This is a genomic window from Paramagnetospirillum marisnigri, assembly GCF_001650715.1.
Taxonomy (GTDB): Bacteria; Pseudomonadota; Alphaproteobacteria; order Rhodospirillales; family Magnetospirillaceae; genus Phaeospirillum; species Phaeospirillum marisnigri.
In genome coordinates, this window is the sequence record NZ_LWQT01000044.1 from 166,986 (window position 1) to 278,472 (window position 111,487).

The 111,487-nt window shown below is 66.4% G+C and carries 111 protein-coding genes and 1 tRNA gene (2 of these 112 only partly in view); 55 read left to right on the plus strand and 57 right to left on the minus strand.

From position 1 onward, the window contains the following. From A6A04_RS06590 to A6A04_RS06605, 4 genes are all read right to left on the minus strand, one after another. A protein-coding gene (locus tag A6A04_RS06590; protein WP_068491097.1) for a bacteriohemerythrin crosses the window boundary here: on the minus strand, nt 1–299 show its 5' portion. Its footprint begins 118 nt before the window's first position; only the first 299 of its 417 coding nucleotides appear in the window; it begins with the start codon at nt 297–299; its stop codon lies off the left edge, out of view. 84 nt (nt 300–383) lie between these two features. Then, nucleotides 384–626, minus strand: coding sequence for a hypothetical protein (locus tag A6A04_RS06595; RefSeq protein ID WP_068491099.1), 243 nt, complete (start codon nt 624–626; stop codon nt 384–386). A 43-nt stretch (nt 627–669) separates the two neighbouring features. After that, a complete protein-coding gene (locus tag A6A04_RS06600; protein WP_245651104.1) occupies nt 670–846 on the minus strand; it encodes a hypothetical protein in 177 nt (58 codons plus the stop codon). 183 nt (nt 847–1,029) lie between these two features. Beyond that, nucleotides 1,030–1,884 carry a DUF4743 domain-containing protein gene (locus A6A04_RS06605; protein ID WP_068491103.1) on the minus strand — a complete coding sequence of 285 codons (855 nt, stop codon included), beginning with the start codon at nt 1,882–1,884 and terminating at the stop codon, nt 1,030–1,032. Nucleotides 1,885–1,991: 107 nt separating this feature from the next. On the opposite strand from A6A04_RS06605, the gene A6A04_RS06610 reads away from it, so the two are divergent. The 3 genes from A6A04_RS06610 to A6A04_RS06620 are packed head-to-tail and all read left to right on the plus strand — an operon-like array spanning nt 1,992 to nt 3,824. Beyond that, on the plus strand, nt 1,992–2,663 hold the full coding sequence (locus tag A6A04_RS06610; RefSeq protein ID WP_068491105.1) for a glutathione S-transferase family protein: 672 nt from the start codon (nt 1,992–1,994) through the stop codon (nt 2,661–2,663). A 49-nt stretch (nt 2,664–2,712) separates the two neighbouring features. After that, a complete protein-coding gene (locus A6A04_RS06615; RefSeq protein ID WP_172822738.1) occupies nt 2,713–3,324 on the plus strand; it encodes a polysaccharide deacetylase family protein in 612 nt (203 codons plus the stop codon). Nucleotides 3,325–3,332: 8 nt separating this feature from the next. Further along, on the plus strand, nt 3,333–3,824 hold the full coding sequence (locus A6A04_RS06620; RefSeq protein ID WP_068491106.1) for a GNAT family N-acetyltransferase: 492 nt from the start codon (nt 3,333–3,335) through the stop codon (nt 3,822–3,824). On the opposite strand, the gene A6A04_RS06625 is transcribed toward A6A04_RS06620, so the two are convergent. The 3 genes from A6A04_RS06625 to A6A04_RS06635 all read right to left on the minus strand — a co-directional run bounded on the left by A6A04_RS06625 (nt 3,805) and on the right by A6A04_RS06635 (nt 7,327). Beyond that, nucleotides 3,805–4,425 (minus strand): LysE family translocator, encoded by a 621-nt coding sequence (locus A6A04_RS06625; protein WP_245651105.1) that lies wholly within the window; start codon nt 4,423–4,425, stop codon nt 3,805–3,807. The two genes, A6A04_RS06620 and A6A04_RS06625, sit on opposite strands and share 20 nt — an antisense overlap. 143 nt (nt 4,426–4,568) lie before the next feature. After that, nucleotides 4,569–5,552 carry a UDP-3-O-acyl-N-acetylglucosamine deacetylase gene (lpxC, locus tag A6A04_RS06630; RefSeq protein WP_407670246.1) on the minus strand — a complete coding sequence of 328 codons (984 nt, stop codon included), beginning with the start codon at nt 5,550–5,552 and terminating at the stop codon, nt 4,569–4,571. A gap of 152 nt (nt 5,553–5,704) precedes the next feature. Continuing rightward, nucleotides 5,705–7,327: a fused MFS/spermidine synthase gene (locus tag A6A04_RS06635; protein ID WP_156612500.1), complete on the minus strand. Its 1,623-nt coding sequence runs from the start codon at nt 7,325–7,327 to the stop codon at nt 5,705–5,707. A 135-nt stretch (nt 7,328–7,462) separates the two neighbouring features. On the opposite strand from A6A04_RS06635, the gene lepA reads away from it, so the two are divergent. Continuing rightward, nucleotides 7,463–9,265, plus strand: coding sequence for a translation elongation factor 4 (gene lepA / locus A6A04_RS06640; RefSeq protein WP_068491108.1), 1,803 nt, complete (start codon nt 7,463–7,465; stop codon nt 9,263–9,265). 436 nt (nt 9,266–9,701) lie between these two features. Here the strand turns inward: lepA and A6A04_RS06645 are convergent, their stop codons facing one another. The 6 genes from A6A04_RS06645 to A6A04_RS06670 all read right to left on the minus strand — a co-directional run bounded on the left by A6A04_RS06645 (nt 9,702) and on the right by A6A04_RS06670 (nt 16,102). Continuing rightward, a complete protein-coding gene (locus tag A6A04_RS06645; RefSeq protein ID WP_068491111.1) occupies nt 9,702–10,061 on the minus strand; it encodes a hypothetical protein in 360 nt (119 codons plus the stop codon). A gap of 233 nt (nt 10,062–10,294) precedes the next feature. Beyond that, a complete protein-coding gene (locus tag A6A04_RS06650; RefSeq protein ID WP_068491112.1) occupies nt 10,295–10,633 on the minus strand; it encodes a hypothetical protein in 339 nt (112 codons plus the stop codon). A gap of 45 nt (nt 10,634–10,678) precedes the next feature. After that, nucleotides 10,679–12,334 carry an AMP-binding protein gene (locus A6A04_RS06655; protein ID WP_068491115.1) on the minus strand — a complete coding sequence of 552 codons (1,656 nt, stop codon included), beginning with the start codon at nt 12,332–12,334 and terminating at the stop codon, nt 10,679–10,681. 7 nt (nt 12,335–12,341) lie between these two features. Beyond that, a complete protein-coding gene (locus A6A04_RS06660; RefSeq protein WP_068491116.1) occupies nt 12,342–13,541 on the minus strand; it encodes an ATP-binding protein in 1,200 nt (399 codons plus the stop codon). Nucleotides 13,542–13,631: 90 nt separating this feature from the next. After that, complete coding sequence (locus tag A6A04_RS06665) at nt 13,632–14,864, minus strand: hypothetical protein (RefSeq protein WP_068491118.1); 1,233 nt, start codon at nt 14,862–14,864, stop codon at nt 13,632–13,634. 116 nt (nt 14,865–14,980) lie between these two features. Further along, the gene (locus tag A6A04_RS06670; protein ID WP_068491121.1) at nt 14,981–16,102 is read right to left on the minus strand and encodes an NAD(P)/FAD-dependent oxidoreductase; all 1,122 of its coding nucleotides are present in this window, start codon (nt 16,100–16,102) and stop codon (nt 14,981–14,983) included. Nucleotides 16,103–16,233: 131 nt separating this feature from the next. On the opposite strand from A6A04_RS06670, the gene A6A04_RS06675 reads away from it, so the two are divergent. The 13 genes from A6A04_RS06675 (at nt 16,234) to A6A04_RS06735 (ending at nt 29,102) form a co-directional block, all read left to right on the plus strand. Further along, on the plus strand, nt 16,234–18,279 hold the full coding sequence (locus A6A04_RS06675) for a molybdopterin oxidoreductase family protein (RefSeq protein WP_068491123.1): 2,046 nt from the start codon (nt 16,234–16,236) through the stop codon (nt 18,277–18,279). A 112-nt stretch (nt 18,280–18,391) separates the two neighbouring features. Beyond that, complete coding sequence (locus A6A04_RS06680) at nt 18,392–19,198, plus strand: division plane positioning ATPase MipZ (RefSeq protein WP_068491125.1); 807 nt, start codon at nt 18,392–18,394, stop codon at nt 19,196–19,198. Nucleotides 19,199–19,294: 96 nt separating this feature from the next. Next, a complete protein-coding gene (galU, locus tag A6A04_RS06685) occupies nt 19,295–20,167 on the plus strand; it encodes a UTP--glucose-1-phosphate uridylyltransferase GalU (RefSeq protein ID WP_068491127.1) in 873 nt (290 codons plus the stop codon). A gap of 20 nt (nt 20,168–20,187) precedes the next feature. Beyond that, nucleotides 20,188–21,495, plus strand: coding sequence for a UDP-glucose dehydrogenase family protein (locus A6A04_RS06690; RefSeq protein WP_068491129.1), 1,308 nt, complete (start codon nt 20,188–20,190; stop codon nt 21,493–21,495). Nucleotides 21,496–21,539: 44 nt separating this feature from the next. Next, on the plus strand, nt 21,540–21,827 hold the full coding sequence (locus A6A04_RS06695) for a toxin-antitoxin system TumE family protein (RefSeq protein WP_068491131.1): 288 nt from the start codon (nt 21,540–21,542) through the stop codon (nt 21,825–21,827). Next, nucleotides 21,824–22,192 (plus strand): HVO_A0114 family putative DNA-binding protein, encoded by a 369-nt coding sequence (locus tag A6A04_RS06700; RefSeq protein ID WP_068491133.1) that lies wholly within the window; start codon nt 21,824–21,826, stop codon nt 22,190–22,192. The genes A6A04_RS06695 and A6A04_RS06700 overlap by 4 nt, the downstream gene beginning before the upstream one ends. Before the next feature lie 112 nt (nt 22,193–22,304). After that, nucleotides 22,305–23,933 (plus strand): alpha-D-glucose phosphate-specific phosphoglucomutase, encoded by a 1,629-nt coding sequence (locus tag A6A04_RS06705; RefSeq protein WP_068491135.1) that lies wholly within the window; start codon nt 22,305–22,307, stop codon nt 23,931–23,933. A gap of 1 nt (nt 23,934) precedes the next feature. After that, nucleotides 23,935–25,311: a phosphoglucomutase/phosphomannomutase PgmG gene (gene pgmG, locus A6A04_RS06710; RefSeq protein WP_068491137.1), complete on the plus strand. Its 1,377-nt coding sequence runs from the start codon at nt 23,935–23,937 to the stop codon at nt 25,309–25,311. 148 nt (nt 25,312–25,459) lie between these two features. Beyond that, a complete protein-coding gene (locus A6A04_RS06715; protein ID WP_068491139.1) occupies nt 25,460–25,891 on the plus strand; it encodes a CBS domain-containing protein in 432 nt (143 codons plus the stop codon). Nucleotides 25,892–26,076: 185 nt separating this feature from the next. After that, entirely contained in the window at nt 26,077–26,436 is a 360-nt protein-coding gene (locus A6A04_RS06720) for a phasin family protein (RefSeq protein WP_068491141.1), read from the plus strand. A 223-nt stretch (nt 26,437–26,659) separates the two neighbouring features. Then, complete coding sequence (locus A6A04_RS06725) at nt 26,660–27,505, plus strand: AAA family ATPase (protein WP_068491143.1); 846 nt, start codon at nt 26,660–26,662, stop codon at nt 27,503–27,505. Further along, nucleotides 27,505–27,894 carry a bacteriohemerythrin gene (locus A6A04_RS06730; protein ID WP_068491145.1) on the plus strand — a complete coding sequence of 130 codons (390 nt, stop codon included), beginning with the start codon at nt 27,505–27,507 and terminating at the stop codon, nt 27,892–27,894. Before A6A04_RS06725 ends, A6A04_RS06730 begins: the two co-directional genes overlap by 1 nt. A gap of 2 nt (nt 27,895–27,896) precedes the next feature. Further along, entirely contained in the window at nt 27,897–29,102 is a 1,206-nt protein-coding gene (locus A6A04_RS06735; RefSeq protein WP_068491147.1) for a vWA domain-containing protein, read from the plus strand. Nucleotides 29,103–29,108: 6 nt separating this feature from the next. On the opposite strand, the gene A6A04_RS06740 is transcribed toward A6A04_RS06735, so the two are convergent. From A6A04_RS06740 to A6A04_RS06750, 3 genes are read right to left on the minus strand one after another with little or no spacing between them, the layout of a single operon-like run. Then, the gene (locus A6A04_RS06740) at nt 29,109–29,570 is read right to left on the minus strand and encodes a periplasmic heavy metal sensor (RefSeq protein WP_068491149.1); all 462 of its coding nucleotides are present in this window, start codon (nt 29,568–29,570) and stop codon (nt 29,109–29,111) included. Then, nucleotides 29,570–29,872 (minus strand): hypothetical protein, encoded by a 303-nt coding sequence (locus tag A6A04_RS06745; RefSeq protein WP_068491150.1) that lies wholly within the window; start codon nt 29,870–29,872, stop codon nt 29,570–29,572. The genes A6A04_RS06740 and A6A04_RS06745 overlap by 1 nt, the downstream gene beginning before the upstream one ends. Further along, nucleotides 29,869–30,471, minus strand: a complete 603-nt coding sequence (locus A6A04_RS06750) for an RNA polymerase sigma factor (RefSeq protein WP_068491152.1) — start codon at nt 30,469–30,471, stop codon at nt 29,869–29,871. The genes A6A04_RS06745 and A6A04_RS06750 overlap by 4 nt, the downstream gene beginning before the upstream one ends. A gap of 343 nt (nt 30,472–30,814) precedes the next feature. On the opposite strand from A6A04_RS06750, the gene A6A04_RS21545 reads away from it, so the two are divergent. Both A6A04_RS21545 and A6A04_RS06760 read left to right on the plus strand, forming a co-directional pair. Beyond that, nucleotides 30,815–31,720 (plus strand): EF-hand domain-containing protein, encoded by a 906-nt coding sequence (locus A6A04_RS21545; protein WP_082914754.1) that lies wholly within the window; start codon nt 30,815–30,817, stop codon nt 31,718–31,720. A gap of 149 nt (nt 31,721–31,869) precedes the next feature. Then, nucleotides 31,870–32,442, plus strand: a complete 573-nt coding sequence (locus A6A04_RS06760) for a hypothetical protein (protein WP_068491154.1) — start codon at nt 31,870–31,872, stop codon at nt 32,440–32,442. A gap of 1 nt (nt 32,443) precedes the next feature. On the opposite strand, the gene A6A04_RS06765 is transcribed toward A6A04_RS06760, so the two are convergent. The 6 genes from A6A04_RS06765 to A6A04_RS06790 form a co-directional block, all read right to left on the minus strand. Next, nucleotides 32,444–32,665, minus strand: coding sequence for a hypothetical protein (locus A6A04_RS06765; protein WP_068491156.1), 222 nt, complete (start codon nt 32,663–32,665; stop codon nt 32,444–32,446). A 135-nt stretch (nt 32,666–32,800) separates the two neighbouring features. Then, the gene (locus A6A04_RS06770; RefSeq protein WP_068491158.1) at nt 32,801–33,004 is read right to left on the minus strand and encodes a hypothetical protein; all 204 of its coding nucleotides are present in this window, start codon (nt 33,002–33,004) and stop codon (nt 32,801–32,803) included. Between the two features lie 199 nt (nt 33,005–33,203). Continuing rightward, the gene (locus tag A6A04_RS06775; protein ID WP_068491160.1) at nt 33,204–33,416 is read right to left on the minus strand and encodes a hypothetical protein; all 213 of its coding nucleotides are present in this window, start codon (nt 33,414–33,416) and stop codon (nt 33,204–33,206) included. Nucleotides 33,417–33,557: 141 nt separating this feature from the next. After that, nucleotides 33,558–34,280: an acetoacetyl-CoA reductase gene (gene phbB / locus A6A04_RS06780; protein ID WP_068491162.1), complete on the minus strand. Its 723-nt coding sequence runs from the start codon at nt 34,278–34,280 to the stop codon at nt 33,558–33,560. Between the two features lie 130 nt (nt 34,281–34,410). Then, complete coding sequence (locus A6A04_RS06785; protein ID WP_068491163.1) at nt 34,411–35,583, minus strand: acetyl-CoA C-acetyltransferase; 1,173 nt, start codon at nt 35,581–35,583, stop codon at nt 34,411–34,413. Nucleotides 35,584–35,692: 109 nt separating this feature from the next. Beyond that, nucleotides 35,693–36,799 (minus strand): alpha/beta fold hydrolase, encoded by a 1,107-nt coding sequence (locus A6A04_RS06790; RefSeq protein ID WP_068491166.1) that lies wholly within the window; start codon nt 36,797–36,799, stop codon nt 35,693–35,695. 137 nt (nt 36,800–36,936) lie between these two features. Here A6A04_RS06790 and A6A04_RS22240 point away from each other — a divergent pair, with 137 nt between their 5' ends. After that, nucleotides 36,937–37,131, plus strand: coding sequence for a hypothetical protein (locus tag A6A04_RS22240; RefSeq protein WP_156612502.1), 195 nt, complete (start codon nt 36,937–36,939; stop codon nt 37,129–37,131). A gap of 177 nt (nt 37,132–37,308) precedes the next feature. After that, nucleotides 37,309–37,875 (plus strand): polyhydroxyalkanoate synthesis repressor PhaR, encoded by a 567-nt coding sequence (gene phaR, locus A6A04_RS06800; protein WP_068491170.1) that lies wholly within the window; start codon nt 37,309–37,311, stop codon nt 37,873–37,875. Between the two features lie 155 nt (nt 37,876–38,030). On the opposite strand, the gene A6A04_RS06805 is transcribed toward phaR, so the two are convergent. Together A6A04_RS06805 and A6A04_RS06810 are read right to left on the minus strand one after the other, a co-directional pair. After that, nucleotides 38,031–41,489 (minus strand): FAD-dependent oxidoreductase, encoded by a 3,459-nt coding sequence (locus A6A04_RS06805; RefSeq protein WP_068491172.1) that lies wholly within the window; start codon nt 41,487–41,489, stop codon nt 38,031–38,033. A 118-nt stretch (nt 41,490–41,607) separates the two neighbouring features. Beyond that, nucleotides 41,608–42,219, minus strand: a complete 612-nt coding sequence (locus A6A04_RS06810) for a hypothetical protein (protein WP_068491175.1) — start codon at nt 42,217–42,219, stop codon at nt 41,608–41,610. Nucleotides 42,220–42,390: 171 nt separating this feature from the next. Between A6A04_RS06810 and A6A04_RS06815 the strand changes: the two genes are divergently transcribed. The 3 genes from A6A04_RS06815 to A6A04_RS06825 all read left to right on the plus strand — a co-directional run bounded on the left by A6A04_RS06815 (nt 42,391) and on the right by A6A04_RS06825 (nt 44,833). Next, nucleotides 42,391–42,861 carry a CreA family protein gene (locus A6A04_RS06815; RefSeq protein ID WP_156612503.1) on the plus strand — a complete coding sequence of 157 codons (471 nt, stop codon included), beginning with the start codon at nt 42,391–42,393 and terminating at the stop codon, nt 42,859–42,861. Next, on the plus strand, nt 42,858–44,501 hold the full coding sequence (locus A6A04_RS06820; RefSeq protein WP_068491176.1) for a hypothetical protein: 1,644 nt from the start codon (nt 42,858–42,860) through the stop codon (nt 44,499–44,501). Before A6A04_RS06815 ends, A6A04_RS06820 begins: the two co-directional genes overlap by 4 nt. A gap of 125 nt (nt 44,502–44,626) precedes the next feature. Next, nucleotides 44,627–44,833, plus strand: a complete 207-nt coding sequence (locus A6A04_RS06825) for a hypothetical protein (protein WP_068491178.1) — start codon at nt 44,627–44,629, stop codon at nt 44,831–44,833. 55 nt (nt 44,834–44,888) lie between these two features. Here the strand turns inward: A6A04_RS06825 and ppa are convergent, their stop codons facing one another. The 6 genes from ppa to def all read right to left on the minus strand — a co-directional run bounded on the left by ppa (nt 44,889) and on the right by def (nt 50,203). Continuing rightward, nucleotides 44,889–45,437 (minus strand): inorganic diphosphatase, encoded by a 549-nt coding sequence (gene ppa, locus A6A04_RS06830; protein ID WP_068491180.1) that lies wholly within the window; start codon nt 45,435–45,437, stop codon nt 44,889–44,891. A gap of 15 nt (nt 45,438–45,452) precedes the next feature. Continuing rightward, a complete protein-coding gene (ald, locus tag A6A04_RS06835; RefSeq protein ID WP_068491183.1) occupies nt 45,453–46,571 on the minus strand; it encodes an alanine dehydrogenase in 1,119 nt (372 codons plus the stop codon). Between the two features lie 58 nt (nt 46,572–46,629). Beyond that, nucleotides 46,630–47,964: an AmpG family muropeptide MFS transporter gene (locus tag A6A04_RS06840; RefSeq protein ID WP_068491185.1), complete on the minus strand. Its 1,335-nt coding sequence runs from the start codon at nt 47,962–47,964 to the stop codon at nt 46,630–46,632. Nucleotides 47,965–48,036: 72 nt separating this feature from the next. Then, nucleotides 48,037–48,774 carry a tRNA pseudouridine(38-40) synthase TruA gene (gene truA / locus A6A04_RS06845; protein WP_068491188.1) on the minus strand — a complete coding sequence of 246 codons (738 nt, stop codon included), beginning with the start codon at nt 48,772–48,774 and terminating at the stop codon, nt 48,037–48,039. After that, on the minus strand, nt 48,774–49,688 hold the full coding sequence (gene fmt / locus A6A04_RS06850; protein WP_068491190.1) for a methionyl-tRNA formyltransferase: 915 nt from the start codon (nt 49,686–49,688) through the stop codon (nt 48,774–48,776). Before fmt ends, truA begins: the two co-directional genes overlap by 1 nt. Beyond that, nucleotides 49,685–50,203 (minus strand): peptide deformylase, encoded by a 519-nt coding sequence (def, locus tag A6A04_RS06855; RefSeq protein ID WP_068491192.1) that lies wholly within the window; start codon nt 50,201–50,203, stop codon nt 49,685–49,687. The genes fmt and def overlap by 4 nt, the downstream gene beginning before the upstream one ends. A gap of 149 nt (nt 50,204–50,352) precedes the next feature. On the opposite strand from def, the gene A6A04_RS06860 reads away from it, so the two are divergent. From A6A04_RS06860 to A6A04_RS06870, 3 genes are read left to right on the plus strand one after another with little or no spacing between them, the layout of a single operon-like run. Next, the gene (locus A6A04_RS06860; protein ID WP_068491194.1) at nt 50,353–50,604 is read left to right on the plus strand and encodes a type II toxin-antitoxin system ParD family antitoxin; all 252 of its coding nucleotides are present in this window, start codon (nt 50,353–50,355) and stop codon (nt 50,602–50,604) included. After that, the gene (locus tag A6A04_RS06865; protein WP_068491195.1) at nt 50,601–50,876 is read left to right on the plus strand and encodes a type II toxin-antitoxin system RelE/ParE family toxin; all 276 of its coding nucleotides are present in this window, start codon (nt 50,601–50,603) and stop codon (nt 50,874–50,876) included. Before A6A04_RS06860 ends, A6A04_RS06865 begins: the two co-directional genes overlap by 4 nt. Beyond that, the gene (locus A6A04_RS06870; RefSeq protein ID WP_068491197.1) at nt 50,873–51,616 is read left to right on the plus strand and encodes a 16S rRNA (uracil(1498)-N(3))-methyltransferase; all 744 of its coding nucleotides are present in this window, start codon (nt 50,873–50,875) and stop codon (nt 51,614–51,616) included. Before A6A04_RS06865 ends, A6A04_RS06870 begins: the two co-directional genes overlap by 4 nt. Here A6A04_RS06870 and A6A04_RS06875 read toward each other — a convergent pair. After that, entirely contained in the window at nt 51,599–54,043 is a 2,445-nt protein-coding gene (locus A6A04_RS06875) for a sensor domain-containing protein (RefSeq protein ID WP_068491199.1), read from the minus strand. The two genes, A6A04_RS06870 and A6A04_RS06875, sit on opposite strands and share 18 nt — an antisense overlap. A 106-nt stretch (nt 54,044–54,149) precedes the next feature. On the opposite strand from A6A04_RS06875, the gene A6A04_RS06880 reads away from it, so the two are divergent. The 3 genes from A6A04_RS06880 to A6A04_RS06890 are packed head-to-tail and all read left to right on the plus strand — an operon-like array spanning nt 54,150 to nt 55,685. Continuing rightward, complete coding sequence (locus tag A6A04_RS06880) at nt 54,150–54,530, plus strand: hypothetical protein (protein WP_322096812.1); 381 nt, start codon at nt 54,150–54,152, stop codon at nt 54,528–54,530. A 7-nt stretch (nt 54,531–54,537) separates the two neighbouring features. Further along, entirely contained in the window at nt 54,538–55,155 is a 618-nt protein-coding gene (queE, locus tag A6A04_RS06885; protein ID WP_068491205.1) for a 7-carboxy-7-deazaguanine synthase, read from the plus strand. After that, nucleotides 55,155–55,685: a 6-carboxytetrahydropterin synthase gene (locus tag A6A04_RS06890; protein WP_068491207.1), complete on the plus strand. Its 531-nt coding sequence runs from the start codon at nt 55,155–55,157 to the stop codon at nt 55,683–55,685. Before queE ends, A6A04_RS06890 begins: the two co-directional genes overlap by 1 nt. A gap of 101 nt (nt 55,686–55,786) precedes the next feature. Here the strand turns inward: A6A04_RS06890 and purD are convergent, their stop codons facing one another. Further along, on the minus strand, nt 55,787–57,064 hold the full coding sequence (gene purD, locus A6A04_RS06895; protein ID WP_068491209.1) for a phosphoribosylamine--glycine ligase: 1,278 nt from the start codon (nt 57,062–57,064) through the stop codon (nt 55,787–55,789). A gap of 74 nt (nt 57,065–57,138) precedes the next feature. Between purD and xseA the strand changes: the two genes are divergently transcribed. After that, nucleotides 57,139–58,596 carry an exodeoxyribonuclease VII large subunit gene (gene xseA / locus A6A04_RS06900; RefSeq protein ID WP_322096813.1) on the plus strand — a complete coding sequence of 486 codons (1,458 nt, stop codon included), beginning with the start codon at nt 57,139–57,141 and terminating at the stop codon, nt 58,594–58,596. Nucleotides 58,597–58,713: 117 nt separating this feature from the next. Here the strand turns inward: xseA and A6A04_RS06905 are convergent, their stop codons facing one another. From A6A04_RS06905 to pip, 14 genes are all read right to left on the minus strand, one after another. Then, complete coding sequence (locus A6A04_RS06905; protein ID WP_068491212.1) at nt 58,714–59,529, minus strand: CheR family methyltransferase; 816 nt, start codon at nt 59,527–59,529, stop codon at nt 58,714–58,716. Nucleotides 59,530–59,533: 4 nt separating this feature from the next. Beyond that, on the minus strand, nt 59,534–60,700 hold the full coding sequence (locus tag A6A04_RS06910; RefSeq protein WP_407670247.1) for a protein-glutamate methylesterase/protein-glutamine glutaminase: 1,167 nt from the start codon (nt 60,698–60,700) through the stop codon (nt 59,534–59,536). A gap of 14 nt (nt 60,701–60,714) precedes the next feature. Beyond that, a complete protein-coding gene (locus A6A04_RS06915) occupies nt 60,715–61,080 on the minus strand; it encodes a response regulator (RefSeq protein ID WP_068491216.1) in 366 nt (121 codons plus the stop codon). 85 nt (nt 61,081–61,165) lie between these two features. Then, nucleotides 61,166–61,651 (minus strand): chemotaxis protein CheW, encoded by a 486-nt coding sequence (locus A6A04_RS06920; protein ID WP_068491218.1) that lies wholly within the window; start codon nt 61,649–61,651, stop codon nt 61,166–61,168. Beyond that, nucleotides 61,648–64,311, minus strand: a complete 2,664-nt coding sequence (locus A6A04_RS06925) for a hybrid sensor histidine kinase/response regulator (protein ID WP_068491220.1) — start codon at nt 64,309–64,311, stop codon at nt 61,648–61,650. Before A6A04_RS06925 ends, A6A04_RS06920 begins: the two co-directional genes overlap by 4 nt. A gap of 157 nt (nt 64,312–64,468) precedes the next feature. After that, nucleotides 64,469–65,104, minus strand: a complete 636-nt coding sequence (locus A6A04_RS06930) for a histidine phosphotransferase family protein (RefSeq protein WP_068491222.1) — start codon at nt 65,102–65,104, stop codon at nt 64,469–64,471. A 58-nt stretch (nt 65,105–65,162) separates the two neighbouring features. Beyond that, on the minus strand, nt 65,163–66,500 hold the full coding sequence (locus tag A6A04_RS06935) for a class I SAM-dependent RNA methyltransferase (protein ID WP_245651106.1): 1,338 nt from the start codon (nt 66,498–66,500) through the stop codon (nt 65,163–65,165). Then, the gene (locus tag A6A04_RS06940) at nt 66,497–67,105 is read right to left on the minus strand and encodes an ABC-type transport auxiliary lipoprotein family protein (protein WP_068491224.1); all 609 of its coding nucleotides are present in this window, start codon (nt 67,103–67,105) and stop codon (nt 66,497–66,499) included. The genes A6A04_RS06935 and A6A04_RS06940 overlap by 4 nt, the downstream gene beginning before the upstream one ends. Nucleotides 67,106–67,116: 11 nt before the next feature. Next, nucleotides 67,117–68,079 (minus strand): MlaD family protein, encoded by a 963-nt coding sequence (locus tag A6A04_RS06945; protein WP_068491226.1) that lies wholly within the window; start codon nt 68,077–68,079, stop codon nt 67,117–67,119. Then, nucleotides 68,076–68,912, minus strand: a complete 837-nt coding sequence (locus A6A04_RS06950) for an ABC transporter ATP-binding protein (protein WP_068491228.1) — start codon at nt 68,910–68,912, stop codon at nt 68,076–68,078. The genes A6A04_RS06945 and A6A04_RS06950 overlap by 4 nt, the downstream gene beginning before the upstream one ends. After that, nucleotides 68,912–69,730 carry an MlaE family ABC transporter permease gene (locus A6A04_RS06955; RefSeq protein WP_068491230.1) on the minus strand — a complete coding sequence of 273 codons (819 nt, stop codon included), beginning with the start codon at nt 69,728–69,730 and terminating at the stop codon, nt 68,912–68,914. The genes A6A04_RS06950 and A6A04_RS06955 overlap by 1 nt, the downstream gene beginning before the upstream one ends. 4 nt (nt 69,731–69,734) lie before the next feature. Next, nucleotides 69,735–70,064 carry an STAS domain-containing protein gene (locus A6A04_RS06960; protein ID WP_068491232.1) on the minus strand — a complete coding sequence of 110 codons (330 nt, stop codon included), beginning with the start codon at nt 70,062–70,064 and terminating at the stop codon, nt 69,735–69,737. Further along, a complete protein-coding gene (locus A6A04_RS06965; protein WP_068491233.1) occupies nt 70,061–71,728 on the minus strand; it encodes an ATP-binding SpoIIE family protein phosphatase in 1,668 nt (555 codons plus the stop codon). Before A6A04_RS06965 ends, A6A04_RS06960 begins: the two co-directional genes overlap by 4 nt. Before the next feature lie 51 nt (nt 71,729–71,779). After that, entirely contained in the window at nt 71,780–72,721 is a 942-nt protein-coding gene (gene pip, locus A6A04_RS06970; RefSeq protein ID WP_068491235.1) for a prolyl aminopeptidase, read from the minus strand. An 85-nt stretch (nt 72,722–72,806) separates the two neighbouring features. Here pip and queA point away from each other — a divergent pair, with 85 nt between their 5' ends. Continuing rightward, nucleotides 72,807–73,835 carry a tRNA preQ1(34) S-adenosylmethionine ribosyltransferase-isomerase QueA gene (gene queA / locus A6A04_RS06975; protein ID WP_068491237.1) on the plus strand — a complete coding sequence of 343 codons (1,029 nt, stop codon included), beginning with the start codon at nt 72,807–72,809 and terminating at the stop codon, nt 73,833–73,835. Nucleotides 73,836–73,844: 9 nt separating this feature from the next. Here queA and A6A04_RS06980 read toward each other — a convergent pair whose 3' ends face one another. Beyond that, entirely contained in the window at nt 73,845–74,906 is a 1,062-nt protein-coding gene (locus A6A04_RS06980) for a GGDEF domain-containing protein (RefSeq protein WP_068491238.1), read from the minus strand. A gap of 40 nt (nt 74,907–74,946) precedes the next feature. Further along, entirely contained in the window at nt 74,947–75,438 is a 492-nt protein-coding gene (locus tag A6A04_RS06985; RefSeq protein ID WP_068491438.1) for a pentapeptide repeat-containing protein, read from the minus strand. Between the two features lie 137 nt (nt 75,439–75,575). Here A6A04_RS06985 and A6A04_RS06990 point away from each other — a divergent pair, with 137 nt between their 5' ends. The 11 genes from A6A04_RS06990 (at nt 75,576) to A6A04_RS07040 (ending at nt 89,333) form a co-directional block, all read left to right on the plus strand. After that, complete coding sequence (locus A6A04_RS06990; protein WP_068491240.1) at nt 75,576–76,346, plus strand: tetratricopeptide repeat protein; 771 nt, start codon at nt 75,576–75,578, stop codon at nt 76,344–76,346. A 151-nt stretch (nt 76,347–76,497) separates the two neighbouring features. Beyond that, nucleotides 76,498–78,156: a flagellar basal-body MS-ring/collar protein FliF gene (fliF, locus tag A6A04_RS06995; protein WP_068491241.1), complete on the plus strand. Its 1,659-nt coding sequence runs from the start codon at nt 76,498–76,500 to the stop codon at nt 78,154–78,156. Nucleotides 78,157–78,168: 12 nt separating this feature from the next. Continuing rightward, on the plus strand, nt 78,169–79,188 hold the full coding sequence (gene fliG, locus A6A04_RS07000) for a flagellar motor switch protein FliG (RefSeq protein ID WP_068491243.1): 1,020 nt from the start codon (nt 78,169–78,171) through the stop codon (nt 79,186–79,188). Between the two features lie 167 nt (nt 79,189–79,355). Continuing rightward, entirely contained in the window at nt 79,356–80,039 is a 684-nt protein-coding gene (locus A6A04_RS07005; protein WP_068491245.1) for a FliH/SctL family protein, read from the plus strand. A 38-nt stretch (nt 80,040–80,077) separates the two neighbouring features. Next, nucleotides 80,078–80,401: a flagellar motor switch protein FliN gene (gene fliN / locus A6A04_RS07010; protein ID WP_068491246.1), complete on the plus strand. Its 324-nt coding sequence runs from the start codon at nt 80,078–80,080 to the stop codon at nt 80,399–80,401. 31 nt (nt 80,402–80,432) lie between these two features. Then, the gene (flbD, locus tag A6A04_RS07015; protein ID WP_068491248.1) at nt 80,433–81,806 is read left to right on the plus strand and encodes a sigma-54-dependent transcriptional regulator FlbD; all 1,374 of its coding nucleotides are present in this window, start codon (nt 80,433–80,435) and stop codon (nt 81,804–81,806) included. Nucleotides 81,807–81,835: 29 nt separating this feature from the next. Continuing rightward, nucleotides 81,836–83,950, plus strand: a complete 2,115-nt coding sequence (flhA, locus tag A6A04_RS07020; protein WP_068491251.1) for a flagellar biosynthesis protein FlhA — start codon at nt 81,836–81,838, stop codon at nt 83,948–83,950. 130 nt (nt 83,951–84,080) lie between these two features. After that, nucleotides 84,081–85,079, plus strand: coding sequence for a flagellar biosynthesis protein FlhF (locus tag A6A04_RS07025; RefSeq protein ID WP_068491252.1), 999 nt, complete (start codon nt 84,081–84,083; stop codon nt 85,077–85,079). After that, nucleotides 85,076–85,873 (plus strand): MinD/ParA family protein, encoded by a 798-nt coding sequence (locus A6A04_RS07030; RefSeq protein ID WP_068491254.1) that lies wholly within the window; start codon nt 85,076–85,078, stop codon nt 85,871–85,873. The genes A6A04_RS07025 and A6A04_RS07030 overlap by 4 nt, the downstream gene beginning before the upstream one ends. Before the next feature lie 74 nt (nt 85,874–85,947). Continuing rightward, nucleotides 85,948–87,732, plus strand: coding sequence for a hypothetical protein (locus A6A04_RS07035; protein WP_068491256.1), 1,785 nt, complete (start codon nt 85,948–85,950; stop codon nt 87,730–87,732). Nucleotides 87,733–87,827: 95 nt separating this feature from the next. Beyond that, entirely contained in the window at nt 87,828–89,333 is a 1,506-nt protein-coding gene (locus tag A6A04_RS07040) for a DnaJ domain-containing protein (RefSeq protein WP_068491258.1), read from the plus strand. A gap of 46 nt (nt 89,334–89,379) precedes the next feature. Here A6A04_RS07040 and A6A04_RS07045 read toward each other — a convergent pair whose 3' ends face one another. Beyond that, nucleotides 89,380–90,351 (minus strand): cyclic nucleotide-binding domain-containing protein, encoded by a 972-nt coding sequence (locus tag A6A04_RS07045; RefSeq protein WP_068491260.1) that lies wholly within the window; start codon nt 90,349–90,351, stop codon nt 89,380–89,382. A gap of 186 nt (nt 90,352–90,537) precedes the next feature. On the opposite strand from A6A04_RS07045, the gene ubiT reads away from it, so the two are divergent. From ubiT to A6A04_RS07110, 12 genes are all read left to right on the plus strand, one after another. Further along, nucleotides 90,538–91,218: a ubiquinone anaerobic biosynthesis accessory factor UbiT gene (gene ubiT / locus A6A04_RS07050; protein WP_068491262.1), complete on the plus strand. Its 681-nt coding sequence runs from the start codon at nt 90,538–90,540 to the stop codon at nt 91,216–91,218. Continuing rightward, nucleotides 91,218–92,225 carry a ubiquinone anaerobic biosynthesis protein UbiU gene (gene ubiU / locus A6A04_RS07055; RefSeq protein ID WP_068491266.1) on the plus strand — a complete coding sequence of 336 codons (1,008 nt, stop codon included), beginning with the start codon at nt 91,218–91,220 and terminating at the stop codon, nt 92,223–92,225. Before ubiT ends, ubiU begins: the two co-directional genes overlap by 1 nt. A gap of 100 nt (nt 92,226–92,325) precedes the next feature. Continuing rightward, nucleotides 92,326–93,219 (plus strand): ubiquinone anaerobic biosynthesis protein UbiV, encoded by an 894-nt coding sequence (gene ubiV, locus A6A04_RS07060; RefSeq protein ID WP_068491269.1) that lies wholly within the window; start codon nt 92,326–92,328, stop codon nt 93,217–93,219. Nucleotides 93,220–93,315: 96 nt separating this feature from the next. Continuing rightward, the gene (locus A6A04_RS07065) at nt 93,316–94,347 is read left to right on the plus strand and encodes a hypothetical protein (RefSeq protein WP_068491271.1); all 1,032 of its coding nucleotides are present in this window, start codon (nt 93,316–93,318) and stop codon (nt 94,345–94,347) included. A gap of 49 nt (nt 94,348–94,396) precedes the next feature. Next, nucleotides 94,397–94,472, plus strand: a tRNA-Ala gene (locus A6A04_RS07070). A 194-nt stretch (nt 94,473–94,666) separates the two neighbouring features. Beyond that, nucleotides 94,667–94,948 carry a DUF6538 domain-containing protein gene (locus tag A6A04_RS23580; RefSeq protein WP_407670248.1) on the plus strand — a complete coding sequence of 94 codons (282 nt, stop codon included), beginning with the start codon at nt 94,667–94,669 and terminating at the stop codon, nt 94,946–94,948. A gap of 78 nt (nt 94,949–95,026) precedes the next feature. Further along, nucleotides 95,027–95,323, plus strand: a complete 297-nt coding sequence (locus tag A6A04_RS07080) for a type II toxin-antitoxin system TacA family antitoxin (RefSeq protein ID WP_068491274.1) — start codon at nt 95,027–95,029, stop codon at nt 95,321–95,323. A gap of 7 nt (nt 95,324–95,330) precedes the next feature. Beyond that, complete coding sequence (locus A6A04_RS07085; protein ID WP_068491277.1) at nt 95,331–95,849, plus strand: GNAT family N-acetyltransferase; 519 nt, start codon at nt 95,331–95,333, stop codon at nt 95,847–95,849. 468 nt (nt 95,850–96,317) lie between these two features. Beyond that, nucleotides 96,318–97,733, plus strand: coding sequence for an argininosuccinate lyase (argH, locus tag A6A04_RS07095; protein WP_068491281.1), 1,416 nt, complete (start codon nt 96,318–96,320; stop codon nt 97,731–97,733). Next, nucleotides 97,730–97,930: an LPS translocon maturation chaperone LptM gene (gene lptM / locus A6A04_RS07100; protein ID WP_068491283.1), complete on the plus strand. Its 201-nt coding sequence runs from the start codon at nt 97,730–97,732 to the stop codon at nt 97,928–97,930. The genes argH and lptM overlap by 4 nt, the downstream gene beginning before the upstream one ends. Beyond that, the gene (gene lysA / locus A6A04_RS07105; protein WP_068491285.1) at nt 97,927–99,192 is read left to right on the plus strand and encodes a diaminopimelate decarboxylase; all 1,266 of its coding nucleotides are present in this window, start codon (nt 97,927–97,929) and stop codon (nt 99,190–99,192) included. The genes lptM and lysA overlap by 4 nt, the downstream gene beginning before the upstream one ends. A 6-nt stretch (nt 99,193–99,198) precedes the next feature. Then, entirely contained in the window at nt 99,199–101,532 is a 2,334-nt protein-coding gene (locus A6A04_RS07110) for a DUF4175 domain-containing protein (RefSeq protein ID WP_068491287.1), read from the plus strand. On the opposite strand, the gene A6A04_RS07115 is transcribed toward A6A04_RS07110, so the two are convergent. From A6A04_RS07115 to A6A04_RS07150, 8 genes are all read right to left on the minus strand, one after another. Next, nucleotides 101,529–103,067 (minus strand): indolepyruvate oxidoreductase subunit beta family protein, encoded by a 1,539-nt coding sequence (locus tag A6A04_RS07115; protein WP_068491289.1) that lies wholly within the window; start codon nt 103,065–103,067, stop codon nt 101,529–101,531. The genes A6A04_RS07110 and A6A04_RS07115 overlap by 4 nt on opposite strands. After that, a complete protein-coding gene (locus A6A04_RS07120) occupies nt 103,064–105,247 on the minus strand; it encodes an indolepyruvate ferredoxin oxidoreductase subunit alpha (protein WP_082914757.1) in 2,184 nt (727 codons plus the stop codon). The genes A6A04_RS07115 and A6A04_RS07120 overlap by 4 nt, the downstream gene beginning before the upstream one ends. A gap of 40 nt (nt 105,248–105,287) precedes the next feature. Further along, nucleotides 105,288–106,076, minus strand: coding sequence for a 2-(1,2-epoxy-1,2-dihydrophenyl)acetyl-CoA isomerase PaaG (paaG, locus tag A6A04_RS07125; RefSeq protein ID WP_068491291.1), 789 nt, complete (start codon nt 106,074–106,076; stop codon nt 105,288–105,290). Next, a complete protein-coding gene (locus A6A04_RS07130; RefSeq protein ID WP_082914758.1) occupies nt 106,073–106,537 on the minus strand; it encodes an acyl-CoA thioesterase in 465 nt (154 codons plus the stop codon). Before A6A04_RS07130 ends, paaG begins: the two co-directional genes overlap by 4 nt. Further along, nucleotides 106,521–107,702, minus strand: a complete 1,182-nt coding sequence (gene boxA, locus A6A04_RS07135) for a benzoyl-CoA 2,3-epoxidase subunit BoxA (RefSeq protein WP_068491295.1) — start codon at nt 107,700–107,702, stop codon at nt 106,521–106,523. Before boxA ends, A6A04_RS07130 begins: the two co-directional genes overlap by 17 nt. Nucleotides 107,703–107,810: 108 nt before the next feature. Further along, nucleotides 107,811–109,232, minus strand: a complete 1,422-nt coding sequence (gene boxB / locus A6A04_RS07140; RefSeq protein WP_068491297.1) for a benzoyl-CoA 2,3-epoxidase subunit BoxB — start codon at nt 109,230–109,232, stop codon at nt 107,811–107,813. Between the two features lie 5 nt (nt 109,233–109,237). Further along, nucleotides 109,238–110,887 (minus strand): 2,3-epoxybenzoyl-CoA dihydrolase, encoded by a 1,650-nt coding sequence (gene boxC, locus A6A04_RS07145; RefSeq protein WP_068491299.1) that lies wholly within the window; start codon nt 110,885–110,887, stop codon nt 109,238–109,240. 231 nt (nt 110,888–111,118) lie between these two features. Next, on the minus strand, nt 111,119–111,487 hold the 3' portion of the coding sequence (locus tag A6A04_RS07150) for a type II toxin-antitoxin system VapC family toxin (protein WP_068491301.1). Its footprint extends 57 nt past the window's final position; 369 of the gene's 426 nt are visible here — the last part of the coding sequence; the start codon falls outside the window, past its right edge — the gene reads right to left on this strand; the stop codon is at nt 111,119–111,121.

Consider the following 111,487-nt stretch of genomic DNA (forward strand, 5'->3'; position numbering starts at 1 on the left):
TCACCGGCCTTCAGCCGGAGGATGATGCCGTCCAGTTCGGCCAGCACGCGCTGATGCTCGTCGCGGTGGGGTTCCAGCCCGAAAAAAGCCGTCCGCGTCATCATGGCTTCCTCGCGGGCGAAATGCTCGGCGCAATGATCGCGGAACGCCTCGGCGTCTGCCGTCAGGTCGCCGCCTTCCACCGCCAGGGCCGCGAGATGGTTGATGGCGTCCACCGCATGGCGATGGTCGTGGTCGACGAACTCGACCCCCAGCAGCAGGGAGTCGGTCCAGCGAATGACGGAATGGGGAGCGATCATGGTGCGACGATCCGAAGACGGCGAAAAAGGCGCCGGAACTCTATCGAAATCGGGGCAAGACGCAAGCGGAAGGCGTGGTGGGGGTCAGCCGGTCAGTAGTTCGGTCTTGTTGCGGAAATACGAGCAGGCGAGGCAGGGACTGTCGCTGCGCAGCTTCTCGGCGAAGCCGATCCGCACCACCCAGCAGCCATCGCTTTGCGACTGATGCAGGTCATGACCGCGACCATGGCTGCGGGCGGCGGCGATGGCCTCGTCGCAGCCGTCGCAGGGCAGGGCGCAGGCCTGATGGGCGGGGGCTGGGGCGCAGGTCGCGGAGCAGTCGGCCAAGGCGGTCTCCCTCTGCTTGGTAGCTAACAAGGCCTTGCGGCGGTCAGTCGAGCAAGGGCGGCGGAGCGGCCACGTGCCGCAGCCGGTCCAGCAGTTTCGAGCGCAGCGGCGAGCCATGATGCAGGTCGCTGGCACAGCGCGCCGCTTCCTCGGCGCAGGCCTCGTGGTGATGGCAGGTCGTGTCCAGGGGACAGAAGGCGATATCCCCGAGAATCACCATGGCGTCAACCCAGACCCCACACTCGATGCAATTGGAGGTCGCCTGGAACTTCTTTTGGCAGTCGGTCGGCAGGGTGCATGTGCTCATGCAGGTGATGATATGAAGTGATACTAGAAATCACAACCATATCTTCCCTGCGGGAAATGATGGGCAGGGGTGTTGTCGGCTTAGAGCAGACTGTGATTAGGCGCCGCGCCGCAGCCCCGCCACCAGCTCGGCGTAATCGGCTTCCAAGTCGGGCGACAGGACGCCATGACGGATCAGGAAGTCGATCAGCACCAGATTGACGTTGAACTTGAAATCGTCGCCATGGCGCACCCGCTCGGCCACCTCGGCCACCGGCATCAGTTGGAAATCGGAAATCTCGCCGTCGGTATTGCGGGGGACGAAATCGGCGGGGACCTCCAGGTCGAAACAGAACATCAGGTCCGGCTTCAGGCCCCATTCATCCTCCATGCAATAGGCGATGGCCCCCACCGGCCGCGCGGTGGCGGCCAGGCTGGCGGGAATATCGGCTTCCTCGGCCGCTTCCTTGCGCAGATTCTCATGCAGGGTCAGCTCCATGGGCTGGCCACCCGCCACCATGTTGTCGAGCTTGCCCGGCGCCACCGATTTGTCCAGGGCGCGGCGCCCGATCCACAGATGCAGTCCATCGGGGCGGCGCACCAGCCCGTTGACATGGATGCCATAGGCGCGCAGGCCGAACAGGCTGACCACGCCGCGATCGACGCTCATCAGCGGCGGATCGTTGAGGCGGCGACCGACCCGATAGCGCTCGCCCCGCAGCCGGGGTGTTCCCCAATCACGTTGCAATTCGAGACAGACCTCGTCCAGGGCAAGGCTGCGTTCGTCCGGGCTGGTCAGGGCCGGGTGCAACTCGACCGCACCGCCAGACCGCCGGAAGACCGCCGGAAAGGCCGCCAGCCGTCGCGCCATGTCGTGACGGATATGGCCGATCCGTTCGCCAGCCACCACGAAAGGCAGGAATTTGGACAGGTCGTGGCGATTGCAGGCGTTGATGTGGTCGAGGAAGGCCATGGTTCTGTCCTCTCGGAAGGCGGGTGCAAAGGGTCGGCGCGATGGCCGTGCGAGTCAAGTGATCCGAGTCACTGTTCCCGCAGCGCAAAACGCGCTAAAAGGGGGGAATGAGGACCCTGTATCATCATCCGCTGTGCCCGTTCTCCCGTCTGGTGCGGGTGGTCCTGGCCGAAAAGAAGCTGGAATTCGAGCCCCAGGTCGAGAAGTTCTGGGAGCGCCGCGCCGATTTCACCGCCCTGAACCCGGCGGGCGAGGTCCCGGTGCTGGTGGAGGAGGGCGGCACCGCCCTGGCCGACGCCGTCGCCATCGCCGAATACCTGGACGAGACCCATCGCGAGCCGCCGCTGCTGCCCGCCGACCCGCTGGCCCGCGCCGAGGTGCGCCGCCTGGTGGGCTGGTTCGGCAGCAAGTTCCACACCGAGGTCACCCTCAATCTGGTGGGCGAGAAGGTCTACAAGCGGCTGTCCTCCCAGCATGGCGAGCCGGATTCGCGCAAGATCCGGGCGGGCTTCGCCAATATCCACGAGCATCTCAACTATGTGGCCTGGCTGACCGAGCGCCGCGCCTTCCTGGGCGGTTCGGTCTTCACCCTGGCCGATATCGCCGCCGCCGCCCAGATTTCCGCCATCGACTATCTGGGCGACGTCCCCTGGGACGCCCATGTGGGCGCCAAGGACTGGTATGCCCGGGTCAAGTCGCGGCCCAGCTTCCGCGCCGTGCTGGCCGATCACCTGCCCGGCATGCCGCCGCCCCGGCACTATGCCGACCTGGATTTCTAGGCTTCTCCCCGCTCTTTTCCTTCTGCTCGCGGTCCCCGCCGGGGCCGAGGTGGTCACCCAACTGCCCGGCCGCGACAAGGTGGTGGCGCTGACCTTCGACGGCTGCGAGGCCCCCAATGCTCCCGCCCTGCTGGACCCGTCCATCCTGGCGGTGCTGGAGGCCGAGAAGGTTCCCGCCACCTTCTTCGTCACCGGCCTGTTCGCCCGGCGGAATGCCGCCGGACTGGCGCGGCTGGCCGAAACCGGGCGGATCGAGGTGGAAAACCACTCCTTCGACCACCCCCAGCACATGGAACGCCTGGATGGCCCCCGCCTGCGCCGTCAGGTGGCGGAGACCGATTCCGAGATCGAGCGCGTGACCGGTCGCAGGCCCCGCTTCTTCCGCTTTCCCGCCGGGAATTACGATGCCGCCGCCCTGGCCGAGGTGGAAAGTCTGGGCCACACAGTGGTGCATTGGAGCTTCGCCTCTGGCGATCCCGCCCGGGGGGTGACGCCCGCCCATCTCACCGACTGGGTGCTGTCCCGGACCCGGCCGGGCAATATCCTGATCTTCCACGTCAACGGCCGGGCGCCCGCCACCGGCGCGGCATTGCCCGGCATCCTCGCCGAGTTGCGCAAGCGGGGATACGGCTTCGTCCGCCTGGACGAGGTGATGAAGTGAGTGGTGGTATGAGCCCCTTCTCCCCCGAGCGTCATGCCCTGGACGGTTGCCGCCTGCGGCCGCTGGAACCCGCCGACTGCCGCCCCATGGCCGAGGCGCTGGCGGCCCAGGACCCGTGGCTCAGCCTGGGCTTCAATGCCACTGCCCTGGAGCGTTATCTGGCCCGCGACGATGCCGCCCTGGCCCGTTTCGCGGTGGAACGGGGCGAGGACGGCCGCGCCGGACTGCTGGCGGTGCGCTGGCCCTGGCTGCGCGGCGCCTATATCGAGCTGCTGGCCGTCTTCCCCGCCCATCAGGGCCGCGGCCTGGGTGGGGCGGTGGTGGACTGGGTCGCGGGCCAGACCGCCGGGATCACCCCCAATCTGTGGGCCTGCGTCTCGGATTTCAACGCCTCGGCGCGGGTGTTCTACGCGGCGCGGGGCTTCGTCGAGGTCGCGCCGCTGGAGGATCTGGTGGCGCCGGGCCGGGCCGAGATACTCCTCAGAAGGCGATCAGGCTGACCAGGGCGGCGAGGCCGAACACCATCAGCAATCCGCCCGACAGGTGGTTGAACAGCCGCATGCGCTCGGGCGTGAAGCGGGCTCGCGCCGCCGAGGCCACCGCCGACAGGATCAGCCACCACAGGGTCGAGCCGCAGAAGATGCCTGCCACCAGCCATGCCGACTGAACACCCCCCGGCTGGGCCGATGGCCCCAGGGCGGCGAACACTCCCGCCACGCCTAAGATGGTGCCGGGATTGGTGGCGGTGATGGCGAAGGTGGAGACGAAGTCCTTCAGCATGCCCGGCCCCTTGCCCGGCTCGGCCTCGATGGCGATGGCGGCGGCCCGCCAGGTGTGGCCCCCCAGCCAGATCATGAACAGCCCGCCCACCACCTTGATGGCAGTGATCTGGCCGTTGATGAAGCTCATGATGGCGCCGACGCCGAAGGCCGCCACCGCCCCGAACACGGTATCGGCCATGGCGGCGCCCAGACCGGCCACGAAGGCGGCCAGGCGCCCATCGGCCAGGGCCTTGCGAATACAGAGGATGCCCACCGGGCCGATGGGGGCGGCGATGGAAAAGCCGATCATCACGCCGCGCAGGAAGGGTATGGAGTCCAAGGGAGAGCTTTCACCGGGCCAGAGTGTCGCGCGTCAGGTACGACGAATCGGCCATGCTTGGCAACGGCTGATCGCGGGTGCCGAAAAAAGCTCCCCGCCGAAGCGGGGAGGACCTTGGGGGTCGTAAACTGGAAAGGGCAAAATCAGGCGGACAGGGCGGCCCGCTGCGGCTGGGCCGCGAAGGGGGCGGCGGCCGAACCCGGCTGGATGGTGGCGAACGTCCAGGCGGTCTGGTCGGCGAACAGGGCGCGCAGCAGCTGGTTGTTCAGGGCATGGCCCGAGCGCACGCCGTGGAAATGGCCCAGGATCGGAGCACCGGCCAGATACAGGTCACCCACCGCGTCCAGCACCTTGTGACGGACGAATTCGTCGCCATAGCGCAGGCCGTCGTCATTCAGCACCCGGGTGCCGGTGGAGTCGATCACCACCGCGTTGTCCAGCGAGCCGCCACGGGCGAGGCCGTTGGCGCGGAGATAGGCCACTTCCTGCTCGAAGCCGAAGGTGCGCGCCCGGGAAATCTCGGACTTGAACGAACCGCGCGACAGGTTGACGAAGAATTCCTGGCGCGAGATGGCGGTGGCGCCGAAATCGATCTCGAAGCGGATGGAGAAGCCAGAGGACGGGGTCAGCGAGGCCATGCGGTCGCCATCCTTCACCGTCACCCGCTTCAGCACCTTGATGGCCTGGCGGGGAGTGGCCTGCTCGACCACACCGGCGCATTCGATCAGGAACAGGAAGGGGGCGGCGGAACCGTCCATCACCGGCACTTCCGGCCCGTTGATCTCGATCAGGCAGTCGTCGATGCCCATGCCCGCCAGGGCGGACATCAGATGCTCGACCGTGCCGACCACCACGCCGTCGTCGTTGCGCAGGCAGGAATTCATGCGGGTGTCATGCACCGCCGACCAATGGGCGGGAACGATGGCGCCGGCGCCCGCGATATCGACGCGGCGGAAGCGGATGCCGGTTCCGGCTTCGGCGGGATGCAGCACCATGGTGACCTTGGCGCCGGAATGCAGGCCGACGCCGGTGCAGCCGATGGCGGTCTTCAGGGTGCGGGAGCGGATGGCGGATGCATCGGAGACGGCGGTGGCGGGAGTGGTCCCCGGCAGCAGATGGGCAACGATCTGATTCACGCCTGTTCCCCTTTGACCTTGACCGGAACCGATGGTTCCGGGCGGGCTTTCATTTCACGCTCACAGGTCTACCAGGGGGGCGTCCAGGGCTCAAATCAATCATTATTGCCAAATGTTACACTGCGGCATGGGCCGTGAAACATTCAGTCCACCAGGATGGCGTCGGGGGTGTAGGTCACGATGGAGACCCGATAGATGGTCTGGAGCGGAATCCCCACCATGGCCATGGGGTTGGTTTCGTCGCGGACGACGGGAATCCCGGCGATGAATGGCGATCCCGGCTGGATCACCCGGGCGGTTTTCATGGTCTTCACCATGGACTCGAAGATGGGGGCGGGTGTTCCCGAGGGTCGCGCCAGCGGAGCTGCGAAAGCGTCGAAGCCGCCGCCGTCCTTCCTGGCATAAATGAAATAATTGGTCCCCGCCGCCCCCGGCCCCTGGGGTTCTTCCAGCAGGGCGACTGCGCCGAACACCGACACCATGGTCGCCACCAGATGGCGGTAATAGGTGGTGTTCTCGAACACGAACAGGCTGTTCATGGCAATGACGCCCTGGGGGGCCAGGCAGTTGCGCACATCGGCGAAGAATTCCCGGGTGGTCAGATGCTCGGGGATGCCGTCGCCGAAGAACAGGTCGATGCTGACCACGTCATACTCGCCGCGACAGCCCTGGACGAAGGTGCGGGCATCGGCGGTGACGACCCGGATATCGGGCCGAGGCCGAAAGCCGAAATGATCCCGGGCGAGGCGCTCCATCTCGGGGTTGATCTCCACGGCGTCCACCTGGGCGCCCTGGGATGCGAAATAGGAGGGAACCACTCCGGCGCCGAAGCCCAGCACCAGGGCGCGGCGGGGGCTGTCCACCAGCGGCCGGGTCCCGGCGCCGATCATGTAGGTGAACAGATACGAGGACTCGCCGCCGGGCAGGAATCCGTTCATGGATTCCCCCACATTCAGCAGCCTTGTCATGGTGGTGCCGTCGGGCGCGGTGACGCGGGCCACCTTCAGGGTGCCGAAGGGGGTCGGACGTTCGGCCAGGATCGACCAGCGGCGACGCTGGCCGTCCGTCACCTCGACGGAAGCCCGGCTGGCCTCCACCAGGACGGCGGCGGCGGCCATGCCGCCCAGCAGCGCCAGGACCAGCACGGCGGTGAACGGCCCCCGGGCCAGATGCTTCCGTCGCGCCAGGGCGCCGGCCACGGCCATGACCGCCAGGGACAGGGCGATGAGGGCGATGCTTTCGCGGTTGCTCCAATGGGCGATCAGGACGAAGGCGGCCAGGCTGACCCCGGCCACCGATCCCAATGTGCTGATGAAGAAGATGATTCCGGCCCCGGCATCGTCGGACTCGCCGCTTCCGGGGCCATTGCGGCGCTCCAGCGCCACCAGCAGGGGATTGAGGGCGGACAGGGCGATCAGCGGCACGCACAGGATGACGGCGCAGGCGGCGAAGCTGCCCAGCACCAGGCTGAAGCGGGCCAGGGGCCCCAGCACCACCGGGTAGATGTGGACGGACACCGCCAGCGCCAAGCCCGATGCGGCGATCAGGGCGTGGAAGCTCGCCGTCAGGGTCTTGCTGTCCAGATCCCTGGCGAGGCGGCCGCCGAGATAATAGCCCACCGACAGAAACACCAGGGTGGTGGACAGGACACCGGTCCAGATATACAGGGCGACGCCGAAGAACGGATTGAGCGCCCGCGACGAAATCAGTTCCAACGCCAGAACGGCGGCGCCGGTCAGGAAAATGAACACTCTCTCGGTCGTCATTGCTCTCTCCCCGGCCGCGAGCGGCGCAATCTACCATGACCTTGGCGTCCGGGCGATTGGCCTGCGATCACGCTCCTCTCTTCCAAAAATCCGCGCTCCGCATTATGGTCCGGCAACTTTAGGATTCATGCCCCGATGACCAAGCTCGACCATATCCGCAATTTCTCCATCGTCGCCCATATCGACCACGGCAAATCCACCCTGGCCGACCGGCTGATCCAGGCCTGTGGCGCCATCGAGGCGCGCGACATGAAAGAGCAGATTCTCGATTCCATGGATATCGAGCGTGAACGCGGCATCACCATCAAGGCCCAGACGGTGCGCCTGTCCTATACCGCAAAGGACGGCAAGACCTATCAGCTGAACCTGATGGACACGCCCGGCCATGTGGACTTCGCCTACGAGGTCTCGCGCTCGCTGGCCGCCTGCGAGGGCTCGCTGCTGGTGGTGGATGCCTCTCAGGGCGTCGAGGCCCAGACCCTGGCCAATGTCTATCACGCCCTGGATGCCGGGCACGAAGTGGTGCCGGTGCTCAACAAGATCGACCTGCCGGCCGCCGAGCCCGAGCGGATCAAGCAGCAGATCGAGGACGTCATCGGCCTGGACACCACCGACGCGGTGATGATCTCGGCCAAGACCGGCCTGGGCATCGGCGACGTGCTGGAAGCCCTGGTCACCCGCCTGCCCGCCCCCGAGGGCGACGAGAGCGCGCCCTTGCAGGCGCTGCTGGTGGATTCCTGGTACGACCCCTATCTCGGCGTCATCATCCTGGTGCGCATCAAGCACGGCGTCCTGAAGAAGGGCCAGAAGATCCGCATGATGGCCACCGGCATCGCCTATCAGGTGGATTCGGTGGGCTATTTCACCCCCAAAATCGTCCAGTGCAATGAATTGAAGCCCGGCGAGATGGGCTTCTTCACCGCCGCCATCAAGGCGGTGGCCGATACCAAGGTGGGCGACACCGTCACCGACGACAAGAAGCCCGCCGAGACGCCGCTGCCCGGCTTCAAGCCCAGCGTGCCGGTGGTGTGGTGCGGCCTGTTCCCCATCGACGCCGCCGATTACGAGGATCTGCGCGACTCCCTCGCCAAGCTGCGCCTCAACGACGCCAGCTTCCAGTACGAGCCCGAGACCTCGGCGGCGCTGGGCTTCGGCTTCCGCTGCGGTTTCCTCGGCCTGCTGCATCTGGAAATCATCCAGGAACGCCTGGAGCGCGAATTCAATCTGGACCTCATCACCACCGCCCCCAGCGTGGTCTATCGCGTCCACCTGACCAATGGCGAGATGCACGAGTTGCACAACCCCGCCGACATGCCCGATCCCGCCCGCATCGACCATATGGAAGAGCCCTGGATCAAGGCCACCATCATGGTTCCCGACGAATATCTGGGGCCGGTGCTGACCCTGTGCACCGATCGCCGTGGCCAGCAGATCGACCTCACCTATGCCGGCCAGCGCGCCATGGCGGTCTACAAGCTGCCGCTCAACGAGGTGGTGTTCGATTTCTACGACCGGCTGAAATCCATCTCGCGCGGCTATGCCAGCTTCGATTACGAGGTCGACAGTTACGCCGAATCCGATCTGGTCAAGGTCTCGATCCTGGTCAATGCCGAACCGGTGGACGCCCTGTCCTTCGTGGTCCACAAGGCCAATGCCGAATCACGCGGACGCGGCATCTGCCAGCGGCTGAAGGAGCTGATTCCGCGCCAGATGTTCCAGATCGCCATCCAGGCCGCCATCGGCGGGCGCATCGTGGCGCGCGAGAGCATCAGCGCGCTGCGCAAGGACGTGACCGCCAAATGCTATGGCGGCGACGCCACCCGCAAGAAGAAGCTGCTGGAGAAGCAGAAGGAAGGCAAGAAGCGCATGCGCCAGTTCGGCAAGGTGGAAATTCCGCAAAGCGCCTTCCTCGCCGCCCTCAAGATGGGTGACGACTGACGCCGAAGGCTCGGAGCGCGGGGGTCGTTCTCGAAACGGGATTTACCACCAAGGCACCAAGGAGGCGGAGTCGGCCGCCGCCCTTCTTTTCGGTCATGCCCATCCGCCGAACTCATTGCTTTTCAAGGCGTTCAGGCGGGGCCGCGTGGATCACCGGGACGGAGCCCGGTGATGACGAATGAAAAGGAAGCCTCTTGGTGCCATGGGAGCGCGGGCGCCTCGCCCGCATCTCTTCACGGGAGCATCTTTCCCCCAGCACCACCGGCCCGACGCGCCATGGAGCGCGCGGGCTGAGTTGAACCGCCATCCCCGGCGAGCGGCCGGGAATCCGGTGCGGCAGCACGCTTCGTCGCGTCGAACGGAACGACACCACGGTCCGCCACCGATCAGTGGCGGGCCATCGCTCCGTTCCTCACCAACGCGGTGAAGACGTCTGTCAGTTGGTTACCGGCTTTACACCGGAACTGGTCGATACCGTCGTGGTGGTCCGGGCGTCGCCGGTGGCCGGGCTCACAGGCGGAGCGGCAACCGCAACGGGCGGAACCACGGCACCGGCGGCAAGTGCGGCACCGCCATCAGCCGGAGCCGACGAGTCGGTCGCTGGCGTCGGGGCGGGGGTGCTGCCTTGCACGCGCTGGTATTCCTCGACCACCTTCTTGGACGGATACTGGTCCAATTCTTCGCCGGTCGAGCCGTCACGCACCACCAGCAATGCCAAGCCGGTGTTGTTGTCGACCTTGATGACCGGGGTGGTGAAGGCGATGGCCTCGGCCGGAGACGGATTTTCCTTCTTCACCTCTTCCTCGTGCTGCTGCACGGGGGGATGCGAAGGGCTTAGGCTCTCGGGACCTGACGCGCGGGGGCCAATACTGGCTGCAATCGAGGTGGACATTCTGCCCTCCTATCTGGATGTGTGTCTGTGCGCAGGGATGAGCATTTCCGCACACCCCTTGGCTGATACCTTCTGGCACAGGCTATAAAGTGCCCACAAACCCAGCTAAAATGCAACTTGAATCTTGGGTTGAATGATCAGGAAGGCGGGGGCGGGTGTTCGGGCCGGGGTTGGTGCGGCCGTTTTGAAAGCAGCAGGTGCAAGGTCGCCTTGGCGAATTGGCGCAGTCGGCGGATACGGTATTCGGGCGACAGATCGCTGGCCTTGATGATGCCGAGGAAGAAGCGGGAAACTTCCCCCAGGGTGTGGTCGCGCAAGTCCTGGTCAGAGGCGCGGCGCAGCAAGATATTCACCAGGTCCTGGGTGCGGGTCAGCAGTTCGATGCCGTCCTCGACGGTATCGATGATGCTGCACATGCCGTCAAAGGCGGCCTGCTGATGGTCATCAAGGGTGATGGTGTCGCCGATTGCGGCCATGGCTTCCCTTTCCCGGATCGACCTCAGCCTATCCGGGAAATGGTTTCATTTTCGTTGAGGCCGCCAGCGGTCCTCGGCGGTGGGGGCATCGATCCGGGGTGCCCGGGCCAGCAGCTCCGCCCGCAGCACGCTGCCGTCCACCGCCAGGGGCAGCGTCTCGATCAGTTCCAGGCGCCGGGGGCTTCCGGCGGTGCCCAGGCGCAAGCGGGCCCAGGCGCCGACCTCGTCGAGCAGGGCGGGGGTGGCCAAGCCCCGGGGTTGGACGAAGGCGCGCAACTCGCCCTCGGGCCATTCCACCACGCCCGCCGCCGATACGGTGGGGTGGAGGTTGAGCACCGCTTCCACCGCGCCGAGGCGGGTTGGTCCCTCGGTGGTCATGACGGTGTCGTCGGAAAGGGCCAGGGGTTCCGGCCAGATATAGTTGTCCAGGTCGCGCACCCCCAGGCGGCCGGTCAGCATCCAGCCGCCGCCGCCGCGCCGCGCCGGTCCCTCCACCCGATCGCCCCAATAGCCGAGGAAGCTGCCCGGTGCGTTGGGCGATACCGCCAGAACGCCGCGCTCGCCCGCTTTCAGCACCCGGCCACGATCATCCACCGCTTCGATGGTGAGGCCCGGCGCGGTGCGCCCCGGCGAGGGGGGCCGCAATTCCATCAGACCGGCCAGATTGGCCGCCACCGCCCCGGTCTCGATCACCCCCCAGGCCTCGTTGGCATGAATGCCGAAGGCCTTGATCACCGCTTCGTGCAGGGCTTCGTCCAAGGGGGCGGGACCACTGGCCAGGGCACGGGGCATGGCATGGGGGCGACCTGACGCCGCCTCGGCCAGGCGGGCCAGATGGGCGGGGGGAACATAGGCGGCGCGCACGCCGTGGCGCGACAGGGAGTCCAGGGCTCGGGCCGGGTCGAAGGGGCCGGGAGTGGCGACCACCGGCACGCCGTGGTGCCAGGCGGGCAGAACGGCGCGAAACAGGGCCTCGGCACTCATCCAGTCGGCCGAGGTCCAGGCCACGTCGCCGAACTGGGGGAAAAAACTCAGCGACATCTCCACCGCGGGCAGCCCGCCCGCCATGGCGCGGTGGGGCAGAACCGCGCCGGGCGGCTTGCCGCAGCCATCGGGGGGATAGAAGATGAAGGCCGGATGGCCGGCGGGCGTGACCAGGGGCGCGAAGGCGTCCGAGGCCCGTTCCATCTCGGACCAGAATTCGGTGGTTCCCGGGGCGGCGGCATTGGGTACCAGCACCCGGGCCAGGGCCGTCAGGCCGGAGCGGATCAGGTCCAGGGCGGGCAGCAGTTCGGCGTCCACCACCGCCACTTGGGCGCCGCTGTCGCTCAGCCGCCATCCCAAAGGCTCGGCGCCCAGATTGGTGGGAATCGGCACGGCCACGGCGCCCATGCGGGTTACGGCCAGCAGCGCCACGGCGGCTTCCAGCCCGGCGGGCAGCGCCAGCGCCACCCGATCGCCAGGGGTGACGCCCCAGGCCTGCAGCACATTGGCCAGCCGGTTGGCCAGCAGCCGCAGTACATGGAAGGTATAGCGCTCGCTGGTTCCGTCGGGACCCTCGACGATCAGGGCGGTGCGATGGCCATCGGCCCCGGCCATGGTCTGGCGGTCGCAGACGTCGAAGGCGAGGTTGTAGCGATCGGGAATCTTCCAGCGGAAGGTTCGGCAGGCTTCCTCGTAGCTGCGGGGATTGTTCAGCATGATCGGGTCACGAGGCGCCGTTGCCGTCGAATGGCGGCGGCATGATGCGGCGCATGAAGCCGTCGAACAGAGGCACGGTGAAGGCCGTGTCCCCATGGCTGGGGCTGTAGAGCATGCCTTTGCCGATCATCGAACTGCGGATGGGAGCCACGGTGGTGACCTTCTTGCCGAGCCGCTCGGCGATGTCGCCGGATCGGTGGGGCCCCGGTCCCAGATCGGCCATGGCCCGCATATAGCGTTTTTCGGCGGGGGCGAGGCGGTCGAAGCGGACACGGAAGAAGCTGGCGTCCAATTGCGCCAGCGCCGCGATCGAGGCGGCCCGGGCGTCATCGCCGGAAATCGGCGATGACGTGGCGATATCCCAGCTATGCTTGCCCCATTCCTGCAGAAAATATGGATAGCCGCGCGTCTGCTTCAATATTTCCCCAATGGCGTCATCGGTGAAGCTGACACCCTCCCGTTCCGCCGGACGGCAGAGCGCGGCGGTGGCCGCGACCTCATCCAGACGATCGATGGGAACGAATTCGAACAGGCGCTCGGCATAGGATTTCGCGCGTCCCGATTGACCGACCAGTTGCGGCAGGCCCGCCGCCATGATCGTGACCGGCAATTGCCGCTGGTTGACCTTGTGCAGGGCGGCGATCAGCGCGGCCAGCTGTTCCTCGGGAACATACTGAAGTTCGTCGATGGCCATGACGACGGCGGTCTTGCGCTCGACCGCGGCGTCTCCGACCGCCATCAGCAGTTCCCCCAGGTCGCTTTCCAGGTCGCCGCTATCCGCGGCACCGGGCTCGGGCGCCGCATCGAAGCTGATATCGATGTCCTGGTATCGGACCTTCATGGCCTTGGCAAAGCTTGCCAGGGTTCTGATCGCATTGGAAACGGCGGTCTTCGCGGCCTCGCCTCGATTCAGCCTGAGCAGGGTCGCCCGCAGCGCGGGAATGAGAATGCCCGGCAGCGACCGATCTTCCGGAGCTTCTATGCTGACGATTGCCATGCCTTCGGCTTCGGCATCCTGGCGAATCTTGTTCAGCAGCACGGTCTTCCCGACGCCACGCAGCCCGTAGAAGATGCAGCCGCGCGCCGAACGGCGGTTCTTGGTGCGATCCAACGAGATGGCCGCCTTGTTGATGACCTCGTCCCGGCCCGCGAGTTCCGGCGGTGGGTATCCGGCTCCGGGGGCATAGGGATTGGCGCGCGGGTCCAATTCAACTGACCTTATGCAAGTTTATCCTAATTCGATAAGGTGGCATAACATTGCTCGAATCACAATGGCGGCCAAGCCGGGTCCTCGCCGTCAGTTTCCCAGCGGCATCAGCTCTTCGAACCACAAATAGGTGCCGACATCGTCGAAGATGACGCCGTCGAAGCCCAGATCCATGATTCCGGCCAGATACTTGCCCAGCAGGCCGCGCCATTCGCCGCTGCCGGTGTCGGTGATGAAGGTGCCCGGCGTCTCGTCATGGGCGAAGACAAAGGCGGGATTGCCCACGTCCCAGTCCTTCATCCAGTACCAGCGCCAGTCATAGGCCCGGCCGATGGGCATGATGGCCATCACCAGGCGGCGCGGCCCCAGCTTCTTGTATTTCAGCCGGGCGATATCGTTCTTCACCAGCAGTTCGCTGCTGCGATGGGCCACGTCCACCACCACCAGGTCGTAGTTGGTGGCGGCCAATGCCTCGATGAACTTGCCCTTGGTGCCGAACTTGTCCGAGCGCAGCACCGGCAGCCAGTTGCGCACATTGGCGATGGTCAGGACCTCGGCCGGATTCTCGAAGGCGGGATGGGTGCGCGGCGCCTCGTCCAATATGGATTCGCCGGTCCTGGCGAAGGCGGGGGCCTTGTCGCGGGCCCCGGCGCGGAAGGCGGCCTCGGTCTCGGCGGCGGTGGGGCAGAAATCCAGCGCCAGGATGTTGCGGCCCTCGGCGCGCATGGCGTTGACCGCATAGGTCATGCGGCGCTGCTGTTCGGCGCGCATCTGCTTCAGCCGGATCTCGGCTGATTTGCGCAGTTCCTCGGCGGGATCGTTGCTGAACGGCCCCATCTCGATGGGGACCGGCGGCCGATGGATGCCCTGGCGCCGTTCCCGATCCAGCTCGGCATCCAGGCCCAGGCGCTCCTTGATCACCTCGGCCAGGGGCTTGTCGAATTTGAACGGACCGCAATACAGGCCTTCCATCACCACGCCGTCCAGGGTCTGGATCAGCTGGCGGTAGTGGGCGCGCAGCGGCAGGCGCTTGATGAAATTGGTGCCCTGGGGATCGCGGATGTCTTCCCACTCCACCTCGATCTCGCCCTTGACCAGCAGTTCCGGGCCGCCCCGCATCAGCACCTGGAAGGAGGGATTGCGCTTCTTGGCATAGCGCGCCAATTCCAGGATCACGTCACGGGTCTGTTCGCGGAAATTGGGAATGCGCTCGATGGGCGGGGGCACGAAGTCGCGGGGCTTGTCCAGCGCGGCGGCGGGAAAGGCGGTCAACAGCACCATGCCGAGAAAAGCTAAGGCCAACCCTCTGGCATGGGATTTCATATCATCCCGAGCGAAGCCGAGGGATCTCCGTCCGACGCGACGGAGCCATATGGGAAAAGCCGTTCCAGAACGAGATTCCTCCTCCCGATGGTCGTCGGAATGACACGGCCGCCTCTTCATGCCAGCATCTCCCCCACCAGCCGGGCGATGGCCAGACACGAGGTCAGGCCCGGGCTTTCGATACCGTACAGCGCCGCCACCCCCGGCGCGCCGGTCTGGGCCGGGCCGTGGATGACGAAATCCCGCGCGGGCTCGCCCTCGGCCTGGATCTTGGGGCGGATCCCGGCATAGGCGGGTTCCAGCGCCCCGTCCTTCAGCCCCGGCCAATAGCGGCGGATGGCGGCATAAAAGGAATCGCCCCGGCGGGGATCGACCACGTAATCCTCGTGCTCGACCCATTCCACATCGGGGCCGAAGCGGCCGCGACCGGCCAGGTCCAGGGTGAAATGCACCCCCAGCCCGGCGGCCACCGGTACCGGATAGACCAGCCGGGTGAACGGGGTCTTGCCGGTCAGGCCGAAATAATTGCCCTTGCACAGATGGGCGGGCGGAACCTCGCGGAGGCCCAGCGCGGTTCCCAGGGCAGGGGCCGACAGGCCGGCGGCCACCACCACGCTTTTCGCCAGCAGGGTCATGGGCTCGACCCCGCCCACCGCCAGCAGATGGCCGCCCTCGGCGGCGCGGCCCGCCGTCACCGGCGACATGAAGACGACGGAGGCGCCCTTGGCCTCGGCCTCGCCCTGCAGCGCCAGCATCAATCCATGGGTGTCGACGATGCCGGTGGCGGGCGAGAACAGGGCGGCGACGCAGTCGAGTTCGGGCTCCAGGGCGCGGGCCTCGGAGGCCGGAATGGCGTGCAGCCCCTCGACGCCGTTATCAAGACCCTTGGCCAGGATGCCGTCCAATGCCTTGGCCTCGGCCTCGTCGGTGGCGACGATCAGCTTTCCCACCATCTTGTGGGTGACGCCTCGGTCGCGCGCGTAGTCGCGCAACATGCGGTTGCCCGCCACGCACAGTCGCGCCTTCAGGCTGCTCTTGGGATAGTACATGCCGGCATGGATCACCTCGCTGTTGCGCGACGAGATACCTGCGCCGATCCGGCCCTCGGCCTCCAGCACCAGCACCTCGCGCCCCGCCAGGGCCAATTGGCGGGCGACGGCCAGACCCACCACCCCCGCGCCGATCACCACGGCATCGACCCGTTCGGCCTCCGCTTCCGTCAACACGTTGTTTCCCATGGGCTGCGTTACCTCTAGATGTCGCGAAGCATAGCATCCGACGCAAGGAGGGGAAAGCCGGATGGTCGTTGCGTCGGGGCTTCGGCAAGGCTAGAGTCCGGCCGACGAATAGCAACACAAGGCGAACATCCGTGAGCGTGGAAACCCGTCCCTCCGTCTGCCCCCATGATTGCCCCAGCGCCTGTTCGCTGGAGGTGGAGATCCTGGCCGAGGACCGGATCGGCCGGGTGCGTGGCGGCGCCATGCCCTATGTCAACGGGGTGATCTGCGCCAAGGTGGCGCGCTATGCCGAGCGGGTTCACCATCCCGACCGGGTGCTGCACCCCTTGCGCCGGGTGGGAGCCAAGGGCGAGGGACGCTTCGAGCGCATCGGCTGGGACGAGGCCCTGGACGAGATCGCTTCCCGCTTCAAGGACGCCAGCGCCCGGCTGGGGCCGGAAACGGTGTGGCCCTATTTCTACGGCGGCACCATGGGCCATGTACAGCAGGCGGGCATCAACCGGCTGCGGCGGATCATGGGCTATTCCGGCCAGTTGAAGACCATCTGCGCCGCCTCCTCCAGCGCCGGATGGGCCGCCGGGGTGGGCTCCAAATGGGGGGTGCCGCCCCAGGAAATGGCCCATAGCGGCCTGATCGTCATCTGGGGCGCCAACCCCGCCGCCACCCAGGTGCAGCTGATGGGGCTGATCAAGCAGGCCAAGACCGCCAATGGCGCCAAGCTGGTGGTGGTGGACCCCTATCGCACCCCCACCGCCGAGAAGGCGGACCTGCATCTGATGCTGCGGCCGGGCAGTGACGGCGCCCTGGCCTCGGCGGTGATGCATGTGCTGTTCCGCGACAATCTGGCCGATCGCGACTATCTGGCGCGCTACACCGACTGCCCCGAGCGGCTGGAAGCCCATCTGAGGGATCGCGGTCCCGCCTGGGCCGCCCCCATCACCGGCCTGACGGTGGCCGAGATCGAGGCTTTCGCGGCGCTGTACGGCTCGGTGCCCAATTCCTATCTGCGGCTGGGCTATGGCTTCACCCGGTCGCGCAACGGCGCCGTCAACATGCATGCCGCCAGTTGCCTGCCCGCTGTCACCGGGGCGTGGAAGCACAAGGGCGGCGGCGCCGTGCAAAGCACCAGCGGCGTGTTCGACATCGCCCGCACTTTGCTGGACGGTCTCGACGTGCCCGACCGCAAACCGCGCGTGCTGGATATGAGCCGCATCGGCCCGGTGCTGACCGGTGATCCCGCCGATCTGGGGGACGGGCCGCCGGTGACCGCCATGCTGGTGCAGAATTCCAACCCGGCCCTGGTGGCGCCCGACAGCGCCCTGGTGCGCCGGGGTCTTGCCCGCGACGACCTGTTCCTGGCCGTTCATGAGCAGGTGATGACCGCCACCGCCCGCTTCGCCGACATCGTGCTGCCCGCCACCACCAGCATGGAACATCACGACCTGTACACCGCCTATGGCCATACCTTCCTGCAGGTGGCCAAGCCGGTGATCGCGCCTTTGGGCGAGGCCCGTTCCAATCATGATGTCATCAACGCCCTGGCACCCCGGCTCGGCGCGGCGCATCCCGGTTTCGAGATGGATGCGTGGGAGATGATCGATCAGGTGCTGGACGCCTCGGAGCTGCCCAAGGCCTCGGAGCTGCACGCCATGGGCTGGCTCAACTGCTCCAAGGTGTTCGACGACGCCCATTTCCTCTCGGGCTTCGGCCATGCCGACGGCCGTTTCCGCTTCGCCCCCGATTGGAACGATCCCGCTCTGCCGGAACTGCCCGACCATTACGCCGTGACCGACGAGGCCGATGCCGAGCATCCCTTCCGCCTGATCACGCCGCCGTCGCGCCATTTCCTCAATTCCAGCTTCACCGAGACCCCGACCTCGCGCGCCCAGGCCGGACGGCCCACCGCCCTGGTCCATGCCGGGGATGCCGAGGCCCTGGGGCTGAAGACCGGCGATCCGGTTCGCCTGGGCAATGACAAGGGTTCGGTGGTGGTGCATGTCCAGGCCACCGACGGCATCGCGCCGGGGGTGGTGGCGGTCGAAAGCATCTGGCCGGACGACTGCTTCGTCGAGGGCCGCGGCATCAACCACCTGACCAGCTCCGACGCCGCCCGTCCGGCGGGTGGCGCCGTGTTCCACGACACCAAGATCTGGCTCAAACAAGTGACGAGCCAATGAAATCTTTCATTGGCGAGGAGTTGCGGCCAAGGGCCGGCGCGGCTCGTGCCGCGCAAGCCAAGGCGACGGGAAGTCGCCGCCCGGCGATTGAGGGGCAACAAAGGACTGATTTATGAAGAACAAACGCGCCCATATCGTGGTGGTCGGCAACGAGAAGGGGGGGACGGGCAAGTCCACCGTCTCCATGCATCTGATCATCAGCCTGCTGGAAAAGGGCTTGTCGGTGGGCAGCATCGACCTGGACGCCCGCCAGGCCACCCTGACCCGCTACCTGAAGAACCGCGAGGCGCGCAAGGACCTGGCCGAGCTGGGCCTGCCCTTGCCCGACCATGTGGCGCTGCCGCCCACCGACGACCGCGCCGCCGACGAGGCCCGGCTGAACGAGACTTTCGCCCGCATGGCTAGCGCCCATGACGTGGTGGTGATCGACACCCCCGGTTCCGATCATTACCTGTCGCGTCTGGGGCATTCCTTCGCCGACACCTTGGTGACGCCCTTGAACGATTCCCTGGTGGATCTGGACGTGCTGGCGCTAGTGGAGCCGGGCAGCATGAAGATCCGCCGCCCCAGCCATTATTCCGAGATGGTGTGGGAGACCAAGAAGGCCCGCGCCCTTCGGGGCGAGATGGCGGTGGTGGACTGGATCGTGCTGCGCAACCGCCTGTCCAACCTGGACGCCCGCAACAAGCGCGACATGGAAAAGCTGCTGGCCGATCTGGCCAAGCGTGTCGGATTCCGCGTCATCCCCGGCCTGGGCGAGCGGGTGATCTACCGCTCCATGTTCCTGGAAGGCCTCACCCTGCTGGATTTGCGTAAGAAGATCATGGGCTTCGAGTTCAATATGAGTCACGTGGCCGCCCGCCAGGAACTGCGGACCCTGGTGGATGCCATCGGGTTGAACAAGATCGGGGCGGCCTGAACAAGATCGGGGAAGTATAAGCCGCGATTGCGTCGGGGGCGCCGTCGTGGCAATACTCCCGCCATCGGCTGTATGCCCTGTCAAGGAGGTCCAAGGATGGCGCGTCGCGTGCGTAAGGCGGTGTTTCCGGTGGGTGGCATGGGCACCCGTTTCCTGCCCGCCACCAAGGCCATGCCCAAGGAAATGCTGCCGGTGGTGGACAAGCCGCTGATCCAGTACGCGGTCGAGGAAGCCGCGGCGGCCGGATGCGAGCATTTCATCTTCGTCACCGGTCGCGGCAAGAACGCGCTGGAAGACCATTTCGACAACAATCCCGAACTGGTGCGCACGCTCAAGGATCGCGGCAAGTTCGATCTGGTCGAGGCGGTCACCAGCTGGATGCCCAAGTCCGGCCAGATTTCCTATACCCGGCAAAGCGAGCCGCTGGGCCTGGGCCATGCCGTGTGGTGCGCCCGCGATCTGGTGGCCGACGAGCCCTTCGCCGTGCTGCTGCCCGACGATTTGATCCTGTCCAAGACCGCCTGTCTGAAGCAGATGGCCGCCGTGCACACCGAGGTGGGCGGCCATGTGGTCGCTGTCTCCGACGTGCCGCGCGAGCACACCAAGCGCTACGGCATCCTGGACGTGGAATTCGACAACGGCCGCCTCGCCAAGGCCAAGGGCCTGGTGGAAAAGCCCGATCCGGAAGTGGCGCCCTCGACGCTCTCCATCATCGGCCGCTACATCCTGCATCCGGCGGTGTTCGACGTGCTGGACAAGAAGGAAAAGGGCGCCGGCGGCGAAATCCAGTTGACCGACGCCATCAGCCAGACCATCGGCATGGTGCCCTTCCACGGCCTGCGTTTCGAGGGCCAGCGGTTCGATTGCGGTGACAAGGTGGGCTGGCTGGAGGCCAATCTGGCCTTCGCCCTGGCCCGTGACGACATGGCCGAGGCCGCCCGCGAACTGATCACCCGTTTTCACGGCTAACCGTTAAGGACTGAAGCGTCATGCGCATCGCCATGATCGGCACCGGCTATGTGGGCCTGGTGTCGGGGACCTGTTTCTCGGAGTTCGGCATCGACGTGGTTTGCGTCGACAAGGACGCCCGCAAGATCGAGTTGCTGGGCGAGAACGTCATGCCCATCTACGAGCCGGGCCTGGACGAGATGGTGGCCGCCAATGTGGACGCCGGGCGCCTGACCTTCACCACCGAGTTGAAAGGCGCGGTCAAGGGCGCCGACGCGGTGTTCATCGCCGTGGGCACGCCGTCGCGGCGCGGCGACGGCCATGCCGACCTGTCCTATGTCTATGCGGCGGCCGAGGAAATCGCCGACGCCATGGACGGCTATACCGTGGTGGTGACCAAGTCCACCGTGCCGGTGGGCACCGGCGACGAGGTCGAGCGCATCATCCGGGCGCGGCGCCCCGATGCCGAGTTCGACGTGGTCTCCAATCCGGAATTCCTGCGCGAAGGCTCGGCCATCAATGACTTCATGCGCCCCGACCGGGTGGTGATCGGCACCGAGTCCGAGCGCGCCCGCAAGGTGATGAAGCAGCTCTATCGGGTGCTGTTCCTGATCGAGACCCCCATCGTCTTCACCTCGCGCCGCACCTCAGAATTGATCAAATACGCTGGCAACACCTTCCTCGCCACCAAGATCACCTTCATCAACGAGATCGCCGATCTGTGCGAGAAGGTGGGCGCCGACGTCCACGACGTGGCCCGGGGCATCGGCCTGGACGGCCGTATCGGCAAGAAATTCCTGCATCCCGGTCCCGGCTATGGCGGTTCGTGCTTCCCCAAGGACACCCTGGCCCTGGTCAAGACCGCCCGCGATTTCGACGCGCCGCTGAAGATCATCGAGACGGTGGTGGCGGTCAACGACCAGCGCAAGAAGCAGATGGCCGACCGCGTGGTCGCCGCCTGCGGCGGCTCGGTCCAGGGCAAGAGCGTGGCCGTGCTCGGCCTGACCTTCAAGCCCAATACCGACGACATGCGCGATTCCCCCGCCATCGACATCGTCGCCGCCCTGATCGACAAGGGGGCGGTGGTGAAGGCTTTCGATCCCGAGGGCATGAAGGAGGCGGCCAAGATGCTGCCCGCCGCCGTGCAGTACTGCAACGACGCCTACGCCACCATGGGCGGGGCCGACTGCCTGGTCATCATCACCGAGTGGAACGAGTTCCGCGCCCTCGACCTCAAGAAGGTCAAGGCGGCGCTGAAGTCGCCCGCCATCGTCGATCTGCGCAATATCTACGCCCCCGACGAGATGGTGGAGCTGGGCTTTACCTATACCAGCATCGGCCGCCCCTGATGGCATTTGACGCCATCGCCTTCATGATGGCATAATTCGCCATCATGAAGGCGAGCCTGCTGATCCGCGAACGAGTCGTCTTTCCCGACGGTTCCCTGGTGGAGATGGTGGCTTGGCGTCTGCCGTCGCCGTTGCCGCCATCCTCCCACGGTTTCAAATACAGCCTCGTCTACATCGTTGATGGTGTCCGTGTGCTCGGCTACGACAATGAGCGCGGCAAGGGCGACCATCGGCACCGGGACGGCCGCGAGGAGAGCTTCGCCTTCGTCTCCATGGACAACCTGCTGGAGCGCTTCGTCGCCGAGGTGGAAGAGTTGCGGAGGACGCCATGATCAAGCGGGTCGAGGTCGGAGGCAGCCTGAAGGACGCGGCGCGACGCTTTGGTGACGCCTGGGCGAAGGCGGAACGGGGCGACGCGGTCGAGGCCACTGAAACCATCACCTTCGTCAGTTGGTCGGCCCTGGCGGCGGTAATGACCGACAAGCGCCACGAATTGCTCCAGCATCTTCATCAGCATCCGGCGACCAGCATCCGGGCCTTGGCCCGCGACATCGGCCGTGACTACAAACGGGTACACGAGGACCTGGCCGCCCTGGCGGCGGTGGGGCTGGTGGAACGCCGCGACGATGCCTGGCGGGCCGATTACGACGAAATCCACACTTCCATCACCCTGACGCCGCCCCGGGCGGCGGAGTAGTAACACCCAGCCGCCCCCGGCCGATTGAGTGAGGCCGTCCCGCCGCCATTGACACCCGCCCGCGCTTCGGCGACACCTACCAAGCGTATATGGATCGAGGGAGATCGCCGCCATGGCTACCGTCAAGACCGTTGCCACCACGCCCTTTTCCGGCCAGAAGCCGGGGACGTCCGGGCTTCGCAAGAAGGTGGCGGTGTTCGCCCAGGCCCATTACCTGGAAAATTTCGTCCAGTCGGTGTTCGATTCCATTGGCGACATCGCGGGCAAGACCCTGGTGGTGGGCGGCGACGGCCGCTATCACAATCGCACCGCCATCCAGACCATCCTGAAGATGGCCGCCGCCAACGGCTTCGCCAAGGTGATGGTGGGCCGGGGGGGCATTCTCTCCACCCCCGCCGCCTCCTGCGTCATCCGCAAATACCAGACCTTCGGCGGCATCATCCTGTCGGCCAGCCACAATCCCGGCGGCCCCACGGAAGATTTCGGCATCAAGTACAACATCCCGGCGGGCGGCCCCGCCCCCGAGGCCATCACCGAGGCCATCTTCGCCCGCTCGGAGAAGATCACCCAATACCGCATCCTCGACGCCGCCGATCTCGACCTTGATCGCCTGGGCGAGCAACACCTGGGCGAGATGGTGGTCGAGGTCTTCGATTCCGTCGCCGACTATGCCGAGCTGATGCAAAGCCTGTTCGATTTCGACGCCATCCGCGCTGCCTTCAAGGCCGGGTTCCGCATGAAGTTCGACGCCATGCACGCGGTCACCGGCCCCTATGCCGTGGAAATCCTGGAACACCGCCTGGGCGCGCCCGCGGGCACGGTGATGAACGGCGTGCCGCTGGAGGATTTCGGCGGCGGCCATCCCGACCCCAATCTGGTGCATGCCCATGATCTGGTGGCGGCGCTGACCGGCGCGGGCGCCCCTGACTTCGGCGCTGCCTCTGATGGCGACGGCGACCGCAACATGATCCTGGGGCGCGATTTCTACGTCACGCCGTCGGATTCCCTGGCGGTGCTGGCGGCCAATGCCACTCTGTGCCCCGGCTACAAGGCGGGCCTGAAGGGCATCGCCCGGTCCATGCCCACCAGCGCCGCCCCCGACCGGGTCGCCGCCAGGCTGGGCATCCCGGCCTGGGAGACCCCCACCGGCTGGAAGTTCTTCGGCACCTTGCTAGACGCGGGCAAGGCCACCTTCTGCGGCGAGGAAAGCTTCGGCACCGGCTCCGACCATGTGCGCGAGAAGGATGGGCTGTGGGCGGTGCTGGCCTGGTTGAACGTGCTGGCGGTGCGCAAGCAAAGCGTCGCCGAGATCGTCACGGCGCACTGGCAGGACTACGGCCGCAACGTCTATTCCCGCCACGACTATGAAGGCATCGATTCCGCCGCCGCCGAGGGGCTGATGGAGCATCTGCGCTCGCTTTCGCTCAAGGGCCAGACCCTGGGCGCCTATCGCGTCGCCTTCAACGACGATTTCGCCTATACCGATCCGGTGGACGGCTCGGTCTCGAAAAAGCAGGGCATCAGGGTGGTGTTCGAGGACGGCTCGCGGGTGGTGTTCCGCCTGTCGGGCACCGGCACCGAGGGCGCCACGCTGCGGGTCTATATCGAACGTTATGAGCCCGATGCCGCCAAGCACCATCTTGATCCCCAGGTCGCCCTGGCCGATCTGATCAGTATTGCCCGCGATCTGGCCCAGATCGAGGCCCGCACGGGCCGCACGGAACCGACGGTGATTACCTGACATGACCCACAGCTTCCACTCCACCATCCTGCGCGAATACGACATTCGCGGCATCGTCGGCGAGACTTTGTTCGCTGAGGATGCCAGGGCCATCGGCCGCGCCTTCGGCACCCGGGTGCGCCGCAACGGCGGCAGCGTGGTCTGCGTCGGCTGGGACGGGCGCCTGTCCAGCCCGGAGATGGCCGAGGCGGTGACCAAGGGATTGGTGGAGGCGGGCTGTTCGGTGCGCAGCATCGGGCGCGGCCCGACGCCCATGCTCTATTACGCCGCCAAGGCGCGGGACGCCGATGGCGGCATCATGATCACCGGCAGCCATAATCCGCCCAACCACAACGGTTTCAAGATGGTGCTGGCGGGGCGGCCGTTCTTCGGCCCCGATATCCAGGGCCTGGGGGCCATGGCGAGCGCCGGGGATTTCGAGAGCGGCGCGGGCCATGTGGTCGAGGACCGGGTGTTCGACGAATACGTCGCCCGGCTGGCCCAGGATTATGACGGCGCCCGCGACCTCAAGGTGGTGTGGGACTGCGGCAACGGCGCCACCGGCGAGGTGCTGGCCGAACTGGTCAAGCGCCTGCCCGGCACCCACCGGGTGCTGTATGGCGAGATCGACGGCCGCTTCCCCAATCACCACCCCGATCCCACCGAGCCCCATAACCTGGTTGCGCTGCAAGACACCGTGCTGGCCGAGGGCGCCCATCTCGGCATCGCCTTCGACGGCGACGGCGACCGCATCGGCGTGGTGGACGGCGAGGGCCGCATCCTGTGGGGCGACCAGATCCTGGTGATCCTGGCCGAGGACCTGCTGAAGACCCTGCCCGGCGCTACCATCATCGCCGATGTCAAGGCGTCGAAGGTGTTCTTCGACGAGGTGGCGCGCCTGGGCGGCAAGCCGGTGATGGGGCGTACCGGCCATTCCCTGATCAAGACCCAGATGGCCGAGATCAAGGCCCCCCTGGCGGGCGAGATGAGCGGCCACATCTTCTTCGCCGACCGCTATTACGGTTTCGACGACGCCCTGTATGCCGCCGTGCGGCTGCTGGGCATCGTGGCGCGCTGGGACAGGGAAACCTTGGCCCATCGCCGCGACCGGCTGCCGCATATGGTCAATACCCCGGAAATGCGCTTCGACTGCCCCGATACCCGCAAATTCGCGGTGGTGGCCGAGGTCAAGGCCCGGCTGGAAGCGGCGGGCGCCACCTTCAACGCCATCGACGGCGTCCGGGTGGATACGGCGGATGGCTGGTGGTTGCTGCGGGCCTCCAATACCCAGGCGGTGCTGGTGGCCCGCTGTGAGGCGGCTTCGGCCCATGGGCTGAAGCAGTTGCGTCTTGCCCTGGAAGCGCAACTGGCGGCCAGCGGCGTCACCCCGCCGGTCTGACCCCCGCATTACGCATGCCCGGTGCCGAGTTGAACGTTGAACTTATTCGGATTCGGGACCATTCTGTGGCAAAGCCGGGTTGAAGTGTCGTTTTGCGCTCGCTCGAGAACAATGAATTCGCGTTTTACAGTCCAAAGGGGGACCATCGATGTCCGTTGAAGCCATTCTCAAGACCAAGGGCAGCAACGTTTTCACCGTGCGGCCGGAACATTCGGTGGCCGATGCCGCCAATCTGCTGACCAACAAGAAGGTCGGCGTCGCCGTGGTTTGCGATGCCAAGGGCAAGCTGGTGGGCGTGCTGTCCGAGCGCGACATCGTCAAGGGCCTGTCCCAGTACGGCAAGGGCGCGCTGGAAATGGCGGTGCGGAACGTGATGTCGAGCCCGGTGGTCACCTGCGCCCCCGGCGACTCGGTCAAGGCCATCATGGAAGTGATGACCGAGCGCCGTATCCGCCACCTGCCGGTGGTGGAAAAGGACGAGCTGTTGGGCATCGTCTCCATCGGCGACGCGGTGAATTTCCGCCTGCATGAAGCCCAGCTGGAGATGAGCGTGCTGCGCGACTTCGCCGCGACCCGCTGATATTTCAATGTCTTGACGCCCCCGGAGCCTTAGGGTTCCGGGGGCGTCTGCGTTTTTGGCATGGCCCTATGCGCGACTCTTTTGCTGCGCTGCAAAAATCATGTTGCACTGCAACAGAAAGCGAGTAGATTGCTTCTCATGTTGCAGCGCACAACGCGCGTCACCAAATCAGAAAGGGTCATCCCATGAGCTTCAAGATCGAAGGTTTCGACAAGCTGGTTTCGCTGTCCAAGGACAACGCCGATGCCATCGCCAAGTCCAGCGCCGCCACCGTGAAGGCGTTCGAGGAAATCGCCAAGGCCCAGCAGGCCGTGGTTGCCAAGAATGTCGAGAAGGCCGACGCCGCCGTGAAGGCTCTCTTCTCCGTGAAGAGCCCGACCGAGCTGGTCGACCTGCAGGGCAAGCTGGCCCGCGAGTCCATCGAGACCGCCATCGTCGACGGTCGCAAGATCGCCGAACTGGCCACCTCGGCCCTGACCGCTGCCTTCGAGCCCCTGAACGCCCGTTTCGCCGCGTTCCAGGCTCTGACCAAGGTCGCCGCCTAACTTTCTTCAAGGGGCTCACTCTCCTCCCAAGCGGAGCCCCTTGAATTACAGCCGTCGCCGCGCTCGGGCTTCCGGGACTCTCCCCCCCATCCCGCTGTTTCGGACGCCTGCGACGACGGACAAGAACCCCGGCCATCCTCCCATGGCCGGGGTTCGCTTTTTCCCGCCATGCTTGACCCGCCCTGGTCCGCGCCTCTACCCTTGAACCAGGAGGAGCCGCGTCATGACGTTCAAGGGAACCGAGTCTTACGTTGCCACCGAGGATCTGCTGGTGGCGGTCAACGCGGCACTGCGGCTGGAACGCCCGCTGCTGATCAAGGGCGAACCCGGCACCGGCAAGACCGTGCTGGCCGCCGAGGTGGCCAAATCGCTGGGCCGCCCGCTGATCCAGTGGCACATCAAATCCACCACCAAGGCCCAGCAGGGGCTGTATGAATACGACGCGGTGGCGCGATTGCGGGATTCGCAATTGGGCGACGCCCGCGTGCACGACATTTCCAACTACATCGTCAAGGGCAAGCTGTGGGAAGCCTTCGAGGCGCCCGCGCCGCCGGTGCTGCTGATCGACGAGGTGGACAAGGCCGATATCGAATTCCCCAACGACCTGCTGCTGGAACTCGACCGCATGGAGTTCCATGTCTACGAGACCAAGCAGGTGATCCGGGCCGAACGCCGTCCGCTGGTGATCATCACCTCCAACAACGAGAAGGAACTGCCTGACGCCTTCCTGCGCCGCTGCTTCTTCCACTACATCCGCTTCCCCGACCGCGAGACCATGGAACGCATCGTCGACGTGCATTTCCCCGGCATCAAGCCCGCCTTGCTGCACGAGGCGCTGACCGCCTTCTTCGATATCCGCGAGGTGGCGGGCCTGAAGAAGAAACCGTCCACCTCGGAACTGCTGGACTGGATCAAGCTGATCCTGGCCGAGGATCTGTCGCCCGAGGATCTGCGGGCCAAGGATTCCCGCTCGCTGATCCCCAAGCTGCACGGCGCCCTGCTCAAGAACGAGCAGGATGTGCATCTGTTCGAGCGCCTGGCCTTCATGAGCCGCAGGGAGGGCCGCTGATGACCACCATCCAATGGACCGAGGCCATGAGCGTCGGCGTCGAGGAACTGGACCAGGACCACAAGCACCTGATTCAGATGATCAACGGCCTGCATTACTCCGATACGGGTTTCGTCGAACTGTTCAACGAGCTGCTGGACTATGTGGGCGGCCATTTCGAGCGGGAGGAGACCCATCTGGAGGCCATCGGCTATCCCGGAATTGAAGGGCATCGCGGCCAGCATGACCTGTTCGCCGATCAGGTGGCGGCCATGCTCAAGCAGTACCGCGCCGAGGGCTTTGCCGATTCCGATCAGCGGGTGGCGGATTTCCTGTGGACCTGGCTCAAGGGTCATATCCTGATCGAGGACCTGAAATACGCCGCCTGGACCAGGGCGAAAAAGGGGTAGGCATGTTCCTGACCCTGTTCCTTGAGTTGCGCGACGCCAGGGTGCCGGTCACCCTCAAGGAATACCTCACCCTGATGGAGGCGCTGCAGGCCGGGGTGGCGGAGCTGTCGGTGGATACCTTCTATTATCTGGCGCGATCCTGCCTGGTGAAGGACGAGCGCAACCTGGACAAGTTCGACCGGGTGTTCGCCAAGGTATTCCAGGGGGTGCTGACCGAGTCCGATATCCTCAACGACGCCATCAAGGCCGCCATCCCCGAGGAATGGCTGCGCCGTCTGGCGGAAAAGCATCTGACCCCGGAGGAGATGGCCGAGATCAAGTCGCTGGGCGGCTTCGACAAGCTGATGGAGACCCTGAAGAAGCGGCTGGAGGAGCAGAAGGAGCGCCACCAGGGCGGTTCGAAATGGATCGGCACCGCCGGGACCTCGCCGTTTGGCGCCTATGGCTACAACCCCGAGGGCGTGCGTATCGGCCAGGCCGAATCCCGTCATCGCCGCGCCGTCAAGGTGTGGGACGAACGCGCCTTCCGCAATCTGGACGACGGCATCGAACTGGGCACCCGCAACTTCCGCATGGCGCTGCGCCGCTTGCGCAAATTCGCCCGGGAAGGCGCCGCCACCGAACTGGACCTGCCCGACACCATCCGCTCCACCGCGCGATCCGGCGGCATGCTCGACGTGCGGATGGTGCCCGAGCGCCACAACAAGGTGAAGGTGCTGCTGCTGCTCGATATCGGCGGCTCCATGGACGAGCATGTGCGGACCTGCGAGGAGCTGTTCTCGGCGGTGAAGTCCGAGTTCAAGCACCTGGAGCACTTCTACTTCCACAACTGCCCCTATTCCGGCCTGTGGAAGGACAATCGCCGCCGCCACCAGGATGTCACCAACACCTGGGACGTCATCCACACCTATGGCTCGGACTACAAGCTGATCTTCGTCGGCGACGCCGCCATGAGCCCCTACGAGATCACCGTGCCCGGCGGCGCGGTGGAGGAATGGAACGAGGAGGCGGGGGCGGTGTGGATGCAGCGCCTGCTGGCCCAGTGGCCCAGCGCCGTCTGGCTCAATCCGGCGCCGCAATCGCGCTGGCAGTGGACCCATTCCACCGGCATCCTGGCCCAGATGATGGGCGGCCGCATGTTCCCCCTGACCCTGGAAGGCCTCGATGGCGCCATGCGCAGCCTCAATCGCGGCGGGGCGGCGCGCTGACCTGCGTCAGCGGGGCGGCGGTGGCCCTCCGCCCGGCGGCCCCGGCGGCCGCCATTGCGCCAGCTTGGCCCGGCCTTCCGGCGACATGCGGCTGGCGGTCTCGATCAGGGTGGCGGCCAGGGCCTCGTCGATCAGCTGACGTCCGGCGCGATTGACGTCGAAGGCGGCGCGCAGGGCGTCGGCGCTGAATTCCCGGGCCGCCAGGGCGGCCTTGATGCGCTCGGGCGCCTCGTGCTGGATGTCATGGCTGCGCTGGAAGGTCTCGGCATGGGCCGCGAACACCTCCAGCAGGATGGCGCCATCGGCGGGTGGCAAGCTGGCGGCGATCTGACGGGCGATCTCGATGGGCGGCGGTGGCGGGCCGGGGCGGTGCGGCGGCCGGGGATGCAGGGCGATCACCGTTGCCAGGAAGACGTTCAGCGCCAGCGACAGCGGCAGACTCCAGCGGCGAATCAAGGTCAGGTCCATCAGAATCCCGTCACCAGGGGAGAGGAATAGGCCAGAAGATCGGATAATTGGGCGGGGCTTTCCGTTGTCTGCAGCCCCTGGCTCACCATCACGCCCAGCACCAGCGCGGCCATCATGGGCATGGCATAGCGGGGCTGGGGACTCAGGGCCGTCAGCCAATCGGACAGCCTGACCCAAGGAGAGGGAGAAGGCGGCCGCCTGTCGAGTCCGGCCAGCACCGCATCCAGGACCCGCTCGACCCGGTGGTCGGGAATGTCCAGCGGGGGGCGACTCCGCAAGCGCTCGGGATCATCCCAGCTCATATCAAGTCTCCACTGCCGGTGATGCCCCGGCGTTGCAACAGGTCCCTCAGGGCGCGCCGTCCCCTGACCAGCAGGGCTTCCAGCGCCGATACCGACAAATCCAGTACCCTGGCCGCCTCGGGCGCGCTCAGATCGCTGAAATAGTATAGCGCCAGGGCTTGCCGCTGTCTGGAGGGGATATCCGCCATGGCGGCGGCCAGAACCGCCTCGCGCTGGCGCCCCATGGCGTAGTCCACCCCGGCGATGCCGGGATCGGCGGGGTCGCCCGCATCCTCCAGCGGGCTGAAGGGCGCCCGGCGCTTGCGGTCGAGGCAGGCGTTCAGCACCACCCGGTACAGCCAGGTTCCGAAGCTGGCCGGTCCATCCGCCCGCCATTTGGCCGCCAGGCTCCAGGTCTTCATGAAAGCGTCCTGCACGATCTCGTCCGCGTCGTCGGGGTTGCCGGTGATGCGCGTGGCCAGGGCAAGCATGGGGCGGGCGTGGCGGTCCATCAACTGGCGAAAGGCCGTGCGATCGCCGCGGGCGACAGCCTGCAGCAGCTTGTCGTCGCTGGTCTCCGTTCCGTGGCTCGTCTGCCCGTCCAAGCTTGTCGCGCGCATCTCACCCTTTCACGGCTCGGCGGCCGCGTTCCATGCGGCAAAATTCGCCGAAACCCGGCAAAAATTGCCGGTGGCGGCAGATTCTTCCTGGTCGGACGGCGCCAAGGGTGGGTGTCCTGATGGGAAAAATCAGGTATTCCAATGGGTTGCTGTAGGTGGCCGTTCTGGCCCGGGCTTTGCGAGGCAGGCAATGAACAGCCATGCCCTGACTGCTATGGAGCATTGTAGCGTCCACGGCAATGTAAAATAAAACGAAATATTTTCGCATGTAATAATGCTTCTGCCTAGTGAAAGACAATGAAGTGCCATTTTATGGCAATGTCTTTACTAGTGGAGAACAATCATGCTGCACAGTATTGGCGAGCATGGGCAGGCGGCCTCAGCAAGCCTTAGAAAGCTTATCGGCAAGCTTGATACCAATTCTGACAACTCAGTCAGTCGCAGTGAATTTGTTGCTGGGCGTCCCCAGGATCAGTCCGAGGATCAGGCCGGGTCACTGTTCGACAGCCTGGATACCAGCTCCAGCGGTTCCCTCAGCCAGAACGATCTTCTCAGCGCCTTTCAGCAGATGGCGGCAAGCATGGCCTCTGTCTTGATCCAGGCCCAGTCGGAGCAGGACACCCAGGCCGGCGATGGCGGCCGGGAGAAAGGCCGGCCCGACGCGTCCCAGATGTTCAGTGACCTGGACGTGGACGGCGACGGCAGCGTCACCCGCGAGGAATTCCTGGCCGGGCGGCCCGAGGATGTGAGCGAAAGCCAGGCCTCGGCCTTCTTCGACAAGCTGGCCGGGAGCGATGCCACCAGCCTGACCGAGGACCAGTTCGCCGCAGCTCTGGAACAGGCTGAGCCTCCGCCTCCTCCCGGTGGCACCGGCCGGGCGGGAGGCCCGCCCGACGCGTCCCAGATGTTCAGTGACCTGGACGTGGACGGCGACGGCAACGTCACCCGCGAGGAATTCCTGGCCGGGCGGCCCGAGGATGTGAGCGAAAGCCAGGCCTCGGCCTTCTTCGACAAGCTGGCCGGAACCGACGCCACCAGCCTGACCGAGGATCAGTTCGCCGCCGCTCTGGAACAGGCGGGGCCTCCGCCATCGGCGGATGCCAGCCAGGCCAGCGCCACCGCCGATAGCCAGCCCTTGTCCGAGTCCCTGCTGCAACAGCTCCTGCAGGCGATTTCCTCCTATCAGGAGTCGGCCTATCGCAATGCAAACGCATCGTCATTGCTCCAGACCAGCTCCCTGACCGTCTGATCCCCCTTCGGATGGTCGCCCGCCCGCCGCGCCTCCCTGGCTTTTGGGATAGCGGCGGGCGGTGGGGTGGAGCGCATGGGTTGGGCCGGTGATGCGTGTAACCGTCATCAGGCACATCAACGAAGCCTCGTCTCAGAAGGAGAATCGCCATGTCCATCAGTTCGGTCGGCGACAGGCCGTCCCCCCAGAGCCAGTTGCTAAGCTCTCTGCAAACCAATGGGCTGTCCGCCGAAAAGGCCAGTCAGATCAGCTCTGAAATCGATTCGGTGATCAAGTCGACCATGTCGTCCTCGGGCGGCTCGCGTCCTGATCCCGCCGATATCCGTTCCGCCATCGAGTCCAAGCTGAAAGAGGATATCGCGTCCGGGGAAATCAGCGAGGAGGAGGCCTCGTCCATCCGCGCCACCCTGGATCAGTTCGAGCAGAAGATGAAAGCGGGCGGCCCACCGCCATCGGGCGAGGGCGAGGCCTCGACCTCCGAGGAAGAGGACACATCGTCCAAGGAGGTGGAAAGCACCAAGGCCTCGACCGTCAACGGGGTCACCACCACCGTCACCACCTATACCGACGGGACCACCAGCACCAAGGTCACTTATGACGACACCAACACCTCTGCCGCCGATGCCCTTCAGGAGTTGCTGAAGTCGTTGAGCGGGTCCAGTTCGTCGTCGGATTATCTCACCAAGTTGCTGTCGTCCGGCCTGGTCGACACCAAGGCCTGACTCAGGTCAGGGCGGGTGCGGGGATCGGTTCCTCGTGCCCGTCCAGGCTCATTCCCCTGGATGCCAGGCGCAGGGCGCGGGTGCAGACGTCATGCTCGCCGCAAAGGCTGGCGCAGTTGCGGATGTCGTCGATCAGGCGCAGGCATTCGCCATAGCGTCCCTGGTCATACAGGCGCCGGGCCTCGGAAATCTGCGTCAGGCATTTGTAGGACGACCCGATCATCCCCGCCTCCTCCGCCTGGTGGAAAAAAATCTAACATTTGCATCCCTGGCAAATTTTAGATTTGTTTCCACAATTCAATCAGTTAGTGGGCCGATTCATCTGACGTTGGGAAATTGAAGCGTCAGGATCGGACCGCTAGACGGCCAGACCCGGTTCCGACAAGGCGGTGACCGAGTCGTAGAGCTGCTCTACCAGCACCCGGGCGATGCCGGGGGTCAGGGAGGTGTCATGGGCCAGCAGAACCGCGCGGGCGGTTTCCTGCTGTTCGGCGCAGGTCAGTCCCATCTGGCGCGCGGCGGCGATGGCATTGCCGATGATCGCGAAGAGTGAGCCGTTCATGTGCTGCCTCGGATGACAAGGAGGTTTGCTCTGACAGGATAATCATCCGTCTTGCCGTCGCTGCTTGCCACCCGCGATCGGGAGTGATTTGTGTGGCAATGTGACAAAAGGCGCAGAAAGCAAGGGCGATAGCGCAAAGGCTTACCCTAAGGTATGAGGCGGCCTATCTTTTCGTATAGGAATTGTTTCGGGCGCCGCTCTATTTGACTTCGGCCAGCGTGGTGGTCAGATGGGTCCACAATTCCCCGTGTCGGCCGGCGCAATCCTGCCAATGGTCACAGGTTCTCAGATCGGCGCAGCGTTGACCGCCCTTGATCATGGCCCCAGCCTGAAACAAGGCCGCGCCGCCGATCAGACTGCCGATCTGCGTCGTCCGCTGTTCCAAACAGGCCTTGCCTTCGCTGTTGCTCATGGCAGATCCGTGAATAACCACATAACGCATCATGGCATGACCGGATGGGGTCAGCCATCGGGCGAACGACCTATGTTTGATAGAAAAAAGCCCTCCCCGTTCGGGGAGGGCTTGGTGCCGTGACGCCGGGCGTCGCGGAATTTAGTACATGTGCTGGCCGCCGTTGACCGACAGGGTCGAGCCGGTGATGAAATCGGCGTCGTCGGCGATCAGGAACATGACGCAGCGCGCGATATCGTCGGCGCGGCCCAGGCGGCCGACCGGGATCTTGGCGATGATCTTTTCCAACACCGCCGGCGGCACCGCGCGGACCATGTCGGTATCGACATAGCCGGGAGCGATGGCGTTGACGGTGATGCCCTTGGCGGCGCCTTCCTGGGCCAGGGCCTTGGTGAAGCCATGGATGCCCGACTTGGCGGCGGCATAGTTGACTTGGCCGTACTGGCCGGCCTGGCCGTTGATGGAGCCGATATTGACGATGCGGCCGAAGCCACGCTCGCGCATGGAATCGATGACCAGGCGCGCCATGTTGAAGCACGAGGTCAGGTTGGTGTGGATGACGTCTTCCCACATCTGGTAGGTCATGCGGTGCAGGACGCCGTCACGGGTGATGCCCGCGTTGTTGACCACGATCTCGACCGGGCCGTGGTCGGCGGTGATCTTGGCAATGGCGGCTTCGCAGGCGGGATAGTTGCCCACGTCCCACTTCATGGAGGGAATGCCGGTTTCCTCGGTGAACTTGCGCGCGGCCTCGTCGTTGCCGCCGTAATTGGCGACAACCTTATAGCCGGCATTCTTCAGGGTCACCGAAATCTGGCGACCAATGCCGCGGGTGCCACCGGTCACAATAGCTAAACGCCCCATGGGGTTCTCCTCTTTGCTTGTGTCTCCATCCGGCTCTGGTTGGGCTTGTTGGTCCGCCTGGCCGGTTTCCACCCGTGGGATAAGGTGGGGAGCCGCCGGGCGGGCGCGGCTCCCCTGGTTTTGGCTGTGATCAGCGCTCGACGGCGAGGGCGATGCCCATGCCGCCACCGATGCACAGGGTGGCCAGACCCTTCTTGCCGCCACGCTTCTGCATCTCGTGCAGCAGGGTGACCAGCACGCGGGCGCCCGAAGCGCCGATGGGGTGGCCGATGGCGATGGCGCCACCGTTGACATTGACCTTCGAGGTATCCCAGCCCATGCCCTTGTTGACCGAAATGGCCTGGGCGGCGAAGGCTTCGTTGGCTTCGATCAGGTCGAGGTCCTGGTGCTTCCAGCCGATCTTGGCCAGCAGCTTCTGCGAGGCAGGAACCGGGCCATAGCCCATGGTGTTGGGATCGACACCGGCGGTGGCCCAACCGGCGATGCGGGCCAGCGGGGTGATGCCGCGCTTGGCGGCTTCCTTGGCGGTCATCAAGACGGCGACGGCGGCGCCGTCATTGATGCCCGAGGCATTGGCGGCGGTGACGGTGCCGTCCTTCTTGAAGGCGGGCTTCGGCTTGGCGATGGCGTCCAGGGTGGCGCCGATACGGACGAACTCGTCGGTATCGAACACCTTTTCTTCCTTCTTCACCATGATGGTGACCGGAGTGATTTCGTCCTTGAAGCGGCCGGACTTGATGGCGGCCTCGGCCTTGTTCTGGGAGGCCACGGCGAATTCGTCCTGCTCGGCGCGGCTGATATTGAACTTCTCGGCCAGATTCTCGGCGGTGATGCCCATGTGGATGGGGCTGAAGGCGTCGGTCAGGCCGTCCCGGATCATGGTATCGGTGAATTCCAGCGATCCCATCTTCACGCCGTTGCGCAGGAAGGCGGAATGCTGGGCGTTGGTCATGCTCTCCTGGCCGCCCGCCACCACGATATTGGCGTCGCCCAGCGCGATGGCCTGGAAGCCGAGCGCCACGGCGCGCAGGCCCGAGCCGCACAGCTGGTTGATGGCCATGGCGGTGGCGGTGTTGGGAATGCCCGCCTTGATGGCGGCCTGGCGGGCGGTGTTCTGGCCACAGCCGGCGGAAAGGATGTGACCCATCAGCACTTCGTCGACGGCCTCGGCCTCGACACCGGCGCGCTTCAGCGCTTCGCGGATCACGATTTCACCCAGCTGGGCCGCCTGGAACCCCGACAGCGAACCGGAAAACGAGCCGATGGCGGTGCGGGTGGCGGCGGCAATAACGATATCGGTCATGAGCTTTGTGTCTCCTCGGTGGATCTTGATCCGCTCACTAGGGGCATTCCAAAAATGGAACCGCCCCTGGTGTCATACTGCTTCGGTCGGCCCCGATGCAACCGCCGTGTCATTGTGCGACGCGGCGAATCCAGCGCATCAGGGGCCCGTAGACGTCGGATTTCGCCCTTGGCCCGGTCAGCATGCCCACATGCCCTCCGGACAACATCAGCAGTTTGGCACCATGAAGGCGTTCTGCCAACGGCAGAGCGGAGATGGGAGGTACGATTCTATCGCGATGCGGGACCATCAGCAGTGACGGTATGGTGACATCCTCGGGCCGTACCGCCCGTCCGGCGATCAGCCAGCGTCCCTCGGCCGGGCTGTTCTCGGCATACCAGTCGAACAGGCATTCGCGGGCCACCGGTCCGGCTAGGTCGACCCCGTCATTGGCCCAGTCCTCCAGGGCGACGAAGTCCCGTGCCTTGGCGCTCTTGGGCTTCAGGCGGGTGAAGGCGGCGAATTTTCGCGCCGCCAGACCGGGGTCAAGGGCCGAGAACATGGACTGCAGCATGTCGACGGGCGCCACCCCGGCCGCCGCGATCAACTCGCCCAGGGGTTTGGCCAGGGCGCGCATCAGCACGGCATTGCTTTCGCGTCCGGCCAGGAAGTCGAACGGCGTGGCCAACAGCACCAGCCCGGCCACGGAGTCCGGCCGACGCTGGGCCAGGGCCAGGGCCAGCAGCCCGCCCATGCAATAGCCAACCACCACCGGCTTGCGTCCGGTCAGCGCCACCACCCGGTCCAGCGCCGCGTCCAGGCGTCCGGCGATGTAATCGGTCAGGGTGAAGCCGCGTTCCTCGGGGCCGGGGGCGTCCCAGTCCACCAGGAAGGGGGCCAGCCCCTTCTCGGCCAGATAGCGCATGACGCTGCGCTTGGGGCTGAGATCCAGGATATAGGCGCGGTTGATCAGCGAGGGGACCACCAGCACCGGGGGGGCATCCGCGGGGCAGGTGGCGGCGCGATAGTCCCACAGCCGGGTGGTGCCTTGGCTCCAGGCCAACGGCACCGGGGGCATGGCGCGGCGATAGGGGTGGTGGCGATAGGCCTCGATTCCGGCCAGGAAAGCCTCGTGGCGGCGTCCGGCCTCGGCCGCCAGCGCCTCGTCAAACCGCTTGAGGGCCTCGGGGCCGACGCTTGCGAGGCTGCGGGACAGGCTGCGGCCCGCTTCCGCCAAATGTGGCTTCCAAGGTAGCGACCCGTTCTTCAAGAGCGGCAACGCGGCGCGCGAGCTCATCATGGTGGAGGCGTGGGTCATCAGATGCAGTGGCAGCGGCCTGGGGCCTGTCCGGGGCGGTGCCGCCGGGAGAGACTGTGCCTTCATCCGATCCCGCCCCATTCCTGGCCGAAGCCGCCGCACCCCGCACACCCCCGTTGCGCGCGACCCCGGTGGCCTCGGCCACCGCGACGGCGGTCTGGGTCATCATGGCGACGCCCCGCGCCACCGCCTCGCCCAGGGCGGGATCGGCGGCGACGGCGGCCACCTGTTCCTGCCAGAGGTCAAGGTAACGGCGCGCAAGCGCGTTGAAATCCGGCGGTGTGTCTGACATGGGCGAACTATAGCCGAGGGCGCCGCCGCGGTCCATCCGCTCGGCAAGCGAAAATTTTCCGTGGCCGGTAATTTCTGCTATTACTATGAGGGTATGGGCGATAATGCCCGTCTCACCTTGCGATATGAAGGCCCCGATGTCCGAGTCCCAGACCACCGCCCAGGCTCCCATCACGATCAAGAAGTACGCCAACCGCCGCCTCTACAACACGGCGACCAGCAGCTATGTGACCCTCGACCACCTGTCGCAGATGGTGAAGGACGGCGAGGACTTCGTGGTCTATGACGCCAAGAGCGGCGAGGATATCACCCGCTCGGTGCTGACCCAGATCATTGTCGAGGAAGAGGGCAAGGAAGGTCAGAACCTGCTGCCCATCAGCTTCCTGCGCCAGTTGATTGGCTTTTACGGCGATAGTCTGGGCGGGCTGGTTCCGCGCTACCTGGACTATTCCATGCAGGCCTTTTCCCGTAACGAACAGCAGATGCGCGACTATATGCGCAATGCCCTGGAAGGGATGTTCCCCTTCAATCCGTTCGAGGACATGACCAAGAAGAACATGTCCTTCATGGAAAGCGCCATGAAGATGTTCACGCCCTTCTACCAGACCCACGGCGCCGATGGCGGCGAACCCAAGGTGGACGAGCTTCAGGCCCGCGTCGACGCGCTGCAGGCCCAGATCGACAGCCTGACCAAGAAGAAGTAGGGGGCTTCACCTATTGCTCCCCCTCCCCCGGCTTTGCCGGGGGAGGGTTGGGGTGGGGGCTGACGGAACGGGAAGTGCGGGTGGACGCAAGCCCCCCTCCCGACCTCCCCCCACCTGTGGCGGGGGGAGGGGTGTGTCCGCAAACCCCGCCAGACTTATCCCCGCAGCCCGGCCTGTTTCAGCGCCCGGTCGATCCAGACCCGACCCAGCTTCTCCGAGGCGGAGTTCTGGCCCAGGCGTTCGTTCAGGCTGACGAAATCCACCTTGTCCAGTGGCTGGTCCTGGTCGGCGCAGGTGAAGACGATCTTCTCCTCGCCGGTCACCGGGTCCTTGTGCCGTTGCAGGCACTGGGCGCAGACCTCCTTCAGCATGCATTGCATGGGCGAGTTGATGGAGCCGATGCCGGTATGGCCTTTCTTCAGCCAGGGGGCGAGGCGGTCGTGGCGGGCCTTGGCCACCGCCGCCATCATGCGGTCGGAGCCGATGGCGATGACGCGGTCCACATCCTTCAGCGACAGGGTCTGCGGTCCCAGGCGGTCCTCGCCATAGGCCACCATGGCCTCGACGATATTGCCGACGAAGGTACGGTCCTGGGGGCGGGTGGGGGTGAAGGCCTCGCCGCCATCGACGCACCACACCACCACATCGGCGGCGGCCTCGATGTCGGCGACCTTGAAACGGTCATGGGCATTCTTGTAGCCCGCGAAATACAGCACCTTGGACCCGGCGGCGCGGAAGGCGTGGCCGATGGAGAACAGCACGGCATTGCCCAGACCGCCGCCCGCCAGCAGCACGGTTTCCCTGCCGCAGACATGGGTGGGCGCCCCGGTGGGGCCCATCAGCACCACCGGCTCGCCGGGGGTGAGATGGCCGACCAGATCGCTTGATCCGCCCATCTCCAGCACGATCAGTCCCACCAGTCCCCGCTCCACGTCGACCCAGGCGCCGGTCAGGGCGAGGCCTTCCATGGCCAGGGTGGCGCCGGGAAACTTGCGGGCCAGCATCTCGAAATTCTGCAGCCGGAAGAACTGGCCGGGTTCGAAGGCGCGGGCGGCGGCGGGGGCCTTGACCACCACTTCGACGATGGTGGGAGTCAGGCGCTCCACCGCATGGACGGACGCGCGCAGATCGTGGTTGAGACGGGCGAACAGATCCTTGGCGGCAATGCCGTTGGCGGGGCGGCGCGCCATGGCGCGGGTCACCACCGGGTGGCCCTGCTTGGCCGAGGCCATGGCCGAGACCACATTGCCGGCATAGGACGGGTGCAGGTCGCCGAAGAAGCTGACGGTGCGGTCGAAGCCATCCACATGCATCAGCACCTGGGGGGTGCCGGGCTTGGCCAGCAGTTCCGGCTTCACCGGATTACCGTCCTCGTCCACCGCCTGGAAATACTTGCCATCCAGGGTGATGTCGGACCGCTCGCGGGCCAGATTGGTGTTGGGCACCGTGCCCGCCGCCACCAGGATGGAACGCGCCGGGAACCGATGGGGCTGGCCGTCCTTGTCCTTGACCTGCAGGCCGGAGGCCGAGCCGAAATCATCCACCTCCACCGCCACCGGGGTCAGGCCCTCGGCGAAGCGGATACCCTCTTCCAGGGCCTTGGTGATTTCCTCGTGGTTGCGATAGGCCGGGCTGTCGGTCAGGCGGCGGCGATAGACCAGGGTGGCGCCGCCCCAGCTCTTGAGCAATTCGAGAATATGGGGTTCGCGTCCCTCGGAAGCGGCGGCCAGACGCTCGGCCCGGATGGCGCGGCCATGGTCGATGAACTCGTCGGCGATGGCGTGGTCTTCCTCGGACCAGTGGACACGCACCGCATGTTCGCCCCGTTCCGCCACCAGCAGCTCGTAGCGCGACAGGAACTTTTCCACCTGGATGGGGTAATAGGCCAGGGCCTCGGTGCAGGTATCCACCGCCGTCAGGCCGCCGCCGATCACCACCACGGGAAGGCGCAGTTGCAGATTGGCCAGGGTGGCGGAGCGTGCCGCGCCGGTGAGCTGCAACGCCATCAGGAAGTCCGAGGCCTGGCGCACGCCGCGCGCCAGCCCGTTGGGCATGTCGAGGATGGTGGGCTTGCCCGCCCCCGTGGCCAGGGCCACATGGTCGAAGCCGGCCTCGAAAGCCTGTTCCAGGGTGATGTTGCCACCGAAGCGCACGCCGCCGAACAGGGCGAATTCCGAACGGCGTTCCAGCAGCAGGCGGATGACGTCGAGGAAGTTCTTGTCCCAGCGCACGGTGATGCCGTATTCGGCGACACCGCCGAAGCCGCCCATCACCCGCTCGCCCAGGGGCTGCCACAGGGCGCGGATGTCGCGCACCGGCTTGAAGGCCACCCGGCGGCCATGGGGGTCGACTCCCGACAGCTCGGCGGCCAGCGGCTCGATCTTCAGACCGTCCACCGCCACCACATGGTGGCCGTCCTGGATCAGGTGATGCGACAGGGTATAGCCCGCCGGTCCCATCCCCACCACCAGCACCTTGCGACCCGAATCGGGTCGGGGCAGCGGACGGCGCAGATTGAGCGGATTCCAGCGGGTCAGCAGCGAATAGACCTCGAAGCCCCAGGGCAGTTCCAGCACGTCCTTGAGGGTGCGGGTCTCGGCCTCGGGAACATTGACCGGGTCGCGGTTCTGGTTCTGATAGACGCAGGCGGTCATGCAGTCGTTGCAGATGCGGTGCCCGGTCCCGGCGGCCATGGGATTGTCGATGGTGATCACCGCCAGGGCGGCCATGGCATGGCCCGCCGCCTTGACCTCGTGCATCTCCGAGATCTTTTCCTCCAGCGGGCAGCCTTCCATGGTGACGCCGACGGCGTTCTTGACCAAGTCACCGGTCTTCTTGTCCTTCATGCCCTTGGAGCAGGAATCGCGCCCCTGGTGATGGCACAAGATGCAATAGTTGATCTCGCCCAAGGCCCCCGCGAGATCGGTGCCGGGATCGGTCAGGTTGAAGCCCTCGCGGCGGCGCAGATGGGCGGTGTCGGCTTCGACGGCCAAGACGCCGCAATGCTCGACCGGGATGGTGGGGACCATGGCCAGCGGATCATGCTTGGTGGGCAGCTTGAACAGCACGCCCTTGGCGTGGGGGCGTTTGGCATTGGCGGCGACCGCGGCGGCGGCCAGCCGGGCGGCGAAGGCCAGATCCTCGGCGTGATTGGCCTCGTCGTCCAGCCAGCCCAGCACCTTGCGGGCGAAGCCCAGCTCGCTGAAGGCCTCGCCGGTGCGCACCGCGTAGTCCAGCGCCAGATAATCCGGGTTCAGCCCGGCGGCTTCCTCGGCCGAGACATCCTTGACGGCGCGCTTTTGCACGAATTGCCGCTTGGCCTGATACAGCGGCGCCAGGGCGTCCTGGCGCTCCTTCAACTCGGCGGCGGCGGCGCGGATGGCGAACAGCTCGGCCAGGAAATCGTCGAGATGGGGGGCCAGGGCGATGATCAGCTCGGCCTCGGCGGTGGGGGTCAGCGCCGCGGGCTCGGCGCGGGCCGCCCTCAGGCGGGCGTGCAGCGCGGCATCGCTGCCGGCCAGGCTGTCGAGAAAGGCGAGGTCGGTCAGCTCCAGCCCACGGCGATCATACAGGTCGGAAAAGGAAAGGCCGAAGCCGAGGGCCGGTTGGGGCATGTTCACACTCGTGATGATGGGATGAGGCGGGTAAAGATTAACAGCTACGGTGCCATATGGCATTGTGTGGAATCGTTCACAACACCAAAAAAAATGTGGGAAATGACCGGGGCGCCGCTCATGCCGTAACCGTCAGCTGGATCAGCCCGGGCTCGTCGGCATGATCCACCAGGATGCGCTTGACCCGGTCCTGCCACAGTTGGGCGAAGCGTTGGGCATCCTCGGCATCGCCTCGTCCCGACAGCAGCGACTGCAAGCGGTCCCGCATCTCGGGATCGGCGGGCACCAGTTCGGGATGATACGACGCGGCCACCCGGCATCCGGTGTCGAGGCGCTGGAAGGTCATCTCGGCGCCGGTGGCGGCGCCGAAGGCCAGCAGGTCGGCGCGGGTGAAGCGCCCGGCGATGCCCTTGAAGCCCCCCGCCCCGGCGGCGCCGGTCACCAGCCCGGCAACGGCGGCCATCACGCCGGTAACGCCGCTGTCCTGGGCGTCGGCCATCATCACCCGCATCTGGCCGCGCTCGGGCACCGCGCCCGGCCACAGGGCCGCCATGGCGGCCAGGCTCATCAGCCAGGCGCCCGCCACGGTGGGGCAGGAATGGCCCGCCAGCCGCACGGCATCCCCATAGCCATAGCGGATCATCCCATCGGATGGTGCGCCAAGAAAGGCGGCCAGGGGGTCGAACAGGGTGATGGCGGGGGCGTCGTCGAAAAAGGCGGGAAAGGGCATGGCGGGACTCGGGAAAGGGAAAGGGCGGGTCCGAGCATGGACTGATTCCGGCCCGGATGCCTTGAGCTTGATCACCCGTTCTGTAAACGCGTTCACAGATGGCTAAGACTTTCCGTCGTATGGTGCCATCCTCTCGGACCATGCCATCATGGTCCAAATTTATCGGACGATATGATGATGCGTTACGGATCGGTCCTGTGCCTGGTGTCGATGCTCGCCCTGTCCGCGCCGAGCTTCGCCGAGGAAATCGGCAGCGTCTCCACCGTGTTCAAGATGGTGGGGGCCAATGACAAGATCGTGGTGGAAGCCTTCGACGACCCCAAGGTGGCGGGAGTGACCTGCTATCTGTCGCGGGCCAAGACCGGCGGCATCAAGGGCAGCCTGGGGGTGGCCGAGGATACCTCTGACGCGGCCATCGCCTGCCGCCAGGTGGGGCCGATCAAGATCCAGGAATCGCTCAAGGACGGCGAGACGGTGTTCAAGAAGGATACCTCGCTGCTGTTCAAGACCCTGCAGGTGGTGCGGTTCCACGATAGGAAGCGTGATGTGCTGGTCTATCTGGTCTACAGCGACAAGATCATCGACGGCTCCCCCAAGAATTCGGTGTCGGCCGTCGCCATCGAGAAGGGGTGGAAGCCATGAATGCCCTGCCGCAGGACCAGAACCTGCTTCTCGACGATCTGCTGGCCAAGCTCGAGCGCATCAGCGACCTGCCCGGCATGCTGCACTACATGGCCGAGGTGCTGCACGCCCTGCTGCGCCGCCAGAGCGACGTAACCTTCCTGGCGACCATCCAGGACGCCTTTGCCGCCGGTCTGGCGGGCCTGACCTGGAATGAACAGAAATCCCTGGCCGCCGAGGTCATCCGGGTGGTGATCGAGAAACGGCCCGAAATCGCCAAGGCCTGGCATGCCGCCGAGGAGGCCCGGCTGGCGGCGCTGGAGGCCGAGGAGCAGGCGCCGAAGCGGCGCGAAAGCGATCTGGTCCCGGCGCCGCTGCCCATGTCGCTGCACCTGGGGTCGGTGGATGACGGCCCCTATGACTTCGCCGCCGCCGAGGAACGTATCGCCGCCCATCTGGGCGAACTGGTGGATCGTCGGCTGGCCCTGATGATGGTGCCGCCGCCCCAGATTCCCTCGGTGGCCTATTGCCACAGCCAACCGTTCTTCCTGTTCGATACCCGCCTGGGGGCGGTGCTGAAGGCCTTCGTCAAGGGGCCGTTGCTCAGCCGCTGTCGGGTCAGTCTGGAACGGCGGGTCTATGTCAAGGTCGACCAGTCGGTGCTGACCAATCCGGAGCGCGCCAAGGCGTTCTGGACCGAGATGCGCTCCCATGTCTGGAAGGCGGTGGATTCCCGCCTGGAGAAGCTGGCGCAGCACCAGAAATCGGGCGAATCCAAGCTGGCGGCGCAGCAGCGCGGCGAAGGATTCCACTCCGAGATCAAGGTGGTGGAAAAGGAAGTGGTCCGCCCCAAGTCCTACAACATCATGGGCGTGAGCTTTTCCCTGGGCAAGGAAACCACCACCAAGAAGGTCAAGGTCACCCTGCCGCCCGCCAACCAACTGAACAAGGAGGAAGAGGAGGCGCTGGCCATGATCGCCGAGCTGCGGGACAAGGCCTCGCAATCCGGCGTCGAACTGCCGCCTGCCGCCGACTTCCAGTTCCTGCGCACCCTGCTGGACTTCAACACCCGCCTGTTCACCCAGTCCCGCGACGAGTTGCTGGGGCTGGCGGGGCATGGCGAGACCACCACCCGCTTCCTGCGCGAACGGCTGCACCAGACGGAAAAGAACTTCAACAATCTGCTGGTGGATATCCTGGTGATGATGATGTTCACCCGCCATGGCGAGATGAAGTTCGGGCTGTCCGAATTCTATGCCGCCTGCGTCGGCGCCGCCCGCGACAAGAGTTCCATCAACGCCAAGCGTCCCTTCATTCCCGCCGAACTGGCCCGTCGTCCGACCCAGCTGGCCATCCAGCTGCGCGAGGCGCTGCGTCGACGCCTGCATGTGGATGTGGTGCTGGCGGCGGCCGAACGCTATCTCGACTGCCACAAGATCATGGGCAAGAAGCTCTATGGCGCCGAACTGGCGGAGTCCCGCGCCCTGATCGAGGCCTTCCCCATGGTCTTCGCCGGGAATTCCGAAGAGGCCACCTTCGTCCAGGTGGGCCAGCACATCCTGGATATGCTCGACGGAGTGACGCCGGAACTGTCCATCTGCCTGGTCCAGATCGGACGGACCTATGATCGGGTCGGGCGGAAGACGGCGGCGGTGTCGTAAAAATCCATAAAATTTTATCCTTATTCAATACTATACCTGCCGCGCATGGCAGTGGCCCTATACTTGTGCATAGGTGCCATTGCCTCGTTTGGATATAATCGGACCTCGAAGAACAGGAGGCCGTGATGTTCATTGTCGACTTAGGCCGCAGCCGCGATCCCAGCTACTCTCCCTTGACCGTGAATGGTCCTGAATACTTGTTCGGTCTTGCCCGTTATATCGCGCGGACCATCTCGGACGTGGAGGTTCACGCCTATCTCGATCCCGGAATGGGGGCCGGGCTGGTGTTTCGCGGCGACGATGTCGACGATGACGATGTTGAAATGTTCTGAACATGAAAACGGCGGGCTTTAGGCCCGCCGTTTGGTTGGGAGAAGTCGCCCTGGGCTACTTCTTCTTCTTGGGATTGGCCGCCTGGGCGCGGTCGATGGATTCCTGGATGATGGCTGCGGCCTTTTCCGGGCCGCCCCAGCCCTTCAACTGCACCCACTTGCCCACTTCCAGGTCCTTGTAGTGGACGAAGAAGTGCTCGATCTGCTGCACCAGGATCTTGGGCAGATCCTCGTAGCTGGTGACGCCGTCATAGAACGGGTGCAGCTTGGAATGGGGCACGGCCAGGATCTTCTCGTCCATGCCGGCCTCGTCTTCCATCATCATCACGCCGATGGGGCGACAGCGCATGACCGCGCCCACCGCCACCGGAATACGGCCGACCACCATCACGTCGGCGGGATCGCCGTCCTCGGACAGGGTGTGGGGGATGAAGCCGTAATTGACCGGGTAATACATGGCGGTGTTGAGGAAGCGGTCCACATACATGGCCCCCGATTCCTTGCAGACTTCGTATTTGACGGGATCGCCGCGCAACGGAATCTCGATGATCACGTTGACGTCGCGGGGCGGGTTCTTGCCGATGGGGATCTTCTTGAGGTCCATTGCTGCTGTGTTTCCCTAGTTGGACAGGGCGCTCTCCGGCGCCGTGAAATCGTAACCCAGATGTTGGGCCACCGCCGCATGGGTGACGCGGCCGTGGTGGATATTGAGGCCCGCCCGGAAGTGCGGGTCCTCGCTCAGCGCGCGGGCAAGGCCCTTATCGGCCAAAGCCAGCACGAAAGGAAGCGTGGCGTTGTTGAGCGCGAAGGCCGAGGTCCGTGCCACGGCGCCCGGCATGTTGGTGACACAATAATGGACGACGCCTTCTTCCACAAAGGTCGGATTGGCGTGGGTGGTGGGCTTCGAGGTGGCGAAGCAGCCGCCCTGGTCGATGGCCACGTCCACCAGTACCGATCCCTTGCGCATGGCCGCCACCATCTCGCGGCTGACCAGCTTGGGAGCGGCGGCGCCCGGCACCAGCACGGCACCGATCAGGAGGTCGGCCTCCAGCACATGGTGCTCGATATTGTCCAAGGTGGCGAAGGCGGTCTCCACCGAGTTCAGCAGCAGGTCGTCCAGATGGGCCAGGCGAGCGAGGGAGCGGTCCAGAACCACCACCCGGGCGCCAAGCCCGACGGCCATGCGGGTGGCGTTGCCGCCGACCACGCCGCCGCCCAGCACCACCACCTTGGCGGGCGCCACGCCGGGGACGCCGCCCAGCAGCACGCCGGAACCGCCCTGTTCCTTTTCAAGGCCATGGGCTCCCACCTGGATGGACATGCGTCCGGCCACTTCCGACATGGGGGCCAGCAGCGGCAGGCGGCCCAGGCCGTCGGTCACCGTCTCATAGGCGATGGCGATGCAGCCCGAGTCCACCAGCGCCTTGGTCTGGATGGGATCGGGGGCGAGGTGGAGGTAGGTGAACAGCACCTGGTTCTCGCGCAGCAGGCCGAATTCCGCCGGCTGGGGCTCCTTGACCTTGACGATCAGGTCGGCCCTGGCGAACACATCGGCGGCACTGCCCAGGATCTCGGCCCCGGCGGCGCGATAGGCGGCATCGGAACAGCCGATGCCCTCGCCCGCGCCGCTTTCCACCATGACCTCATGGCCATGATGGGCAAGTTCACGCACCGAACCCGGCGTCAACCCGACCCGGTATTCGTGCGTCTTGATTTCCCTGGGAACCCCGACGCGCATGGCGCTCAGACCTTTGGAACGATTCCTGACTCCAGCATGACCGCTTGGGAGACAGGTTTCAACCCGTCTCGGCTGCAACCCGGCCTTGTTGTTTCATCAGCCAGGGCAGCAGCACCAGGGCGGGCACGGTGATGACGGTGGTCAGCAGGAAGAAATCGACCCAGCCCATCATGTCGGCCAGTTTGCCGCTGGTCGAGGCGAAGATTGTGCGGCCCACGGCGGTCAACGACGACAGCAGGGCGTATTGGGTGGCGGTATAGGCCTGGTTGCACAGGCCGGAGATATAGGCCACCAGGGCGGAGCCCGCCATGCCGGCGGTCAGGTTTTCGGCGGCGACGCACAGCGCCAGCGCCCAGATGTTGTGACCGGCCATGGCCTGGACCACGTAGAACAGATTGCCCAGGCTCTGCAGCACGCCGAAGATCAGCAGCGAGCGCATGACACCGAGCCGCACCACCAGGGCGCCGCCGATGATGGTGCCGATGATGGTGGCGCCGAAGCCGAAGATCTTGCTGACCCAGGCGATCTCGTCCAGGCGGAAGCCCATCTCGATATACAGCGTGTTGGCCATGGCGCCCGCCATGGCCTCGCCCATCTTGTAGCCGATGATGAACAGCAGCACCGCGATCCAGCCCGGCCGCGACATGATGTCGGCGAAGGGGCAGACCACGGCGCCATACAGCCAGGCGGCGATCTTGGCGGGGGTGCCTTTGAGGTGGGGGCGGGCCTCCAGGTATTCGGCGGCCTTGCGCTCGCGCTCGGCGGTGGCGGCCGAGACCCGGATCGCGGGCTCGGGACCCAGCAGCAGCACCGCCAATCCCACCGACAGCAGCGCCGCCATGGTGGCATAGGCGGCGAACCAGCCCCAGACCGAGGCCACCAGCAGGGCGCCCGCTCCGGCGGCCAGCATGGCGAGGCGATAGCCGGTCTGCACCGCCCCCGCGCCCGGCCCCTGCTGCTCGTCGTCGAGGATTTCCACCCGATAGGCGTCGATGACGATGTCCTGGCTGGCCGACAGGAAGGCGGTGACCACCGCCAGGGCGGCGGTCAGCCACAGCTGGTTGACCGGATCGGTGGCGCCCAGCGCCAGGATGAAGCCGATCAGCAATACCTGGATCAGCACGCCCCAGCCGCGCCTGCGCCCCAGCAGCCGGGTCAGGATGGGCAGCGGCAAGCGGTCGATCAGCGGCGACCACAGGAATTTCAGGGCATAGGGGGTGCCCACCAGGGCGAAGGCGCCGATGGCCGAACGCGAGATGCCTTCGCCCTTCAGCCAGGCCGACAGGGTGGAAAAGGTCAGCAGCAGCGGCAGGCCGCTGGAAAAACCCAGCAGCAGGACCATCACCACCCGGCGGTCGAGATAGGCGGCGAAGCCCTGTTTCCAGCCACTCATGGGGACACCGGGAAGGCGAAAAATTGGGGGGGAATCACGGGCGGACCACCAGATGCTGTTGCGGGGGGCAGCTTAGTACCGCACTCCGGTCAGGTAAAGACCGTCGGGCTTGGCGGTGGGGCCGCCCGCCACCCGGTCGCGGGCCGCCAGGGCGCGGGACACGTCGTCGGGGCTCCATTTGCCCTGGCCCACCAGGATCAGGGTGCCGACCATGTTGCGCACCTGATGATGCAGGAAGGAGCGGGCCTCGGCCACCACCCGGATTTCGGTGTCCATGCGGGTGACCCGCAGCACGTCCAGGGTCTTCATGGGCGACTTGGCCTGGCATTCGCGGGCGCGGAAGGTGGTGAAGTCGTGATGGCCGATCAGCCGGGCGGCGGCCTCGGCCATGGCTCCGGCATCCAGGGGGGTGGGCTGCCACAACACCCGGTGACGATCCAGGGCGGGGGGCGGGCGGCGGTCGAGGATACGGTAGAGATAGGCCCGGCCGGTGGCGGAAAAACGGGCGTGGAAATCCTCGCCCACCAGCTCCGATTCGACCACCGCCACCGGGTGACGGCCCAGATGGTAGTTGATGGCGTCACGCACCGTGTCGGCGGGGTAGTCCTTGACCAAGTCCAGATGCACCACCTGGCCGGTGGCGTGGACCCCGGCATCGGTGCGTCCGGCGGCGTGGATGGCCACCGGGCCTCCCGCCAGCCGGGCGGCGGAGGCCTCCAGCACGCTCTGGACCGACTCGCCGTTGTCCTGGCGCTGCCAGCCGACGAAAGGGGTGCCGTCATATTCGACGGTCAGCTTGTAGCGCGGCATCAGCCGAGGACCGTACCCTTGGGGATGGCGTGGCCGCGCAGCATTTCCCCGGCACTCATGGCGGCTTTGCCGGGGCGCTGAACCCGGGTGGGGCGAAGGGCATGACGGCCGCAGGCCACGGTCAGATGCTCGTCCAGCACGGTGCCAGGGGCGCCGTCCTGGGGCACCAGCAATGCCTCAAGGACCTTGATGCGCTCGGCCCCCAGGTCGAACCATACTCCCGGCCAGGGATTGAGGGCGCGGACCTTGCGCTCGATCTCGGCGGCCGACTGGCGCCAGTCGATGCGGCCTTCGTCCTTGGCCAGCTTATGGGCATAGGTGACGCCCTCGGCGGGCTGGGGCGTGGCGGCCAGGCTGCCCTGCTCGATTCCCTCCAGGGCCTCGACGATCAGGCGGGCGCCCATGGCGGCCAGCATATCGTGCAGCCAGGTCGCGGTGGCGTCGGGCAGCAGCAGGATGCTTTCGCTCAGCAGCATGGCGCCGGTATCCAGCCCGGCATCCATCTGCATGATGGTAACGCCGGTGGCGGCATCGCCCGCCATGATGGCGCGCTGGATGGGGGCGGCGCCGCGCCAGCGCGGCAGCAGCGAGGCATGGACGTTGAGGCAGCCCAGCCGGGGGGCGTCCAGCACCGCCTGGGGCAGGATCAGGCCATAGGCCGCCACCACCGCCGCGTCGGCGCCGATGGCGGCGAAGGCGGCCTGTTCTTCGGGCGACTTCAGGCTTTTCGGGGTGTGGACCGGGATGCCGCGCCCGTGGGCGAAGGCATGGACGGGGGAGGGCTGTTCCTTGTGGCCGCGCCCGGCGGGGCGGGGCGGCTGGGAATAGACCGCCGCCACCTGATGCCCGGCATCCAGCAGCGAATCCAGGATCGGCACCGAGAAATCCGGGGTGCCCATGAAAACCAGCTTCATGCCTCGCCCATCTCCTTGCGGGTCTTCAGCAGCTTGCGCAGGATCATGTTGCGCTTGAGCGAGGACAGGTGATCGATGAACAGGACGCCGTCCAGGTGGTCCATTTCGTGCTGGACCACGGTGGCCAGCAGGCCAACGGCGTGGAATTCGCGCGAGGCGCCCTCCTTGTCCAGATAGCGCACCTTGACCTCGGCGGGGCGGACCACGTTGGAATAATGCTCCGGCACCGACAGGCAGCCTTCCTCATAGGTGTTGTCCGCCTCCGACACCCAGACGATCTCGGGATTGATCAGGGCCATGGGATTGCGGGTTTCCTCGGTCTTGCCGATATCGAGCACCACCACCCGCTCCAGCACTCCCACCTGGGGGGCGGCAAGCCCGATGCCCGGCGCCTTGTACATGGTCTCCAGCATGTCGGCGACCAGGCCGCGAATGCGGTCGTCCACCGTCTCGACCCGTTTGGCCTTGGACTTCAGGATCGGATTGGGGGCGGTCAGGATGGGCAGGACGGCCATGGGCAAAACCTTCGGGGAGAAATTCAGCTTTCGACATAGGCCGGGCCGGGCCGGGCGTCAAGCATGCTTCCCGAAGGCGGAAGGCGGTAACAGAGTTTGCGCAGTTTATGTTATCGTTAAGTCTTCCTTGTCGGCAAAGGCCCCCGATCATGAACGTGTCCGTCGGAGAGCGTTGGGAAAGTTTCGTGGAACAGGCGGTAAGGACCGGTCGCTACGGTTCGGCCAGCGAGGTCGTCCGCGAGGGGCTGCGCCTGGTGGAAGAGCGCGAAGCCAAGCTCGGAGCCTTGCGTGCCATGCTGGAGGCCTCCATGGCGTCCGGCGGCGAGCATGGCGAGGAAGACATCGACACCGCGCTGGCGGAACGGGCGGCGCGATTGAGGTTGCAAGGGATCGGGGGGTGAGGCGGCTGGTCTACCTGTCCTCGGCCCGCTCCGATTTGTTGTCCATTCTCGATTATATCGCCCAGAGCAGCGGCCGCGTCGACGTGGCGGAGACTTTCGTCGCCCGCCTGAGCCGCCATTGCCGCAATCTGGCATTGCTGCCCGGCATCCGCAGTGTTGTCCATGAGGGCTATGTGGTGTTCTTCCGCTATATCGATGACCGGGTCGAGGTCGTGAACATCATCGAGGGTCATCGCGACATTGACGCCCTTCTCGGAGATGGTGGGCCATGACCGACATTCGTCCCCGCCTGCGCCTGTTCGTTCCCCATGCCCTGGCCGAGGGTGCGGCGGTGGCGCTGGACCGCGACCAGACCCATTACCTGGCCTCGGTGATGCGGGCGGCGGCGGGCGAGGCGGTGCTGCTGTTCAACGGCCGCGACGGCGAATGGCTGGCACGCATCGCCGGGCTGGCCAAGGCCGGGGCGGCGCTGGTGCCGGAGCGCCAGACACGCCCCCAGGCGCCTGTCCCCGACCTGTGGCTGCTGGCAGCGCCGTTGAAGAAGGAACGCACCGATCTGGTGGCGGAAAAGGCCGCCGAATTGGGTGTGTCTCGGCTGTGGCCAGTGTTCACCCGGCGCACCAATGCCGGCCGGGTCAATCTGGAACGCATGCGCGCCCATCTGGTGGAAGCCTCGGAGCAATGCGAGCGCCTGTGCGTTCCCGAACTGGCCGATCCGGCGCCGCTGGACAAGGTGCTGGGCCAGTGGCCCGAGGGCCGGGTTCTGCTCTATCTCGACGAGAGCGGCGGCGGCGTGCCGCTGGCCCAGGCCATCCCGCCCGGCCCGGCGGCATTGCTGGTGGGGCCGGAAGGCGGATTCGACGACGAGGAACGCCGACTGCTGGCGTCGAAGCCCTTTGCCCGGCCGGTGGGGCTGGGACCGCGTATTCTCAGGGCGGAAACCGCCGCCATCGCCGCCCTGGCGGTGTGGCAGTCGGTGGCGGGGGATTGGGCGTCATCGCCCCGAGGATAACCAGGTGACGAAGTCGTCGGCGGGCACCGGACGACCGAAGATATAGCCCTGGACCACCTCGCAGCCCATTTCGGTCAGGATGGCCAACTGCCCCTCGGTCTCGACCCCTTCGGCCACCACGTCCAGCTTCAGGGTGCGGGCCAGGGCGATGATGGTCTGGGCGATGGCGGCATCCTCGGGATCGGTGCCGAGATCGGTGACGAAGGACCGGTCGATCTTGATGGTGCTGATGGGAAAGCGCTTGAGATAAGCCAGCGAGGAATAGCCGGTGCCGAAATCGTCCACCGAGACCTTGAGACCCAGGTCGCGCAAGCGCTTCAGGGTGACGATGGCCTTGTCCGGCTCTTCCATCACCGCCGATTCGGTCAGTTCCACCTCGATAGCCTCGGCCTCGACCCCGTATGCGGCCAGGATGGCGGCGATACGGTCGACCAGGGCGTGGTCGTGGAACTGGCGCAGCGACAGATTGACCGAAACCGGCACCGCCGCCAGCCCCGAGGCGCGCCAGGCGACGTTCTGGCGGCAGGTTTCCTCGATCACCCAGTATCCGATGGGAATGATCAGGCCGGTCTCCTCGGCCACCGGGATGAAGTCGGCGGGGGAGACCAGGGCCCCATCGGCCCGCTGCCAGCGGATCAGCGCCTCGGCGCCGCAGCACCGGCCGGTGAGGACGTGGATCTTGGGCTGGTAGAACAGCCGGAATTCCCCAAGATCAAGGGCGGCGCGAAGATTGGCTTCCATCTCCAGGCGCTGGACGGCGCGTCGGTTCATGGAGGGGTCGAAGAAGCGGAAGGTGCTGCGACCGGCGCCCTTGGCCTGGTACATGGCGGTATCGGCATTCTTCATCAGGGTTTCGGCCGTTCCCCCATCCTGGGGAAACACGGCGATGCCGATGCTGGTGCCGGCATGGACGGGGCGCCCGGCCAGGTCGAAGGGCTGGGCGATGGCGGCGATGATCTTCTCGGCCACCAGGGCGACCTCCGACCCGGCATCGACGCCGCTCAGGATGACGATGAACTCGTCGCCGCCCAGTCGGCCGACGGTATCGCTGCGCCTGACCGAGTCCAAAATGCGCTGGGCGGTCTGCTGCAGCAGGCGATCACCTTCCTGGTGGCCCAGGCTGTCGTTGACCACCTTGAAATGGTCAAGGTCGAGAAACAGAACCGCCACCTGGCTGTCCTCGCGCTGGGCGACCTCGATGGCGTGCTCCAGGCGGTCGCCCAGCAGGGCGCGGTTGGGCAGGCCGGTCAGGGAATCGTGATAGGCCTGGTGGCGGATCTGCTCGTCCTTGCGCCGCAGCTCGGTAACGTCGGTGAAAACCGAAACGAAGCGATCCGGGCGGCCATCCGGGCCGGGAATGGCGGAAATGGTCAGCCATTCCAGATAGGCCTCGCCGTTCTTGCGCCGGTTCCACACCTCGCCCTGCCAGCCGCCGGTATCGACGATCTGGTGCCACATCTCGGCATAGAACGCCCCGCCGTGATGATTGGATTTCAACAGGCGCGGGGTCTGGCCCACCGCTTCCTCGGCGGAATAGCCGGTTATGTCCGAGAAGGCCGGATTGACCGACAGGATGATGCCCTTGGCATCGGTGATCAGGATGCCTTCCCGGGTGGTGTGGAACACACTGGCGGCCAACTGCATCTCGGCTTCCGCCAGCTTGCGCTGGGTGATGTCGCGCCAGGTGCAGTAGATGGCGGGGCGGCCTTGCAGGGTGATGGCCGACAAGGTGACCTCGGCCAGGAATTCGCTTTCATCGGCGCGGCTGTGCAGCCATTCGAAGCGGTGGATGCCCCGGGCCTGGGCGATCCGGATCATCTCCTCGGCCTTGGCGTAGGAGGGCTGGCCATCGGGCTGGATCTTGGGCGAGATCTGCGAGGGATGGACGAACAGCAAGTCATCCTTGGAGGGATATCCGAGGAAGTCCACGGCGGCGGCATTGCATTCGACGAAGCGGCTGCCCTCGATGATCCAGGCGGGGTCGGGCGAGGAATCGAACAGGGTTCGCATCCTGGCCTCGCTCTCGCGCAGCCTGCCGGCCTCGGCGACGGCGGCGCTGACATCGCGCAGAATGGCCAGGATGTAGGTTTCGCCCTCGATGGTGAAGGCGCTGCCATGAATTTCCAGATCGAAGGTGGTGCCGTCCTGTCTTCGCCCTCGGGTCAGGTATTGGGCGGTCACCGCCTCGCCCCGGACACGCCGCGCGATGCGGTCCATGACCTGTTCCCGGCATTCCGGAGCGATGGTGTCGATCACCGGTTGGCCGACGAGATCCTTGGCGGATGTATAGCCGAACAGGCGGACATAGGCGGGATTGGCCAGGATGTGCCGTGCGTTCTGATGCAGGCAGATGGCGTCCAGGGCGTTGTCAAAGATGGCCCGTAGCGCGCCATCAAGCCCGACCTTCACATCCGATCCGTGCCCCATGCTAACCTCAGATGTAAACCCCATTTAAACAATATGGCATAAGCGGCGCAGCCGCCATGCGGAATCATATCCGTGAAGGGATTGGCATTCGGCGGCGGCCGGTGCCATGATGCCGCCCCTGTTTTCCCAGCCCATCGAGCCCGCCATGCCGCCCAAGACCAATCCGCTGAAGCTCAATCCGTTGCAGTTGAAGACCCTGGTCCTGTTCCAGGAATTGGCCCGCCATCCGGAATCGTCCACCCGGACCGAAGGCGGGGATGTCTTCCTGTCGCAACTGCCCCATCCCCATGGCGACCATTTCCACGTGGGGCACAAGGTGGCGCTGTCGAAAGATGCCACCGGCCTGGCCAATCCGGCGGTGTGGGCGGCGCTGGAACGCAAGGGCCTGATCAAGGGCAGCTTTCCCATGGGGGTCAGCCTGACCCCGGCGGGCGTGGATTACGAGACCGGCATCACCCATCAGGTGCTGCACGGCTCCGATCACTGACCTGACCATGCCCTATACGGTCAAGGAGATATTCCCCAGCCTGCAAGGCGAAGGCATCCAGGCGGGCCGCGCCGCCATCTTCCTGCGCTTCGCCGCCTGCAATCTGTGGAACGGCCGCGAGGAGGACCGGGCCAAGGCGGCCTGCGGCTTCTGCGATACCGATTTCGTCGGCGGCGAGAAATTCCCCGATGCCGAGACCCTGGCCGAGCGGGTGGCGGGCCTGTGGCCGGTGGGCCAGGGCAACCGCTATGTGGTGGTGACCGGCGGCGAGCCCGCCCTGCAACTGGATGCGGTGCTGGTGGCCGCCCTGCATGACCGGGGCTTCCAGGTGGCCATCGAGACCAATGGCACCCTGGCCTTGGCGTCGGGCATCGATTGGGTCTGCGTCAGCCCCAAGGCGGGATGCGATCTGGTGGTGACCTCGGGCGACGAGTTGAAGCTGGTCTATCCCCAGGCGGGCGCCCCGCCCGAGGCCTTCGAGCGTCTCGGCTTCACCCATTTCCTGCTGCAGCCCATGGATGGCCCCGACCGCGAGGCCAATACCCGCGAGGCCCTGCGGCACTGCTTGACTCATCCGCGCTGGCGGCTCAGCTTGCAGACCCACAAGATCATCGGGATTCCGTGATGAGCAGCTTCCGCGTCCGCCGCCGCATCGAGATCGACGCCGGCCACCGCATCATGACCCACGGCTCCAAATGCCGGAACCTGCACGGCCATCGCTATGTGGTGGAGGTGGAGTGCGAGGCCCGGCGCCTGCATGCCGATGGCGAGCAGACCGACATGGTGGTGGATTTCGGATTCCTCAAGGACGAGATGATGCGGCTGATCGATGCGCCCTGCGATCACGGCTTCATCGCCGCCGCCGCCGATGCCGAGCTGCTGGGCCTGTTCGCCCCCGTCGGCGCCCAGGCCGAGTCCTGGGTGGGTGGCATTCGGGCCCAGGTGGCGGCGGACGGCGCCGCGCTGACCACCGACACCCGCATGTTGACCAAGCTTTACGTGGTGCCGTTCCAGCCCACCGCCGAATGCCTGGCCATGCACTGGTACGGGCTGCTGGAACAGCCGGTGGCGGCGCGTTCCGATGGCTGTGCCCGTCTGGTGGCGGTGCGGGTCTGGGAAACCCCCAACTGCATGGCGGAATACGCGCCGGGCTGAGTTTTGCCCCCACCCCGACCCTCCCCCACTATGGCGGGGGAGGGAGAGGAGATGCCGTCTTCCCCTCCCCCGGCCATGCCGGGGGGAGGTCGGGAGGGGGGCTAGAGTCCCCGTTCCAGTGCCCGCCAGGCGATATCGCGGCGGCAGAAACCTTGCGGCCAGTCCAGCTTGTCCACGGCGGCATAGGCGCGCTCGCGCGCCTGGCTCACCGTCTGGCCGACGGCGGTGACGCCCAGCACCCTTCCGCCGGTGGCCACCACCTTGCCATCCTTCAGCGCGGTTCCGGCATGCAGCACGGTGACGCCGTCCACCGCTCCGGCGGCATCCAGACCACCGATGACGGTGTTCTTCTCGTAGGAGCCGGGATAGCCCTTCGCCGCCATCACCACCACCAGGGCGGGATCAATGGACCATTCCAGCGAGACGCCGGACAGCTTGCCCTCGGCGCCCGCCAGCAGCACCGGCAGCAGGTCGGATTTCAGCCGCGCCATCAGCACCTGGCATTCGGGATCGCCGAAGCGGACATTGTATTCCAGCAGCTTCGGACCGGCCGAAGTCACCATGATCCCGGCGAACAGCACGCCGGTATAGGGCTTGCCCGCGTCACGCATGGCCTTGACCAGCGGCAGGATCGAGGTCGCCATGATCTCGTCCTGGATGGCGGGGGTGACCACCGGGGCGGGGGAATAGGCGCCCATGCCGCCGGTATTGGGGCCGGTATCGCCGTCACCCACCCGCTTATGGTCCTGGGCCGCCACCAGCGGAACGGCGGTGGTGCCGTCGCACAGGGCGAAGAAGCTGCATTCCTCGCCGTCCAGGTATTCCTCGATCACCAGTTCGTTGCCGGCATCGCCGAACACCTTGTCGCCCATCATGCTGTCGACGGCGGCCAGGGCCTCGTCCAGGCTCATGGCGACGACAACGCCCTTGCCCGCCGCCAGCCCGTCGGTCTTGACCACGATGGGGGCGCCCTTGGCGCGGATGAAGGCCTTGGCGGCCTCCATCTCGGTGAAGCGGCCGTACCAGGCGGTGGGAACCCCGGCCTTGGACGCCATGTCCTTCATGAAGCCCTTGGAGCCCTCCAACTCGGCCGCCGCGGCCGAGGGGCCGAACACCTTGATCCCGGCGGCGCGGCATTTGTCGGCCAGGCCCAGCACCAGCGGCGCCTCGGGTCCCACCACCACCAGATCGACGGCATTGGCCTGGGCGAAGGAAACCAGCTCGTCCACCTGCTCGGCGCCGATGGCGACACAGTCCGCGACCGAGGCGATCCCGGCATTGCCCGGCGCGCACCACAATTGGGTCAGCAGCGGCGACTGCTTCAGCTTCCAGCACAGGGCGTGTTCACGCCCGCCCGAACCGACCACCAGGACCTTCATTGCCGTCTCTCCCTTGCCGCATTGGCCGCGTTTTAGCACTTCCGCCGATGAATGCAAAAGGCCATCATCCCGCCATGACCGACGACGCCCGCCCTGCCACCAACATCCCCGAATTCTCCGTCTCCGAACTGTCGGGCGCGCTGCGCAAGTCGGTGGAGGAAACCTTTTCCTTCGTCCGGGTGCGGGGCGAGATTTCCGGCTTCAAGCGCCATTCCTCCGGCCATTTCTATTTCGCCCTCAAGGACGCCGACGCGGTGCTGGACGCGGTGTGCTGGCGCGGCCAGGCGGTACGGCTGGGGCTCGACGCCCAGGACGGCATGGAGGTGATCGCCACCGGGCGGCTGACCACCTATCCCGGCCGCTCCAAATACCAGATGGTGGTCGAGCGCATGGAACTGGCGGGCCAGGGCGCCCTGCTGAAGATGCTGGAGGACCGCAAGAAGCGCCTGGCCGCCGAAGGCCTGTTCGCGCTCGAGCGCAAGCGGCCCATTCCCTTCCTGCCCCAGGTGATCGGGGTGGTGACCTCGCCCACCGGCGCGGTGATCCGCGACATCTTGCACCGGCTGGCGGAGCGCTTCCCCCGCCGGGTGCTGCTGTGGCCGGTGGCGGTGCAGGGCGAGGGCGCCGCCGCCCAGGTGGCCGCCGCCATCCGGGGCTTCAACGCCCTGGCCCCCGGCGGCGCCGTGCCGCGCCCCGATGTGCTGATCGTGGCGCGGGGCGGCGGCTCGCTGGAAGACCTGATGGCCTTCAACGAGGAAATCGTGGTCCGTGCCGCCGCCGAATCCCAGATCCCGCTGATCTCGGCGGTGGGGCACGAGACCGACACCACCCTGATCGACTTCGCCGCCGACCTGCGCGCCCCCACTCCCACCGCTGCCGCCGAAAAGGCGGTGCCGGTGCGCGCCGAACTGGTGGCCGGTCTGGCCGAGTTGGATGGGCGGCTGGTGGGCGCCATGGCCAGGGGCCTGCAAGGCCGCCGCGATCATCTCGCCCAGACCTTTCGCGCCCTGCCCCATCCCCGCCGGGTGATGGAGGACTGCACCCGGCGCCTGGACGAGCGCGCCGAGCGGCTGGCCAAGGCCCTGCCGCAACTGGTGGAGCGCCGTCGTATCGACCTGGCCCGGCTGACCGATCGGCTCGACAATGGCCTGCGCGCCGCCCGCGCCGCCGGGCTGGCCGCCGTCGAGCGCGACCGCCTGCGCCTGGACGAGGGGGGACGCCGGTTGGCCCAGGCCCTGCCGCGCCTGCTGGCCGAGTATGGCCAGAAGGTGGAAACGGCGGGCAAGCTGCTGGAAAGCTATTCCTACCGCAAGGTCCTGGAACGGGGCTATGCCGTGATCCGCGACGGCCATGGTCAGCCGGTGGTCAGCGCCGCCGCGGTCGTGCCGGGCACGGCCCTGATGGTGGAGTTCAGCGACGGTGCCATCCAGGTGGTGGCCGATGGCACGGCGCCGCCGCCGTCATCGCCTCCTCCCGCCGCCAAGACGCGAAAACCCCCGCCGCCCGATGGACGGCAGGGGAGTTTGCTTTAGCGTTTGTCGGGGGGGCGGCGGAGTGGGCTTTCTTTCCTCGTCATGCCCGGACTTGATCCGGGCATCCATGGACCCCCCGGGGCAAGCCCGGGGGTGACGAATGGAGGGAGCCCGGCCCTATTTGGCGCGGGTGGTGGCGTAGACGCCGCGCTGGTCCGGCACCGGCTTGAACTTGTCGGAAATCCCCAGCACGGTCTCGGCGCCGCCGAGATAGAGGAAGCCGTCGTCGGGCATGATCCGGCTGACATTGTCCAGCACCCGGGTCTTGGTGGGCTGGTCGAAATAGATCAGCACGTTGCGGCAGAACACCACGTCGAAATTGCCCAGCGGCTTCAGGTCGTGCAGCAGGTTGTATTCGCGGAAATTGACCATGGCGCGGATAGCCGGGTCGATCTGCCACATCTCGGCGGTCTTCTTGAAGTACTTGACCAGCAGTTGGATGGGCAGGCCGCGCTGCACCTCGAACTGGGAGTAAAGACCGGCCTTGGCCTTTTCCAGCATCTCGGTGGAGATGTCGGTGCCGACGATCTCGATCTTCCAGCCCGCCAGCTTGGCGCCTTCTTCCTTCAGCACCATGGCCAGGGTATAGGCCTCCTGGCCCGAGGAACTGGCCGCCGACCAGATACGCAGGGTCTTGGTGGCGGCACGGGCCTGGAGCATGTGCGGCAGAACCATGGCCTTGAACTGGTCGAAGGGCTTGATGTCGCGGAAGAAGAACGACTCGTTGGTCGTCATGGCCTCCGTGACTTCACGCAGCAGGTCCTCGCCCGCCGTGCGCAGGGAACCGACCAAGTCGTCCAGACCTTTAAGGCCGCGTTTGCGCGCCACCGGGGTCAGACGGCTTTCCAGCAGATAGGCCTTGTCGCGCGTAATGACCAGACCGGACCGGTCTTTCAGCAACTTGGCGACATAATCGAAATCTTCGGGCCGCATGGATTTAGCGCCTCGTCGCCAGTTTCATGATCCAGGGAGCAATTTCGGGCAGCGGCAGCACGGCCGAGCAAATGCCCGCCGTCGCCACTGCTCCCGGCATGCCCCACACAACCGAGCTGCCCTCGTCCTGGGCGATTACCGTTCCTCCGGATGCCACCACGGCCTGTCCCCCCTTCAGTCCGTCCGAACCCATGCCGGTCAGGATGCAGGCCAGCACCCGCTTGCCATAAGCGGCGGCGATGCTGCGCAGCATGGGGTCCACGGCCGGGCGACAGAAATTTTCCGGCGGATTCTTGTTCAGGCGGATGACCTTGTCGGTCCCCTTGGTCTCGACCACCATATGGAAGTCGCCGGGCGCGATATAGACGCGGCCGCCCTTGATGATTTCCCCGTCCTGACCTTCCTTGGCCTCCCAGCCCGAGACACGGCTGATATGCTCGCCCAGGATGGTGGTGAAGGTGGCGGGCATGTGCTGGGTGATCAGGATCGGTTGGGACACCGTACCCGAACGCATCAGGCCGAGGACCCCGAACAGGGCCTGCGGCCCGCCGGTGCTTGATCCGATGGCGATGACGTCGGGATGTTCGGGGGTGTTGTTGCGCAGCGACAACGGCCCCGGTGGGTGAATCGGCACCCGGGCAGGCGGCGCGCTGGGGGGCGGGCGCAGTGCCGGGGCTCCGGCGGGCCGCGGCGGCCGGTTGGGCGAGCGATGACGCGCCTGTCCCAGGGCGCGGATCTTTCCCACCAGTTCGGCCTTGAATTCGGCGCCCCCCGCCAGATCCTTGGTGGCGGTGGGTTTGGGGATGTAGTCGGCGGCTCCCATTTCGAGGGCGCGCATGGAAATGTCGGCCCCTTTCAGGGTCAGGGTCGACTGCATGATGATCTTGAGGCCGGGATCGGCGGCCAGCAGCTTGGGCAGGGCTGTCATGCCGTCCATGATGGGCATCTCGATGTCGAGAATGACCACGTCAATCTCGTTCCGCTCCAGCGAGGACAAAGCCATCTGGCCATTGCCCACCGAGGCGGCGATCTGGATGCCTGGCTCGGCTTCCAGAATACGCGTCACCAGTCCCCGCACCACGGCGGAGTCGTCAACCAGCATGACCCGGATCGGGGTGCTGGCGGCGCCTTGAGACGGCGACTGTGCGGATTCTGAGGTCATTGGGGTTATATCCCGCAAGTTGCCTAGAGCAGGCCCACCTGCGAAAACTTCGCCTGCAGGATTTCGCTGTCGAAGGGCTTCATGATGTACTCATTCGCACCCGCGGTGATGGCTTCCTGGATATGCTCGATATCGTTTTCCGTGGTGCAGAAAACGACGATCGGGTGATCCCCGCCCGGCAGCTTGCGCATCTCGCGCAGGAAATCGATGCCGTTCATCACCGGCATGTTCCAGTCCAATAGGACGGCATCGGGCATGGAACGCTTGCAGGCTTCCAAGGCCTGGGCGCCGTCCTCGGCCTCCTCGGTCTTGAAGCTCAGCTCATGCAGGATCTTCTTGGCCACCATCCGGATGACCTTGGAATCGTCGACGATCAGACAGGACTTCATGCCCAAGCTTGCCTCCGGTGGAGGGGGAGCCGTCTCGTGTTGGACGACTGGTGCCCCCTTCGATGATCTCGTACCAAAGCCTATACTATTCGTTCCGCGTGAAATCCAGCAGCTTCCCCACGTCGAGCACCACCAGGAGCTTGCCTTCAAGCCGGTAGATGCCGATGGAAAATTCGCGCCAGTGCGGATCAAGTGTCGGCGGATTGCGTTCAAACTTGGCGGCGGGCAACGACAGCACCTCGCCCACCGAATCGACCATCAGGGAGTATAGCTCGCCCGACTGGTCGACCACCACACTCATGCCCTTCTTTTCCTCGGCTCGCTTGGGCAGGCCAAGGCGCAGGCGGACATCGATGGCGGTGACGATCCGGCCACGCAGGTTCAGCGACCCGGCCACCTCACGCGGGGCCAGCGGGATGCGGGTGATCTTCTGGGGCCCCAGGACATCCTGGACCGTGAGGACCGGAATGCCGAACAGCTGGCCCTCGATGAACATGGTGACGAAGTCCTGGGTTTCCGGAGCGGCGAGCTCGGTCACCTGGCGCTTGCCGGCGGGGACGATTTGATTCATGCGGCACCTTTGGAGGCGGCGATGGTCGAGGCCAGGGTGGAAATCAGGGCGTCACGGTCGAACTTGGCGATGTAGTCGTTGAAACCGACCTGACGTCCGCGTTCGAAGTCCTTTTCGGTGGCGTGCGACGACAGGGCCACCATGGGGATTGCCCCCCAGCGGCCATCGGCGCGCACCGCCTGGGCGAATTCGAAGCCGCTCATGCCCGGCATTTCGATATCGCTGATGATGGCGTCGAACTCGTCACCCCGCTCGCGGAGCGCCAGGGCCTTGTCGGCACCTTCCACCGAGATCACCTCATAGCCAGCCACCGACAGCAAAGGCGTCAGCAGGTTGCGGAAGAACGGCGAGTCGTCCACAAGCAGCACGCGCGGCTGATGGAAGTCGGCATTACCGAACTCCTTGTCGTTGCGGCCGAACCAGTCGCCGAAGGCCTGCGGCAGGTAGTAGCCCGCGTCGATGATGGTGGTGGCCTTGCCCGCGATGACGGCGGTGCCGATGATGCCGGGATTGCCATCGGACAGTTCGACGCGCAGCCGGTCCTCGACGATGTCGACGATCTCGTCCACCACTAGGCCCATTGTGTGGTCCTGGTCCGAGAACACCAGCACCGGCTGGCGACCCTCGTCGCGGAAGTTCATGGAGCCGTCGATGGAGATCAGGGGCATCAGATGGCCGCGATACTGCACCATGGGCTTGCCATGGCTGTGCTCGATCTCGGCCACGTCGATCTCTTCCAGACGGGCCACCAGGGCTAGCGGCACCGCCTTGAGATCGTCGCCGCCGGCGCGGAACACCAGCAGCGAGGTCTTGGCGTCGGCGTGGCTCTCGCGCACCGTCTGGCTCTCGGCCGCCTGGGCACCACCCAGCAGGCCGGATTCGCCGGTGGCGCCCGCGATGCCGTTGGGGTCCAGGATCATGATCACCGAGCCGTCGCCCAGGATGGTGTTGCCCGAGAACATGGTGATGTGGCGCAGGATGGGAGCCACCGGCTTGACCACGATTTCCTCGGTATCGAACACCCGGTCGACGATGATGCCGAAGGTGTAGGTGCCCACCTGGGTCACCACGATGAAGGTCTCCTGCCGCTCCTCGCTATCCTCGGCCAGCAGCAGCTGGCGCTTCAGCGACACCAGCGGCAGCAGCCGGTCGCGCAGGCGCAGCACCGGGGCATTGTTGATCATCTCGATGCCGTGCTCGGAATTGGCGGTGACGCGCACCAGTTCCAGGACGCTGATCTGCGGGATGGCGAAGCGCTCGGCGGCGCATTCCACGATCAGGGCGGAGACGATGGCGAGGGTCAGCGGGATCTTGATGACGAAGGTCGAGCCCTTGCCGGGCAGGCTCTTCAGTTCGACGGTGCCGCCGATGCGCTCGATATTGGTGCGCACCACGTCCATGCCGACGCCGCGGCCCGAGACGCTGGTGACCTTCTCGGCGGTGGAGAAGCCCGCCTTGAAGATGTACTGGTAGATCTGCTGCGGCGTCATGGTCTCCAGTTCGGACTCGGTGGCGATGCCGTTCTGGATGGCCTTCTGCTTGATGCGGTCCAGGTTGAGGCCGCGGCCGTCATCGGAAATCTCGATGATGATATGGCCGCCCTCGTGGAACGCGTTCAGCACGATCTTGCCCACTTCGGGCTTGCCGATGCGCTTGCGCTCGTCGGTGGGCTCCAGGCCATGGTCGGCCGAGTTGCGCACCATATGGGTCAGCGGGTCCTTGATCAGTTCCAGCACCTGGCGGTCGAGTTCGGTCTCGGCGCCCAGCATCTGCAGGTCGATCTTCTTGTTCATTTCGACCGAGAGGTCGCGGACGATGCGCGGCAACTTGGCCCAGGCATTGCCGATGGGCTGCATGCGGGTCTTCATCACGCCTTCCTGGAGGTCGGTGGTGATGTGGGACAGGCGCTGCAGCGGGGTGGCGAACTCGCTGTCATCCTTGCCGCGAACCATCTGGAGGAGCTGGTTGCGGGTCAGCACCAGTTCGGACACCAGGGTCATCAGGTTTTCCAGCAGTTCCACATTGACGCGGATGGTCTGGGCGGCGACGGCGGATTCCTTGGCCTCGGCCCCAGCGGCGGAAACGCCGGTGGGAGCGGCCACGGCGGGCGGCTGGGCGGCCGGGGCCGGGACATTGGCGACGGGAGCCGGTTCGGGTTCAGGCTCGGGCTCGGGCTCCGGCGCGGGCGGCGGCGGCGCGGCGGCGGCCTGGGCCGAGGCGGCCACCGACTCGAAGGTCGGCATGGGCGGCGGCGGCGGCGGCGGCGGCGCGGAGGGATTGGAGCGACCCTCGGCCATGGCATTGAGCTGGGCGATCAGGTCTTCATCGCTGCCCTCGGGCTCGCACTCGTTCTGTTCGAGATGGCCCAGGATCAGCTTGATGCGGTCGATGCTCTGGAGGATCAGCGTGACGGCGGCGGGGGTGACCTCAAGTTCGCCATCGCGGAACTTGCCCAGGACGTTCTCGCCGGCATGGGCCACATGCTCCAGGCGCGGCAGTCCGAGGAAGCCGCAAGTGCCCTTGATGGTGTGAACCAGGCGGAAGATATTGCCGAGAATCTGAGGATCATTCGGATTTTGCTCCAAATTCACCAATGCCACGTCAAGCGTGGACAGACTTTCCGACGTCTCGGTCAGAAATTCGCTGAGGAGATCATCCATGGTCGTCTCCGAAATGCCCCCTGTGGACCGCCGAGCGACGGCCTTCCTAATTCGCTGCCATGACGGAAGTCCATCAGGCAGGATCGACTAATAGCACGGCTGGATGGTCTTTAGAAGAACCCTGACCCGGATAAATCCGCTTTCGTAACGAATTTCTTCAGGTGCTGATCCGTCCGTGGTTTTCTCCTGTCACAACCTCGGTCCTGGCGCCGATTTTCCGTACAAGCTTGCCGGTCAGCCAGGCCTGGGCTTCGCGTGGGCCATCGGGCAAGGACTGCTCCGAAAGGCAGCGCATCGTTTGATCATCCAGTCGGGCGCCCTGGCCGCGAAACTCCACCGATACCCCCGCCCGATCAAGCCTGGAGGCCGCATCGATGGTCACGTCCACCGTGCCTCCCCGAGGCAAGGCGTCACGGGCCAGCAACACCAGATTGAGCACCAGCCGCGCCGCCTCTCCATCCAGGCGGTCCCGGCCGCAGGTCCAGCCCAGGACGAGCTTGCCACCGCCGCTGGCCGCCGCCGCGTCCAGATAACTGGCGCACAAGTCGCGTACGGTTTGCGTCGACTGTTCGGGGCCCGCCGGTCCGAAAGCGGCTCGGAACAATTTCAGCCGCGCCACCGCGCCGCCGGCACTGTCCGAGACCATCTTGGCGGTCTCGGCGTCAAAGCCGTCTTCCAGCAGTTCGGCCCCCGCCGCCGCCGCGCCGACTGCCCCGGCCATGTCGTGGCACAGGCGGGCGCACAGCAACTCGGCGAACCGGATATCAAGGGCGTTTTCGGGCTGATCCACCATCGCTTATCCTGTCCCTGCCAAATGTAATCTAACTAAAGTTATATTCAAGAGGGTGGTGTCAGCGGCGGAGGATGGCGACCGCTTCCAGATGGGCCGACCAGGGAAACTGGTCGATGGGCGTGACGGAATCCACGCGCCAGCCGCCATCGGCCAGGATGCGCAGGTCGCGGGCCAGGGTGGCGGGATTGCACGACACCATCACCAGCAGGCGCGGCCCCCCCTTGGGGGATGGTGGTTTGGCCAGTTCCGCCGCCTGGGGCGCCGCTCCGGCGCGGGGCGGGTCCATGACCACGGCGCGATAGGGGATCAGGTCGTGGGGTGCCAGCGGGCGCCGCGCCAGGTCGCGCACCTCGGTGGTGATGGGCAGGCCCGAGCGCCGCCCGGCGGCGTCCAGGGCGGCGAGGGGGGCCTGTTCGCCTTCCACCGCGTGGACCGGCGCCGACAGCGACAGCGGCACGGTAAAGCTGCCGCATCCGGCATAGAGGTCGAGCACCGGGCCGTGCCCGGCCACCGCCTCGATCACCAGCCCGGCGATGGCCAACTCGCCGCCCCGGGTGGGTTGCAGGAAGGACCCCGGCGCCGGTTCCACCGGCACGCCGCGGAAATGCACCTCGGCCGGGCGACGCCGGGCGATGGGCTCGACGAATCCGGCGCCGGGGCGGCGCCAGTGCAGCCGCGCCAGATCGGCCTGCTCGGCGAAGGCGGCCAGGGCTTCCCGCTCGAACAGGTCGAGGCGGGCCTCGGCCTCCACCAGCACGTCGAGACCGCCTTCGGTCAGGGTGGCGATGACGTCGCCGCCGGTGCCCTCGGGGACGATGCGGGCCAGCATCAGGCGCAACGGCGTCAGCAGCGCGATCAGGGCGGGTTCCAGCAGCAGGCAGCGCTCCAGGTCGATGACGGTATGGCTGGCCCGGGCATTGAAGCCGATGACGGCGGTGCCCTTGGTGCGGGCGAAGGCGAAAGCGGCGCGGCGGCGGCTGGCCGGGGGGATGCGCAGCAGCGGCGCCACCGGCACCTCGCCCAGACCCTGGCGGGCCAGGGGCACCGCCAGCAGGTCGCGCTTCCATGCCTCATAGGCGTCGTCGGCCAGATGCTGCAGCGAACAGCCGCCGCAGCGGCCGTAATGGGGACAGGGCGCCGTCACCCGGTCGGGGCCGGGCTCCAGCACCTCGATCAGCCCGGCGGTCAGGCCCTCGCCCCGGCGGCCCTCGATGCGCGCCACCACCGTGTCACCCGTCACGGTGAAGGGCACGAACACCGTCTCGCCGTCCAGGGTGGCCTGGCCGTCGCCCCGGGCGCCGACGCTCTCGATGCACAGTTCAGCCATGCGGGCGGCAGGCGGCGCGGCGCGGCTCTTGCGCGCCTGATGGGGACGGCGGCGGGGCGGCTTGCTCACCGTGCCACCGGCGCGTTGCCCCGGGCCCGTCCCAGATCGGCCAGGAAGCGGGCGAAGATGTCGGTCAGGGCCTTGTCCATGGCGGCGGGCAGGCTCTCGACCCGTTCGGATTCGGTGGCGACCTCGGCGCTGTAGTCCTGCAGCAGCACCAGCGAGCCGTCGCGCGACGATACGATGGCCAGTTGGATATCCACCGCCGCCCGCGAACTTGCCGCCAATTGCTCGAAGCGCCGCAGCTTGCCGCGCAGCATCCAGTCCGACAGCACCCGCAGGTCGGGGGTGACCACCCGGTCGGCGGCTCCGGCCCGGGTCAGGGCGACGGAGAGGCGATCCTGCAGCATCAGGGCGGGCGCCTCGCTCCAGTAGTCGTATTTGTAGTGGCTGAGCGGCCCGCCGTCCCGGGCGGCGAAGGTTACCGCCCGCTCCGCCAGGGTGCCGTCGGTGGCCAGACGGTCGATTTCCAGCACGCCGGGCAAGGCCGGGCGGGCGAAGCGCAGGCCGCTGTCGGCGGGCTCCACCCGGTGGAAATTGTCGGGCGGCGCCGCCGGCCCGGCGCAGGCGGCCAGGGCGAGAAGCAGGATCAGCGAACAAATCGTCTTGCGCATTGCCGTCACCTTCATTTCCGTCCCGGGCCGTCCTCGCCGCGCTTGTTGCCGCCGATCAGCACGCCGGGATTTTCGCGAATCTGGCGCGAGAATTCATGCAGGTTGCGGGTGGTGCCGTCCAGGTTGTAGGTCACCGAATCGATATTGCGCGACACCGCCTGCAAGGTGTGGCGCAAGTCCTTCAGGCTGTGGTCGATGGCGTCCTTGTTGCCCGCCACCGCCTTGTCCAGGGCGCCCAGCACCGAATCCACCTTGGTCCGGCTATCCTGAAGCCCGGCCGACAACTGGGCCAGATTGGCCAGCGAGATGCGGATCTGCTCGGCATTGGCCTCGGTCACCACCTTGTTGGACAGGGTGCCGGTCATGCGCTCCACGTCCGAGGTGATGCGGGGCGTCTTGGCCGAGAGGTCGGCCGCCACCGCCACCAGATGGCCCATCAGTTCGGGGGCGTGCTTTTCCAGGATGGTGCCCATGGCGCCGATCTGCTGGTTCAGGCTGGACAGCAGCGGCTTGAGCGCGCTCTGGTTCAGGTCGGTGATCTGGGCGGCGACATCGTTCATGGCGGCGAAGATGTTGGCGGCGGGCGCGCCCGCCACCTCGGCGCCGGGCGGCAGCATTTCCAGGGAGTCGCCCGACTTGATATCGATGACGGCGGCGGCCAGCAGGCCCGAGGCGGCGACGCGCGCCACGGAGTCCTTGGGTAGCCGCCATTTGTCGTTGATGCCCAACTCGACCCGGAAACTGGTCCTGGAGCCATCGCGCAGCGGCGTGATGTCTTCCACCTGGCCGATGGCGAAGCCCTCATAGGTGACTTTGGTGCCGTATTTGATGCCGGTGACGTTGTTCAGCCGGGTGAAATAGGCGGTGGTCGATCCGGTCTTGCCGGTCAACAGCGCCACCACCACCACCAGGGCGATCAGCATGGCCAGCGTGAAGCCGCCCACCATGACATAATTGATGCGAGCGTCCTTCATGGCCTGATGGTTCCGTTGGGTTGGTTGGCCTTGTCGCCCAGCAGCCGACGCAAATAGGCGTCGGGGTCCAGGGCGGCTTCCTCGGTGCGGCGGTTCAGGAGGTTCTGTATGCGCTGGTCGGAACTGGCGCGGATGGCCTCGACGGTGTCGAGCGCCAGCACCTTGCCCCGGTCCAGCACGCAGATGCGATCGGCGATCTTGAAGGTGGAGTCCAGGTCGTGGGTCACCACCACGATGCTCATGCCCATGGCGTCGCGCAGGCGCAGGATCAGGTCGTCGATGGAAGACGCCACCACCGGGTCCAGCCCGGCCGAGGGCTCGTCGCAGAACAGCAGGTCGGGGTCCATGACGATGGCGCGGGCCAGGGCGGCGCGCTTGATCATGCCGCCCGACAATTCGGCGGGTTTCAGGTCCTCGAACCCGGCCAGGCTGACCACTTCCAGCTTAAGGCGGGTCATGATGCCGATGGTGGTCTCGTCCAGGTCGGTGTGCTCGCGCAGCGGCAGCGAGATGTTGTCGCCGATGGTCATGGACGAGAACAGGGCGCCCGACTGGAAGGCGACGCCGGTGCGGGTGCGCAACTGCTGGCGCTCCATGGGGGACAGGGCGGCCAAATCCTGGCCCAGCACCCGAACCGTTCCCGAGGACGGCGACAGCAGGCCCAGCAGATGGTTGAGCAAGGTGGTCTTGCCCGAGCCCGAACCGCCCATGATCACCATGATCTCGCCTCGGCGGACCTCAAGATTCACGTCGTGGAGAATCTGGCGCTCGCCGTAATGGGTGTTGAGCCCGATCACCTCGATGCTGGTGTCATCGGAAGGGGACGGAGCCATCAGCGGGTCACCATGAAGACGAAGATCATGTCGGTGATGACGATGGCCGAGATGGCATGCACCACCGAGCGCGTGGTCATGCGCCCGACGCCCTCGGCGCCGCCGGTGACCGAGGCGCCGTTGACCACGCCCACCACGGTGATCAGCACCGCGAAGATGCCGCTTTTGGCCAGGCCGTGCAGCATGTCGTTGAGCTTGACCAGATTGACCACCTCGTCGGCATAGGCGCCCATGCTGCTGCCCAGTTGCGGCGCGATATAAAGACCGGCGGCGAACAGCCCCACCAGATCGGCCCACAGGGTCAGGCAGGGCAGCATCACCAGCATGGCCACCAGGGCAGGCACCACCAGGAAGCGCACCGGCGAAATGCCCATGACGGTCAGCGCGTCGATTTCCTGGTTGATGCGCATGGTGCCCAGCCGGGCGGCCAGGGCCGAGCCCGATCGTCCCGCCACCAGGATGCCGGTGATCAGGGGGGCGAATTCACGCACCGTCGACATGGCGACACCCAGGGTGACGCGGGATTCGGCGCCGAACAGCTTCAGCGAATAGATGCCCTGGATGGCCAGCATGATGCCGATGGTGCCCGACAGCACGGTGACGATGGGCAGGGCGCCGATGCCGATTTCCATGGCCTGGGCCACCACCGGGGCGAGGCGGACCCTCTGGCGGCGCTTGCCCCCCATGACCAGCCAATAGAGGCTTTCGCCCACCAGGGCGCAGGCGAAGCCGAATTCGGCGACGCCGCCCATGGTGCGGCGGCCCAGCCGGTCCAGGAAACCGAAGAATTGATGTTGGCCCGTCCCCCCGTCCGCCACCGTTCTACCCTTTCAGTGCCGACTCGACGGTGTCGGCCATGGCGAAGACCTTGTCCAGGCGGGCCAGTTGCAGCACCCGGCGCACCGGGTCCGAGACCGCGGCCAGCACGAAGCGGGTGGCGTTCTTGCGGGCCGACTGATAGGCCTCCACCAGTCCGGCGACGCCCGACGAGTCGATGTATTCCACGGCGGACAGGTCCACCACCACCACCGGCTTCTTTTCGAACATCAGCTCCATCAACGCCTTGCGGAGCGTGGGGCTGTGGCTGAGGTCCACCTCGCCCGCCAAGGTGACCACGGTGGCGCCGTCCTGCTGGCTGAGTGTCATGTTCATGGGCGTATCCGCTTGACCATCTGCAAAAGATTGCCGATCCCGGCGGGCGGCGGCAGGAAATCCACCTGATCCATGATGGATCGCATCAAATGGGTTCCCAGGCCGCCCGGTCGGATTTCATCCAAGGAGCGAGGCTTGATATTAGCCACTTCCACCGGAGGAGCGAAGTCCATAAGTCGTATGACCAACAGATCGTCCTCGCGCTCCACATGCAACACGATATCGCCTTCGCCGCCTTTATAGGCGTGACGGATGACGTTCTGGCAGGCCTCGTCCACCGCCAGCACCACATCGCCCACCAGATCGGCATCGCAGCCCAGTTCGCGGGCGGTGCGCGACAGGTCGGACCGGATATCGCTCAGGGTCTCGGGGCGGGCATCGTAGCGCCGGACGAAAGCGGAGCGGCCGCCGGGGCGCATGTCCTCGACCACCATCAAGGTGACATCGTCGCGCAAGGACCCGACCCCATCCAGGGCGCCGACCACCGCCTGCAGCCGTTCCTCGGCGGGCATGGCGGCGAAGGCGTCCAGCAGGCCCTTGGCGCCATCGGCGCCGAGCATGGCGCCGGAACGGGTGCGGACCTCGGTCAGGCCGTCGGTGAACAGGTAAAGGGCGCCGCCATCCAGTTCGATCACGCTTTCCAGGCAGCCATGGGCGAACAACTCGGGGTCGATGCCCAGCGGCGGCATGCCGTCCTCGATGGGGCGGTATCCGTCCTGGCCACGCACCAGCGGCGGCTCGTGCCCGGCATTGGCCAGCACCACCCGGCCGGTGGCGGGGTCGAGGATGCCCGCCACCATGGTGACGAACATCCCGGCCAGCCCGGTTTCCTGCAACTCGGAATCGATGGCGGCCAGGACGCGGCCGGGGCCGTCCTCGCGCTTGGCCAGACAGCGGAACAGGCTGGCGGTCTTGGTCATCAGCAGCGAGGCGTTGATCCCCTTGCCCGAAACGTCGCCGATGGCGAAGGCGATGCGGCCATCGGCCAGGGGCACGATCTCGTAGAAATCGCCCGACACGCCGCGGGCGGGCAGGTTGAGGCCGTGAACCGGATAGCCCGGCGGCTGGGGTGGCGGCAGCATGGCGCGCTGGATTTCCGAGGCCAGGGCCAGTTCGCGGCGAAAGCCCTCCTGCTCGGCCATGCCCGCCGCCAGCCTTGTATTGATCAGCGCCAGGGCCGAGGACATGGCCAGGGCGCGCAGCAACTGGGCGTCCGCCTGGGTGAAAGCGCCGCCTCCGGCCTTGTTGAACAGTTCGATGGCGCCCAGCTTCTGGCCCCGGAACGACATGGGGGCGCACAGGATCGAGCGAGTGACGAAGCCGGTGGCATTATCCACCGAATTGGCGAAATCGGGGTCGAAGCGAGCGTCCTTGACCAGTTGCGGGCTGTCCAGGTCGACGGTGCGCCAGACGATGCCGCGTCCCGGGGCGAGACGCAGCCCGATCACTTCGGTGGGGCCGATGCTGGCATGACAGACAAGGTCGCCGGAATCCGCCTCCAACAGGAACAGCGAGGCCGCCTCGGCCCCCAGCCGTTCGGCCACCCGCGCCAGACCCAGGCGAAGGGTGGCCTCCACGTCCTGGGACTGGGCGAAATCCCCCGTCATCTCGATCATCAGGTCGAGATGGCTGGCGGCGGCGGTCTGGTCGGCTCCCCTGATCATGCCCCCATCATGCCCGCTGCGCGGGGTTCCGCCAATCCTAATGCGGGCAAATCACCGCCTGATCCGCGACTTCATGGCCTCGACCGCCTCCACCAGGGCGACGCGGGTGCCGGTCTCCATGGCGGAATGGCCTGCATCAGGGATGATCCGCAGCACCGATCCCGGCCATTCCCGCACCAGTTCCTCGGCGGTGGCGGGGGGGCAGACCACGTCATAGCGGCCCTGGACCACGGTCAAGGGCAGATGGCGGATGCGTCCCAGGCCGGTCAGCAACTGGTCCGGTTCCAGGAAGCCCTCATGAACCATGTAATGGGCTTCGATGCGGGCCATGGACAGGCTGCCGGGCCCGTCGCCCTCGGCCTGGGAGGCGGGGGGCATCAGTCGGGAGCAGGCTTCCTCGTAGCCGCACCACATCCGGGCGGCGGCGAGATGCACCGAAGGGTCGGGGTCATTGAGGCGGCGCATATAGGCGGCCAGCGGGTCCGAGCGCTCCAGCACCGGCAGATGGCCGATGAATCTCCGCCAAGCCTCGGGGAAGAAGTGCCCCATGCCGCTCAGGAACCAATCGACCTCGTGGGGGCGGAACAGGAAGATGCCGCGCAGCACGAAGCCGGTGCAGGCCTCGGGGTATGCTTGGCCATAGGCCAGGGCCAGGGTGCTGCCCCACGAGCCGCCGAACAGCAGCCAGCGGTCCACCCCCAGATGGCGCCGCAGCTTCTCCATATCCGCCACCAGATGGGCGGTGGTGTTGGCCTTCACCGAGGCATGGGGTCTGGAGCGGCCGCAGCCGCGCTGGTCAAACAGCACGATGCGCCAGAAGCCGGGATCGAAAAAGCGGCGATAGGCGGGGGCGGTGCCCGCCCCCGGTCCGCCATGGACGAAGGCCACCACCGGGCCGTCGGGATTTCCCGAAACTTCCCAGTAGATGAGATGGTCATCACCGACCGGCAGCATGCCAGAGGCGTGAGGCTCGAAGGGGGGGAACAGGTCCATGGCCGTCCGTGCTGTATGATCCGAACATACTATGCCATTTTGCCTGGTGATTGACGCGCCCATTTTGGCGGCCTAAACCCACCCCATGAAAGTGGATGACTTCGATTTCGACCTGCCGCGCGAGCTGATCGCCGAGCGTCCGGCCGAGCCGCGCGGCTCGTCTCGGCTGCTGCGGGTGACGCCGGCTGGGCGGGCCGACGCCATGGTCGCCGACCTGCCTCGACTCCTGCGGCCCGGCGACGTGATGGTGTTCAACGACACCCGTGTCATTCCGGCCCGGCTGTTCGGCCGCCGCGGCGAGGCGGGGGTGGAGGTGACGCTGCACCAGCGCGTCGCCCTGGATGCCTGGAAGGCTTTCGCCCGCCCGGCCAAGAAGCTGCGGCCCGGCGACCGGGTGACCTTCGGCGAGGGCTTCTCGGCCCTGGTGGCGGACAAGGGCGAGGCGGGCGAGGTGACGCTGGCCTTCGACCAGTCGGGCGAGGCCCTGCTGGCGGTGCTCGAGGATTTCGGCCGCATGCCGCTGCCGCCCTATATCAGGAAGGGCGTGGCCGACCAGCGCGACCACGACGACTATCAGACGGTGTTCGCCCGGGAGAAGGGGGCCGTCGCCGCCCCCACCGCCGGGCTGCATTTCACCCCCGACCTGCTGGCGGCACTGGACGCTAGGGGCATCGAGCGGGTCTGCGTCACCTTGCATGTGGGGGCGGGAACCTTCCTGCCGGTCAAGGTGGACGACACCAGCGACCATCGCATGCATTCGGAAATCGGCGTGATCACGGGCCAAGCGGCGGCGGCGATCAACGCCGCCCGGGCGCGGGGCGGCCGGGTGGTGGCGGTGGGCACCACGGCGGCGCGCCTGCTGGAAAGTGCCGCCGACGAGACCGGCATCCTGCATCCCTTCGATGCCGCCACCGATATCTTCATCACGCCGGGCTACCGTTTCCGGCTGGTGGACGTGCTGATGACCAATTTCCACCTGCCGCGCTCGACCCTGTTCATGCTGGTCTCGGCCTTCATGGGGCTCGACGCCATGAAGGCGGCCTATGAACACGCCAAGGCGGCGGGGTACCGCTTCTACTCCTATGGCGATTCCAGCCTGCTGGAACGGGGCTGAGGGCGGGGCTCAGAGGTCTTCGGAGGTCTTGGCGGCCACCGCGACGTCTTCCTGGCTCTTGACCCGGTTGCGGCCGGTGCGCTTGGCCAGATACAGCGCCTCGTCGGCGCGATTGACGAAGGATTCGGGGTCTTCCCCCGCCACATAGGTGGCGGCGCCCGCCGACAGGGTCACCTGGCCCAGCACCTGGCCGGTCCGGCGGTTGGTCACCCGCTTGGCCGCCACCTGGCTGCGGATGGTTTCCGCCATGGCCATGGCATCGGCCAGGGAGGTGTCGGGCAGGATGACGGCGAATTCCTCGCCGCCATAGCGGGCGGCGGTATCCTTGACCTTGACGATCTCGGTCAGCGAGCGCCCCACCAGCTTCAGGATCTGGTCGCCCAAGGGGTGGCCGTAGGTGTCGTTGAACTGCTTGAAGTGGTCGATATCGATCATCAACAGGCTGAGGGGGTGACCGCCGTCCCGGGCATTGTGGATGGCCAGGGCCAGGGAGTGGTCGAACATCTTGCGGTTGGCCAGTTGGGTCAGGGCGTCGGTGGCGGCCTCGCGCTTCAGGTCGTCCAATTCGTTGCGCAGGCGCACGATTTCGGTGCTCGACGCTTCCAGATTGTGTTCGAGCTGGCGGTTGATCTCGGCCATGGCTTTGGTTTCGGCCAGGATGGCGCCCACCGCCTCGCTCAGATGGTCGGGGGCGGGGCCGCCGGACAGGCGGCCGCTGAAGGTTTCCAGCGCGGCGCCGTAGCTGGCGGTTCCCTGCCCGGCATTGCTGAGATATTCCAGCACCTTGCCCACCGCTTCCTCGACCCGCAGGCCAACTTCGCGCAATTCCGCCTTGTCCTGGCCGAACACGGCGAAACGCTCGTAAAGCTCCTCATTGACCTTGGTGGTGAACTTGCCGCCGCCCGACAGGATGGCGTTGATGGCGTCGGACAGCGCCGGATTGCGCCCAGCGACGAAGGCGTACCAGATGGCGAAGTTCTCCGGGGTCGGAGGGACCTTGTGGCGCTCCATCATGCCCAGCGCGGCACGGGCGCAGTGGGAAGCGACGTCGATAGGATCACTGGTCTTCATCTTGGGTGATACCCCGTACTCGTCAAACCGTGGCATCGGCTCAGTTGCATTGGCCGACAGACCCTTCCGCGCAGACTTTCTTTCCATCCACCCAGGTCGCCCCCGACAGGTCGGCGCCCAGCAGGTCGGCCCCCTGCACGCGGGCACCGCTCAGGTCCACCTTGCGCAGCGAGGCGTGGAAGAACCGCGCCCGGCGAAGATCGGCCCGCACCAGCGAGGCGCCGCTCAGATCGGCCTTGGTGAAGTCTGCCTCGCTGAACACGCCGTCGTCCAGTCTGACCGATGGCATGGTCGCGCTGATGAAACGGGCGCGGTAGCCGTCGACGCGGCTGAGATCCGCCCGGGACAGGTTGGAGCGCTGGAAGCTGGTTTCGCGCAGCCTCGCCCCCTTCAGGTCGTCGCCGATGAAGTCGCGCCCATCCATGTAGCAGCGCTGCCAATCCACCTGCGGTGCCGCCGATGCGGTGCAGTCGGCGGCTTCGGCGCTGGCGGCGCAGCCGAGAACGAGGAGGGCAGCAAGAACAGACCTCATGATACCCATGATTTAATCCTCCCGCCTGTGAGGTCAAAGAACTATTTCGCGGCGGCCATGTCGAGGCCGCGCGTGCGACAGTCTGGGGGGCGTGCTAGGCTGCTGTCATGAAACCGTAGCAGAGGCGCGAGGCGGCCATGACCCGGAGCGAAGCGGATACCATCCTGGACCAGGGCGAGGCGCTTTGGCTCGCCGGGGAACGCCAGCCCGCCCGCGAGGCGTTCCGTCGCGCCCGCCTGCTGTATCATCAGAGCGGCGACGAGAGTGGCGAGGCCCAGGCCCTGCTGCTGATCGGCGACCTGGAGGCCGAGACCGGCCATCCCAACGGCGCCCGCGAGGCCTATGTGGAGGCCCGGACCATTCATGCACGGCGGGGCGACCAGCACCATCAGGCCGCCCTGCTGGTCCGTCTCGCCCGTCTGGCCGAACGCCAAGGGGCCGGTGCCGAGGCGCAAAGCTGTTACCTGTCCGCCCTGGCGCTTTATGACAGTGCCTCGGATGCGTCGGGCATGGGCCATGTGGCCCGCCGCCTGGGACATCTGGAGCGCGATGCCGGGCGCCAGGACAAGGCGATGGACCATTATCGTCAGGCCCTGGCCCATTTCCGCCGGGCGGGCGATACCCTGGGCGAGGCCCATGCCCTGCGGTCCCTGGCGACCCTGGCCCGGGCCCTGGGGCAGTTGGATCGCGCCCGCGCCGATTGCGACAAGGCGCTGGGCCTGTTCCGCGAGGCGGGCGACCTGCTGGGTGAGGCCAAGGCCAGCCGGGCCCTGTCCCATGTCCTGGCCGACGAAGGCGACCACAAGGCGGCCCATGCCGCCATGCAGGCGGCGGCGCGGCTGTTCGCCAGGGCGGGCGATGTCCGCGCCCATGACGAGTGCGAGGCGGAAGCCAAGGTCTTGCGCTGATTTCGCCCTTAACCCGGCAAAATTTGCCGGGTCGTTAACCATCTGTTCAGTGACAGGGATTTAGGCTGGCCGTCTGATGCAAGGCTGGCCGGGTCGCGTATTGTCGCGTCCCCGGGCGAGACGGCCGGGACCTTGGGGCGATGGAGACGACGTGAACGCATTCCTTCAGATGCTGCGCGGCCTTGGCCCCATGCGGCTTGCCGCCATCGCCGGTGTCGGCGTCAGTATCCTGGGCTTCTTCATCTACCTGATGAGCCGCGTCGCCGCGCCTCAGATGGAACTGCTCTATGGCGACCTCGATCTGGCGGATTCCAAGCAGATCATCGAGAAGCTGACCGCCGAAAAGGTTCCCTACGAACTGCGCAAGGACGGTACCGAGGTCTGGGTGCCCAAGGACCGCAAGCTCGACCTGCGGGTGCGCATGGCGGAACAGGCGCTGCCCAGCGGTGGCCGCATGGCGGGCTACGAACTGTTCGATAAGCAAGATGCCCTGGGCGCCACCAGTTTCCAGCAGAACGTCACCATGGTTCGCGCCCTGGAAGGCGAACTGGCCAAGACCATCCGCTCCATCGACAAGGTGAAGGCGGCCCGTGTCCATCTGGTGCTGCCCAAGCGCGAGGCCTTCTCGCGCGAGACCCAGGAGCCCTCGGCCTCGGTCATCTTGAAGATGCAGGGCAACGGCCGCTTGGAAAAGGCCCAGACCACCGCCATCCAGCATCTGATCGCCGCCGCCGTGCCCAAGATGAAGCCGTCGCGCATCTCCATCGTCGACGACAAGGGCACCCTGCTGGCCAAGGGATTCGAGAACTCGAAGGAGTATCAGGCCCAGTCCGCCGAGGAGATGCGCCTCAACACCGAGGCCCGGCTGGTCAAGACCATCGAGGACCTGCTGGAACGCTCGCTGGGGCCGGGCCGGGTGCGGGCCGAGGTCACGGTGGACATGGACATGAGCAGCGCCGTGACCACCGAGGAGACCTTCGATCCCGAGACCAAGGTGGTGCGCTCGCAGGTCACCATCAACGAGGGCGAGCAGAGCCAGGACGCCGAACCCACCCCGGTGACGGTACAGCAGAACCTGCCCGACCCCAATGCCTCGGCCTCGGGCAATATCCGCACCTCCACCAAGGCCAACAAGAGCCAGGAAACCGTCAATTACGAAATCTCGCGCAAGACCAAGAACACGGTGCGCGAGATGGGCGAGATCCGCAAGGTCTCGGCCGCGGTCATCGTCGACGGCGTGCGCGAGAAATCCGCCGATGGCAAGCAGACCTCGTATCGCGACCGCTCCGCCGAGGAACTGGCCCAGATCGAGGCGCTGGTGAAGTCGGCCATCGGCTTCACCAAGGACCGCGAGGATCAGGTCAAGGTTGCCTCCATGCCCTTCTACAAGGGCGAGGAACTGCTGGAAGCCGAGGAACCCGGCGAATTCATCTTCGGCATGCGCCGCGAATTCGTCGAGAAGGTGGCCTCGAACCTGGGCCTGTCCATCGTCGCCATCCTGTTCCTGCTGCTGGTCCTGCGCCCGCTCATCAGCCGCGCCATCGAGTCCATGCAGGGCCAGGTCGGCCCCGATGGCCGCCGCCTGCTCACCGCCGAGGGCGGCGCCATGCCCCAGCTGACCGGCCCCGGCGCCGCCGGACCGCCCGCCCTGGGCGGCGAGGAAGAAGTCATCGCCGACGAGCTGATCGACATCGACAAGGTGGAAGGCCGCGTCAAGGCGTCCTCCATCCGCAAGATCGGCGAAATCGTCGAGAAGCATCCGGAAGAAGCCCTCTCGATCATCCGCAACTGGCTGTACCAGGAAAGCTGATAGGAAAACGCCATGGGTCGCGTCAAAGAAGACTATCGCAGCCTCACCGGTCCCCAGAAGGCCGCCATGTTCATGCTGTCCTTGAACGAGGAGCACTCGGCCAAGCTGTTCGGCATGCTGGGCGATGACGAGATCAAGGAACTGTCCCAGATCATGGCGTCCTTGGGCACGGTGTCATCCAATCTGGTGGAACGCGTCTTCGTGGAATTCGCCGACGCCCTGTCGTCCACCGGCTCGCTGACCGGTACCTTCGATACCACCGAACGCTTGCTGATGAAGTCGATCCCCAAGGATCGCGTCGCGGCCATCATGGAGGAAATCCGTGGTCCCGCCGGTCGCACCATGTGGGACAAGCTGGGCAATGTGTCGGAACAGGTGCTGGCCAACTACCTGAAGAACGAATACCCCCAGACCGTGGCGGTGGTGCTGTCCAAGATCAAGCCGGACCACGCGGCGCGCGTGCTCGCCGTGCTGCCGGAAAACTTCGCCATGGAAGTCATCATGCGCATGCTGCGCATGGAAGTGGTGCAGAAGGAAGTGCTGGACGGCATCGAAAAGACCCTGAGGAGCGAGTTCATGACCAATCTGGCCCGCACCCAACGCCGCGACGCCCACGAACTCATGGCCGACATCTTCAACAACCTGGACCGCAACACCGAGAACCGCTTCATGTCCGCCCTGGAAGAGCGCAATCGCGAAAGCTCGGAAAAGATCAAGGCGCTCATGTTCACCTTCGACGACCTCATCCGCATCGACGCGGCGGGTATCCAGGTGCTGCTGCGCTCGGTGGAAAAGGACAAGCTGGCCATTGCCCTCAAGGGCGGCGCCGACGCGGTCAAGGAACTGTTCTTCAAGAACATGTCCGAACGCGCGGGCAAGATGCTCAGGGAAGACATGGAAGCCCTCGGCCCCGTCCGCCTGCGCGACGTGGACCAGGCCCAGGCGGCCATCGTGGTCATGGCGAAGGAACTGGCGGCATCGGGTCAGATCGTCATCTCCGAGGGCCGCGAGGAAGACGAGCTGGTGTACTAAGGCGGAGAAGAAGCACAAGGCTCGACGAGCATCCGCGAGGAGTTGCGACCAAGGGTCGGCGCGCCCGCCAGCTACGCTGGCAAACGATTGTTTGCATGCGGAGCATGCGTGGCGCGAAAGCCAAGCGAGCGGAGCGAGCACCGGCGATTGAGGCGAATGATTTAAGAATGGCCACCTACAAGAAGTACATGTTCGACCTGGATTTCGGCCCGCCCTCGCAATCGCGGGCCGCCGCCGCGGCTGCCGCGGCGGCCGAGGCCGAACATGACCACGAGCCCGAGCCCGAGGCGCCGCCGCCGCCCACCTTCACCGAGGAGGACCTGCAGGTGGTGCGCGAGGCCGCCTGGGAGGAAGGCCGCAATACCGGGCTGGCCGAAGCGGCGGCTTCGGCCGAGGCGCAACTGGCCGAGGCCATGACCCGGCTGGCCGAAGCCATGGGGAGCCTGCACGGCGCCCAGGAGCAGGCGGCTGACGAGGCCCAGCGGGTGGCCGCCCGGGTGGCCATGGCGGTTCTGCGCAAGATTCTGCCCGCCGCCTGTGAGGAACATGCCTTCGAGGAGGTGGTGCGCACCGTCCAGGACTGCTTTGCCAATGTGCTGGACGAGCCGCGCATCATCGTCCGCACCGAGGCCGATCTGGTGGACCCGGTGCGCGAACGCCTGGAATCGGTGGCGGTGATGCATGGCTTCGAGGGCCGCGTGGTGGTCCAGGCCGACCAGCGCCTGGCCCGGGGCGATTGCCGGGTGGAATGGACCGATGGCGGTGCCGAACGCGACCAGGCCCGCCTGATCGCCGATATCGAGGAAGCCGTGGCCCGCAGCCTGGCGCTGCCCGAGGCAAGGGAAGAGTAAGCACTTATTCCGGCTCCGGCCGGTTCTAGGAGGACATTATGCCCGATTTCGAACTGAGCGATTTCGCGCCCGAGGGCGAGGAGCAACGGGGTGACATTCCCGACGTTCCGAGGTCGGCCCGCGACCTGGAAGCCGTCTACGATATTCCGGTCCAGGTCTCGGCGGTGCTGGGCAAGGCCACCATGCAGGTCAACCAGTTGCTGAAGCTGGGGCGCGGCGCGGTGGTGGAACTGGACCGCAAGGTGGGCGAGGCCATCGACATCTACGTCAACAATCGCCTGGTGGCGCGTGGCGAGGTGGTGGTGGTGGAAGATCGCCTGGGCGTGACCATGACGGAAATCATCAAGACAGACCGCGCGTGATCGTGGGTCGGACGGACGGGAGAGCGACGACATGCGACTTCTGATCATTGGCACGCTCGACGGACAGATCGGGGCCGCCAGCCAGATCGCCATGGCCCGGGGCGCCAAGGTCCGTCAGGCCGAGGACGTGCCTGCCGGCCTTGAAGTCTTGCGGAGTCAGGGCGCCGATCTGGTGATGATCGACGTCAAGCGGGACATCAAGGGCCTGATCGACTCGCTGGAAGCCGAGCGCATCGTGGTGCCGGTGGTGGCCTGCGGCATTGCGTCGGATGCCTCGGCCGCCGTGCGCGCCATCAAGGCGGGCGCCAAGGAATACATCCCGCTGCCGCCCGACGCCGAACTGATCGCCGCCGTCATCGCCGCCGTCACCCAGGAAAGCCACAATATCGTCTTCAAGGATCCGCGCATGGCGCAGACCCTGAAGCTGGCCGAGCAGGTGGCCAATTCCGACGCCTCCATCATGATCACCGGCGAATCCGGCACCGGCAAGGAACTGATCGCCCGCTTCGTCCACAACAAAAGCCGCCGCTCGGACAAGCGCTTCGTCGCCGTCAACTGCGCCGCCATTCCGGAAAACCTGCTGGAATCCGAGCTGTTCGGCCACGAGAAGGGCGCCTTCACCGGCGCGGTGGCCCGGCGCATCGGCAAGTTCGAGGAAGCCAATGGCGGCACGCTTCTTCTGGACGAAATCTCGGAAATGGATGTGCGGCTGCAGTCCAAGCTGCTGCGCGTGCTCCAGGAAAAGGAAATCGACCGGGTCGGCGGCAACCAGCCGGTCAAGGTCGATGTGCGCATTCTCGCCACCTCCAACCGCACCATGGAGGACGAGGTCAGGAAGGGCACCTTCCGCGAGGATCTCTATTATCGCCTCAACGTGGTGACCCTGGCGCTGCCCGCGCTCCGCGAGCGGCCGCTGGACATCGCGGTGCTGGCCGATCATTTCGTCAAGCGCTACACCGAGGCCAACGCCCTGCCCAACCGCTCGCTGTCGGCCGAGGTCAAGCAGATGCTGACGCGGCATGTCTGGCGCGGCAATGTGCGCGAGCTGGAAAACTGCATGCACCGCGCCGTGCTGCTGGCCACCGGGGCCGAGATCGGACCCGACGCCATCATCCTGTCGGGCGGTTCGGTCGGCACCAATCCCGATCCGGTGGTGGCCCAGGCCGCCAATGCCGCTGCCGCCGTCATGGGCGGCGCCAAGGTCAATCTGGTGGGCAAGACCGTGGCCGAGGTGGAACGCGACCTGATCATCGACACGCTTTCGCACTGCCTGGGCAATCGCACCCATGCCGCCAATATCTTGGGGATTTCCATCCGCACGCTGAGGAACAAGCTGAAGCAGTATGTGGACGAGGGTATCGACGTGCCGCCGGCCGGCGGCGAGCCCGAACGGGCCGGTCTGTAGACGCATGATCAGGCAGCAAGGCGGATATCATGGCTGAGGGCGGCGCTTCGGACGGGCAGGTAGCGGCAAGGCAGTTCTTCGACCGCATGGGGGCCGCCGCGCGCCGGGGCGATGTCGGCTTCGCCGTCGGCATCATCATGATCCTGATGGTGCTGATCCTGCCGCTGCCCGCCTGGGCGCTGGACGTGGGCCTGGCCCTGTCGCTGACCATGTCGGTGCTGATCCTGATGGTCTCGATCTTCATCGAGAAGCCGCTTCAGTTCAGCTCCTATCCCACCGTGCTGCTGATCACCACCCTGATCCGCCTGTCGCTCAACCTGGCCTCGACCCGCCTGATCCTGTCGCACGGGCATGAAGGCGTCGACGGCGCGGGCAAGGTCATCGCCGCCTTCGCCAGCTTCATCATGAGCGGCAATTTCGTCATCGGCATCATCGTCTTCGCCATCCTGGTGATCGTCAATTTCGTGGTCATCACCAAGGGTTCGGGGCGTATCGCCGAAGTGGCGGCCCGCTTCAACCTGGACGCCATGCCGGGCAAGCAGATGGCCATCGACGCCGATCTGTCGGCCGGTCTGATCGACGAACCCACCGCCCGGAAGCGCCGCTCCGAGCTGGAACAGGAATCGGCCTTCTTCGGTTCCATGGACGGTGCCTCGAAATTCGTGCGTGGCGATGCCGTTGCCGGTCTGCTGATCACGTCGATCAACATCATCGGCGGCATGATCATCGGCATGGCCCAGAACGGCCTGACCTTCAGCCAGGCCGCCGACATCTATACCAAGCTGACCGTCGGTGAAGGCCTGGTCACCCAGGTTCCCGCCCTGATCGTCTCGGTCTCGGCCGGTATGCTGGTGACCAAGGCGGGCGTGCCCGATTCCATGGACAAGGCCCTGTTCAACCAGTTGGCGGGCTATCCCCGCGCGGTGGGCATGGCGGGCGCCCTGATGGGCATGATGGCGCTGGTGCCTTCCATGCCGTTCGTGCCCTTCGCCCTGCTGGGCTGCGGCATGGGCGCGGCGGCCTATTTCCTGGACAAGCACCAGCGCACCAAGGCCGAGGAAGAGGCCCACAAGGAATCCGCCCAGGCCATGCAACAGGCCCCGGTGGCGGAAGAGCCCATCTCGACGGCATTGCGTATCGACCATGTCCGCCTGGAACTGGGCTATGGCCTGCTGCAGCTGATCAACAACCCCAAGGGCCAGCGCCTGACCGACCAGATCAAGAGCCTGCGCCGCGCCGTGGCGGGAGAGATGGGCTTCGTCATGCCCTCGGTGCGCATCCAGGACAACATGCAGCTGCCCGCCAACACCTATGTGGTCTTCATCAAGGACGTGGAGGCCGGGCGGGGCGATCTGCGCCCCAACATGCTGCTGATCATGGACCCCCGGGGCGAGGAGATCACCCTGCCGGGCGAGAAGACCCGCGAGCCGACCTTCGGCCTGCCCGCCATGTGGATTGATTCGGGGGTGCGGGAAGAGGCTCTGTTCCGGGGCTATACCGTGGTGGATCCGCCCACGGTGATCACCACCCATCTGACCGAGGTGATCAAGGACAACATGTCCGAGCTGCTGAGTCACGCCGAGACCCAGAAGCTGCTGGACGAGCTGGACAAGGAACACCAGAAGCTGGTCACCGAGCTGATTCCCAGCCAGATGACCGTGGGCGGCCTGCAGCGGGTGCTGCAGAACCTGCTGGGCGAGCGCGTCTCCATCCGCGATCTGCCCACCATTCTGGAAGGCATCGCCGAGGCCTGCGGCCATACCCGCAACGTCACAATGATCACCGAGCATGTCCGCGCCCGGCTGGCGCGGCAGATTTCGGACGGCAATACCGGACACCAGGGCTTCATTCCGCTGGTCACCCTGAGCCCGGAATGGGAGCAGGCCTTCGCCGAAAGCCTGGTGGGCAGCGGCGAGGAAAAGCAGATTTCCATGGCGCCCAGCCAGTTGCAGGACTTCATCAACCGGGTGCGCCAGACCTTCGAGCGCTTCGCCATGCAAGGCGAGACGCCGATCCTGCTGACCAGCCCGGTGGTGCGGCCCTATGTGCGCTCCATCATCGAGCGCTTCCGCCCCATGACGGTGGTCATGAGCCAGTCGGAAATCCACCCCAAGGCCCGCATCAAGACGCTGGGACAGATATGAGAGCCGTGCAGATGTCATCCCGACGACCACCGGGAGGAGGGATCTCATCCTGCTCCAATTCGTCCATTTTGCCGCCATCGCTCCAGGCGGAGATCCCTCGCAGCGCTCGGGATGACGGGGAGAGCGGCCCATGCGCCTGAAATCCTTCACCGCGCCCACCATGGCCGAGGCCATGGAACTGGTTCGCCAGGAACTGGGCGACGACGCCATCATCGTCTCGACCCAGCGGGCCGCCGGAAGCAAGGGCGTGCGCATCACCGCCGCCCTGGAACCGGCCGACGCCGACATGGCCATCGCCGAAATGCTGGAAGAGGTCACGGGCTCGTCCGCCGCCGACGAGGTGCGCAAGGCCCTGTCCGACCATGGCGTTCCCCAGCGATTGGCCGACCGGCTGGTCAACGCCGCCCGGACCTCGGAACTCTCCGACCCGGCGCTGGCCTGCGCCGCCGCCCTGGAAGCGGGTTTCAGCTTTGCCCATCTGCCGGAACACGGCGCGCCGCGCGCCTTCATGCTGGTGGGACCCAACGGTTCGGGCAAGTCCATCGCCGTGGCCAAGCTGGCGGCGCGCAGCGTGCTGAAGCAGCGTCAGGTGGGGGTCATCACCTGCGACAACATCCGCGCGGGCGCGGTTGAACAACTGGCCGCCTTTACCAATATCCTGGAGTTGGACCTGGTGCGTGCCCGAGGCCCCGAGGCCCTGGCCCGGGTGGTGGACAGCAGCCAGGGCCTGTTCGATCTGGTGCTGGTGGATTCCCCCGGCCTCAATCCGTTCAAGCAAAGTGACATGGACTATCTCCAGGCGCTGATCGAGGCCGCCAATGTGGAGCCGGTGCTGGTACTGGCCGCCGGTGGCGATGCGGTGGAAGCCGCCGAGATCGGCGAGGCCTTCGCCGAGGTGGGCACCACCCGGCTGTTCGCCTCCCGGCTCGACACGACGCGGCGCCTGGGCGGCATCCTGTCCTGCGCCGAGGCGGGCCAGATGGCCTTCTGCGACGTTTCGGCCAGCCCGCATGTGGCATCGGGCATCGCGCCGATCTCTGCCATTTCCCTGGCCCGGCTGATCATGCCGCAAGCCCCCGAACCCGCACCCCACGATGAAACTTTCTGGACCGAGGCACCCGCATCATGACCACGACCGAAGCTCCCATGCTCGCGCCGCGCCCCCCCATCCGGGCCAAGGGCCGCAATGTCGTCGCGGTTGCCTCCGGCAAGGGCGGCGTGGGCAAGACCTGGTTTTCCATCACCCTGTCCCATGCCCTGGCCCGGGCGGGCCAGCGGGTGCTGCTGTTCGATGGCGATCTTGGCCTGGCCAATGTGGACATCCAGTTGGGGTTGATGCCCAAGACCGACCTGGGCAGCGTGGTGGCCGGGCGCCAAACCCTGAATCAGGCGCTGACGCCCTATCCCGATGGTGGCTTCGACATCATCGCCGGGCGCTCGGGATCGGGCACCCTGGCCAATATTCCGCTGTCGCGGCTGCAGATGCTGGGCGAGGACCTGGTGCTGCTGGCGGGCAATTACGACCGGGTGGTGGTGGATCTCGGCGCCGGCGTCGAGAAGACCACGCGCAATTTCTCGCAGCAGGCGGGCACCATCATGGTGGTGACCACCGATGAGCCGACCTCGCTGACCGACGCCTATGCCTTCATCAAGGTCACCCATATGGAACGGCCGGGCACCGATATGCGTATCGTGGTCAACATGGCCAATTCCACCCGCGAGGGCGAGCGCATCTACAATACCCTGCTGAAGGCCTGCGAGGGTTTCCTGAAGATTTCGCCGCCGCTGGCGGGCGTCATCCGCCGCGATCTCAAGGTGCGGGAAGCCATCCGCAACCAGACCCCCATCATGACCCGCTCGCCCAACGCCGAGGCCGCCGCCGACGTGGAAGCCATCGTCGAACGGCTGATCCGGCCGAGGTGATGATGGCCCCCCGGACGCCGGGCGCCGGTCCGGAGCGCGGGCGTCTCGCCCGCCCGAGCGGATTGGACTAGCCCATGACCTCCTCGGCCATCCCGCCCGCCCCGCCACCCACTCCCGTCCCCGCGACGGTATCCAGCCCGCCGGTGCTGACGGTGGTGGTGGGATCGGGGGCCGAGGCCCTGGCCAAGCTGCCCGCCGGGGCGCTGGTCACCGCCGCCCTGGACGCGGTCGCGGCCAGGGGGCTGGTGCAGGTGACCACCGCCGACGGCACCACCTTGTCGCTGCGTCTGCCGCCCAGCCTGACCCTGCCGCCCCAGGCCGATCTGGGCCTGCAACTGACCCAGGCGGCGGGCGGCGGCTTCGCCTTCAAGCTGCTCTCGGTCAACGGCCGCCCCTTCGGCACGCCGCCGCTTGCCGCTGGGCTGCCCGGCTTGCCGCAACTGCCCGGCCTCGCCGACCTGCTCAATCCCGGCGCCGCCAAGGCGGGCGGCATGCCCCAGCCCATGGGGCGCGGCGATTCCGTCGCCCTGGGACAGCCCCAGCCCTCCCTGGGGCCGGGCGGCGCATCCGCCGCTCCCCTGGGATTGACCGCCACCGTGCTGCGGCCCGCCCCCGCCGGGGCGACCCTGCTGGCGCCGGGGCAGACGCCGGGCGGCCAGGCCGCCGCGCCGCCGCCGGGTCTGGCCGATCTGGTGCCGGGAACTCAGTTGACCGTGCGCATCGCCGGGGTGGTGCCGCCGGGCGGCGGCGCCCCGCTACCGCTCCTGACCGATCCCGGGGCCAAGGCCGGGATGCCACAGCCCTCCCCCCCGAATCCGGCAATGCCGGAGACTCCGGCCGAGGCGGCCAAGCCCTTCGCCCCACCGCCCAGCCATGGCGAGCCCACGGGCTTGCGTCCACCACCGACCCAGACTCCGGGGCAGACGCCCCAGGCGCCGGGCGGCGCGATGCCGCCGCCGATACCACAATCTTCGTCTCAGGCACCGACGCCGTCCCAACCCACCACGCCGATCCCCCTGCCCGGCACGGTCGTGTCCCATTCGCCGGGCGGCACCGCCCTGGTGCAGACCCCCGCCGGGCTGTTGTCGCTGCCGGGTGGTCCCAGTCTGGCGGTGGGCTCCGGCCTGCGCCTGGAAGTGATGGGAGCACCCGCGCCGCCGCCCGCGCCGTTGTCGGCCTCGGACAGCCAGGGACTGACCCAAGGCGGTTGGCCCGCCCTGGATTCGGCGGTGGATACGTTGATGCAGATGGACCGGGCGGTGGCGGATCAGTTGGTCCGCATGATTCCCCAGGCCAATCCCCGGCTGGCGGCGGCGCTGTCGGTCTTCGCGGGGGCGGTGCGCTCGGGCGATGTGCGCGCCGTGATGGGCGAGGGCGTCACCCGTGGCCTGGACCGGGCCGGGCGGCGTGATCTGGCGGAGCGGCTGAAGAAGGACATGCTGGAGCTTTCGGACCAGGCCCAGCGGCCGCGCGGCGACGGCGACTGGCAGGTTCTGACCATGCCCTTCGCCTATGGCGCCCAGGTGGACCCCATCCATCTCTATGTCCAGCGGGTATCGGGTGACGAGGCGGGCCAGGGCGGCAAGAAGGGCGACGAGCAACGCTTCATCCTGGATGTGAGCATGAGCCGCCTGGGCCGCATCCAGTTCGAGGGTCTGGTGCAAAAGGATGCCAAGCGCTTCGATTTGATCATCCGCAGCGACCAGCCGCTGGAGTCCGATATCCGCCGCGACATATCCGGCATCTTCGCCGAATGCGCCCAACTGACCGGGGTCAAGGGCATGGTGGGGTTCCAGTCGGGTCGCGGCTTCGTCGAATTGCCGCCCGCCGACTCGCCGGGCACCCGCATCGTGGTATGATCCGCGGGTGAATTGCTTCGTCGGCGGAACAGGCGGCATGGGCCTTGCAAAGCAACCTGCAGAATGACTCACCGGATCCGGCTGCGAAATCCGCCATGAACACCCTGGCACGCGACCCAAAGGGCTATTACGCCGTCCTCGGACTGTCTCCGGGGGCGGACGCGACCGCCATCAAGTCGGCCTATCGCAACCGGGTGAAGTCGGTCCATCCCGACCGCAATGCCTCGTCGCGCGCGCGTGAGGAATTTCAAAGGCTTATGGAAGCCTATGCCGTCCTGCGCGATGTGGTGCGCCGGGCCGAATACGATACTACCGGCCAGGAATGCCTGGACGATGACGACGATGTTTCGGTTCCGGCCGGGGCGATTCCCATCGCCTGTTCCTGCTGTGGCAGCCTGACCGCCCAGCCCCGCTACGTGGTCTATCGCACTGTCCGCTCGTATCTGGTGTGGGCAAAAACGGGCCGGTTGGAGGGAATTTTTTGCCGGGCATGCGCCGACCGCACGGCGGTGAAGGCCTCCATCATCACCTGGCTGTGGGGATGGTGGTCACTGCCCGGCCTGCTTCTCGCGCCCTTCGCCCTGTTGGGCAATCTGTTCGGCGGCTCCAAGCCCAGGCGCGAGAATGCCCGCATCCTGATTCGCCAGGGCCGCGCCTTCCTCGCCCGGGGCGAGTTGGAACTGGCCCGGTCGCTGGGGTTGCAGGCCGCCCGCTTCGCCAAGCTGCCCGATGACCGCGCCCGGGTCGAGGACCTGCTGCACGCCACCCGCGACGCCGGGGACACGCGTCGACTGAAAAGCCGGTGGAGTCTGGGCGGCGGAGTGTTCCTGGCCCAGGCCCTGCCGCTGGCGGCGCTGCCGCTGACGGCCGCCGTCTTCGCCCTGATCGCCACCAAGCCCTGGGACGTTCCGGTGTCGACTTCGGGGACCATCGCCATGCGGCCGGTGGGGATCGGCGAAATCCGCCATGTGGCGGTGGAGGGGTTGAAGGTGCGCATGGCCCCCATCTTTGGTGCGCCGGTCTTGACCCTGCTGGACCGTTTCACCACGGTGGAGGTCACCGGCGACACCGATACGCCGGAATGGGTCCATATCCGGACACCCGCCGGGGTGGACGGCTATGTGGAGACCCGTTCGCTCTATGCCGGGTCGGGCACCCGCTTCAAGAGCCAGTGGTGCGCCGAGAACCGGGGCGGCCAGCCCGGCGCGGGCGAGGTGCTGAGCCGACGCGTCTCGGGCGACCATCGCATGCTGATCCATAACGAGGGACGCCGCGACGGCGTGGTCAAGCTGAAGACCCTGGCGGGGCACACGGTGGCGTCGTTCTATATCCCCGCCACCTACCATATCGGCGTCGGCGGCATTCCCGACGGCACCTATCGCATCGAATTCGCCACCGGTTCCAAGTATTCGCGCGGCTGCGGCGTCTTCCTCGACGAAATGCAGGCAGGCGTGCTGCCGGTGACCCTGACCTTCAAATACCTGACCACGGGCACCATCCGCTCCCTGACCAATATCGCGGAAATATCGCTGTCGCCCGCGCCTGGCGATCCGGTCCAGCCGCTGTCGCTGTCGGTGGAGAAATTCGCGGCGGATGATTGAGGCCGCGACGGCCATGGTAGTGGGCGAGGGCGCCCGCGCTCCCGATCTACGCCCGCCGCTTCTCCAGGGCGGCGCGGACCTGGCCCAGTTCGCGGCCCATCTTGCGGATATCGTGCAGCAGGGTTTCCAGCACCAGGATCACCAGATCGGGGGTCTTGCCGATCTGCGCCTTCAGCGCCGCCATGGGGATCACCAGGCAGGTGGTGTCCTCCACCGCCTCGGCCGAGGCCATGCGCGGTTCGTTGTCGATCAGGGCCATCTCGCCGAACACGCCGTTGGTCTTGATCTGGCCCAGCACCACCTTGGCGCCGTCCACGGTCTTGAAAATGGCGACCCGGCCGCTTTCCACTACATAGGCCACGTCGCCGCGCTCGCCTTCCTGGAAAATGACCTGACCGGCGGCGAATTTGCGATGGCTGGTGCGCTCGGCCGTTGGCGGCTTGACCGGTTGGGGCGGCGGGGCGGCGGCGGACGAGGATGGCGCGCTTCCCGGCGGCGCCACCAGCGGCGGCGGCTTGGGCAGCGGCGGCCGGGTGCGGCGCTCGGCAATGCCTGCGGGCGGTCGGGCCAGGCTGCGCCGGTCGGGGCCGGTGAAGCCGGGTGTCTGGACGAACGCCTTGGGATTGATCATGGCGTTGCGGATGCGACGGTAGAGGGATTCCGCCGAAATCGGCTTGACCAGGAATTCGTTGACCCCGGCGTTACGAGCCATGAACACCGTTTCCTTGGCGGCGTCGCCCGACACCATCAAGATGGTGACGTCGATGCAGGGCACCAGATCGCCGCTGCGGACATAGCGGGTGAAGTCGATGCCGTTCATGGGCGACATGTCGTGGTCGACGATCACCAGTTGGACCGGGGTGGTCCGCATGGTTTCCAGTCCGGTGGGGCCATCGCCGGCTTCCAGGATGGTGCGGAAACCGAAGCTCTGCAGCGCCGTCTTGATGAACGAGCGGGCATAGCGCGAGTCGTCGATGATGAGCGCGGTCAGCGAGCCCAGGTCGACGTCGATCTGCATGGTCCCCCCTCGGTAGGATTGATTCCTTGAAAGTAGCCATCCCGCCCGCCGCTGCCAAGGGGAGAAGACCCGGCCTATCCGAATGCCTCTCCGCGAGCCGGGCCTTTCCCCCTGCTTGACGGCGGTCAATGAGGGGGGCTATGACCCATGGACAGTATGCGCTGTCAGCTCCGAAAGGCCGCATCCATGATACCAGGGCATGTCCAAAGCTCCGTCCGGCCGGCGCCGCCGCCGTTCTCGCCGGTGCTGCTGCTGGGATTGGCGTTGCAGCCGCTGCGGCCCCAGATGCTGCAGCCGCTGTTCGACGCCATGCTGCGCATGATCCGCGCGCGACATCCCGATATCCTGGAGCGCATGGCCGACTACGCCGACAAGCCGGTCTGCATCGACCCCACCGACCTGCCCTTCGTCATCCTGCTGGACCCCCATCCCGAGCATCCCGCCCTGCTGGTGCGCCGCCAGATCGAGAACGGCGAGGCGGCGGCCGTGATCCACGGCTCGCTGGAGACCCTGGTGGCCCTGGCCGAGGGCAAGGTGGATGGCGACGCCCTGTTCTTCTCGCGCCGACTGGTGATCGAGGGCGACACCGAGGTGGTGGTGGCGCTCCGCAATGCCGTCGACGGCGCCGGGATCGACCTGATCGACGACATTTCCGCCCAGTTGGGGCCGCTGGGCACCGCCTTTCGCCGTCTGGCGGGCACCGCCGCCGGGCTGGCCGGGCGCCTGCGCGATGATTTCGAGACCCTGCGGGCCTCCCTGATCGCCCCCGCCGTCAAGGACGTGGATGCCCAAGGGGCGCGCATCAACGCCCTGGAGGCGGAAATCCGCCAGTTGCGCAAGGCGCAACGGCGCGGAGGCGCGGCGTGATGGCGAGCACGCTTCCCCCGTCGCGGCCCGAACTGGTCTGCCCGGCCGGGACTCCGGCGGCGCTGAAAAGCGCGGTGGATGCCGGTGCCGACTGTGTCTATGTGGGCTTTCGCGACGAGACCAATGCCCGGAACTTCCCCGGCCTCAACTTCAATCGCAAGGAACTGGCCGAGGGCATCGCCTATGCCCATGACAAGGGTGCCAAGGTGCTGGTGGCCATCAATACCTTCCCCCGCGCGGGCCAGCCGGAGCTGTGGCATCAGGCGGTGGCCGACGCCGCCCGCCTGAAGGCCGATGCCGCCATCCTGGCCGATATCGGCCTGATCGACCACGCCGCCCGCCATCATCCCGAGCTTCGGCTGCATCTGTCGGTGCAGGCCGCCGCCTCCAACCCCGAGGCCATCGCCTTCTACGCCGAGCGCTTCGGGGTCAAGCGGGTGGTGCTGCCCCGGGTGCTGACGGTGCAGGAGATTTCCGCCATCAATGCCCGCATCGCTCCGGTGGAGACCGAGGTCTTCGTGTTCGGCGGGCTGTGCGTCATGGCCGAGGGGCGTTGCGCCCTGTCCTCCTATGTCACCGGCCAGTCGCCCAACATGAACGGCGTCTGTTCCCCGGCGGGCGAGGTCCGCTATACCGAGACCGCGCAGGGCGTCACCTCGGAACTGTCGGGCTTCACCATCAACAAATTCGCCGCCAACGAACCGGCGGGCTATCCCACCTTGTGCAAGGGCCGCTTCATCGCCCGCGACAAGGCCAGCTATCTGTTCGAGGAGCCCACCTCGCTCAACACCCTGGCCATCCTGCCCGACCTGATCAAGGCCGGGGTGACCGCTTTCAAGATCGAGGGCCGCCAGCGTGGCCGCGCCTATGTGGCCGCCGTGGTCCAGGCCTTCCGCGCCGGGGTGGACGCGGTGATGGCGGGGCGTCCGCTGCCCGAGATCGACCTGGACCGCATCACCGAGGGTGGCAAGCAGACCACCGGCGCCTACGAGAAGGCTTGGCGATGAACCGGAGCGAAGCGACTGGCGCATTGAGCGCCCGCGCGCTCGTGCGCGCGAAAGCCAAGGGTTTCTTCGATCCCCGCCCGGCGAGTGAGGGGCATTTGAAATGACTTCCATAACCCTCGGCCCCCTCCTGTTCAACTGGAAGCCGGACGCCTTTCGCGACTTCTATTTCCGCATGGCCGACGCCGAGGCCATCGACATCGTCCATGTGGGCGAGGTGGTGTGTTCCAAGCGCACCCCCTTCCTCGACCCCGTCATTCCCGAGGTCATCGAGCGGCTGCAGGCCTCGGGCAAGCAGGTGGTGGCGTCGTCGCTGGCCCTGATCATGAACGACCGCGAAGCCGCCCAGGCCCGCGATCTGGCCGAGTCCGGCCTGCTGGTGGAAGCCAACGATATCTCGGTGGCGGCCATGATGGCCGGGCGGAGCTTCGTCGCCGGGCCGCTGCTCAACATCTACAATGAAGGAACCCTGGCCACGCTGGAGGCCATGGGCGCGGTGCGGGTCTGCCTGCCCGCCGAACTGGCGGCGGACGCCATCGGCCAGTTGGCGGCCAAGGCCAAGATGGGGATCGAGGTCCAGGCCTTCGGCCGCCTGCCCCTGGCCATTTCGGCGCGGTGCTACGCGGCGCGGGCGCGCGGCCTGTCCAAGGATGGCTGCCAGTATGTCTGCGCCGACGATCCCGACGGCATGGCGGTGGAAACCCTGGACGAGGTTCCCTTCCTGGCGGTCAACGGCACCCAGACCATGTCCTACCATCATATGAGCCTGCTGGGCGAGGTGGGGGATCTGGTCCGGCGGGGCGTGTCCAGCATTCGGTTGTGGCCGCATGTGACGGACATGGCCCAGGTTGCGGGGCTGTTCCGCGCCGTGCTGGACGGCCGCCTGGCTCCGGCCGAGGCCGAGGATCGGCTGGCGGCCCTGGTGCCGGGGGCCGAATTCGCCAATGGCTACATCCATGGCCGTCCCGGCCATCAATATGTCGAAATGGAACTTTAATTTGCACGGCTTGCCCCCCGTCGCGGGGCTCGGCATACTCAGGTAGGGATACGGTGGGTTTGGGGCCCGCCGCAAGGGGTATGCTGGACGGAAACCATGGCTGCGGATGCGAGTGGAAAAGACAAGGAAAAGGATAAGGCGGAGCTTCCTGACCTCGGCAACGAGATCAACTTCGAGCACAAGTTCTTCACATCGTTCGAGGATCTCTATTTCCGTCTGACCGATTCCGGCGAGCCGGTGGCCGTGCTGAAGCTGGCCACCAACGAGGCGGTGCTTTCCATGGAAGGCATCAAGCGCGAATTCAATCTGAAGCCCGACAGCAATGATTTCCGCATGCTTGATAAGGTGTCGGAAGGGCTGCAATTCGTGCGCGGCCTGCGCCCCGGCGATCCCCTGCCCAAGGAGGTCACCACCCGCGAGGCCTCGTGGGAGCCGCAGGATCGCCATCGCCGAATTGCCTATCAGCGCCTGACCATGCAGCTGGTGACTTGGTTGACCGGCAACGAGCACGTCATCAGCAGCGTGACCGAACTGGCCCAGGTGGCCGACGACCCCCAGGTCAAGAAGAACGTGCAACTGGCCTTCACCGAGGCCGCCGAGGAATTGGGCCTGGGCCGCGACAACCGCGACGAGGTGGTGCGCTATATCGAGACCCTGGCCAAGGAACTGGCCTATATCGAGGCGCTGCGCGATACCTTTGGCGAGGTCCAGAAGATCGACGAGAAGCTGCAGGGCCTGCGCCGCATCTATGGCGCCGACCGTTCCATGATCGAGACCGCCGACCAGGTGGCGCGCCTATCGCAGCGGGCCTTGAAGGTTCTGCAGGACTATTTCGACCAGGTGGATGCCCAGACCGGCGAAATCCTGGCGATGTTGAAGAATATCGAGAACCAGATCGGCTATATCCGCGAGGTCCGCGACGCCCTGCATGCCCGCCTGCTGCCGTGGGAAGACTTCATCCAGGTCTGGAAGTCCATCTTCGTGGTGCGTTCGGACGAGAACACCAACCGCATCCGCGACATATACCAGTTCCTGGCCCCTCGCTACATGCAGGTCAACGACTGGGTGCTGATGACCCGGCGCGGTGCCCAGAAGGCGAAACCGCTGGGCGGACAAATGCGCTGGTAGGGCGCTTGACAGAGGGAAGGGATTTGAACATTATCCCGCTTCCCTTTTCGGGGCCGTAGCTCAGTTGGGAGAGCGCCTCGTTCGCAATGAGGAGGTCAGCGGTTCGATCCCGCTCGGCTCCACCAAAAAGCACCAACATGTTGATTCGGTTGGTCTTTTCGATCAGGCCGGTGAGAAATCACCGGCCTGTTACGATTCCACGTTACGAAATGATGCGTCAGTATCGCCCGGAAAGCCGCAGAAATCCTCGGTTTTTCGAGGAAATGACTGTCACATAACGGCGTCACATAATGGCTCCACCAAACCACGTCGTCGCCGTCTGACCGGTCTATGGCTTCGGGGATCGGTATGGCAATACAGGGTAGCCGTTCCGACCGATCTGAGGTCCAAGCTGGCCCGTTTAGACCTGAATAGGTCATTGGGCACATCGAACTACTATGATGCCGTCAGGGCGGCTCGGAAGGTGGCCTACGAGGTCGAATGTCTGTTCGATCAGGTCCGATCCGGTGATCAGGTCCGGGTCGATTTTGGTGATCATGCCGAACCAGAACCGGCATCGACCATCACCATGGATGTCGGGGAGGTTGCGGAACACGGGTGAGTTTGCCCACCGCCTTTGCTGTATTGCAAAACGCACTACACCGGCTCATATTGATGATCGGTCCACAGGAGCCAGATCATGACCGCCACCACCCATCGCAAAGATCATCCGCTGTCCATGCGGCTGCCCGACACCGACATCGCCCTGATTGATCGGGCGGCAGGTCTACGCGGTCGATCGAGGACGGATTTTGTCCGTGATGCAGCGGTTCGTGCGGCGGAAGAAGTCCTGATGGAATCAGGGCTGGTGCGAATGTCCGAGGAAGGGTTCGCCGCGTTCATGGCTGTGTTATCCGCACCGGCCACCCCCGTGGCCCCCATGGTCGATATTTTGCGGCGTCCAGCACCATGGGAGCAGGGTAACGGGCAGGGTTGATGCCGCCATGGCGTTGTCCGCCCCAGAGCCTCTAAACGCAGGCCACGACCTATCGCAATTTTCCTGTGGCAAACCCGCCTTGGATCACTGGCTCAAAACTCGGGCCTTGTCCAACCAGGAAAAGGGATTCACCGTCGTTATGGTCGTCCATGATGCGGGCCGGGTGATTGGCTATTATGGGTTGGCCCCAACGGCGGTGGTGCCGTCCGTCATGCCCAGATCGATCAAGACCGGGCAGCCGCCAAACCCAGTCCCTTGCCTGTTGCTGGGCCAACTGGCGACCGACCTGGAATGGGCCGGTCAGGGCATCGGCACCGGGCTTCTGGCCCACGCCCTAACCCGCTGTGTTCAGGGTGCGAGGCTGATCGGCGGTCGTGCCTTGATCGTGAATGCGATTGATTCCGAAGCCGCATCATTCTGGCAGCGACGTGGGTTCTTGCCATCCAAGGATGATCAGTTGGTGCTATTCCGATCCATCGCTGATATTGCCGCTTCGGTCATGGCTGCCGGGGAGGTTCGGAAATAGCGATGCTCTACCCAATCAGGGTGGCCTTCAGATTTTTGAAGTGGTAGCGATTGATGCGAGTTGTGTCCAGACCCGCAGCCGCAGGCAAGGTGTCTGGCAAACGAGCGTCCGTGTGGTGCCGAGCGTAGCGAAGGCACCCACGTCCATGCACTTCCAGTTACCCCTGCCATCGCAGCACCGTGAATTGCAGCGTCGATGATCGTCGCCCGAATGCAGCAACTTTTTTTGACGCTAATATTCACCCTTCAGCGGAAGCTTAAGGTGCTGAAGGTCCAGGTCGTATCTGACTTGGGATATGGCATTGAACAGGGTGGAAGCTTTATATCCTCCACCAAGTTTACCAAGGCCCTAGCCGCTCACCCGGCTAGGGCCTTTTCCTTTGTCGTCCGCCCTCTTCCGGCCGGACACCGAAGGGTGTAGGTTGGGCGGCCCGGATCGACGGGATTTCATGCTGGACGAGCTTTTCTCATGACCGACACCAAGACCCAGGCCGCCGCCTCCGCCATGTGGGGGGGCCGCTTCGCCGGTGGACCCGCCGCCATCATGCAGCGGATCAACGCCTCCATCGATTTCGACAAGCGTCTCTATGCCCAGGATATCCGGGGGTCCAAGGCCCATTGCCGCATGCTGGTGCGCGCCGGCATCCTGACCGCCGAGGATGGCGAGGCCATTCTGGGCGGGCTGGACAAGGTCCTGGCCGAGATCGAGGCGGGCGATTTCCCCTTCTCCGCCGAGCTGGAAGACATCCACATGAACGTGGAATCCCGTCTTGCCGCCCTGATCGGCGAGGCGGCGGGACGGCTGCACACCGCGCGCTCGCGCAATGATCAGGTGGCCACCGATTTCCGCCTGTGGGTCAGGGACGCCATGGACGGCATGGACGCCGCGCTGAAGGGCCTGCTGGACGCGCTGCTGTCGCGCGCCGAACAGCACGCCGATACCGTCATGCCCGGCTTCACCCATCTCCAGGCGGCGCAGCCGGTGACCTTCGGCCACCACCTGATGGCCTATGTGGAGATGATCTCGCGCGATCGCGGCCGTCTGACCGATGCGCGCCGTCGCTTGAACGAATCGCCGCTGGGCTCGGCGGCGCTGGCCGGGACCTCGTTCCCCATCGACCGCCACTTCACGGCGGCCGAGTTGGGCTTCGCCGGCCCCATGCGCAATTCCCTCGACGGCGTTTCCGACCGCGATTTCGCCCTGGAATTCATGGCGGCCTGTTCCATCTGCGCCGTGCATCTGTCGCGCCTGGCCGAGGAACTGGTGATCTGGACCAGCGCCCAGTTCCGCTTCGTCAAGCTGTCGGACGCCTTCACCACCGGCTCGTCCATCATGCCGCAGAAGCGCAACCCTGACGCCGCCGAGCTGATCCGCGCCAAGACCGGCCGGGTGATTGGCGATCTCAACGCCCTGCTGATCGTCATGAAGGGGCTGCCGCTGGCCTATTCCAAGGACATGCAGGACGACAAGGAACCGGTGTTCGAGGCCGCCGACACCATGGAACTGGCCATCGCCGCCATGACCGGCATGGTCTGGGACCTGGAGGTCAATGTGGCGGTGATGCGGGGTGCCGCCGGGGCGGGCTTCACCACCGCCACCGACATCGCCGACTGGTGCGTGCGCGCCTTGAAGATGCCGTTCCGCCGCGCCCATCACGTGGCGGGGTCGCTGGTCAAGCTGGCCGAGGACAAGGGCGTCGGGCTGGAAGACCTGTCGCTGGACGAGATGCGGGCCATCGAGCCCGGCATCACCGACGAGGCCCAGCGGGTGCTGTCGGTGGAGTTCTCGGTGGCCAGCCGCACCAGCTTCGGCGGCACCGCGCCGCAACGGGTGAGGGAGGCGGTGGCCGCCGCCCGCGCCGCCCTGGACGCGGAGGCGTCATGAGCCGCCGCCTGATCCTGGCCGCCCTTGCCCTGCTGCTGGCGCTGCCGCTGGCGGCTTGCGGCCGCAAGGGCTCGCCCGAGGTTCCCGAGAACGCGGTCTATCCCCGGGTTTATCCCAACATTCCCTTCCCGCCGCCGGGCGCCCGCAAGGCCCCCGACTCCCAAGCCCCCTCCGCCGAACCGGGTCCGGTGCAATGAATCATTTCGACTATCACGACGGCGAGCTTTACGCCGAGCAGGTCGCCATCTCGCGCATCGCCCGCGAAGTGGGAACGCCGTTCTACTGCTATTCCACCGCCACCCTGGTGCGGCATTACACCGTATTCGCCGACGCCTTGAAGGCGGCGGGGCTGGACGCCACCGTCTGCTTCGCCTGCAAGGCCAATCCCAATCTGGCGGTGATCCGCACCTTCGCCGAGCTGGGGGCGGGCGCCGACGTGGTCAGCGAGGGCGAGTTGCGCCAGGCCCTGGCCGCCGGGGTGCCGCCGGGGCGCATCGTGTTTTCCGGCGTGGGCAAGACCCTGCACGAGCTGGAATTCGCTGTCGCCAAGGGCATCCTTCAGATCAATGTGGAATCCGAGCCCGAGCTGCTGCTGCTGTCCCAGGTGGCGGCGGCGCGCGGCGTGCGCATGCCCATCGCGCTCAGGGTCAATCCCGACGTGGACGCGGGCACCCACGCCAAGATCACCACCGGCAAGAAGGAAAACAAGTTCGGCATCGAATGGACCCGGGCGCGCGAGGTCTATGCCCTGGCCCAGTCGCTGCCCGGCGTCGAGGTGGTGGGGGTGGCCTGCCATATCGGCTCGCAATTGACCGAGCTGGAGCCGTTCCGCGAGGCCTTCCTGCGGGTGCGCGATCTGGTGGCGCTGCTGCGGGCCGATGGCATCGACATCCGCCGCCTGGACCTGGGCGGCGGGCTGGGGGTGCCCTATGACGGCGAGACCCCGCCCAGTCCGGCCGCCTATGCCAAGGTGATGGCCGAGACCCTGGGCGATCTGGGCTGCCGCATCGTGGTCGAGCCCGGCCGTCTGCTGGTGGGCAATGCCGGCATCCTGGTGTCCCGCGTGGTCTATGTGAAGGAAGGCGCCACCCGCACCTTCCTGATCGTCGACGCCGCCATGAACGACCTGATGCGCCCGGCGCTCTACGACGCCCATCACGCCATCTTCCCGGTGCACCAGGCCCGCCCCGGCGAGGAGCCGGTGGAAGTGGACGTGGTCGGCCCGGTCTGCGAAAGCGGCGACACCTTCGCCAAGCAGCGTCGCCTGCCGCCCATGCGATCCGGCGATCTGCTGGCCTTCGGCACCGCCGGAGCCTATGGCGCCGCCATGTCGTCCACCTACAATACAAGGCCGCTGGTGCCCGAGGTGCTGGTCAAGGACGAGGCCTATGCCGTGGTGCGCGCCCGGCCCAGCTATGACGAGATGCGGGCGCTGGAAAGCCTGCCCGACTGGTTCTAGTACTTCATGACCGCTCTCTCCCTCGCCGACCGGCTGCACCTCGCCCGGCTGGCGCTGTGGTGGGAGCGATTGGTTCCGGCCGTGACCGCAGGGGCGTCGCTGCTGGCCCTGGCCACCGCCCTGGCGCTGTTCGACGCGGCGTCCTGGCTGCCGGGCTGGCTCCATGCCCTGGTGCTGCTCGCCCTTCTCGCCGCCCTGGTCTGGCTGGTCTGGTGGGCAAGGCGGCAAGTCCCTCCCACCGAGGCTGAGGCTCAGCGGCGGCTGGAAGCCGAGTCCGGCGTGTCCCATCGTCCCCTGGCGGTGCTGGAAGACCGGCTGGCCAGTGGCGATGCTCCGTTGTGGCGGCTGCACCTTCAGCGGATGGAAGCCGAGGCCGAGACCTTGCGGCCGGGCTGGCCCCGGCCGGTGCTGGCGGCCCGTGATCCCTTCGCCTTGCGCTTTGCCGCCCTGCTGCTGCTGGTGATCGCGCTGGCCGGAACGGGGGCGGACTGGCCACAACGATTGGGGCGATTCCTGATTCCCGCCATGGCGCTTCCCGGCCTGGGGCCGGTGGCGGTGGAGGCCTGGGTCCAGCCGCCGCCCGAGACCGGGCTGGGGCCCATGGCCCTGCCCCCCGACGGGCGGGCGGTGTCCATTCCCCGGGGCAGCACCGTGACGGCGGTTCTGAGGGGAGGGCTGGGGCGTGGCAGCCTGCGGGCGGGCGATGCCGAGGTTGCGTTCGGCGCCGATGACGGCGGCGGCCGCCGGGCGGAGGCGGTGGTCGAGTCGGGCGAGCGGCTGGTGGTCGAGCAGGGCTGGCGTACCGTCGCCGCCTGGCCGCTTGCGGTGGTGGCGGACGCGCCGCCGGTGGTGTCCCTGTCCAACAAGACCGAGTCCGACGAGCGTGGGCGCCTCAATCTGCGCCTGGACGCCTCGGACGATTACGGCCTCGCCCGGCTGTGGCTGGCGATCCGACCCGTGGAGCCGCCGCCGGGAACCGAGACCCTGACCCTGCCGCTGGTTTTGCCCGGCGACCGCCCGCGACAGGCCGCTCTGGCGCCGCGCCTCGATCTGGCCGCCCATGACTGGGCCGGGCTGCCTGTGCTGGTGGCTCCCCATGCCGAGGATGGCGCCGGACAGATCGGCCTGGGCCTGCCGTTGCGGCTGACCTTGCCCGAACGGCTGTTCCGCAATCCCGTCGCCCGTGCCCTGATCGAATGGCGCCGCCAGGTGAGCCAGTCGCCCCAGGCGGCGCCGGAGGTGGTACTGCGGCTGCGATTGCTGCTGGCCGATCCCGATGCGGTGAATGGCGACGGTCGGGTCTATCTGGCCTTGTCGCTGGTGCGGCGTCTGCTGGCCTCGCCCGGCTTCGACCGCCACGAGGTGCGCGACCTGCTGTGGAATGCCGCCACCCGACTGGACGAGGGCGGCCTGCCCGCTGCCGAGCAGGAACTGGAGCAGGCCCGGCGCGACCTGGAACAGGCCCTGGCCGAAGGGGCGCCTCCGGCAAAGCTGGCCGAATTGCTGGAGCGGTTCGAGGCGGCGCTGGAACGCTGGATGGCGGCCATGGCGGAAGGTCCCGCCGGGCCATCCGCTCCTGGCGACGCCCAGGTGGTGGATGAGGCCGATCTGATGGAGGCCATGGAGGCGCTGCGCCAACTGGCCGAGACCGGCGACCGCGAGGGCTTGCGTCGCCGCCTCGCCGAACTGGGCGAGACCCTGTCCCAACTCGGCCGCGCCCGCCCGCCCGGCCCCGAGGATCAGGCCGCCGCCAAGGCGCTGTCGCGGCTGCGGGACCTGGCGCGACAGCAGCAGGACCTGCTCGACCACAGTTTCCAGCGCGCCCCCCGGCCGCAGGAGGATTTCGACGAGGAATCCGACCCGCTGCCCTCGGCCAAGCCTAGTGCCGCCCAGCGCGCCGAGGCCCGCAAGGCGGCGGAGGCGCAAAAGCGATTGGCCGAGGCGCTGGCCCAGTTGGGCCGTGACCTGGGGCAGCCGCCGCCCGCCCTCGGCGATGCCGGGCGCGCCATGTCCGAGGCGGCGGAGTCATTGGGACGGGCCGACTGGGCCGGCGCCGCCGAAAAGCAGGGCGAGGCGCTGCGTCTGCTGCAGGATGGCGGCCGGGATCTGGCCGAAGCCATGGCGGCCGCCCGGTCCAGCCGGGGCGGCGCGGCGATGGATCCCCTGGGCCGGGGCGGCCCTGGCAAAAGGCTGGGCGACGACGGCGGCACCAGGGTCCAGGGCGGTTCGGATGGCAGGCGGGCGCGGGAAATCCTGGAGGAACTGCGCCGCCGCGCCTCCGACCCCCGCCGTCCCGAGGTCGAACTGGACTATCTGCGCCGCCTGCTGCGGCAGTTCTAACCGCCTCGCCGCTTCGTCTCGATGGCGTCCAGGGCGGCGGCGAGGGTCTCGCCCTCGGGATCGGCCAGGGCGGCGGCCCGTGCGCTGGCCACGGCATCCAGGGCAAAGGCGGTGGGCCAGTCCTGGTCGAGGGCGGGGCGGATCACCCGGTCCCGGATGGCGGCGAAATTGGCCTCGCCCCGCCGCCAGGTCTCGCCATAGCCCTTGACCAGCCGGGCGCAGTCCGCCACCTCCAACCCCAGCAAGGGCGAGCGTTCGGTGGCGCGACTCACCAATCCCAGCCAGGCTTCCAGGGCTGACTGTTCCTCGGCGAAGCGATGGCTGAAGCGGCGCCAGCCCTTCAGGCGGGCCAGCAGCCACAATCCGGTGAAGCCGAGGATGCCGCTGCTGGCGACTTCGCTACCCACATAAGCCGTCTCGACCCAGCCGTTCGCCCGGGCCACGGCCAGGACGGGACGGGCGAGGAAGCCGGGCAGCAATCCGCAGATTTCCTCGAGGCCGGGTTTCAGGAAGTCGGTGATCACCACCGGCTGGCCGGGCTGGGCGCCGATCTCGGCGCGGATGCGCTCGAAGCGGGCGGGATCGGTCTTGGCCTGGGCCACCCGGATCACGTCCTCGAAGCTCATGCGCACCGCCAGATGCCGGGCGACGGCGCGGGTCAGGGAGCCATCGCCGCCCGCCAGCCGTTCAGCGCCCCAGATGGGGCCAAGGCGGTCCAGGTAAAGTCGGGCATAGGCGGTATCCTGGTAATGGGCCAGGCGCCGGACTCCTTCCTCGGCCACGGCCTGGGCGGGCTCGGGCAGTTCGGAATGGGCGCGGGCCACCAGGGCCAGGGCGGCGGCGGATTCGGGTTGGGGCCGCTTGTGTCCCTGGGGCACCTGCTCCGACACCTCGCCCCTGGCGGCGGCCAGTCCGGCCTGGAAGCCGCGTAGATTGGCCTCCACCGCCTTGCCCGCCGAGCGGATACCGGCCTCGAAGGTCTCGGGGGCGATGGGCAGCACGCCGCTACCCGCCACCGCCCCCAGCAACACCGAATTGATGACGCAGCCCGCCTCCCTGGCGGTGCGCTCCATGTCGAACAGCAAGGCCTTGGCGCAACCGGCGGTGATCACCCGGCGCAAGCCCTCGGGATCGACCCGGCCGTCGCCCATGGCCGCCTTCTCCGCCACGGCGAAGACCCGGTGGGTGGAGGCGATCAGATGGGTGCGATCCTTGGCGGAAAAGCCCCGCGCCACCGTGCGGGCCGCTTCCATCAGTTCAGTGGCCACCACCAGATCCACCTCGCCCGCCGAGGGGGCCAGGGCCAGGATGGGCCGCTGGCCGCCCAGTTGCGCCAGGGGCACCGGGAAGATTTCCACGTAATAGGTGGTGGCGCCGGTACGCTGGGCGACGCCGGGGATGGAGGTGCTTTGCACCGCGAAGCCCTCGGCGGTGGCGGCTTCCACCAGCCAGTCGGTGAGAACGCCGCCGCCTTCGCCGCCCATGGCGGCGATGACGATGGCAATGGGTCGCAAGGGCTTGCCCTGATGGCTCATGATGCGTTCCCCCCTCCCGACCTCCCCCCGGCCAAGCCGGGGGGAGAAGCCGAGAATGCCATCAACCAGGACCGTATCCGCCCGCGCCAGCCGTCCAGCCACAGGTCGAAGCGGTCGGGATTCTGCACCACCTCGGCCCGCCAGAAGGACGGGCACAGCACGGCGGCATGGGCGACCTCGCCGCACAAGCCGCAGCCGACGCAGGAATTGATCACGGCCGCCACCGGGTCGTCGCGCAGCGGGTCGGGGTTGGGCTTGATGGTCAGCGACGGGCAGCCCGACAGCCGGATGCAGGAATGGTCGCCGGAACAGACCTCATCATCGACGCCGAAGCGCACCCGGATCACCCGCTCGCCCGCCTTCAGTCTGGCGGCGTCCTCGGCTTTGACCCGGCGCTGGCGGGCCAACTGGCACTCGCCATCGGCGATGATCACCTTCAGGCCCTTTTCCGCCGAGGTCATGGCCTCCTTCAGCGTGGATTTCATGGTGGACACCGAATAGGACCGCACGGTGCGCAGCCATTTCACGCCCATCACCTTCAAGGTGGCCTCGATATTCATGGGGGTCTCGGCGCGGCGGCCGGGCGCGATGGTGGACGGCATGAACTGCTGGCCGGTGGCCGAGGTATAGCCGTTCTGGAGGATCACCAGTACGCCGTCGCCCCGGTTGAACAGGCTGCCCGCCACGCCGGTGATGGCGCCGTTGTGCCAGAAGCCGCCATCGCCCATTACCGCGACGGGGCGCCGCCCCAGATTGGGGCCGACGGCGGCGGCGGAGGCCAGGCTCATGCCGAACCCCAGGATGGAATTGCCCATGGAAAACGGCGGCAATGTGCCGAAGGAATGACAGCCGATATCGGCGGAAACATGGGTCGGCCCCACATCCTTCTGGGCCAATTTGAGGGCGGCGAAGACCGGCCGTTCCGGGCAGCCGGTGCAAAAGCCCGGCTGGCGGCCGGGCAGTTCGGCCTCCAGCAGCGCCGCCGCCGTCTGGCGATGGGCGCGGATGGTCTCGGCCACGGCACGGACGGGGGCGGGATCGAAGCCGTCTGGCGCCGCCTGCTCCAGGAAGGCGGCGATGCCTTCGGCCAGCACGTCCGAGGTATATTCCCCGGCCATGGGCAGGCAGCCCTTGCCCATCAATCGGGTCGGCAGCCCGGCCTTGCGCAGGATCTGGCCCAGGGCCTGCTCGATATAGTCGGGGTTGCCCTCTTCCACCATCAGCACGGCGCTCTTGCTGGCGCAGAAACCGGCGGCCTCGTCGGGCACCAGCGGATAGGCGACATTGAGGCAATAGATGGGAATGCGGGAGGTGCCCAGGGCATCGGCAAGGCCGAGCCGCATCAGGGCACGCATCAGGCTGTTATAGAGTCCGCCCTGGACCACGATGCCGATCCCGGCCAGATCGCCGTCGAACATCTCGTTCAGCTTGTGCTCGCGGATGAAGGCCTGGGCGGCGGGCAGGCGCTTCTCCACCTTGGCGATTTCGTGGGCGAAAGTGCTGGGCGGATGCGACAGGCGGCCATAGTCGAAGCGGGCGGGCTTGCCCATGGGGGCATTGCGCGAGATGGCGGCGGCGCGGTTGTCCTTGGTTTCGAACTCGCCGGTGACGTGGCAGGCCTTGATGCGCAGTTCCAGCATCACCGGTGTGTTGCTGGCCTCCGACAGTTCGAAGCCTTTTTCCACCATGCGTACGATGGAGGGGAGGTTGGGGCGCGGGTCCAGCAGCCACAGCGACGACTTCATGGCGAAGGCGTGGCTGCGTTCCTGAATGACACTCGCGCCGTCGCCGTAATCCTCGCCGATGATGATCATGGCGCCGCCGATGACGCCGGGCGAGGCCAGGTTGGACAGGGCGTCGGACGCGACATTGGTGCCCACCACCGATTTCCAGGTCACGGCGCCGCGGATGGGATAGGCGATGGAGGCGCCCAGCATGGCCGCCGCCCCGGCTTCGTTGGTGCAGGCCTCGATATGGATGCCCAACTCCGACAGCAGGTCCTCGGCATCGACCAGCACATCCATCAGATGGGAGACCGGCGCGCCCTGATAGCCGCCCACATAGGAGACGCCCGATTGCAGCAGCGCCTTGGTGACGGCCAGGATGCCCTCGCCCCGGAAGGTCTGGCCGTCGCCCAGGCGCAGCGACTGGATTTCATGGTGGAAAGACCGCTCGGCCATGCCGCACTCCTCGTGGGTGTGTCTTCCAGATGGGGATCGCTCAGCGGCCCTGAAAGCGGGGCGGGCGCTTTTCCATGAAGGCGGCGACGCCTTCGCGGTAATCCTCGGAGCGCCCCGCTATCGCCTGAAGGTCGCGTTCCAGGTCAAGCTGATCATCCAGGCTGTTGCTGGCGGAGGCCGCCAGGGCCTTCCTGGTCAAAGCCAGACCCAGTGTCGGCTGCGCCGCCAGATGGCGGGCCATGCCCAGCGCAGTGGGCATCAGGGCCTCGTCGTCGACGCATCTCCAGATCATGCCCCAGGCCTCGGCCTGCTCGGCGGAAACCTTGTCGCCCAGCATCATCAGGGCGGTGGCCCGCGCCGTCCCCACCAGCCGGGGCAGCACCCAGGTGCCCCCCGAATCGGGGATCAGGCCCACCTTGCAGAAACTCTGGATGAATCCGGCCGAGCGGGCGGCGATGACGATGTCGCAGGCCAGAGCCAGATTGGCCCCGGCCCCGGCGGCGATACCGTTGACGGCGGCCAGCACCGGCATATCCAGATCCTTCAGCAGACGGATCAGGCGGTTGTAATTGGCCTCCAGCGAGGCGCCGAGATCGGGGGCGGGCTCGCCCTCCTTGCGGACGCGGTCGGCGAGGTCCTGGCCGGTGCAAAAGGCGCGGCCCGCCCCGGTCAGCACGCAGCAGCGGGCGCCGCTGGTCTTCACCTCGGTCAGGGCGTCGCGCATCTCGGCGTGCATGGCGGCGTTGAAGGCGTTCATCCTGTCGGGGCGATTCAGGGTAAGGGTGGCGACGCCATCCGAGATATCGACCAGGACCGTGGCTTGGCTCATGACGCGTATTCCAGGCAAAGGCTGCGATAGGCGTCCAGGCGGGCGCGCATGGGGGCGGGAATGGGGATGGACTTGCCCGCGTCCTGATCGGCCACCACGCAGACGAAGCGGGTGGAAAAGCACAATTCGCCGTCATGGCGCAGGCCCCGCGTGCTGAAATGCAACGACGAATTCCCGACCTTGTCGACGAACACATGCACGCAGACGCGGTCGCCGGGGCGCAACGGCGCCAGCATCTCCATCTCCACCTTGACGAAGGGAGTGCCGAAGCCGTGGGCCACGTTCATGTGATACCAGTCGAAGCCGATGATGTCGGCCATGAAGATTTCCAGCGCCTCCATGGCGTATTCCAGGAAGCGCGGTGTGTAGACGATGCGGGCCGCGTCGGAATCGCCGAAATGGACCCGGTGTTCGTGGGAGAACAGCCGGGTCGGCAATCCCAGGTCAGTAGGTTTCGACATGGTAGCGCCCTTCCTGGCGCAGGGTGGCCCGCAGGCTGGCCCAGTCCATGCCGTTCAGGCGGCAGATATCGGCGAAGGCCTCGTCGCAGCCATGCTCCATGCCCTTCAAGCCGCAGATATAGATATGGGTCTTGGCCTGGGGCAACAGCACCGCCAGATCGGCCGAGCGTTCCCGAATCTTGTCCTGGACATAGCATTTGGGCTGACCGGGCAGGCGGGAAAAGGCCAGATTCACGTCGATCAGGCTTTTGGGCAGCTTCATCAGCGGCCCGAAATAGGGCAGTTCCTCGGGCGAGCGGGCGCCGAAGAACAGCATCAGCTTGCCGGGCGCGTCGGCGGCGTTGCGGCGGCGGCGCTCGGTGAAGCCCCGGAACGGAGCCGCTCCGGTGCCGGTGCAGATCATGATGATATGGGCCTCGGGGTCGTCGGGCATCAGGAAGCTCTGGCCGAAGGGACCGGCCACCTTGACCTCGTCACCCTTCTTCAGGTCGCAGACATAATTGGAACCGACGCCGCCGGGCACCCGTTTCACCGTCAGCGCCAGATTGTTGAAGCCGGTGCGCTCGCCCTCGCGCGGGGAGGCGATGGAATAGAGCCGGATATTGTGGGCGCGGCCCTTGTCGTCGACGCCGGGCGGCACGATGCCGATGCTCTGGCCTTCCAGGAAGGGAAAGGCGTTGTGCTGGAAGTCCAGCACCACATGGTGGATGTCGGAGCCGGCGCCATCGGCGGTCAGGCGCATATTGCCCGCCACCCGGGCGATGACCGGTTTCTCGCGGGAATACAGCGCCACATAGGGACTGGTGGCCGAGGCGGGGGCGGGCACCCGGGGGCCGGTGGTGGCGGTGGCCGCCGCCAGCAGGTCGCTCACCTCCTCGGGCGGCAGCGGCGCCGGCTCCGATTCGGTGGGGCCGGTCTCGCCCAGCGGCAGTTCCTCCCAGCCGAACTGGTCCTCGATGCTCCACGGATTGTCCACCAGCAGCCAGTTGTCGATGGCGCCGGTGGGGCAAGGCGAGACGCAGGCGCGGCAGAAATTGCATTTCTCCGCCATCACCACATAGTTGTTGCCGTCATGGGTGATGGCGTCGACCGGGCAGGTTTCCTCGCAGGTATTGCAGCGGATGCAGACCACCGGGTCGATCAGGTGCTGGCGCTTGAGTTCCATGACGGCGGTTCCGTGGCTTCTCCCTCCCCCGGCGTGCTGGTGGAGGGGTGGGGTGGGGGCCCCCCTCCCGGCCTCCCCCCGGCCATGCCGGGGGGAGGGGAGTTCAAGTTACGCGAACCTCACATACTCGAAGTCCACCGACTGGTTATTGATGCCGCGCGCGGGCGGGGCGATCCAGTTGGCGAACTGGCCGGGCTTGTGGACGGCGCCGGTCATCAAGGATTGAACATAGGCCAGATCGGCGGCCGAGGGCAGCCACTCGTCGCGGCGACGGGCGAACTCTTCCTTGGTGATGACCTTGCCGGTGGGGTCGACCGCGATATCGGAGAAATGGCCGATGGCGCGGTTGAAGGCCAGATGCGGCAGGGTCAGCTTGAAGTCGATGCCGTGCTTGGCGATGATCTTGTTCCAGCGCTCGACGCCCTTGGCCACGTCCTCGGCCCAGTCCAGGCGCAAGCGCTCGTTGAGCGCGTTCAGCGCCGGGACCTCGATGGGCTGGAAGCCGCCGCTGACCGGGTGCAGCACCGCATAGGTGGTGTGTTCCAACTGGTGGTCGTCGCCGATCTTGGTCTCCTCGAAGCGGCCCTTGAGCCCCATATTGTAGGAGGTGGCGGCATTGGTGGAGACCTCGGCGCCGTAGAGGTCCGACGTCACCGAGTAGTGGAAGTTGAGATAGCGCTGGATGGTGGGCAGGTCGATGACGCCGAACTTCCGGACATCCTCGGTGCGGTTCTCCTTCATGACCTGGCAGGCGCGTTCGATGATGCGGCCGACGCCGGATTCACCCACGAACATGTGATGGGCTTCCTCGGTCAGCATGAAGCGGCACGAGCGCGACAGCGGATCGAAGCCGGATTCGGCCAGGGCGCACAGCTGGTATTTGCCGTCGCGGTCGGTGATGAAGGTGAACATGAAGAAGGCCAGCCAGTCGGCGGTCTTCTCGTTGAAGGCGCCCAGGATGCGGGGCTTGTCGGGATCGCCCGAGCGGCGCTCCAGCATCTCCTCGGCTTCCTCGCGGCCGTCCTTGCCGAAATAGGCGTGCAGCAGATAGACCATGGCCCACAGGTGGCGGCCTTCCTCCACATTGACCTGGAACAGGTTGCGCAGGTCGTAGAGCGAGGGGCAGCACAGACCCAGCAGGCGTTGCTGCTCCACCGAGGCCGGTTCGGTATCGCCCTGGACGGTGATCAGGCGGCGCAGCATGGCGCGGTATTCGCCGGGGACCTCCTGCCAGGCGTCGATGCCCTTATGGGCGCCGAAATTGACCTTGCGGTCCTTTTCCGGCGGCGCCAGGAAGATGCCCCAGCGGTAATCCTCCATCTTGACATGGCCGAACTGGGCCCAGCCGTCGGGCTCGGCCGAGATGGCGGTGCGCAGATAGATTTCCGAGGTGGCGGTGCCTTCCGGCCCCATCTCCTTCCACCAGTCGATATAGGCGGGCTGCCAGGATTCCAGGGCGCGCTGCAGCTTGCGGTCTTCCGACAGGTTGACGTTGTTGGGGATCTTGTCGGCGTAATTGATGGAAGACATGACGGTTACACCCTTTCCTGATTGTAGGCGGCGCGCTTGCCGGTTCCGTACAGCTTCAAGGCGCCCTGCTCGCCCACCGCGTTGGGGCGCTGGAAGATCCAGTTCTGCCAGGCGGTCAGGCGGCCGAAGATCTTGGTTTCCATGGTCTCGGGACCGGCGAAGCGCAGATTGGCCTCCATGCCGGTCAGCGAGTCGGGGGAGAAGGCGGCCCGCTCCTCGATCACCAGGCGGATTTCATCCTCCCAGTCGATGTCGTCGGGGGTGGCGGTGACCAGACCCAGAGCGGCGACGGCCGCCGCGTCCAGGTCCTGGCCGATAGTGTCCTTGGCCTTGCCCACGGTGTCGGGCTCGCCCAGGAAGCGGGTTGCGAGCCGGGAAATGCCGTTGCCCATGGGCAGGCCGTCGAAATTCAGCGCGGAGAGGCGGATTTTCGCGTCCGGCAGGTCGCTATCCTCGAAACTGCCGTCCAGCATGTAGGAGCGGTCCACCGCGAACAGGATTTCCGCCAGGAAGCCGGCGAAGCACGAGCCCGGCTCCACCAGGGCGAACAGGGTCCGCGAGGTGACGTCGAGTCGTTTCATGGTGCGCTTCCAGTACAGCAGCACTTCGCGGACCAGCCAGTCGCCCGCATGCTTCTGCAAGGCGGCGTCGTAGCCGCTGACCAGATCCAGGTCGCCCTCGGTCTTGAACACCCAGGAGGCGATGGTGGTCTCGTTGGCCCGCAGATGCAGGATGGCGTCATCCAATTCGCGCGCCAGGGCCAGCGGATAGAACTCCACCCCCTGGGCATGAATGGCGGCCAGATCGGCGGGCGCCGCCGCGCTCGGCCCCTTGAGGATCAGGGTGGCGGTGCGGGTGGTGCGGTCGAAGGTGATGGCGATATGGGGATAGGTCACGGACTCGGCGGTGATGGTCCGGGCCGGATGGGTCAGCACCACCCCCTTGGCATTGGCGGGACGGTCCGAGGTGGCGGCCATGGCGGCGGCCCGCTTGGCGACGGCGTCCTTGAAGCCGGAGGAGGGAACCACCTCGTCCACCAGCCGCCATTCCACGGCGCGCTTGCCCTTCACCCCTTCCTCGATGGAGCAGAAGATGTCGGCCAGATCACGGCGCACCTTGCGCTTGTCCACCACCCGGGTCAGGCCGCCGGTACCGGGCAGCACCGCCAGCAGGGGAACCTCGGGCAGCGACACGGCGGTATTGCCGTCATCGATCATCATGATGTAGTCGGTGGCCAGGGCCAGCTCGTAGCCGCCACCCGCCGCGGTGCCGCTGACCGCGCACAGATAGCTCTGTCGCGAGTTCTCGGTGGCGTCCTCGATGGAGTTGCGGGTCTCGTTGGTGAACTTGCAGAAGTTGACCTTGTGGCCGTGGCTGGAGACGCCCAGCATCTTGATATTGGCCCCGGCGCAGAAAATCTTCGGGTTAGCCGAGGCCATGACCACGGCGCGGACCTCGGGATGCTCGAAGCGCAGGCGCTGCACCGCGTCATAGAGCTCGATATCCACCCCCAGGTCGTAGGAGTTCATCTTCAGTTCATAGCCGGGGGCCAGGGTGGAGGCGGGGTCCACATCCATGGTGAGCGTCGCGACGGCGCCGTCGAAGGCAAGCTTCCAGTGACGGTAGCGGTCGGGAGAGGTCTGGAAATCGATCATGGGCGGGGCGCCTTGCTGGAGGAATTGTCTGCACTATAGTGCAGCAAGTCGAATTTGAAAAGCTCTAAATACGCATTGTAGTGCCGGAATGCGCATTTTGTGCACTTTGGTGCATATGGGGAGGCAAGGGGAAGCGCCAACCTGTCCTCCCGACATTTATCGGGCGGAGGGATGTCTATCTGGGACGTGCCCATTTGTGGGATGTGCCCATTCGTGGGCTGGGCGGATTGGTCAGGAAACCGCGCCCCACGGATTCACCACCTCAATCCCGCATCCTTCGAAATCAGCCACATTGCGTGTTGCCAGTGCCGCGCCGCGTGACCGGGCAATGGCCGCGATCTGGGCGTCGGCCTGGGAGATGGGCCGCCCGGACTGTCGGTGGCTGGCAGCAATGTCCGCGTAGGCTTCGGCGGCACTGGAGTCGAACGGCAAGATGCGGCCCATGAAAATCTCTTCGAAAGCAGTACGGCAGGCATTTGCCAGCGCGTCACGGCGCTTGCCGATGGGCAGAATGCTGACGCCATAGAGAATTTCGGCCTGCGTTATCGCTGGAATGAACAGGGTCGGTGCGGAAATGCCGTCGATCCAAGACAAAACCCG

What these genes read in the sequence shown, in the direction of transcription:
- A6A04_RS06725 (WP_068491143.1), top strand. Translation starts at nt 26,660, where the DNA reads ATGACGTTCAAGGGAACCGAGTCTTACGTTGCCACCGAGGATCTGCTG.
- A6A04_RS07030 (WP_068491254.1), top strand. Translation starts at nt 85,076, where the DNA reads ATGACCACGACCGAAGCTCCCATGCTCGCGCCGCGCCCCCCCATCCGG.
- phbB (WP_068491162.1), bottom strand. Translation starts at nt 34,280, where the DNA reads ATGGGGCGTTTAGCTATTGTGACCGGTGGCACCCGCGGCATTGGTCGC.
- xseA (WP_322096813.1), top strand. Translation starts at nt 57,139, where the DNA reads ATGACCGACGACGCCCGCCCTGCCACCAACATCCCCGAATTCTCCGTC.
- A6A04_RS07040 (WP_068491258.1), top strand. Translation starts at nt 87,828, where the DNA reads ATGAACACCCTGGCACGCGACCCAAAGGGCTATTACGCCGTCCTCGGA.
- boxB (WP_068491297.1), bottom strand. Translation starts at nt 109,232, where the DNA reads ATGTCTTCCATCAATTACGCCGACAAGATCCCCAACAACGTCAACCTG.
- fliN (WP_068491246.1), top strand. Translation starts at nt 80,078, where the DNA reads ATGCCCGATTTCGAACTGAGCGATTTCGCGCCCGAGGGCGAGGAGCAA.
- A6A04_RS07045 (WP_068491260.1), bottom strand. Translation starts at nt 90,351, where the DNA reads ATGCAGATCGACGTCGACCTGGGCTCGCTGACCGCGCTCATCATCGAC.
- A6A04_RS06915 (WP_068491216.1), bottom strand. Translation starts at nt 61,080, where the DNA reads ATGAAGTCCTGTCTGATCGTCGACGATTCCAAGGTCATCCGGATGGTG.
- A6A04_RS06765 (WP_068491156.1), bottom strand. Translation starts at nt 32,665, where the DNA reads ATGATCGGGTCGTCCTACAAATGCCTGACGCAGATTTCCGAGGCCCGG.
- A6A04_RS06815 (WP_156612503.1), top strand. Translation starts at nt 42,391, where the DNA reads ATGATGATGCGTTACGGATCGGTCCTGTGCCTGGTGTCGATGCTCGCC.
- A6A04_RS06965 (WP_068491233.1), bottom strand. Translation starts at nt 71,728, where the DNA reads ATGATCAGGGGAGCCGACCAGACCGCCGCCGCCAGCCATCTCGACCTG.
- A6A04_RS06860 (WP_068491194.1), top strand. Translation starts at nt 50,353, where the DNA reads ATGAACGTGTCCGTCGGAGAGCGTTGGGAAAGTTTCGTGGAACAGGCG.
- A6A04_RS07005 (WP_068491245.1), top strand. Translation starts at nt 79,356, where the DNA reads ATGGCCACCTACAAGAAGTACATGTTCGACCTGGATTTCGGCCCGCCC.
- A6A04_RS06745 (WP_068491150.1), bottom strand. Translation starts at nt 29,872, where the DNA reads ATGAGCTGGGATGATCCCGAGCGCTTGCGGAGTCGCCCCCCGCTGGAC.
- A6A04_RS06680 (WP_068491125.1), top strand. Translation starts at nt 18,392, where the DNA reads ATGAAGAACAAACGCGCCCATATCGTGGTGGTCGGCAACGAGAAGGGG.
- pgmG (WP_068491137.1), top strand. Translation starts at nt 23,935, where the DNA reads ATGACCCACAGCTTCCACTCCACCATCCTGCGCGAATACGACATTCGC.
- A6A04_RS06990 (WP_068491240.1), top strand. Translation starts at nt 75,576, where the DNA reads ATGACCCGGAGCGAAGCGGATACCATCCTGGACCAGGGCGAGGCGCTT.
- A6A04_RS06690 (WP_068491129.1), top strand. Translation starts at nt 20,188, where the DNA reads ATGCGCATCGCCATGATCGGCACCGGCTATGTGGGCCTGGTGTCGGGG.
- A6A04_RS06950 (WP_068491228.1), bottom strand. Translation starts at nt 68,912, where the DNA reads ATGGCTCCGTCCCCTTCCGATGACACCAGCATCGAGGTGATCGGGCTC.
- A6A04_RS07080 (WP_068491274.1), top strand. Translation starts at nt 95,027, where the DNA reads ATGACCGCCACCACCCATCGCAAAGATCATCCGCTGTCCATGCGGCTG.
- ubiV (WP_068491269.1), top strand. Translation starts at nt 92,326, where the DNA reads ATGACTTCCATAACCCTCGGCCCCCTCCTGTTCAACTGGAAGCCGGAC.
- pip (WP_068491235.1), bottom strand. Translation starts at nt 72,721, where the DNA reads ATGGACCTGTTCCCCCCCTTCGAGCCTCACGCCTCTGGCATGCTGCCG.
- A6A04_RS06905 (WP_068491212.1), bottom strand. Translation starts at nt 59,529, where the DNA reads ATGCGGCCCGAAGATTTCGATTATGTCGCCAAGTTGCTGAAAGACCGG.
- boxA (WP_068491295.1), bottom strand. Translation starts at nt 107,702, where the DNA reads ATGGAACTCAAGCGCCAGCACCTGATCGACCCGGTGGTCTGCATCCGC.
- A6A04_RS06670 (WP_068491121.1), bottom strand. Translation starts at nt 16,102, where the DNA reads ATGGGAAACAACGTGTTGACGGAAGCGGAGGCCGAACGGGTCGATGCC.
- purD (WP_068491209.1), bottom strand. Translation starts at nt 57,064, where the DNA reads ATGAAGGTCCTGGTGGTCGGTTCGGGCGGGCGTGAACACGCCCTGTGC.
- A6A04_RS06840 (WP_068491185.1), bottom strand. Translation starts at nt 47,964, where the DNA reads ATGAGTGGCTGGAAACAGGGCTTCGCCGCCTATCTCGACCGCCGGGTG.
- A6A04_RS06610 (WP_068491105.1), top strand. Translation starts at nt 1,992, where the DNA reads ATGAGGACCCTGTATCATCATCCGCTGTGCCCGTTCTCCCGTCTGGTG.
- A6A04_RS06770 (WP_068491158.1), bottom strand. Translation starts at nt 33,004, where the DNA reads ATGAACGGCTCACTCTTCGCGATCATCGGCAATGCCATCGCCGCCGCG.
- A6A04_RS06650 (WP_068491112.1), bottom strand. Translation starts at nt 10,633, where the DNA reads ATGGCCGCAATCGGCGACACCATCACCCTTGATGACCATCAGCAGGCC.
- boxC (WP_068491299.1), bottom strand. Translation starts at nt 110,887, where the DNA reads ATGATCGATTTCCAGACCTCTCCCGACCGCTACCGTCACTGGAAGCTT.
- A6A04_RS06700 (WP_068491133.1), top strand. Translation starts at nt 21,824, where the DNA reads ATGATCAAGCGGGTCGAGGTCGGAGGCAGCCTGAAGGACGCGGCGCGA.
- A6A04_RS06820 (WP_068491176.1), top strand. Translation starts at nt 42,858, where the DNA reads ATGAATGCCCTGCCGCAGGACCAGAACCTGCTTCTCGACGATCTGCTG.
- A6A04_RS06735 (WP_068491147.1), top strand. Translation starts at nt 27,897, where the DNA reads ATGTTCCTGACCCTGTTCCTTGAGTTGCGCGACGCCAGGGTGCCGGTC.
- A6A04_RS06785 (WP_068491163.1), bottom strand. Translation starts at nt 35,583, where the DNA reads ATGACCGATATCGTTATTGCCGCCGCCACCCGCACCGCCATCGGCTCG.
- A6A04_RS06925 (WP_068491220.1), bottom strand. Translation starts at nt 64,311, where the DNA reads ATGGATGATCTCCTCAGCGAATTTCTGACCGAGACGTCGGAAAGTCTG.
- argH (WP_068491281.1), top strand. Translation starts at nt 96,318, where the DNA reads ATGACCGACACCAAGACCCAGGCCGCCGCCTCCGCCATGTGGGGGGGC.
- A6A04_RS06890 (WP_068491207.1), top strand. Translation starts at nt 55,155, where the DNA reads ATGAGCAGCTTCCGCGTCCGCCGCCGCATCGAGATCGACGCCGGCCAC.
- paaG (WP_068491291.1), bottom strand. Translation starts at nt 106,076, where the DNA reads ATGAGCCAAGCCACGGTCCTGGTCGATATCTCGGATGGCGTCGCCACC.
- def (WP_068491192.1), bottom strand. Translation starts at nt 50,203, where the DNA reads ATGGCCGTCCTGCCCATCCTGACCGCCCCCAATCCGATCCTGAAGTCC.
- A6A04_RS06805 (WP_068491172.1), bottom strand. Translation starts at nt 41,489, where the DNA reads ATGCCCCAACCGGCCCTCGGCTTCGGCCTTTCCTTTTCCGACCTGTAT.
- lepA (WP_068491108.1), top strand. Translation starts at nt 7,463, where the DNA reads ATGACCAAGCTCGACCATATCCGCAATTTCTCCATCGTCGCCCATATC.
- lptM (WP_068491283.1), top strand. Translation starts at nt 97,730, where the DNA reads ATGAGCCGCCGCCTGATCCTGGCCGCCCTTGCCCTGCTGCTGGCGCTG.
- queE (WP_068491205.1), top strand. Translation starts at nt 54,538, where the DNA reads ATGCCCTATACGGTCAAGGAGATATTCCCCAGCCTGCAAGGCGAAGGC.
- galU (WP_068491127.1), top strand. Translation starts at nt 19,295, where the DNA reads ATGGCGCGTCGCGTGCGTAAGGCGGTGTTTCCGGTGGGTGGCATGGGC.
- A6A04_RS06920 (WP_068491218.1), bottom strand. Translation starts at nt 61,651, where the DNA reads ATGAATCAAATCGTCCCCGCCGGCAAGCGCCAGGTGACCGAGCTCGCC.
- A6A04_RS07120 (WP_082914757.1), bottom strand. Translation starts at nt 105,247, where the DNA reads ATGGCCGAGCGGTCTTTCCACCATGAAATCCAGTCGCTGCGCCTGGGC.
- truA (WP_068491188.1), bottom strand. Translation starts at nt 48,774, where the DNA reads ATGCCGCGCTACAAGCTGACCGTCGAATATGACGGCACCCCTTTCGTC.
- A6A04_RS06730 (WP_068491145.1), top strand. Translation starts at nt 27,505, where the DNA reads ATGACCACCATCCAATGGACCGAGGCCATGAGCGTCGGCGTCGAGGAA.
- flbD (WP_068491248.1), top strand. Translation starts at nt 80,433, where the DNA reads ATGCGACTTCTGATCATTGGCACGCTCGACGGACAGATCGGGGCCGCC.
- A6A04_RS06775 (WP_068491160.1), bottom strand. Translation starts at nt 33,416, where the DNA reads ATGAGCAACAGCGAAGGCAAGGCCTGTTTGGAACAGCGGACGACGCAG.
- A6A04_RS06695 (WP_068491131.1), top strand. Translation starts at nt 21,540, where the DNA reads ATGAAGGCGAGCCTGCTGATCCGCGAACGAGTCGTCTTTCCCGACGGT.
- A6A04_RS06605 (WP_068491103.1), bottom strand. Translation starts at nt 1,884, where the DNA reads ATGGCCTTCCTCGACCACATCAACGCCTGCAATCGCCACGACCTGTCC.
- ppa (WP_068491180.1), bottom strand. Translation starts at nt 45,437, where the DNA reads ATGGACCTCAAGAAGATCCCCATCGGCAAGAACCCGCCCCGCGACGTC.
- A6A04_RS06810 (WP_068491175.1), bottom strand. Translation starts at nt 42,219, where the DNA reads ATGCCCTTTCCCGCCTTTTTCGACGACGCCCCCGCCATCACCCTGTTC.
- lysA (WP_068491285.1), top strand. Translation starts at nt 97,927, where the DNA reads ATGAATCATTTCGACTATCACGACGGCGAGCTTTACGCCGAGCAGGTC.
- A6A04_RS06665 (WP_068491118.1), bottom strand. Translation starts at nt 14,864, where the DNA reads ATGAAATCCCATGCCAGAGGGTTGGCCTTAGCTTTTCTCGGCATGGTG.
- A6A04_RS07065 (WP_068491271.1), top strand. Translation starts at nt 93,316, where the DNA reads ATGGCTGCGGATGCGAGTGGAAAAGACAAGGAAAAGGATAAGGCGGAG.
- A6A04_RS06705 (WP_068491135.1), top strand. Translation starts at nt 22,305, where the DNA reads ATGGCTACCGTCAAGACCGTTGCCACCACGCCCTTTTCCGGCCAGAAG.
- A6A04_RS06930 (WP_068491222.1), bottom strand. Translation starts at nt 65,104, where the DNA reads ATGGTGGATCAGCCCGAAAACGCCCTTGATATCCGGTTCGCCGAGTTG.
- A6A04_RS06960 (WP_068491232.1), bottom strand. Translation starts at nt 70,064, where the DNA reads ATGAACATGACACTCAGCCAGCAGGACGGCGCCACCGTGGTCACCTTG.
- A6A04_RS06600 (WP_245651104.1), bottom strand. Translation starts at nt 846, where the DNA reads ATGGTGATTCTCGGGGATATCGCCTTCTGTCCCCTGGACACGACCTGC.
- A6A04_RS07025 (WP_068491252.1), top strand. Translation starts at nt 84,081, where the DNA reads ATGCGCCTGAAATCCTTCACCGCGCCCACCATGGCCGAGGCCATGGAA.
- A6A04_RS06655 (WP_068491115.1), bottom strand. Translation starts at nt 12,334, where the DNA reads ATGCTGAACAATCCCCGCAGCTACGAGGAAGCCTGCCGAACCTTCCGC.
- fmt (WP_068491190.1), bottom strand. Translation starts at nt 49,688, where the DNA reads ATGAAGCTGGTTTTCATGGGCACCCCGGATTTCTCGGTGCCGATCCTG.
- A6A04_RS06620 (WP_068491106.1), top strand. Translation starts at nt 3,333, where the DNA reads ATGAGCCCCTTCTCCCCCGAGCGTCATGCCCTGGACGGTTGCCGCCTG.
- A6A04_RS06635 (WP_156612500.1), bottom strand. Translation starts at nt 7,327, where the DNA reads ATGACGACCGAGAGAGTGTTCATTTTCCTGACCGGCGCCGCCGTTCTG.
- A6A04_RS06760 (WP_068491154.1), top strand. Translation starts at nt 31,870, where the DNA reads ATGTCCATCAGTTCGGTCGGCGACAGGCCGTCCCCCCAGAGCCAGTTG.
- A6A04_RS07115 (WP_068491289.1), bottom strand. Translation starts at nt 103,067, where the DNA reads ATGAGCCATCAGGGCAAGCCCTTGCGACCCATTGCCATCGTCATCGCC.
- A6A04_RS06715 (WP_068491139.1), top strand. Translation starts at nt 25,460, where the DNA reads ATGTCCGTTGAAGCCATTCTCAAGACCAAGGGCAGCAACGTTTTCACC.
- A6A04_RS06750 (WP_068491152.1), bottom strand. Translation starts at nt 30,471, where the DNA reads ATGCGCGCGACAAGCTTGGACGGGCAGACGAGCCACGGAACGGAGACC.
- A6A04_RS07085 (WP_068491277.1), top strand. Translation starts at nt 95,331, where the DNA reads ATGGCGTTGTCCGCCCCAGAGCCTCTAAACGCAGGCCACGACCTATCG.
- A6A04_RS06875 (WP_068491199.1), bottom strand. Translation starts at nt 54,043, where the DNA reads ATGGGGCACGGATCGGATGTGAAGGTCGGGCTTGATGGCGCGCTACGG.
- phaR (WP_068491170.1), top strand. Translation starts at nt 37,309, where the DNA reads ATGTCCGAGTCCCAGACCACCGCCCAGGCTCCCATCACGATCAAGAAG.
- A6A04_RS06870 (WP_068491197.1), top strand. Translation starts at nt 50,873, where the DNA reads ATGACCGACATTCGTCCCCGCCTGCGCCTGTTCGTTCCCCATGCCCTG.
- A6A04_RS07130 (WP_082914758.1), bottom strand. Translation starts at nt 106,537, where the DNA reads ATGTCGAAACCTACTGACCTGGGATTGCCGACCCGGCTGTTCTCCCAC.
- A6A04_RS07035 (WP_068491256.1), top strand. Translation starts at nt 85,948, where the DNA reads ATGACCTCCTCGGCCATCCCGCCCGCCCCGCCACCCACTCCCGTCCCC.
- A6A04_RS21545 (WP_082914754.1), top strand. Translation starts at nt 30,815, where the DNA reads ATGCTGCACAGTATTGGCGAGCATGGGCAGGCGGCCTCAGCAAGCCTT.
- ald (WP_068491183.1), bottom strand. Translation starts at nt 46,571, where the DNA reads ATGCGCGTCGGGGTTCCCAGGGAAATCAAGACGCACGAATACCGGGTC.
- flhA (WP_068491251.1), top strand. Translation starts at nt 81,836, where the DNA reads ATGGCTGAGGGCGGCGCTTCGGACGGGCAGGTAGCGGCAAGGCAGTTC.
- A6A04_RS07110 (WP_068491287.1), top strand. Translation starts at nt 99,199, where the DNA reads ATGACCGCTCTCTCCCTCGCCGACCGGCTGCACCTCGCCCGGCTGGCG.
- A6A04_RS06740 (WP_068491149.1), bottom strand. Translation starts at nt 29,570, where the DNA reads ATGGACCTGACCTTGATTCGCCGCTGGAGTCTGCCGCTGTCGCTGGCG.
- ubiT (WP_068491262.1), top strand. Translation starts at nt 90,538, where the DNA reads ATGATACCAGGGCATGTCCAAAGCTCCGTCCGGCCGGCGCCGCCGCCG.
- A6A04_RS06880 (WP_322096812.1), top strand. Translation starts at nt 54,150, where the DNA reads ATGATGCCGCCCCTGTTTTCCCAGCCCATCGAGCCCGCCATGCCGCCC.
- queA (WP_068491237.1), top strand. Translation starts at nt 72,807, where the DNA reads ATGAAAGTGGATGACTTCGATTTCGACCTGCCGCGCGAGCTGATCGCC.
- A6A04_RS06945 (WP_068491226.1), bottom strand. Translation starts at nt 68,079, where the DNA reads ATGAAGGACGCTCGCATCAATTATGTCATGGTGGGCGGCTTCACGCTG.
- A6A04_RS06980 (WP_068491238.1), bottom strand. Translation starts at nt 74,906, where the DNA reads ATGAAGACCAGTGATCCTATCGACGTCGCTTCCCACTGCGCCCGTGCC.
- A6A04_RS06985 (WP_068491438.1), bottom strand. Translation starts at nt 75,438, where the DNA reads ATGAGGTCTGTTCTTGCTGCCCTCCTCGTTCTCGGCTGCGCCGCCAGC.
- A6A04_RS06720 (WP_068491141.1), top strand. Translation starts at nt 26,077, where the DNA reads ATGAGCTTCAAGATCGAAGGTTTCGACAAGCTGGTTTCGCTGTCCAAG.
- ubiU (WP_068491266.1), top strand. Translation starts at nt 91,218, where the DNA reads ATGGCGAGCACGCTTCCCCCGTCGCGGCCCGAACTGGTCTGCCCGGCC.
- A6A04_RS06940 (WP_068491224.1), bottom strand. Translation starts at nt 67,105, where the DNA reads ATGCGCAAGACGATTTGTTCGCTGATCCTGCTTCTCGCCCTGGCCGCC.
- A6A04_RS06825 (WP_068491178.1), top strand. Translation starts at nt 44,627, where the DNA reads ATGTTCATTGTCGACTTAGGCCGCAGCCGCGATCCCAGCTACTCTCCC.
- fliG (WP_068491243.1), top strand. Translation starts at nt 78,169, where the DNA reads ATGGGTCGCGTCAAAGAAGACTATCGCAGCCTCACCGGTCCCCAGAAG.